Source organism: Priestia sp. FSL R5-0597 (assembly GCF_038006305.1).
In the GTDB taxonomy this organism is placed as follows: domain Bacteria; phylum Bacillota; class Bacilli; order Bacillales; family Bacillaceae_H; genus Priestia; species Priestia zanthoxyli.
In genome coordinates this window covers 996,199-1,111,541 of sequence record NZ_JBBOUZ010000001.1, presented here as the reverse complement: position 1 = coordinate 1,111,541, position 115,343 = coordinate 996,199, and the positions used below count along the sequence as shown (strand labels likewise).

The window sequence follows — 115,343 nt, the reverse complement described above, 5'->3', positions numbered from 1 at the left end:
TATTATCTAAGCCACGAATTAACTCTTCAACTACATCATCTATATAAACTAGATTCATACTTGCGCTCGAATCATTCACCGTAATAGGTAGATTTCGTGCAATGTTGTAGCAAAATGTTGCAATTGCACTATTATAATTTGGTTTACACCATTTTCCAAAGACATTTGGTAGACGATAAATTAAAGCCTTTGAATTACTGTATTTAGCATGGGTGAAAATTAAATCTTCTGCTGCTCTTTTACTACTGCCATAAGCATTGTCTAGCATTGCTTGAGTAGAGGAAGCAAAGATAACGGGACAACCATTTTCATATTTCTCTAGAATGTTTATCAATGTAGAGGTAAAACCTAGATTACCTTCATCAAATTCCTCTTCATTTTGTGGACGATTTACTCCAGCTAAATGGAACACGAAGTCAGCCTTCTCACAATATTCTTCTAGAAGTGTATAGTCTGTGTCTCTGTGACATTCTAGAATATCTTTATAATTTCTATTACGAAGTTCTGCTACAAGATTTTTTCCAATAAACCCTTTTGATCCAGTAACTAGTATCTTCATGACTTGTTCCAACCTTTCAACTCGCTTTGAACGTAATCTAAGGCTAGTAACTTATCTTTTATTTGTTCTACATTAAGTAACTCGGTGTTATGAGAATTATACTCTTGATCCTGAGAAAGATCATGACTTCCTTCTGCAAAGTACTTATCATAGTTCAAATCTCTATTGTCAACCGGAACTCTAAAAAAGCCTCCTAAATCTGTTGCTATTACATACTCTTCTCTAGTAAGGAGCGTTTCATAAAGCTTTTCGCCATGTCGTGTCCCAATTACTTTAATTTCATTGTCTACATTAAATAATTCTTTTAGTGCTTGAGCCAAGTCCCTAATTGTACTTGCCGGAGCTTTCTGAACCATAATATCCCCAGCATTTGCGTTATGAAAAGCGAATACAACTAGCTCTACAGCTTCTTCTAGGCTCATTAGGAATCTAGTCATATTAGGATCCGTTACTGTAATAGGTTGTCCACTTTTGATTTGCTCAATAAATAATGGAATAACCGATCCCCGTGACGCCATAACATTTCCGTATCGTGTGCCACAAATGAGTGTTTTGTCTGCTGGAACCGTCTTAGATTTTGCAACAAAGACTTTTTCCATCATAGCTTTTGAAATTCCCATAGCATTTATTGGATATGCAGCTTTATCCGTGGACAAACAGATTACCTTCTCAACTCCATATTCTATCGCTGCAGTTAATACATTATCAGTTCCAATAATATTAGTTTTTACTGCTTCTATAGGAAAGAATTCACAAGAAGGAACTTGTTTTAAAGCTGCTGCATGAAAAATGTAATCAACGCCATGCATAGCATTTTTAACACTAGACGAATCCCTTACATCTCCTAAATAAAATTTCAACTTATCGTTCTTATATAACTTTCTCATATCGTCTTGTTTTTTCTCATCTCGAGAAAAAATTCTAATTTCTTTTAGATCTGTATCTAAAAATCTGTCCATAACAGCGTTACCGAAAGAACCGGTACCTCCGGTAATAAGTAAAGTTTTATTTTCAAACATTTCACAGTACCCCTTTATCTATTTAAAGTGCTTCATAATTATATTGTAAGAATGTGTAGTAGTATAATTTTTTTCTAAATACGTTCGAGCATTTTCTCCCATCTTTTCTCTCAAATTTTTGGAACATAGTAGAGTTATATTAGAGTTAAAAGTTTCTATGTCCCCACTCTCGCTCCACTTTCCAAAATCGCCTTTTTGGATAGTATCTCCAATATCTGTATTAACATCTGTTGCTGCTAAAACAGGCATAGATGCTTGCATGTAGGATAATAATCTAGAAGGAAAGTTAGGAATGGTAAATCTTCTATCTAGAAATATTAATCCAACATCACATGAATTTGCTAGAATCTCATACTCATTTTTTGGTAATTGTTCAAATAATTGAGCATTTTCTAAGTTTGTTTTGTTAAAGTAATTTTTTAATTTATTAAATTCCGTTCCCGAACCTGCTATTATAAAGTAAACCTGTTCATTCTCTTTGTGAGCATTTAGACACTCAATTAAAAAATCAATTCCTTGTGGTTTCCCTAAATTTCCACCGTACATAAACACTGTCTTATCTAGTGGAATATTATATTTCTCTCTAATTTCTCTTATTAAAGTTGCATCTTTTTCTAACTGTATCGGTTCTATACTATTTGGACATATTTCAATTTTTGTATTGGAAATATCAACGTTATTTTTCAAAATAAAATCTACATTTGCCTGTGACATACACCCAATAAAATCTGATTGTTTATATAGTTTAGTTTCCTTCCTTCTAAAATACTTATAAATTGGGTTTGTTGTACTAAGCATTTTAAGGTCTACCGCATTTTGAGGAAATATATCTTTTAGGAGAAGATATGATTTTGCATTGTCTCTCTTTTTTATATAACCAATTACCTTTTCAAAAGTTATAGGAGGTGTAGAATAAATCACTAAATCAAACTTTATATTTTTCAAAAATCTTTTAATGTATTTTAGGTATAGTCCCTCTATTCTTAATGTAGAGACTCCTTTTTCGATAATATTAGTTTTAGTTATATTGCCTATTCTAATCCTTAAAAACTTAACTCCATTCTCGTTCACATATTCTGTAGGTTTATTAAGTCTCTTCTCGTTTGGGCTTACCACTACTACGTTATGCCCTTCATCACGAAATTTTCTTAATAAATCTGTATATAAACCCTTATCCTCTATATTATTTAGTTTTCCAATAGATAAAAACAGTATGTTCATTCTTTTCCCCTCAAAACTCTAAGTATCTTTGTTACAGCTTGCCAACTTTCACCTCATTATATTTCATCATGTAAATTCCTTCTTCATACTGATTAATTACATTAGAGTTAATTATGTTGTCTATATTATTAATAATCATTTCAGGTACATTTACACCACTCTCATATGCATGAGGATAACCTCCTCCAAAACGAGGGTTAACTTCTGAAATATAATACTCGTTATTAACTTCAAATATATCAATATCAATTATACCTTTGAAGTTAACCTTATTAAGGAATTCTTTAATTAATTTTAAAAGTTTTTCTTCTTTAAAGGATACAGCCTTATCTGTCTCTCCAGCTCTCATTTTAATTTTTTCTTTTACAAATATCGCTACAGGATCCTTTGAAATCATATCAATGTAAACATCCGCTCCATACTCTGTACCGTGCATATATTCTTGTATTAATAAATTATCAAATCTGTTAAAAAGAAACTCAATCTCCTCTTTTGAATGAACCTTGTTTATATTAATACTAGCACTGCCCTTTCTAGGTTTAACAAATACGGGATAATTAATTTCTCCAGATTCAACATCCATATAAAATATTTCTTTATTTACATAACTTTTCATTGTATTAAAATTATTGTCAATTAAGAAACTAAACATTTTATATTTATCAAAGCAAAGTTCAATAGTATCAAAGTCTGATACAATAGGCATAGTACCTATGTCTAAGAAATCTTGTTGATATTTAGATAAAATACTTAATTCAGGATCAATTAATGATAATACTGCCTTTACCTTATTTTCTTTGCAAATAGAAAGAACACTCTCTAAATAACCATCATCATTTATACTAGGTACAATAAAATGTTTATCAGCTTCATACAAAGCAGGTGCTAAGTTGCTACAATCTGTAGCTATAACGAGTCCACGAGTTCCTAATGTCTCTTTAAAATACTGGATAACTTTGTTTCGTGTACCACAGCTTAAAATTAATATATTTAAATTATTTTGCATTATTGGGCCCCCACAGTTTATCTTTTTATTAAAGTTTTAAATTATTGGATGAATTTTTCCATCAAGATTAAATCTCTATATTCTCCCTTGATAAAGCGTTCATCTTTATACACCCCTACCTGCTCATAATTTAAAGATGTCCACATATGTATAGCCTGTTTATTATCAGCTACCACATTCAATTTGATTTTCCTTAAATTTAGATATTCATTGGCAAATTTTTCAATCAACCCACTTGCCTCCGTACCGTACCCTTGACCCTTGGTTCTTAAATTACCAATATATATCCCAATTTCACAGTTACGATTAATCCAGTTTATGGAGTACAATCCTATTAGTCCTACAGGAATACCATCGTGTTTGCAAATCATAAATCTCTTATTATTACCAGACATATCTATCATGGCATCCATCCATTTATCCTGCTCATCTATAGAAGTAGGAGAAAATCCCCCCCCCAAATATTTGTATGTTTCCTCGCTATTCTTCCATTCATTCAAAAGTTGAATATCACTCTTTAAAATTGGTCGAAGATGAATATTTTTTCCTTTAATCATTGTCTCACCACTTTTATAATATTGAACAAAGTACCTATTACTATGCTTTTTTTTGATTATTTTTCACCTGTTGTTCCCTATAAATATTCTCTGGCTTAAACAGTTTATAAAATGTTTTTAGTAAAATCTTAATATCTAAATAAAAATTGAAGCTTTGAATGTATTTATTATCTATCTTTATACGTTCATCCCAACTAACAGAATTTCTCACGTAGACTTGGGCTAGACCTGTTACCCCTGGACGCATATTAAAGCGGTTTTTAGCCCAGTCTGGATAGTCATTGATTCCTTTATAGGGAAAATAAGTTACTGGAGGGCGTGGACCGACTAAACTCATATCTCCCTTCAAAACATTAAATAATTGAGGTAGCTCATCAAAACTAGTAAATCTCAAAATTTTACCAATTTTAGTAATTCTGTTATCTGTAGAAGTATTTATGGATAGACCATCACCCAATTGTTCTGCTCCCACTACCATTGTTCTGAATTTAAAGATCACAAAAGTTTTTCCATATAACCCGATGCGTTCTTGCTTAAATAGGACAGGACCTTTTGAAGTTAATTTTATTAATAAAGCTATAATTATAAAAATCGGTGAAATTATTATTACCCCTACACCACTGCAAAAAATATCTATTAACCTTTTTATAAATAAATTAGTTTTTTTCATTAACTAGTCCACAATCCTTTAATAACTTTTATTACTTTTCTTAAATCCTCATTATTCATCTTAGTATCACTTGGTAAACACACACCATTTGCAAATAGTTCTTCTGAAACACCTTTACCAATAAAATCATACTTTTCAAAGAACGGTTGCATATGCATTGGTTTCCATACAGGTCTTGATTCAACATTTTCTTTTTCTAAAGCTTCCATTATATCAAGGGGTCTTACGTTCCCCGTTAAAATGATACTACTCAGCCAATAGTTAGGAGCATCCCAATCATTGCTAGGCATAAACCCTATTCCTTCGAGACCCTCTAACTCTTTTTTATAGTAAGCAAAAATTTCTCGTTTCTTTTCAACTCTTTGTTCTAACACTTTTAGCTGTCCTCGTCCAATTCCAGCTACAACATTACTCATACGGTAGTTGAAACCCAGTTCACTATGTTGATAATGAATCGCTTGATCACGACTCTGTGTAGCCCAAAATCGAGCCTTTGAAATCTTTTCTTCATTGTTAGAAACAAGCATTCCCCCACCAGAAGTAGTGATAATTTTATTTCCATTAAAAGAAAAAATACCATATTCACCAAAAGTTCCTGTGTGTTGTCCTTTATAGTATGTTCCTAAACTTTCGGCTGCATCTTCAATTAACGCAACATTATGTTTCTTACAAAGCTCTGTAATTTTATCCATATCAGCTGATAATCCATATAGATGGACAACAATAACAGCTTTAACATTAGGGTATTTTGCAAAAGCTTCCTCTAGTGCTTCCGGACACATATTCCAGGTTTTGTAGTCACTATCTATAAAAACTGGTGTAGCATTTTGATAGATAATAGGGTTAGCTGTAGCAGAAAAAGTAAGTGTAGGACAAAAAACAATGTCCCTTTCACCTACTCCTGCCGCTTTCAAAGCTAAATGAATAGCAGCTGTTCCAGAAGATAGGGCTGCTGCAGCTTTAGACCCAACCTTGTCTGCTAACTCTCTTTCAAATCCGTTTACATTTTCTCCAAGAGGAGCAATCCAGTTTGTATCAAAAGCTTCCTTAACATATTCCATTTCATAACCCTCATCACTCATATGTGGTGATGATAGAAAAATTCTATCTCCCATTTCTTTAAACTTCCTTCCCAGTAATCTATATTTATTTCTCTAGCATGTTAGTTTGCATTTCTTACTAGTACACCTTCACGATCATTCGCCAAACTTAACACATACTCTCTTGTATACTCTGTATCGTAAACTTCATAATTATTAACCAGCGTCGTAACCCGGGAAAAATCCACTTCTAACGATTTCCCAATAAAAATCTTAGGGAAAATCGCCTCATCGTGTACTTCATCTTTCCCTAAAAGCTCTTCGTACATTTTCTCCCCAGGTCGAATTCCTGCATATTTAATCCCAATCTCTTCTTCCGTATATCCTGAAAGTTCAATCAGGTTTTTCGCTAGGTCCACAATTTTAACAGGCTCACCCATATCTAATACAAAAATTTCTCCTCCATGGGCAAGCGTTCCAGCTTGCATAACCAGTCTAGAAGCCTCTGGGATGGTCATAAAATATCTAGTCATATCAGGATGAGTAACTGTAAGAGGGCCGCCTGTTTGAATTTGCTTTTTGAATAAGGGAATTACACTACCTCGGCTCCCTAAAACATTTCCAAAACGAACAGCTACAAACTTTGTCTGACTATGCTTATTTAATTCTTGAATTACCATTTCTGCAATTCGTTTAGTAGAGCCCATGACATTTGTAGGGTTAACTGCTTTATCGGACGAAATCAGTACAAAGTTACGGACCGAAAATGTATCAGCTGCCTCTGCTACATTCTTTGTACCAATTACATTATTTTTCACTGCTTCTTTAGGATTATATTCCATTAAAGGGACATGCTTATGAGCTGCAGCATGATAAACTACATCCGGTTTATATGTATCCATTACTTCAAAGATACGATCTCTATCTTGAACATCGGCTATAACAGGAAAAATTTCAATAGTAGTTTGATACTTCTGACGTAACTCCATATCGATGGTGTAAATACTATTTTCTCCATGACCTAATAAAATAATTTTTCTAGGATTAAACTTACAAATTTGGCGACAGATCTCAGAGCCTATAGAACCTCCAGCGCCCGTTACTAAAACAGCTTTACCCCCAATTGTTTCTAAAATGCCTGCATGATCAAGCTCAACAGGCTCTCTTCCTAGTAAATCTTCAACTTTTACGTCTTTAAATTGATTAACAGATACTTTTCCTAGCATAATGTCTTCAATTTTAGGCATACTTTGTGTTTTAGCTTGAGTTTTTGCGCATTCGTTATATATTTCTTTTAACTCACTTGTCTTTAAAGATGGGATAGCAATAATAATATAATGAACGTTAAACCGTTTAACCGCATCTTGTATGACTTCTTTTCCACCTAACACGGGTAATCCCATAATCTCTAATTTGTGTTTTTTTACATCATCATCTATAAAAGCTACAGGGTAAAGCTTACTTTCATGATTGGTTTTTAATTGCCTTGCTATCATGGTACCTGCTGATCCTGCACCTATAATAAGTGTACGTTTGTAATCGGCTATGTTTTGCTTTTTAAAATATGTGTTTCGGAAGATAATCCATACATAGCGAGAGCCACCTATTAATAAAATATGTAGCAGCCATGCAATAAACAACGTTCTAAAATAAATGTCTTGGAAAAATGCTAGTTGTATAATAGCAGTAACTACAACGGAGAATGTTACAGATTTAAAAATAGCCCACAGTTCACCAATACTTGCATATGACCAAGCCTTTTTATAAAGATGAAATACATTGGCTAAGACATGATGTGCTATAAATAAGCTGACAGAACTAACAAGCAATGTTTTCGTAGTAAAAATTTCAAAATAAGGATGTAAAATAAAATAACTAACGTATACAGACCCTAATACAATAATGGAATCTAGCAGCATTAAAAGAGACATTCTCTTTTTATAATCCAAGTTCTATCACCTTTCTTACTTCATATTTTTAAATTAACGGTTTCTTATCTCCTAAGATTTAGTTTGTTAACATTCGCTAAATCCTCCTTTCTTGCTCTAATAGTTTGATTGAGTAATTTTTGTATATACATTAACTGTTCAAGCGTTGAATCCTGTTTAATATACCTAACTGTCTTTTTTACACTTTTCGGCAAACTATCAAATTCGTTCATATCTCCCTGATCACTTCTTTCAAAAAACAATTTATACACATTTAATAGACAAGTATGTACAATACTTGTCTATTAAATGTGTATAATAAATAGGGCATCAAACCCTTCCTCACACCGCGCTATTGACAACTCTAGTGTCTAAGGTGATATTGCTTTTTTCACCCACAGCGTAGCCGAGTACCTCCCTTGTTAATGGTAAGGAGATATCACCATTTCTTTGTTTAATTATTCTCAATAAAATTGTGTCTAATATTCAAATCTTATTTACTAGTCTTATTTTCACTATAAATGTTATAAACACTAACAATCGTTACTTTAGTCTTGAATCAAAAATAATACTATCATAACAAATTCTTCTTGGATATGAGTGTTTTTGTCTTTTTTTGTCGAATTAACAATTATATGCATAAAATGTCATAATTACTCCTTGAAAAGTGGTTTTCTTGTCATTAATTGTTTCTTGTACACTTCTTTGTATTTAGTTACTTTGATCCCCTAAATTTTACATAGAAATAATAATTAAGTTCATATATATTTTTTTACAATTATCGGAAAGTTAGATTCCACTTCTTGCAATTGCATTTAAATTTCTTTATGATTATTTTTATGATTTTAAAAAATTCAGGAAAAGAGTTTCCCATTATGCTAAAACGTATTCTTTTAATCTTTTTAATTCTATCTATTTCAAAGTTCTCTCATACTCCGCACTTGCTAGTCACCGATCCGTCTACTTGGACAAACTCTTCTGTATGGGATCACAACGCAACACTTTGGTCTATATTAAGACCTGGAAGTGAATTCTATACGTCTTATACATATGGATTTGACTTAGAGTTTATTTTGCGTAAAATCGCTCACCTTTCATTTTTCGGATTTCTTGGTTTGCTTTTTTACTGGAATTTCAAAAAACAAAAGTATCGCTATTTAAAAGCGTGGTGCTGTCTGGCTGCCTTTGCATTTGTAGATGAGATTCATCAAGCTTTTATTATTGGACGAGACGGTCGTATTGTAGATGTAATGATTGATTCATCAGGAGCTGCCATTATGTTATTTCTATTGTTTTTATTGCAACGGAATAAACTGACAGCTAAATAGTTTGCAAGATAAAAAGCAGAAGAAACCCTTCTGCTTTTTATCTTATCCTCTTATACTTCAACACCAATTTCCTTCATGATTTTTGTCGTACTTCCTTCCAAGTTAAAACACTCCACGTATTGATTTAAAGAACGTTTGATTCGATTAATAACAAAGCGTTCTCCGTCAATATTGCATTGTCGTAAATTATGAAATAACGTTTGAATTTCAGCTTTTACTTCTTCATGGTTAAATGCATAGTGACCGGCAATATCTAAAATTTTATCAGTGAGCTCTTTTTGCTGGAGGATATCTTCGATTTCTAGCTCGCGCTGATCCCCTACCATCCATTTTCTCCATCTTTCACTTTTAATCGCTTGAAGCGTTAAGACGTATTCAACATTTGATTTGTGTTCGATGAGTCCATCTTGAGCGAGCTGTTCTTCTACTTTAGCTAATTCAATATACGCACGCGTTTCTTCCGTTCCAAACTGCGGAGCAACGTTTGTGGCAGTAATGCCAAGCGGCAAATGCTGCAGCAAAATATGATCGTCAATATAATCTCCGTTATGTTCTTTTAGACCTACTCCATACTGTTTGGCGATGCTTGCTAGCTCTTGAGCATTTTTAGAATTAAAGGTTCCTACATTTTCTGTCATTTTTACAAGCGTTCCTGTTTGACCTACGATAAAGGTTGGAGTAGGCAATTGTCGTTTTTCCAGCTCGCTGTTTAATGTTTGAATAAACGTTTCGTAGGTTTCTCTTGAAGTTAACCCCCCGTTTGTCTCTTCTGTTCCTACTTCGTAGCCAATTTCAGCTAACCCTAAGCGTTTTCGTTCACTTTCACAGTACTGAATTAATTCAATTGTACGACTCAGCACACTTTCCATTGGAACCACTTTTCCCATTTCATAAGGATCTTTTGTTGGATCAATATGAAGCAAATCAAACCCGTTAATCAAATCCTCTAAGTATGACTGCTTACCTAACTGCATCGCCAGCTCTTCTTCTAGATGATCATTTCTTTCATTGTCTCGCTGCCACGGGCCACCGTGATCTCGGCACGTGTAATACAAGCCGTCAAACCCTGTTTCAGCTGCTGTTTCAGCAATCGTTTGAGTAAACGTTCTTTGATTCCAGTTACACACGTAGCCTCCGCCTAGTTCTACTGCATCTACTTGGTTGCGGCTAGCGATAAATAATAGCGGAAAATCTTTTTCTTTTCCTAATTCAAAACAAGCTTTTAATAAAGTTTTAGACATTGGTCCAATTCCTAGAAGCGTAACTGCCTCCCCTTTGTCTTGCATGTTGAGCATTACTTTTACCACTTCATTAATGTTTATTTTTTGCATGATACTTCCTCCTTTTATGGTTAACACCCCTTTAAAATGGAACGAACAATATGTATACACATATTGTTCATTCGAGGGATTGCTATTGACTTTTAGACGCTGATGCTTTGTTGATCCATTGGTTCTTCTTCAGGCACTTCTTTTGTTACATCTTTCTTTAAAGCATTAACCATGACGGCTGTCACGACTGTTCCTGCTAAAATAGCTCCTATATACCAAAGCTTATGATCGACAACCAATAAAACTATTGGCCCTCCGTGTGGTGCATGGTCAGTTACTTTAGCAAGGGCGCCAATGACGGCTCCTGTGGCAGATCCTACCATGATAGAAGGCAGCACTCGAAAAGGATCGGCTGCGGCAAACGGAATGGCTCCTTCTGTAATCCCTATCATCCCCATGGCAAGAGCTGCTTTTCCCGCTTGTCTTTCTTGATCGTTGTATTTTTTCTTGCTTAATACTGTAGCCAGTCCTAAACCAAGAGGAGGAGTACAAATTGCTATTGCAATAATTCCCATAATGGTATACACGCCTTCTGCCATCATTCCAAAAGCAAACATGCAGGCTACTTTATTAATAGGACCTCCCATATCAAATGCAATCATGCATCCTAGAATAACCGCTAATAAAATTAAGCTTGACCCATTCATTTGTTTTAACGTTTCTGTCATAGCTGTCATAAAATACCCAATCGGCTTGGCTAACAAATAAATGTATCCTAAACCAATTACGAGTGAACTGGTAATCGGTATGATAAAAATAGGCATAATTGGCCGAAGCATAGTGGGCACTCGCCAGGTTTTTACCCACTGAACAAAACAGCCCGCTAAAAATCCTAAAACAATTGCTCCGAGAAATCCTGCTTTTACTTCACTGTCACCAATCGGTGTGTTAGCGATGTAGCCAACAATCATCCCCGGTACAAGGCCGGGCTTACCCGCAATCGAGTAAGCGATATAGCCTGCTAAAACCGGAACCATCATTGTGAATCCCGCTGTACCAATACTTAAGATGTTATTCATTAAAGGGTTGGTGACTTCCATTCCATTTTCTCCAGGTGTTCCTGTAGCTAACGCAGCTGCTATGCAAATGCCGCCCACTACAACCGCTGGAATCATGTAGGAAACACCCGTCATTAAATGATTTTTTAGGATTTTAAAAAACTCTTTCATAGCACCACTCTCCCGCTTCCGTTTATACTTCTTGCGTCATAAGCTTTTCTGCTTGTTCCAACACTTTCTGAGGGTTGGAAATGGCTTCTGCTACTCCTACTTTTAATATCTTTTTGCCGGTAAATCTTTCTTCTCGTTCAATGGCGCAGCCTACAGCTAAAATAACAACGTCTGCCGATTCAATCTGTTTTTTCTTTAGTTCATTTTCAATGCCCATTGCTCCTTGCGTTTCAATCATCACTTTGTGTCCTAATTTCTTTCCAGCCTTTTCTAAAGCAGATTGAGCCATATATGTGTGTGCAATTCCTGTCGGACAAGCTGTAATTCCTACAATATTCATGTTTATTCCTCCTCAAATTTTATAGTGCTATTGCTTTAAGTGTTGAACATACTTCTCTTACGCCAGGAGCGTGAATTAACTCTTTTCGAAATTCTTCATCCATAAGCTCCCGGCTAATATTAGCTAAAATTTTCAAATGGACATCCCCGCTTTGAGCTAAAGGAACGCCTATTAAGAAAATCAGTTTTACTTCTTTATCATCGTCTTCATCCCATTCAACGTGCTCGCTTACTCTCCCAAATACAATGAATGGCTCGACTACTTGATCAGACTTTCCGTGCGGGATAGCGATTGAATATCCAATAGCGGTAGAGAACTCTTCCTCTCTTTTTAAGACGCTATCAATATACTTATCGATTGATTTGATTTTCCCAGACGAATAAGCTAAATGTCCGAGCTCTTTAATGATGTCTAATTTATCTTTGGATTTTAAATCAAGTGCTACTAAGCTTTCACTAATAACCATTATGTCCCCTCTCCCAACAGCGCCATTACTTCTTCTGCCGTTGTACATTCTGTTAATCTAGTAAGGGTATTCTCAGAATCAAAGATACTGTACAGATCTGTAAGTATATCTTTGACAACAATTTGTTCACCAAATTTTAATGCAAGCAGAAAGATAATTTTGACTTCTCCTTCTTCCCAGTCCAACGCATTTGAGCACGTGGCAATAATAATTTTAGAACGCTCTACGTACTGATCTTCTCCGTGAGGGATCGCTACTGAATTTCCTAGTGAAGTAGAAGCTATGTTTTCACGTTGAACAACTGATTGCTTAAAACTTTCCTTCACGTATCCTTTGCTTTGAAGCTGGTGACATAAGTAATCAATTAGCTGTTCTTTATCTGTAAAATTCACCTGAGGAAAAATCAACTGCGGATCTAGCATTTTAAATAAATTGGCACATGTTATACTTGCTTCTTTTTTCGAAAATGTATCTTCCCAAAAAAAGTTATTAATATTTTTAATGTCCACTTCACTTACGAGCGAAGAGATTGTAATGACCGGCTTCACTTCAATATGTAAAGGAACGGTTGAAATAATAAAATCAATGTTGCTTAAATCAAAGTGAGATAGCCTGCCTAAAGAGATAACTTCTGCTATTTCCAGCTGAGGAATAAGCCGCTTGATTCGATTTGCGATTAGCTGAGATGTGCCAATACCTCCGGGGCAGACGACAATTGCTCTTTTTAGCCCTACGCATCTTTCGATTGCTGCTTGAAAATGAAGCGTTACATATCCAATTTCATCTTCATTTACTTTTACATTCAATTTTCTTTCGATGATGGAACAAACAAGCCACGTCATGCCAAATGTTGCAGAATACTGATGCTTGATTTCTTCTAGAAGCGGGTTTTTGATGTTAATTTGATATTTTAAGCGGTTAATCATCGGTTTAATATGCATGAGCAGACCTGTGTACAGCTCTTTATCACCTTGCAGATTCAGATTCATTACCTTGGTCGAAGTTTGAACCATCTCGTCTACTAACTCTTTTAACGAACTATCCGCGTGGTTTACAAATAGTTCAACATTACTTGGTGAAATATCTTTTTCCATCCCGGAACATAATAAATACTGCTTTATATAGTGGATTTCATTTTCCGGGATACTGATATCGAAACATTCAGATATTTCTTCACTTACCTCTTTAGCAATGGTATACATTTTCAAAACGTAAGCCGTTTGATGATGCAACTCTGGCTCATTAACAGCTGCTATACGCTGATGAGAGCGAACACGCTTAATTAAAATTAAAATATGAGTGACTAAATTCAAAAAATACGTATGACTGATGCGATACTGAAGCTTTTTCTCAGCACGCTCAATGATGTGTTCTACTTGTGTGACTTCAAGGTCTTCAAACAAGTTGGATAGTCCAGAGAAAGTCGCGGCATCCAGTCTGCTGCTGGATTGAATATCGTAATCCTGCTGATAATTTAAATTTAGAAGTTCATTTGTAATACCTGCAATTGCTCTTCGGGTACTTTCTTCATTTCCTTTTACCCTTGTGCCTTCGTGGTTTTTTACTAAAAGTAAGCCGTAGGGCTTTAACCATTCTTTTACTTTCTCTAAGTCTTTTACAATCGATGTTTTACTTACCATAAATTCTTCTGATAACTTTTGAAGAGAAGTCGACTGATTTGCATATAACAGCTGCAGTATAATTTTCATCTTTCTTATTTTAGTTGATAGAGGATCAATTTCTTCTTTCTTTAGATCTAAATCATTTAACAGCATGAGTTTATAATCTGGTTTGGCCTTGATTTTAATTCCTACTCCAGGTTTTTTATGAAGAGTGGCGCTTCCTTTTGATAAATAGCCAGAAACTAGCTTTAAATCATTATGCACCGTTCGCTCTGAAACTTTCATTTTCTGAGAATAGAAATCAATCGTTTTGTACTCTTCTTCGCTAATGATTAATTGCAATAACTTCTTTTGTCGTGTTGTTAACATCTCCATTTCTACAAACCCCTTTTTTATAAATCATGGATTGTAACCTGTACTTATTTTTTTATTTTTTGTAAACGTTTTCTTGTTAGTTAAATCTTATCACCTTCTTTTGATAACGGGTATATCAATTCTTTGCAACTTCACTGTTGAAGAAAGAGCACAGAACTATGGTAGAGAGTACCTTATAGCTTAAATACGCCTACTTCATACAAAAAAACATGGAGCAAGCGCCCCATGCTTTTTCTCATATTTTAAATCTCGCAATCAATTCTTGCAGCTCCTCCGACATATTCGCTAAATCCATCGCGGATGAAGCAATTTCTTCCATAGAAGCAAGCTGTTCTTCCGTTGTAGCTGACACGTTTTGTGCACCCGCTGCTGCTTCTTCAGCGATACCGTTGACTTCGTGAATCGCCTGCTGGACTTCGAGCGTATCTTTAGCTAGATTATGAATAGCACTTCCGATTTGCTGAATTTGGTCCACTACATGCTGTACCGCTTCGTTAATTTGCATAAACGATGTACCCGCTTGTTCGACTACTGCTAGGCCTTCTTTTACTTCTTTGGTTGTGGTTGTCATCGACTGCAGCGTTCGAGCTGTTTCGCTTTGAATTAAGCTAACCAGATCTTTGATTTGACTAGCTGAGTTGGATGAGCCTTCTGCTAGTTTTCGTACTTCACTCGCCACAACGGCAAAACCTTTTCCGTGATCTCCTGCTCTTGCGGCTTCAATAGCTGCGTTCAAAGCAAGCAGATTTGTTTGATCCGCAATGGTTGTAATGACATCGTTAATTTGACTAATTTTAGCTGAGTGGTCGCTAAGTCCTTGAAAAACAGATGAGAGTTCAGTGACATTTTCGTTGATTGATTTCATTTGTTGGGCTGCTGTTTCAACGGTCGCTGTTCCGCTATTTGAAATCGCAGCCGTTTCGAGTGCTCGCTTGGTGATTTGCTCGACGTTGTCAACAACTTCTGATGTTTGGTTCGTAATGCGGTGAATAATGGTGGAGCTTTCTTGAATTTGATTCACTTGATGGTTAGATCCTGAGGCTAGTTTTTCAGTGATGCTTGAAATATGTTCAATCGCACTGTTGTTTTGTTCTGCGCTGGCGCTTAGTTCTTCTGAAGAAGCGGCAACCGTTGATGAAATGTTTCCAACGGACATAATCATTTCTTTTAATCCGCCAATCATTTTATTAAATGAAGCGGTAAGGGAGCCAATTTCATCGTTGGATTCGTAGGTGCCTTTCACTTGAAAATCCCCGTCTTTTGCTGTTTCCATGAGGTTTTTAATATTGTTTAACGGCTTTGTAATCATGCGTGCAATCAGAAGTCCAATCCCTATTGTAAGTAGGATGACCAACGCGCTGACGAGTAAAAGAGTCGTAACCGCTGATTTTACGCTTTGCTTATTTTTTTGGTAAATGCTTTTTGCTTCGTTATTATTTATCGTCTGAAGATCATCTAGCGTGTTGTTTATGGTTGTACGTAGGGGGACGATTTGTTTAGAAAAAACGTTATAGGCTTCGTCCCCTTTTTCATCTTGAGCAAGCTGTATGGCTTCACTTCTTGCTTGTGTTAAGTTACCTATATTTTCTTCGTATAGAGCCAGTTTTTCTTTTTCACTATCTAGCAAAAATGTCTTTTTATACTGTTCGATAAGCTTGTTATTTTCAGCTTCTTTTTCTTGAATTTCATCGAGACGCTTACGCTGATAGTTTTCATCTTTTGATAAAATCATTTCAAGCGTATTGGCATCAATCGCTCTGTTATTCGTACGAATTTGCCCTAACTGCCTGATTGGCTGCAGGCGGTCATTGTACATAGACTCCGAGCTGTCAGCAATTCGCTGTGTATACAAATAGCTGATCACGGCGACTGCAATAAGTGAAATTGTCGAAATTATAACCATTACTAGCAGCTTTCGGTAAATACTCAGATTTCGTAATGCCCCCATAACATTTCCCCTTTTCGCTGATGTATTCTTCTGCTTTCACTTTCACACTTCGTTATATCTATCGGTCATAGGGGGTGTTCTATCCATAGTACGCTCGTGACTTTTTATCGACATAAAAAATAGCTTCTCGTAAAAAGAAGCTTACTTAAAAATAATTTCTCTACTTAGATTTTTGTTCCAGAGACTTTCCCTGTGTTATCGACGCTTAGCTTCCAGCTTTGTCCGTCAGGAGATTTAAGGATCAGACTGTTTCCTTGCTGAAACTCGAGGTTTCCGTACATTTTGCTTCCGGCCGTTGCCACCCAAGAGGAACCTGGCATTATAGAAGACGTACCGAAGATGCGGTTAATTCGAAAACGCTTGTGGTCTTTTGTATACTCGCTTAGCGTAAGTCTCATTTTATACAGCGTATTGGCGCGCACTTCTGCCGTTACCGTGTTTCCTAAGTTGTTTTTTACGTCTTTTGCTGTTGTCCACGCGCCGTCTAGTGCTGTTAGATATTCAAATTTAATATTTTTAGGTGACTCACCCCATCCAAATGAAACGCCGGCCATATTCAGCATTTTAATTGGATTTGCAGTAAAGTCCATTTCAATCACAACGGGAGCTGAAGCCGGCACATCGAGGTAGTTCATGCTTTGTTCATCAATTAAGCTGAAGCAGTTGCTGATGCTTCCTCCGTACGGGGCTTTTCCAGCGATTTGTTTGACGGTATATTTTTTATCAGCTTGTACAAAAATATCGTCTTGATTGCCGATGATATCAGGTTTTCCTGGAAGTCCTGGTGCAAATATATTCCGAGTTTGTTCAAAAGGAGACGTAATGTCATTATACTGTCCGTTGTTCAAAATCGATGTGGATAAAAGGTTAGAGGCAAGCTGATTTCGATGTGAGATACTCGTAAATTCTACGGGTGGTTCTCCTCCGTTCATCAAATACGTATCCCAAATATGCCCTTCAAACGTATTGTAAGCACCTGAACATTTAATCGCTCGTTTCGTTTGGCTGCGGCACTGCATTTGAAAATGAACAAAGCTGTTTCCTGACGTTTCATACGGTACGTCACTGATACCGGCTACGTCAATTCCATACTGACAGCCGTCAATCGATAAATAGCTAAAGTTATTCGCGTTAATCCATGCAGGTGTATTGATGTTGGTGATTTTTTCAGTTTGCAGCAGCACGCCTCTTTCAAAGTTGCGAAGGTGTACAAAGGATACGTTCACAAAGCTGATAAAATCCCACGGTTTTTGGCAATAAAAATAAATGCCTTTTCCATTATAAGCGCCTGACGTATTAATCATACTGATGTTGCTTATCGTCGTTTTGTTTCCTGTTTCTAATTGCTGCGATCCGTGAAGGTAAATGACCGAAGAGGTAAATGATGGATCGGTCACTTCAACCGTTCCACCTGAAATGGAGGCATCTTTTTGAAGGGTAAACACATGATAATTTCCTGTTACTTTAAGTTTTGTTCCACTGTCCATTTCAAACGAAATAGACGGTTTAATCACAAGAGGTGATGCGATGGCATACGTATAGTTTCCTGTTAGGAGTACTCGTGATAAATTGTTGCTAGCTGCGTAATCAATTGCTTGCTGTATCGCAGGTGCATCATCCGTCACGCCGTCTCTTGTCACGCCAAAACAAGCGGCGTCTACTATTCTTACTTCACTGCAGTTTTCCATTAAACTCATCTCGCTTTCTTAGCAGCTGTAAAGCATGTACTGCTTGTATTACTTTATGCGTTTTGACTACCTGTGGTTCACTGTTTTCATAGAAAAAAAGCTTCCTTGTTAGAAGCTTTTTGCGTTCATATTTACATATTGATCAGCAGTGGACGCAATCATTTGACTCGACGTAAAGTGCTGCTCGACTTTTTTTCTTGCGCCTTTAGCAAACTGCTGCTTTTGCTCTTGCTCGGCGTACAGCTCCGTAATTTTCTCCGCAAATGCTTCAGGTGAATAAGTCGGGATTAAATAGCCCGTGTCTCCGTCTGCTATCGCTTCTTTCACGCCTCCTACATCAATTGAAATCATCGGTGTACCAACGGCCATTGCTTCTAAAACAACCATTGGAAAGACTTCACGATGAGAAGTTAAAAGAAGCATATCCATTTTCGTAATAAATGCTTCAGGGTCTTCTACTTCTCCCCATATCTTTATCTTTTCAGACAAGCCTTGCTCCTGGATAAGCTCTTGAATTCGCTGCAGCTCAGGACCTCCTCCTCCAATATGAAACTTCATATGTTCATGATCTCGAAGCAGCGAGGCAATTTCGATAAACAGCTCGTGATTTTTTTCTTTTGAAGCTCTTGCCAACAGACCGATATGACAGTCGAGTGAAGCAGACTTTTCTTTAAATACAAACTGATTTAAATCCACTCCGTTATAAATCGTTGTTACTTTACCACTATTCACGCCGAGGTTCATCAACTGTTCTTGTTCAAAACGGCTGACCGTAATCACTCCATGCACATAAGAGTTTACGAGTTTACAAAAAAAGCTTTTTGCCTTTTGTTCCAGCACCGTTACATTATGCTTTGTATAAAGTATTTTTACTTTTTTTCGCAGCACTCGATTGACGCACACTGCATACATCACCATACGCAGGCTGTTAGCATGAATGATGTCAATTTTACACGTTCGAACTTTTTTCCACAGTACATAAAGATTGTGAAGATGATTTTTTCTGCTTAAAGGCGTGAACCGTTTTTTATATTGAATTTTGCTGTACAGTTCTCCCATTGCAGCTGCTGTGTATACGGTAATGTCTGGATGCTTCAACTGGTTTTCGAGCTTACAAAAATACGTTTCTGCTCCCCCTGTAATCAATTTATCCGTGATTAAAAGTACGTTTTTCAAGACTCCACATCCTTTACGATTTTGAGAGGTTTTTACTTTTAGCGTACGCATTCACGCTGTACTGCACAAAATAAGTGGCGCTTTTCCATAGCGGCAGCCTTTCTTGCTTGCGAAGGAGCTTCCAGTACCTCGTCGCTGCTTTCAGCTTGTTGCGAGAAACCGAGTGAGATACAAGACGGTAATAAGCAAGTGACTCTTGAAGGCCGTAAGCAGTATAGCCTTTTCTCAGCAGTGACAGCCAAAGCGCCGTGTCTTCCGGCTGAATGTTTGGCATTAAAATCCCGGAAATTTGTTTTTTATCAAGCATGACTGTCAAACAGCCGATAATGGTGTTCCCCGCTAGCATTCTATAGTCAACACTTTTCGGAACGTTTACTTCAACACCTGTTTTTTCACCTTTTTCATTGATAATGCTGTAGCCCGTATAGGAAAAAGCACGGTTTTTTTCAAGCATAAAGGCCACTTGTTTTGCAAGTTTTCCCCTATGCCATAGATCATCACTGTCTAAAAAAGCAATGAACCGTCCGCTTGCTGCGCTTATACCTTCGTTGCGTGCGGCTGCGGCTCCTGAATTTTTTGTAAGTTGAAGCAGCTGAATGCGTTGATCTTTTCTACTGAATTTCTTTACTACTTCAGCCGTTTCATCTGTCGAACAGTCGTCAATCACAAGCAGCTCCCAGTTGAGGTAGGTTTGCTGCTGAACGGATTTAATAGTTGATGAAATAAAGGCTGCGCAGTTATAGGCAGGTGTAACAATTGAAACGAGGGGCTGATTCGGTTGAGATTTGAAGTTATTCATTTTGCATTCTCCTCACTTTGGTGATTTCGTAAATAGCCTGACAGCAGCGCTAAGTATAAAAAGAACAGCTCATTTACAATTAACGAAAGCGACATCATTTGAAGCAAAAAACCAACAAACGTTAAAAATAAGTACGGCTCTTTTTTATGAATTTTTTGTTTTAAAAGCTGAAGCAACACAAGAAGTAAAAAGCTAAAATATAGGCAAAAGCCAATCATACCCGTCTCTGATAAAATCTCTAAAAACGTGTTATGAACGTACAGCGCTTCGCCGTAGTAAAACAAGTTATACTCTGAAAAGTTAAAAGCGCCGATTCCGGCAAACGGATGCGATGAAAAAAACTCGAATGCCCGGCTCCACAGCGAAAACCTTCCGCTTCCTCCGTCATGTAAAAAGTCATCGGCTCGTTCGGTTAAAATGGTGAACACGTTAAAATTCGTCATGAAATGAGCGATAAGAGCAAGTACACCAAATAAAAACACAAACGAAAGAGCTGTTTTAAGACTGTTAAGCGAACGAGTAATGAGCAAGTACAGAATCAACACGGCGACCATAGCAATTAATCCGCCTCGGGAAAACGTTAATACGCTTGCTAATGTGCTAAGCAAAAGTCCGACTTTATTTTTAGTACTATCGCTATTGGTTAAAAAGTAAGTAAAAAACAGCGTATTATAAAATACGTAAATATTAGGATCGTCCAGTACGCCAATCAAACGCGGATAGCTGCGGTCAATCATTACGCCCCATTTAATAATTTCTACTTCGGAGGCAAATTGAAAATGAACGGCTTGAAGACCCGCAATGTAAAGCAGTAAACTCACGCCGTTAAAAAGAATGCCAGCTCCGGTTAACGCACGTTTGATACTGCCGCTATGAAACTCTGCTATCACATATTTCATTAAAAAGTAGCAGGCAAGGATAAGCAAAACGCCTAGCATAATACGAAGACTGGCTTCTGGGTACAGAGAAAACGCTCCGGTCATACAGTAAAAAAGATAAAATAAAAGCAGCAGCACTTCATACGCCTGGAGCTTATAGACGTAAAAAGAAGCAAAGCTCAGCAGCAGAAGCGCAAATAAAAAAATCATGTACGGCTTTAATGAAAAGCCAATATTGACGTTATATTTACTTAATGTAACAAGAACAAAAAGGCAAAACAAAACGGTCGGTTTTCGATTTTGCACGTAGACACTATCCATTTTGTGCCTCCTTTCTGTTCTCTACGTTTAGTGGTTTGTTTTTTTGCAGGTATCCTAACGCTTGATTTCTAATCTCTTTATCTAGCAGCGTTAACAAAAACACAAGCAGCATGTTTACACACAGCGCAATAAACGGGTGCTGTGAAAATAGCAGCGTGGTAAATACAATTGTACTGCCAAATAAACAAACAAAAAGCGGAAAGGTTTTACGCATGATGATCAGTCTTTCCGGATTGCATAACCAGCAGCCAATAAATAAAATGCCTTCAATTAAAAGCGCAGCGTATACGGCTCCCATTACAGAATAAGCAGAACTTAAAAAGTAGTAAAAAACAATTCCCAAAACAACCGCAACGAGCTGAACGCCCGTTCTTCTTCCTTGAAGTCCTTTTGTTGTTAAGCCATCTGCCAGTGCTACGCTTAAGCCTTGGAAAATCAGCATGAGCGATAGCCACTTTAACGCATCTCCGGCTGCAGCCCATTTATCTCCAAACAATAACGACACGGCAATATCGGATAAATGATAAAAAGGAAGCGCTGTTAGCATCCCTACTAAACTCATAAGCTTCACTTGAAGAATATTTAACTGTAAATGTTTGTCTGCCTGCTGATGATTATAGTGGCGAAATAATACTGGATAAAAAGCACCCGCTACAATTCCTGGAACTTGATAAAGCGCCGATGGAATACGGTACGCAACGGCAAACACGCCGACGGCTGCAAGCGGAATTGTATTTTCTAATACGATTGGACCAAGCTGCGGCAGCAGCATAATCAGCAGTCCGCTTACAATAAATGAGCCGATATTTTTCAGCAGCCCGCGTTGAATTTTCTTTTTCAAATTAAACGATACTCTTTTTCCAACCATCCACAGACTGTACACTCCTGCTAAAAGATAGGAAAAGCCAAACAAAAACGAAATAAAAAACGGACTTGTATGCATCAGCATTCCAACCGTCAGCAGAACCACCAGCAAAAGAGCTGAATAGATGCGAATAGCTCCTAAGTGATGCATTTGTTCAGTAAGCTGAAAATACGTAATCCCGATGCTTTGCATTGCAAGGCCTGTTACCATCGGCACAATCAAGTAGTACATCATTTTCACAAGTGATGCTTCGTGATAAAACAAGGAAATCACTATATACGCCCCTGCAAACGTCGCAAGCAAAAGCAAAATTCTCATTTTCACGTACGAGGATAAAAGATGATCCACGTCAGCTCGCTTTTTAGAGCCTTCGCGAAGCACGGTGTTACTTAAGCCAACGTCGGTAAAGTAGCCTAATATCATCGCAAAAGCTAACGCTACGCTGAACCTGCCGTAACTAGCTGCGCTTAAATACTGTGCCAGCACGATAAGCGCAGCTGCATTTAACAAACGTGATACAACGGTACTAATAAATAAGTGAACAATGTTTTTCCAAATGGAATTTTTCTTCATACATCCCTCTTACTCCATCGTTTTAGCAAATTGCTGAGCTAGCGTTTCATGGTAGTAGTCATACGTTTTGGCTAATCCTTTTTCAAGCGTAAAAGCAGGCGACCACTTCAATAATTTGATGCTTTCTTTATTGCACAGCCTGCTGTCTGCAATATCACCTTCACGCACGCTGTGGTAAACAGGTGTTAAGTGACTGCCTGATATACTTTTCATCGTGAAAAAAAGTTCGTTAATGCTGATGCTGCTGTTATTGGAAATATTAAACGTGCCGCATCCTTCATACTGAATGGCTTGTAAGCACGCCTGGCTCACGTCTTCTACGTAAATAAAGTCTCTTGTTTGACTGCCGCTTCCGTAAATAATCGGCTGCTGGTTCGTAACAAACCGGTCAAAAAAGATCGAGATCACGCCGCCTTCACCCTGTGAATTTTGCCGCGGGCCATATACGTTGCTGTAGCGAAGAATGACGTAGTCAATATCATATAGCTGCTTGGCAAGCTTTAAATATTCTTCAGACGTAAACTTTGACAGTCCGTACGGTGAAGCTGGACTGGTTGGGTGAGCAAGCGAAATGGGAGTAACGTTCGTGTTTCCGTACACGGCTGCTGATGAAGCAAAAATGATTTTTTCAGTTCCGTGTTTTTTGCACGCATTAATAATGTTGATCGTTCCTTGAATATTGACGTTGGCATCATGATGAAAATTAGTAACGGAATGAGCCACGCTTACTTGAGCCGCTTGGTGAACAACATAATGAGGTTTAAACTCGGCAAATACTTTATCTAATTCTTCACTCACAATATCTCCGTAGTGAAAAGAAATGCCTCGATTTTCTATGTTTGCTATTTTCCCCGTTGAGAGATTGTCAATGACCTTTACTTCAAATCCGTTTTGATAAAGAAGCTCTGCCATATGTGATCCAATAAAACCGCATCCGCCTGTAACTAATACTCTTTTCATGTTATCCCTCTCCTATCTTGATCCGTCTCCTGTTACAATGACTCTTAGCGTTTTTATCATAATCTTCACGTCAAACCGTATATTCGTATGGTGAATATAGTAAAGATCAAGCTCCAGCTTTTCTGCTGGCGTTAACTCATATCCTCCATTAATTTGTGCCCAGCCTGTCAGGCCCGGCTTAACGGCAAGGCGCTGGCTAAATGCAGGAACTGTTTTTTGAAATTCTTCTATAAATACGGCTCTTTCAGGTCGTGGTCCGACAATCGACATATCGCCTTTTAACACATTCCACAGCTGAGGCAGTTCATCGATTCGCGTTTGGCGAATCAGCTTTCCTACTTTGGTGACCCGGCTGTCATTTTTAACCGCCCACTGCGCTCCGTTTTTTTCAGCGTCACTGTACATTGAACGCAGCTTCATGATGGTAAATGGTCTGCCGTTTTTACCTAAACGCTCTTGAAGAAAGAAAGGTGAACCCGGTGTTTCAATCATCACAATGAGCGCAAACAGCAAAATAACAGGCAGCAAAACCATAAGAGCCACAAACGAAATCACGATATCAACCATGCGTTTACACAGCGAGTAAAAAAGCGGAAATTCTTTTTTTAGCACATCGGAATCACCGGTCGTTTTCGAGACAATTTGATTCATCGTTTCACTTCCTTCTATATAAAATGAGGAGCTAGTGAGATGGACTCCAAATAACGCCTAGCACATGAATACGCGCTTTTTCCAGCATATTTTTCGTTTTAACAACGGCATCCATTTTCGTTTTGCGTTCTTCTACAACAAGCACGGTCGCATCACATTTTGCTGCAAGAATATGAGAATCTGTCTCTTCTAAAAACTGAGGCGTTTCAAAAAGAAGTAAATCGTATTCTTCTTTCCATCTTTTTATGAGCTCATCAAAATACTTGGAAACAAATAGTGTGGATGCATTTCGAAAGTGAGATCCGGCCGGAAGTACGTCCAGTCCTTTGTATGACGTTTGTTTGATGGGTACATGCCGGCCTCTGCCGTTTACTAATACATCCGTTAATCCTTCTGAACTTCCAAGGTCAAAGAGCTGATGAAGAGAAGGACAATGCACGTTTCCGTCAATAAGAAGAACGTTTTTCCCTTGTTCGGCAAATGAAATACCTAGTTTTGCCGTTATAAGCGGCTTTTTGTCATTCAATTCCGCTGATGTGATTGTCAGGCATTTGATTTCACTATTCAGCAGCACCTCAACATTTTTTCGAATCATATTTGTTTGGTTGATGGTTTTGGCATCTTGATACAGTGAAAATGGATACTTTTTTTGTTTAAAACTCAAGGTTCTCCCTCCTTGCCTTTTCCTGATCACTGCCTTGCTTTTGGTTTCGCTTCATTTTTCGAGGCTCAAGCTCGATATGTCCAATAATCGGAAGTCCGATAAGTTCTTGAATATCTTGTTCATTTCGAACGGTGCTATCAAGATATTCTCTTAGCATCGCTCCCGCTATTCCTACTAACAGACTGACCAATATAGTGATAGCTGCAACCGGCAGCGGCTTTGGGAATACTTTAAGGCTTTGCGACGGCTCGGTTAATACTTGAATGTTGCTTCCTTTCATTAACTTCATCGCTTGATCTTTTGAAAGAAAAGCTACTTTATTTGCGATTTCACTTACCGTTTTCGAATTCTCGTTCCTTACGGTAATCGTGACAAATTGAGAATTTTCGTTATGATCAATCGTAATTTGTTCACTCAGCTTTTTATTAGAAATAGTTAACTTTAATTCGTCTTTTACACCGTTTATGATCATCGGACTTTTAATAAAATCGATATACGAAGAAATTAATTGGGTATTCAGCTGCGTAATATTAGCAATTTCATCTACATTTTTAGATGTTGCTTGATTAACAAGCACTTGAGTAGATGCTTGATAGGTAGGTTTTAATAGATAGAAACAGATAGTTGTGATGCTCATACTCGTAATGACTATGACTAAAAGCATCGTAAGCCATCTTCTTTTTAAAATTCGAAAAAAATCCTTTAGCTGAATTTTATCCTGCATCGTAAACTCACCTCCATACGCTTTATCTCTCTGTTACTTACGACTCACTGCTCCGCCGAAAACAACTTTGTTTCTTGTAAGGAATTTCCCTAATCTGCTGGAAGGCTTTTCAACAAAATGATACGTGACGGAAGCCATCACCAGTGATAAAAGGAAACAAATGCTTAAAATGCTCCAGTACGGCAAAAGTCCGTGTAACAAATACATAGCTGAAAACAGCACAATGAGATGAGTTAAATATAAGCTGTACGAAATCTTACCTAGAAATGACAGCACTCCTGTGCGTAAAACCTTTGAAGCTGCCGGCGATGCTAAAGCAATAATAATGAACATACAGCTCCCTAGCATCACTGCCAGATTACGGCATAAAAAGTTATTGGTGATGGCGTAATTTCCCATGATGCCTTCAGATAAATAACAGGTAAATGCAATCAGAACGATAAGCACCTTTTTAAATGTGCCAATTTTCAGATAAAGTTGAATAAAAAAATCTCGATATTTCGCCGTAACTGCACCCGCGGCGAATAAAAGCAAATAATGATAAGAAAGCAAGAAGTTTGTAGGTTCTAAGTTTGATTGATTAAGCAATAATAGCGCTGATGATGAAACAAACACGAAAAACAATAGCATTACGATTTTTTTTGCATCCATTCGCAGCAAAAGAATCATTAAAAGAGGAAAAATAATTGAAATTCTCATTTCATGAACAAGCGACCAAATAACATTGTTGTAAGCATCTGTGTTAAATGTGCCAATTAAAAAAAAGTGCTGAAGAAGTAAACTTGGCGACTCGTTTGTGATCCATGAGTTATTAAACCAGTGGCTTACCTGTGAGATCCCGCCTTGACTAAATAAGATTTTACATAGAATAGCCACACACACTGCAAACAAGTAAGGAAGATAAATTCGGCAAATTCTTCTTACAAGATAGTTTTCATATCGAAAAGAAGAACGGCCATAAAACGGCAGTGCTAAAACAAATCCGCTTAAGACAAAAAACAAAACAACTGATTCATTTCCACTGCTGAACAATAGCCGCAGCGGACTCTCTTTTACCATGGACAGTAAAAAAGAAGAATCACCGTCATACCTATACTCACTGAAGCTTGGATAAATCATGAGATAATGATTTATCACAACAAAAAGAGCTGCTAATCCTCTTAACGCATCAAGTTCTACATATCTTTTTTCCATGTAATCTCCTATCCAAAATGTAATAAATGATGTCATCCCTTCATCGCACAGCGCTCATCTTAAATAGTGCTAGCATACTATATAAAACGTTCACTATAACGAATAAAAAGGTGATTAATCGACAAATATTCTTAATAAAGAACAATTTGTAAGTGAAGTATAGCATAATATACCTGCCCCAAAAATAGGTATTTACACTCATTTTATTCTTTATAAAGAACAAAATATTATTAATTTTATATTTCAATCTACACAATATGTACGTTTATGCGTTATAATGAACAAAAAATCCATAAGAAGAGGATGAACTGAATGTGATAGGGAACAAGATTAAGAATTTGCGACTAAAAAAAGGCTATTCTATTACACGCTTAGCTGAAGAAGCTAATATTTCAAAATCATATTTATCTCATTTAGAAAAAGGGTTAAACAACAATCCTTCCCTTCAAATGCTTGATAAAATCGCGTCTTCTCTTCATACAACGATTGATGACTTAATCGAAGGAGACATCAGTTGTCCAGCTCTAACTTCAAAACCAGTCCTCAATCTAGAATGGCTGCATTTAATTGAACGAGCCATTCAAGACGGCATGACCAAAGAAGAATTTATCGAATTTCAGTATTATTTAAAGTTCCGTAAAACAAACTGATAAATCCATTCATGAACGTTTAATTTTTTTGTTATAATCGACCTATTTCGACATCTTTTACAAATATTATCTTGTAAAATAACTGTATACTAAGAATACTATTACAAATTATCCAGATAAGGGCAAAACTATTGAAAAATAGTGACGCAAAGCTTCAGGTCTAAGGCCGCTTTCGGCTATGATAGCTGGGTTCCCTGGCAAAGGGTGGATGAATCGTAATGAAAAAAGAACATGTACTGTCAATCGATCAAGAGTGGGTAAGTCTTATAGAATCAGCACGCAAGCTGGGTCTGACCATCGAAGAAGTCCGGAGGTTTTTGTCGGAGCTTAAGGGAAACTAAATTAAAAAAGCACGCTCAAATTAGAGCGTGCTTTTTACAGTTATTATTATTCTAGAAGAAAGTGAAACACACTCCTATTAAATACGAATTCCTTTTGGCTTGCGTTGATCAAACGTATAAATCTCCTTAAATCCGCACTGTTTTGCCATTTCAACCGCTTCTTTCATATGTGCTCCTACGGTTTCAGCGAAGTGTGAATCAGAGCCAACTGTTAAGATTTCTCCGCCTAAATCGCGGTACAGCCCAACAACTTCCAGTGCCGGCAATGCTTCGCCCAGCTTCCCTCTTATACCTGAAGTGTTAATTTCAATTCCAATATTGCGATCAATTGCTTTTTTTAAGATATCCGCAAGAATATCTTTGAACTGATGAAAGTCATATATGCCATATTGCTCAAACGCATAGCGCTTCATTAAATCTAAATGAGCCAACACGTCAATGTCCGCTTCGCTTACTAGCTTATACATTTCATTAAAATAAGCGCGGTAAATTGCTTCTTTATCGTTGAGCTCTAAATGTTTGCGAAGCTTGATGTTATTAATGTTATGCACCGAACCTAAAATAAAATCAAAGTTCTCCTGCTTCATTGTTTCTTGATACTTCTCTTTTAAATAGTGCGGCTCACAAATTTCAATTCCTTTTTTAATCACTAGCTGATTTTGAAACTGATCTCTGCATTCCGCTAGTTCTCGTTCATATTTATCAAAATCCATATGACCATACGTTGGGGCTAATGGATTTAATGAAAAGTGCTCGGTAAAACAAATTTCGTTTATGCCGTTTTTTACAGCTTGCTCGCACACTTCTTTCATGACTGCCTGTGAGTCAAATGAATTGTTCGTGTGATGATGGTAGTCTACTAGATACATAATTTAGTCACCTCTAGGTCTATTATACATTTCTCTTGCCCTCACTGCACATAGAGACCCTTTTCCCTTCTATCACGCCTTTTTTGGTTCATAAAAAGAATTCCCACTAAAAAAAGTCGTTTTTCCTCTTTCAGTAATCCTTCTTTTCTTATAAACTAACTTATTATAGCAGATGTTCTGACATACAACTTGACATATAACTTTTACACAAAAGAAAGGAAATAAGAAATGGAATTTGAAAAAAGTTTTTCTCAAAGCAAAAGCCCCTTTCTGTCTTACTTGAGCTCTTATACGAAAAAGATGAAAGGAGAACTAAAAGAAGAACCGAAAATCAATTATAGAGATGCGGTCGTTTCTTCTATTGGAGGCTTAATTGCGATTATCATCAGCAGCACGATTGCACTAGCGCTTGGTTATCCAATGGCTCTCGCTCCGATTGGCGCAAGCTGCGTGCTTGTCTTTGGCGCTCATAAAGGCCCTTTATCACAGCCGCGCCACGTGCTTGGAGGGCACTTGCTCGCAACCGTTTCTGCACTTATTATTTGGAGCTTATTTCATCGAAGTCTAATGACCATAGCGATTGTCCTTGCGTTTGTTCTTATTTTAATGATTCTTACCAAAACCGTTCATCCTCCTGCTGCGGCTAGCGCGATTGTAGCCATTAATACTCAAGCAGGCTGGGGATACTTAGGTATTATTATGATTTGTGCATGTGTAGTTGTACTGATTTCTACCGTGTATAATAATTTATTTCAAGATCGGCAGTATCCCAGGTATTGGGTTTGATATTGGGACTCATACATAAAAAAGACGTCTTCTCATGGAAGACGTCTTTTTTATTTGTTATTTCCTACTACGTTTTTCGTTTTTTCAGGGTCTATTTATCAGCTTTTACTTTACTTCCGTTGAACTAATAAGCTGATAAACTCCCAAACTTCCATCAGATGATGCTTTTACTTTATGAATACTGTTGAATTTTTTGTATTTAACAGACCCGTCTCCGTACGAAATATCATACTCTTCTGTTGTATATACTTTATACATAGAGTCATCTAGTTTTGTTACTCTATTTACGTTAAAACTCAATAAATCCTCTGTTATGCCTTTTTTGATTAGGTAAGCTGTATAATCTTTTTGTTCCTTGTATTTTGGTCCATTAGTATCGATATAAGGCTCTGCAATAGAGAAGTCTCCACTGTTAATTGAGGAAATTGTAGCGTACATATATTGTTCAATAAAACTAGAAACTTCACTAGTAGATACTCCAGAATTGACTTCCGAACCTTTGTCCGTCGTCTCTTGATTCTTAGAAGGAGCCGATGCTTTTGCCGTAGCTTCTGTCGTATTTTCTTCATCAAAATTAAGCGCAACATCTTCCATGCCTTTTTTAATTGATACTTCTTCTGTTTTCTTTTCTCCACGTTTTGCATATAGTTTTATAGAACCATCCATTGGCAGTGGACCTAAATAATCAATATCGCTAATTTCTGTTTTTGTGTCTTTACCATTAACGTACAGCGTCGCGTCATCATAATCTGAAGAGATGTATACTGCATGATCTGACCAGTCAAACTCCACGTTCACATCTTCTCCGTTGGTGGCTTCAACCTCTTGTTCGTTTTCAACTTTTCCATAATCATTTTGCACTTCACCTTTTACGGTATGCGTACCAGGTAAAAATGGACCAATCTTTTTAGAAGAGTCACTGCTTACCGTTCCAGCTTTTTGACCGTCAATATATACTACTGTCGCATCTTCTGTAGACTGAGCTTTTGCATATACAGGGTTTACTTGGACCGTGTAGTGATCAAAGATTCCCCACTTCTTTCCGTCTTGTTCTAACTTAGCATATGAAGAGTGATCTTCGCTTGGAACTCCTGCTTCAAGCGCTCTGCTATCTGCCGCTAACCCCTCAGAGATCGATTTCATAACATCTGGATTTTCGTGCAAATATGTAATAAATGATTTTGTTTGCTCATCGTTGGCTTCTAATTGAATTTGACCATCATTTACATATTTTTTTACTTTATCAACATCATTACCCTTTACTGAAGCAATAAATTTTTCTGACACGGCTTTAGGCGCCATCATTGTTTTGTCTATTCCGTAATAAGCGCCCCCAAGTATAGCAGCTGCTGCTATAACTGAAATGGCTATAACCTTTGTTTTTTTATTTGAAGGCTTTACTGATTCGCGTCTCTCCTCTGCTGAAGATGATGTCGATTCTGCGTAACGCTGTGATGCCGCTCCTTCACTAGAAGCCGCTTTCCTTTCGACGGGATGTCCACACTCTGGACAAAATTGATGCTCATTTGTTAACTGATGGCCACACTCTTTACAATATCCCAACTTACACACTCCTTTTTATAGTGTTATGAAAAAGCATCGCTGTGCACGATGCTTTCTGCCGACTTAAAATAAATCATTTAATTCACTGCTGTTTCCCATTCTTGTAATAATGGTTTTGGCTTCTTCTCCTAAACCATTCGCAATAAACGTCAGCACAATCGTAATGACTACATATACAATAAGAGTGCTATAGATACGATCAAGCCCATTTGTTCCGCTTTGCTTAAAGCTAGCAATGGTAAATGGAACTACAAGGAAAATGCTCAGCAAACCAAAATTCATAAAATAAGAGAAGTATTCAACGTGAAGAAATGCAAGCACAAGCCCAATTAAAAGAAGAGCTGTTGGAATAATTAAAAACGTGCCAAAGCGTGAGAAAAATTCTTTAAAGGAAACGTCTACCTTTCCAAACTTTGCTACAACATATGTTGCTCCAATAATAATTGCAAGTCCAATAAAAATAAAAATCCCTTGTTTAAAGACGAAATCCGTAAAATTAAAGTGAATGATGCTGTTGATATCTGTGGCTTTTATCAATTCAGCGCCTGTATTAAAATCCTCCATGTCGGATGGAGCCAGCTCTTCACTGATAATAGGAAGCTTGAACATGCTTCGAACAAATTGAATCAACAATAGCTTCCAGCCTACATACAGCATAATAGGTATACTAAGAGCATAAAGAATGACTGTGATAAGAGCATTAACAAATTGGCTTTCGCCTGCTGCTTGTGCTGTAGCTGTTGGATTTTTAATTCCTTCTGCAAAATAACTAAAAAATGATTTTGACACTTTTTTCGCCTGACGAACACGCTGATTAGGCTGTTGAGGCGCATACGCTGGTTGCGGCTGAGGTTGATATTCAGATGCTGCTGCCGCCTGGCTTACAGCTGCCTCTTCTTGCAATTTATGACCGCACTTCACGCAAAACTTTCCGCCCTCATTAAAATGGCCGCAATTTGAACAATTCAAATACTCCTTCCCCCTTCAATAAATTGTTTAAAATATAGTCATATAGGTTTATTTTGTTGAAATCTATATAATTCTATATTCATACCTTTTAGAATTATACACCATTTTTGGTATTTTAGGAGAAATGTTTTCAACGGATCAACTAAAAAAATTACTACCTAAACTCCCTAGCAGAATTCTTTCTTTTACTTCTGAGTCCATAGACATTATATAAATCTTCCTTCTATAATTTTTGTTTCACCAATAAAACTATTTTATGCCTTAAGCATCTTGTTTTAATTTTCAGAATTGTTTATACTCGAAACATCTTTGTTTTTCTAGGAAAACAAAGGAGGTGAATTTACAGCACGGTCTATACATACTCAAGGGGGATTTTTTATGTTGAAATTAATTGGGGTTTTGCTAGTAGCAGTAGGTTTTTTATTTCGTTTAAATACACTGCTTGTTGTGACCGTCGCAGGCATCGTGACGGGCCTTGTATCAGGTTTATCACTGCATGAAGTAATTACGATGTTCGGTCAGTTCTTTGTCGATAACCGCTATATGTCTATGGCTATTTTACTTACGCTTCCTATCTTTGGCGTATTAGAAAAATACGGGTTAAAGGAACAAGCGGAAGTCCTGATCAAAAAAGCGAAAAACGCTTCTTCTGGAAATGTTTTACTTATATATCTTTTTATCCGTGAAATCTCAGCGGCAGTCGGCTTAAATATCGGAGGACATGCTCAATCCGTGCGTCCATTAGTAGCACCCATGTCTGAAGGTGCAGCTCGTGCCAAGTACGGAGAGCTTCCACCTAAAGTAAAAGAAGATATTCGCGCCCACGCAGCCGCAGCTGAAAATACGGGCTGGTTTTTTGGCGAAGATATCTTTATCGCAACGGGTGGAATTCTTTTAATGAAAGGATTTTTTGACTCTGTAGGGATTCATGTCGACGTCTGGGATATGGCGCTTTGGGGAATTCCAACAGCCATCGCAGCACTGCTGATCAGCGCCATTCGCTTCCGTCAGTTAGACCGAAGAATTCACAAAAAAATGACGAAGCACAAACCAACATCATCTTCAAAAACGGAGGCGAGTTAAATGAAAAGCATCCTAACTCTTGATACGATTTACTATTTACTCGGCATTATTGTCGCTTTTATTGCGATTCGAATCGCACGCGATCATAACCACCCTAACCGTTTAGGATCTTCTCTATTTTGGGCGTTGTTTTCCGTTACGTTTTTATTTGGCAACGTCATTCCACCTTTTTATGTAGGATGCTTGGTCATTATCATGGTACTGCTTGCTTCATTTAACCGAGTCACTAAATCGAATGAAGCCGAAACGCCTGCTGAAGAACGAGTTGCTCACGCACAGCGATTAAAAAACAAAATCTTTTTACCGGCTTTATTTATTCCTATTTTTACAATCATCGGTACCCTTCTTTTTGGCAAAATCAAGTTTGGAAACTGGGCGTTAATTGACCCAGAAAAAGTCACGTTAATTTCACTAGCAATCGCAGCTGTGATTGCGTTTATCGCTTCAATGAGCGTCACCAAAGCAAAAATGGACGTGCCTGTTAAAGAAGGAAGCCGCTTGCTTCAAGCCGTCGGCTGGGCGGTTATTTTACCGCAAATGTTGGCAGCGCTTGGCGGCATCTTTTCAAAATCAGGCGTTGGCACAGTCGTTTCGGATATTGTAAGTGATATTCTTCCGACTAACTATGCGTTTGTTGCTGTGCTTGCTTATTGCTTGGGAATGCTGCTATTTACGATTGTCATGGGAAATGCCTTTGCTGCGTTTGCCGTTATTACCGGTGGTATTGGACTTCCGCTCATTGTACATATGCACGGAGGAAATCCAGCCATTATGGCAGCTCTTGGCATGTTTGCTGGCTACTGCGGCACGCTTCTTACGCCAATGGCAGCCAACTTTAACATCGTACCTGCTATGCTGCTTGAATTAAAAGACAAAAACGCCGTAATTAAAGCTCAAGTGCCGATTGCTTTATCCGTGTTTGTTGTGAATACGCTATTAATGTACTACCTTGTATACCATTTTTAAAGGAGAGTAATAGAATGACAACTGTATTACTAACTGGCTTTGAACCATTTGAAGGTGAAAGTATTAACCCGTCCTTAGAAGCGGTAAAAGCTTTAGACGGTGTAGCTGTTGAAGACTATCACATTATCGCTAAATCTCTTCCTACTGTGTTTGGTGAATCAATCGCGAAGCTTCATACGTATATAGAAGAGATTAGCCCTTCCATTGTTATTTGTGTTGGACAAGCAGGAGGCCGAGAAGGAATCACGGTCGAGCGCGTAGCTATTAACGTAGACGACGCGCGAATCCCTGACAACATCGGCCAGCAGCCTATTGATCGCGCTATTATTGAAAATGGTCCTGCCGCATACTTTTCGACGCTGCCCATCAAAGCAGCTGTCGAAAACCTGCGCCAAGCAGGCATTCCAAGCAGCGTCTCACAAACCGCTGGAACGTTTGTCTGTAACCACGTATTTTACGGACTCATGAACATGATTCAAAACTGCTGTATTAAAGGCGGATTTGTGCATATCCCTTACCTTCCTGAACAAGCTGTGAATCATCCAGGGAAAGGGAGCATGTCGCTGGATTTGATTGTGCAGGGGTTGCTTAGTGTGGTGAAAACTACGATTTTGGTTGAAGAGGATGTTGTGGTTTCGGGTGGGTCTACTCACTAACCATACGATTAAAAAACAAATAATGTTTCTCTTAAGCAATGGCCTTACTATGTACAATAGAGGTATTAACATTCATGAAAGTTTTTTCTTTAAGGGCCAACCTACGCTCTCAAATCAGTATTTTTTCCTAGATAAAGTTACGCTAATAGACATTTTTAAGACACAAAAACCTTATCCATTAGCTAAGGTTTTTGTGTCTTTTAATTAATATCAATGAAGCAGTTACTATTGAAATAGCAATAATAAACGAGAGACCCTTAGTCTTAAGAGGCATTCTATGTTTTTATTGAAAATAATTCATAATGACTATAATCCACTTAATACTTTTATAGATAAATTTTGAGATTTACCTCCATAGGTGACTCGAATTCCTACTTCTCCTAATGGCGCATTCGGCAAGATTTGTATTAATCCCTCACTGCTCACCGTTGCTCGATTAGGATCATAACTTTTATACGTCGTTCCCTCTTCACCTGTAACATCCTTCGTTTCTCCCGTCGACATCATAGCTGTGACACCTATTTGTGTCGTCTTCCCTCGTTCTAGTTGGATTTGCGCTGGTGTTATCACTATACTATTTAATGTCGGTCCACTTAATACTTTTACCGTCACTGTCTGAGATTTTCCTCCATGGGTTACTCGAATCCCTACGTCCCCTAATGGCGAATTTGGCAAGATTTGTATTAACCCCTCATTGCTCACCGTCGCTCGATTAGGATCATAACTTTTATACGTTGTTCCCTCTTCAGCTGTAACATCCTTTGTTTCTCCGGTCGACATCACAGCTGTCACACCTATCTGTGTCGTCTTCCCTCGTTCTAATTCCATTTGCGCTGGGGTTACCGTCATACTATTTAATGTCGGCTCACTTAATACTTTTACCGTCACTGTCTGAGATTTTCCTCCATGGGTCACTCGAACCCCTACGTCCCCTAATGGGGCATTCGGCAATACTTGTATTAATCCCTCGCTGCTCACCGTTGCTCGGTTAGGATCATAACTTTTATATGTCGTTCCCTCTTCAGTTGTAACATCTTTTGTTTTTCCGGTCGACATCACAGCTGTCACACCTATCTGTGTCGTCTTCCCTCGTTCTAATTCCATTTGCGCTGGGGTTACCACTATACTATCTAATGTCGGTCCACTTAATACTTTTACCGTCACAGTCTGGGATTTCCCCCCATGGGTTACTCGGACCCCTACATCCCCTAATGGCGCATTCGGCAATACTTGTATTAATCCCTCACTACTCACCGTTGCTCGGTTAGGATCATAACTTTTATACGTTGTTTCCTCTTTAGCTGTAACATCTTTTGTTTCTCCATTCGACATTATAGCGTTGACATCTATTTGTTGCGTCTTCCCTCGTTCTAACTCAATTTTTTGAGGTGATACTTCAATTTTTGAAAGCACAGGATCTCCAATCACTTTTACTACTATTTCTTTAGTAAGACCCTTATACTCAATTTTTAACTTAGTTTCACCCGGTGTAGATCCTTCAGTTGTTATTAAGCCTAAACTACTAACTTTTGCAGTACTTTCATTTAAGCTCGAATAATAAACATTTTTATCTGCTGTAATATTTTGTTGCACTCCATTTTCATAATAGGCAAACGCTGCTAACTGATAGCTTTGCCCTTTGTCTAAAGTTATTTCACTTGGCCATACAACAATTTCTCTAGGAATATCTTCACTACTAGATTCAACTACAACTGTAGCAGTCGTGGTAAAGTTACTGTTCGACGCAGTTAATTGTATAGAACCTCCAGGAGAATCATCTAAAACTTTAATTACACCTTCATCTGTTACTTTTGCAATTTGTTCATTATCTATTGAATAAGTTGTTCCAGATGCAGCAGATGTAAGGTCTTTGAAGCTTTGATCTGAGTAATACCCTAATACGCTGACACTTTTGTTTTGACCCTTTAGCATCCGTATTTCATTAGGGGCTAATTGAATCTCTTCTAGTACAGGATTGCTAACATCGTTGATATGAATAGTCTTAGTAATCTTTTTTTCTTCAATATTCGTACCTTTCAGCATTATTTCTATTTTAAATTGTTCTAACTCTTTTAAATCTTCGATTTTAAAATTCCAGGAGGTCATTTTTTCTTCTCCTGGCGCTAGATTACCAACTTCTTGAATCCTATTACCTGAAATCAGGGAAACACCCTCCGGGAGTTTTATTTCCATCTGTAAGTTATCAGCTTGCACATCACTGATATTTTGTATGTAACTTGTAATAGTAAAAGGATTAGGTGAATAAGATTCTCCATTAAAATTAATTTCAGAAGGTCCGGCAATATTTAAACTCACCGGTGGATTTGTTTCTGAAATAAAGTTACTTAACCCATAATAAGTTACATATTCCCTAGTCTCTCCAGGTAATAATTTTTTTTCATTCCAATAAATATTAACCGCGCTATCTCCATTAGAAGAACCTGGAAAAGTATAAAAATCCCATGGTGATTCAAAAGCTCTACGCCAATTCGTAAATTGTACTTTATCAGGTTTTATTGGAACATTTAATAAGCTGCCATGAGCAATAACTGTAGGACTACTTAAACTATCAAATGCTTGCCAATATGAAGGGATATTATCCCCTACGAATTCTCTTTCAGTTGTAACTTCACCGATTCCCGGTATTCGAAAGGGAGCGCTATCGTTATTCCCTAACATGGTATCCATCATTACTCTTATACCTGTATTCTTTGGGACATTCCCTGTATTCGTAACTAAATATTTTATTTCAATAGTATCTTTTAACTGAGTAGTGTTATTTTTAACAATTGAAAGTATTTGTTTTACCCTTATATCTGAAAACACTCCTTCAGTAATACTATTTTTGTAAATATCATTAGAAACAGGACTTTGGACATTACCGGCAAAATAGTAGTCTGCTCCATCCACTCTTACAGTTGTATAAGAGGTACTAGGAGAAGGGTGTCCATATAAAAGCTTTTTATAATCATCTAACAAATTTTCAGGATTTCCACCTGTAGTTCCAATAGTAAAACGACCATCACCACTTGTTGCTACCTCAATATAATCATTAGAAACCTTTTGAATTCCTGAATAAGCAAACACAGTGCCTACATTTAAAATAAATAGAACAGGTAATAATCCAATAATAACCTTTGCGAATTTTCTCATATAATTCCCTCTGTATTTTTTTTGTTTTCTATCTTAAAAAAGACCTCACTATTTAAAGTGAAGTCTTTAACTAAAATTCTTCTATTAACGAAGTAATTGAAGAACTCCTTGCGGTTGTTGGTTTGCTTGAGCCAACATTGCTTGTGATGCTTGAGAAAGAATTGAATTCTTCGTTTGTTCCATCATTTCTTTCGCCATATCAACATCTCTAATACGTGATTCAGCTGCCGTTAAATTTTCTGAAGAAGTATTTAAGTTATTAATAGAATGTTCTAAACGATTTTGGTAAGCACCCATTTGAGCACGAGATGCTGATACTGATTTGATTGCCTCATCCATTGTATCAATTGCTGTTTGTGCATCAACTTTAGTTGCAATTGTTACTGCGCTAATGTCTACTGCATCTTCCCCTAGAGCTGCTTTAGTTTGAGCTTTCCACTCAATAGTTAATGCTTGACCTGAATTTGACCCAATGTTAATATCTAATGCTTGATCAGCTGATAAGATGTTTTTAGTATTGAATTGAGTGTTATTACCAATACGATCTACTTCTTCGATTAACTGAGATACCTCTTTTTGCATCTCTACTCGGTCGTCATCTGTATTTGTATCATTGGCAGATTGAACTGCTAATTCACGCACACGTTGTAGTATGTCATGAGTTTCATTTAAACCACCCTCTGCAGTTTGAATTAACGAGATGCCGTCTTGAGCATTACGCGAAGCGATATCCAACCCACGAACTTGTCCTCTCATTTTTTCAGAGATAGCTAGACCTGCTGCATCGTCAGCAGCACTGTTAATACGAAGACCTGAAGACAATTTCTCCATTGATTTACCTTGTGCATTGTTTGCATTATTAAACTGACGATACGTATTTAACGCTGCAATATTGTGATTAATTCTCATTTTCCTTTACCTCCATATAATTGGTTTTACTTCTTGGTTACATCCTTGTATTCAAGAAGTTTCTCGCTTACTGAATGATTAAGCGAGGAATAACAGTAATCAAACATATACCTCTAGGAAATATGTTCATACTATATATCGACATTGAGATTAAGTTGTTTATACTCTCTTTTCATTTTCTTTTAAAATTCTAAACAAGGTCGTATAAAACATTACAAAAAAACAACTATATATAAAAGTTCCTCTGATTTTTAGATATTAAAAATTCTGTAGTTCATTAAGAGGTTTTCGAAACTAGCCATAATTTTATTGATACTGTTACTAAAACTTAACTCTATTTGATCACCTTTCAAAGACTTAGTTACTCTCTTTCTTCAAAAATTTATCACATTTTCGCAAAATACGTATAACTACTAAAAAGAATGGAGCCATTATCATAACCAATCTACAGTATATCTTTGCAATCCATAACTTTAACCTAACAAAACAACAAAATAGCTTGAATACAAGCAATAAGAAATTGAAGATATTGTATATTTACTGCTAACAAAAGAAAAAGATTTGTAATCCCCCCTTTCGTTTAATGTGAACTTAAGCCAAAGGAGTTGAAAAGTGCGCCGTAATTACTTTCTTTTGAACTATAACCATATAATAGAATTCTTTTCCCACACACACCCTACTTCCGTTATCTCTCTCATGTGGTGTGGATATCTTCACTGGTATCATCAACGTTTAATTCGTTGCTCGTTTCTTCTGTCTCTTTTTGTTTATTTGTCTCCTGCTACTTATTTCTGATTTGATAATCAAAAAGCACTTCGGAAAGCGTTTATTTGGAGAGCTATTTACTATTTATCTCGTTTGTAAGCTTAAGTGATTATCGAAATTTGTCGAACCTTTTTAGGGTAATTCAACCTATTTTTATGGTAAAATCTAAAAAAGATATTCGTTATATAGTATCATTTCAGGTATTTCGTTCTTTAAAGAAAACAAAGAGTAGTGAACTTAACTTGTTCAGTTAAAGGCAAACCAGCCGAAAGGCTGGGACGCAAAACTTCAGGTCTAAGGTCCTTAGGACTAGGATAGCTGGGTTTCCTGATATATCAGGGGGTAAAGGAAAACATGAACAATCAGCGTGTCGTTACTGGAAGTATTGGAGCTTCGTATATGAGGCCTCGCATTGTGGCATTTATTCCGGCGCACAATGAAGAAAAATCAATTCGCGACTGCTTGGCGGGGTTAGGCGATCAGCTTCTTCCAAATAATGTGGAGCTCGATGTATTTGTGATTGCAGATAACTGTACGGACCGTACGAAAGAAAAAGCGGAGCTGGCCGGAGATGAATTTGATTTAAATGTAAAGGTACTGGTCACTGAAGGCAATAAACAACGAAAAGTCGGCGCATTAAATACGGCTTGGAAAAAGATATATGGAGATACACTGGATTTATATAATACGACGCTGACGAAATATCAGCAGCTGTATAAAGAGTCGATTAAAGCGATTTTAGGGATGGACGCAGACAGCCGCTTGGCTCCAAAAGCACTCATTAATTTATGGGAAGATTTAATGACGTCGCGAAACATCGGCGGCGTGATGGCAAAATATACGATGAGAATGCCTAAAAAGAAAAGCTCGCTGTCAAAAGATGATGTGCACTACGAGGAAAAGCTCGCAAGCGGCGAGTACGGCGGACCGATAGCCAGGTGGTGGACTCATCAGCAAAAGCAGGATATGGCAAGCTGGCTGTTGGATCTTCAGTACCACGGTGGAAGCACGTACGTACTTGGCGGTCAGGCTACGCTGTTTCGCCCGGAAGCGCTTCAAAATATAGTGGAAGAAAATAAACTTGACGGTCCTTGGCAAAATGACAGCGATGTTGAAGATATGCTGCTGACGTGGCAGCTGCAAAAATCCAACTGGAAAACGTTAATCAGTCCAGGCGCTCGCTGCTTTGTAGACTCGATGAGAAGCTATCACACGTACCGTGAACAGCGTAATAAATGGAAGTCCGGAACCGTTGATTTACTGACAAACGGAAACTTGGACGTCAGAACCAAGCATAAAGGAAAGCTGTGGCGTTCACAGATCAAAACGCTGTGTGATTTACTTATTCGCCTGCTGTTTATTTTATTGTTATCTGCTGCGCTTGCGACCGATCAATTTTACTGGTCGTGGCTTTGGATTATTCCAATCGCGTTAGCTTCTGTGTTAAATATTATGCTGGCTGTCAAAACGCCGATGCACAGGCCGATTGATGTAATACTGGCCGGTCTTTTGATTAGTCCGGAAATTTATTTATGGGTGAATTTAATTACGTTTGGTCAAGTGTGGCTAGAGAGGCTTGCCGCTAATAAAAAAGACGGCTGGGCGAATCAATACAACGCGGAAAACGGAAAAACGCGCAGTAAATTAGGGCAAGGGATTTTAACAGGCTTTGCGTTTACAGGCATGATTGTTGTACTGTGCATCTATTTCCGTGATTACTTAACGAGCCCTTCTGTACAGCAAGCCATTTATCCGTACTTAATGAACGGCTGGATCTTGCTGACGTATTTGACCATCTATCAGTCTCTTTATATGTTTTACCAAATTTGGACGCTTAGAAAACCTATTCAAGCGTAAAAAAAGTGGTGTCTCGACGAGACATCACTTTTTTTATAGAAATCGCCTCTTTAAATATTCCGCGATTTTTTGAGGCGCAGCCGGCTGACTGACGATATAGCCTTGAATAAAGGAACATTCGTGCTTTTGTAAAAAGGCGAGCTGCTCTTTTGTTTCAACGCCTTCTGCAATCACTTTCATGTTAAGAGCATGAGCTAAGTATAAAATGCTTTTTGTAATCGCCTGCTGCTTTCCTTTATCGGTCGCGTGTTGAATAAACGTTTTATCAATTTTAAGCGTGTTAAATTCAAAGTCTTTTAAATGTGATAACGAAGAAAAGCCGGTGCCAAAATCATCTAAAGCAAACGTTACGCCAATTTTCTTTAATTCGTCCATGACTTTTTTTACGTGTTCTTCATACTGAATAATAGAGCTTTCCGTTACTTCAAATTCAATAAATGAAGGGTCGATGTTGTAATGAGCTAACGTTTGTTGAACGTGTTCTACAAATCCTCGTTTCAGCAAATGTTTAGACGAGACGTTAATCGAAACGGGCACGATTTGTAACCCTTGATTCTTCCACTGCTGCAGCTGCTTGCAGACACGCTCGATTACCCAGTCGCCCAGTTCAATAATTAAATGAGTTTCTTCCGCTAATGGAATAAAGTCTTCTGGTGATACGCGCCCCCATTCCGGGTGATTCCAGCGAATTAACGCTTCGATGCTATCAATCTCTCTGCTGTTTGTATGAACCTTTGGCTGATATTCAATAAAAAACTCATCTTGCAGAAGTGCGTTCCGCAGTCCTTTTTCCAGATGATAGCTTTTATACGTCTCGCTGTCCATTAACGGCGAATACAGCTGCCAGTCGCTTCGCCCAATTTCTTTTGCACGGCGCATAGCAAGGTTGGCATTCGTTAATAAGGTTTTCACATCTTCACCGTCATGCGGATAGATGCTGATTCCTATACTGGCTGTGACGTACAGAGAAAAGTCGTCAATCGTAATTTCTTTTTCGATTTCTTGAAAAAGAGCTGCGGCTAGTTTTTGACATTCATTTATATGTGCAAGAGATAAAAAACAAATCGCAAGCTCGTCTTCTCCTACTCTAGCTAGCATCACATCTGGCGTTACGAACTTTTTTAACCGATTGGCAATACGCTGCAGCAGGCGATCGCCTACGTCGTGGCCTAATGTGTCATTAATATGCTTGAAGCGATTCAGTCCTAGATAAAAGACCGCTAATGAATCTTTTTCTTTTTTCATTTGCCGAATGAAATTTTTTAATTTCTTTTCAAACTTTCTTCGATTCGGCAAGTTTGTTACATGATCATGAGTCGCAAGATATTCAACTTGATCCATGTACTTTTTTTCTGCGGTGATATCTTCAACAATCCCGTCTATGCGTACCAGCTTACCGTTCTCATCAAGTGTTGGAATGCATCGATCTTTTACCCACTTCATCTCTCCTGTTTTTGTATAAATCCGATACTGCTGGCGAATCGTTTTTCCTTTTTGCAGCTGATGCTGCGCTTTTTCCACAGCTGGTTTATCGTCAGGGTGAACAAAGCTTTCCCACAGATCTCTATCTTCTAAAAATTTAATCGCATCTTCTCCGTAGATACTGCTAACACCGTTTGAACATACAATCATTTTATTGCGCTGCACATCAACGGACCATATTCCGGCATCCAAATTGTTATAAATTGTTTGAAACTGCTGTTCTTTTTGCTTTAATTCATTCGTAATCACTTTCGATTCGGTAATATCATGAACAACGCCGATCAGCTGTATGACGTTTCCTTGCTCATCTGCTACTGCGTCCGCTTGTTCAAACACCGTACGTTCTTCACCGTTTGGCCGCATCAGCGCGTATTCAATTTTATAGCTTTCTCCCGTTAAAAGTGCCTCTGTAACTGCTTTTTTTAACCTTTTTTGGTCACATTCTTTAATAAATTGAAGAACATCTTTAAAAGAAGGAGTAAAGAGCTGACCAGGATTTAATCCGTAAATATTATACAGCTGAGGTGACCAATAGCTTTTATCTTCCGTCACGTCGTAATACCAGCTTCCCACATTGGCAAGCTTTTGCTCCATTTTCAAATGTGTTTCTAATTGAGAAATGTGATTGGAGCGCTCCTGCTCTTTTGAATCATCTCTGCATATGGCGTAAACACCCGCTACTTGCTCATTTACGATAATAGGAATGAGCGTAATATATAAATGAAGTTCTTTTTTTGTTTTATGATTGATTGTCGTTGAAAAATGAACTTTTTCCCCTTTTAAAGCACGTTGAAAAAGCTCTTGTGCCTGCTGTTGTTTCGACTTATGTATAAGAGCTGTCAGCTGCTGGCTTTTTTGTTTGTGTTCGTTTCCTGTTAGCCTGAAGGCTGCCTCGTTGCTAAACATGATATCCCCTTCACAGTTGATAAAAAAAATACCTTCACTGTATTCTTTTAAAAGCTGCGTGTTCAAACGATCAAGATGTTTCATGATCATGATCGACTGCTCCTTCTCCGTATTTTTATCTGGCAAGGTCTCATGCTGCCTCCTTTTATCTATTTCTTCTATACTAGTAGAATAAGTTACATTTGACATATATTTTACCCTACTTTCCCCAAATGAGGAACATCTCAGGTAAAGATAGCCGAAAAGGTTTTTAAAGTCTTTTAAATTTGGTAAAATAAAACATATAAAGGAGGGATAGTGTGAATCAAAGTGTTAAAAAACATGATCTATTTTCTAGGGGTTCCTTTCAAACCGCTGCTTTTTTACTTCTTTTCTCGCCTCTTTTTACTCGCTTGTTTCAGCAGAACGTCTGGACGTATATAACAGTCGCTTCTATCATCGTTCTTTTTAATTTCATTACCGAGTGTATTTTAGTAAAAAGAATCAGCGCTGCTCCGAAAAACTACATTGCTTTTTTCCAAACGATTTGTCTGCCTGTGAACGTACTTCTGCTATGTTTCTTTTACTATGTTACGTAAAAAAGCATCTATCGATTTGATAGATGCTTTTTTATATTATCAATCATTCAAAAGACTCGATACATGCTTGGCTACAATCGCTCCTTGCCCGGCTGAAGAGCTGATACTAGAAAACAAGGGAGTCGTGCACGCGTCTCCAATGGCGTAAATAGATGGATTGCTGCTTTGATGCACTTCATTAATGACGATGAGCCCGCTTTGTGTAGTCGTGACTTTTTGTTTAATAAGTTCAACATTGGGCGCTACGCCTAATCTGATCAGCACTGCGTCTACCAATAAATTCTCACTGTCACTGTTTTTACTCTTTAAATCAATTGATGTGACGCGATGCTTTCCGTGGATAGCGGTCACTTCGGTGTCTGTCATCACTTTAACACCGGGGTCGGAAAGAACTTTTTCAACGTATTGTTCTCTTGCTTTAAAATGCGTAGAACGATGAATCAAATATACTTGTTTTGCTTTTGATGCTAAAAGATGTGCTCCTTCAAACGCCCGGTCTCCTCCGCCAATGAGAGCAACCCTTTTACCTTTTAACCGTTCTCCGTCTGCTGAAGCAGAGTACACTTCTCCTCGGTCAATCATTTGCTGTTCACCCGGCACTCCCAGCTTTCGCTGACTAGAGCCCGTTGCTAAAATAAGATACGTATAGCCAATTTCCTTTTCAGTTTCTTGCTGCTTTACTTTTACTGTTTTAGAACGTTCGTCAATGGAAATTACTTTTGTATTCGCTTCATATAAGCAGTCCATATCAATAAAATGCTGAACCATTTTACGCTGCATCTCAATTCCATTTTCCGCTTGTATTCCGGGATAATCAATAATCTCATTATAAATCGTAAACAGCTGTCCGCCTAACTGTGCCTGTTCTTCAAGAAGCAAGCACTCAACGCCTAGCCTTTTACACCACACGGCAGCAGAGATACCAGCGGGCCCTCCGCCAATAATCAGTACGTCAACATGTTGCATACAGCTCACCTCGCTTCTGCTTCTCAGCTTATATGGCTTTTTGTTTCTTTACATTTGTCGCTGTAAAAGAGATAAAAATTCTCCTCGAACCTCTGGTTTTTCCATAAATGTTCCTCGAACGGATGAAGTGGCTGTAGAAGCTGAAGATTTTTTAATTCCTCTTCCGCACATGCACATATGTTTCGCTTCAATAATTACCATAACTCCTTTCGGTTCTAACACTTCTTCGATTGCATCTGCAATTTCATTTGTTAGACGTTCTTGAACTTGAAATCTCTTTGCGTATCCTTCTACCGTACGAGCGATTTTAGATAAACCTGTAATTTTTTTATCTGGTATATACCCAACGTGCGCAACGCCAAAGAACGGCGCAAAGTGATGTTCACACATTGAGTGAAATTCAATGTCTCGTATTAACACTAATTCATTGTGATTCACGTCGAATGTTTTTTCCAAATGAGCTTTCGGATCTTCTCGGTAGCCTTCCGTGTATTCCAAAAATGCCTTTAACACGCGGTACGGCGTCTCTTCAAGGCCGTCTCTTTCCGGATTATCTCCGCATAAATCGATCAGTTCTTTCACCGCATTCATAAACGTGTCAGCTTGACCTATTTTTTTATCTATTTCAGTTGAATTTGTGCCTACTGTTTCTAAAAATTTTTGAGCAATTAAATTTTGTGTACTAAGTGCCATCTTTTTATGTCCTCTTCCCTTTTCTTAGTAAGTTTATTTTTAAATGATGGTTTTGCTTCAGCTATTTAAAAACGCTGCTTCAAAATCTTTTGCAGCAAGAGGCTTGCTAAACAAGTACCCCTGCATATGATCACAGCTGTTTTCCATTAAAAACGCTTTTTGATATTCTTCTTCCACACCTTCTGCGATTACTTCAAGCTTTAAGCTTTGAGATAAGCTGATAATCGCCTGCGCAATTTCGCTGTTGCTGTAATCTTCTTGAATATCCTGGATAAAAGACCGGTCGATTTTCAAACAATCGATTGGTAATTTTTTTAAATAGCTCAACGAAGAATATCCGGTTCCAAAATCATCGATAGAAATTGATATTCCATATTTCTTTAACAGATGTAAAGCTTTAATCGTTTCTTCCGCGTTCATTAGCAATGTACTTTCCGTAATTTCCATTTCAAACCATGTGGGATCAAATCTATGAAGCGAAAGAAATTGCTGTATTTCATTGACTAACACAATCGGATCTTGAAACTGCCGCGGAGAAAAGTTAACCGCTAGCGTCATTTTTTCATTTCGATTCTTGTTCCATTTGCTGACTTGAGAACAAGCTTTTTTCATGACAACTTCCCATAGAGACTGAATCAAACCAGTTTCTTCTGCTACAGGGATAAACGCTTCTGGAGAAACAAATCCAAGCTCTGCATCATTCCAGCGAACTAATGCTTCTACGCCCGTGATTACATTGCGCTTTGCTTCTATTTTAGGCTGATAGTAAACGTCAATGTCACCTTTTTGAATTGCTTTTCGCAAGCGCGTTTCGATGTGAACTTTTTCAGCTTGTTTTTGATTTAACGAATCATGATAAATACTTACTTTATTGCCGCCTTGTCTTTTTGAAGCATACATGGCGACATCTGCATACGTAATAAGCGTGTCCAAATTCGTAGAGTGCTCCGGATAAAAGCTTAACCCACTGCTGATACTGACGAAAACTTCATCATTGTCAATGTAGCAGGGCTGTTGAACATATGCAATGATCTTCTCGGTGATACCTTTAACTTCTTCCGGTGTAAAATCACTGAATAAAATGACAAACTCGTCTCCTCCTTGCCTTGTAAGAAAGCTGTTAGCAGGAGGCAGACATTCTTTAATGCGGTTGGCTATCAGCTGTATAAGCTGATCTCCTTTTGAATGCCCTAGCGTATCATTAATATCTTTAAACCGGTCTATATCCATAAATAACACGGCTACGTGACGAATGGATTTTTCCTTCGACTCAATTAAGCGCCTGTTTAATTCTTCTTTAAAATATCTTCTGTTCGGCAATCCTGTCAAAAAATCGTGGTACGCATGGTACTCACTTTCTTCCTGACTTTTCTTTAAATCGTCCACATATGTTTTTAAAAAGTGAGAAAGGTGGTTGATGTTTGCTACAAGTCCTCCCAGCTCATCTTTTCTTCTTACATTCAGCACCTTGCCAAAATTGCCTTTGGCGATTTGATTTACGTGCTCCATAATATGTTTAATCGGCCGCGTAATGGATGTAGAGAAAACAAAGCTGATAATAAGGACAATAAAGATAAACGGAAGAGACAGCAGTAAATGTTTGATTAATTCTTGCTGCAGCTCTTTTTTAATAAGTCCGTAGTCATACACTACACCTATCACGTAAGCTGGAGAGTTTTTTTCTTTAATCGGTACCAATGTTTTTAATACTTTTTTATCGTTAATTTCAGCAGTATAGCTTTGTGATTTTCCCGTTTTTAAGGCCTTTTGAATGGACTTTTTATCACGTTCGGTATTTCGATACGTGTATGTACCGTACCAAATCGGCTGATCTTTTATTCTAATATATTTATTGCCGTTTAAATATACGTTTTGATTTCTTTTCCCGAAGTTTTTCGGGTTAAAAGCCGTTAGTTCAAGAACGCCTTCAAGATTTTCTGTAAAGCGGTCCATCACGTTCGTAGGGCCAAACCTTTTTTCAAAATCGAGGACGTGCTGATCCCGGAAATAAGGATCAATAATATAATTAGTAGACCCGTCATAATAATAGCCCCATTTGTCAATGTGATTAGGGTTGCTAGAAGCTACTTCAATCGGCCCGCTCCAATAGTGAGGTAAAGTCAATCCTTTTGTTGTCGTGACCGGCTGCTGAGAAAGAAGCTGCTGAAAGGAGGTATACCAATAGCCCCACTCTTTTGTAGACATATTGATTTCCTTAGGGTCAGAAGATTTTACGCCTATAATATCACCTGCTACGGGTGCTAATAGTGTAATGTGAGATACCATCAGTTTTTTAGCCAACTGTTTTAACTCGTCATTGGTGACGTCTCGGTAATCAGCAGGCAAAGACTGTTGAATTGCAATTGAAGCCGTTCGTAATTCCTGTGCCATCCGATCTTCCATATAGGAGGCACTATTTTTAGAATTTTCGACTTCGTACGCAATTTCTTCTGTGACCAGCGTGATTTCCCTTTGATTAAACTCTGTTAATCTATTTTTTGATCGAATGTAGTGCAAGGTGTTATTCGCTAGTAGAATACACAATACCAGCAAAGTAAAGAATACGGACAACTTTTTCTTTATCGACACTAGTGATGGCCTCCTGTTTAAAGAACTGATCCGACAGTTTTAAAACCTGCCTATATGCTCTAACTTTACATCGGATACTATTCTTTAATTTCCACAAAAAAAAAGAATGAACTCATACAAAAAACCAACCGCTTTGGTTGGCTCTATTCTTAACTAATCATCAAATATATTAAATACATACTTTTATTTACATGGGTAGGACAAATTTGTATTACTATAATATTTTAACTTCTTTTATCAAAATATCAAAGGGGGAAAATTTAACTTTCTTTATCCCTGCCGCTACTTCTTAAACTTCTTCAACATTCGGTGATACCAATAGATTCCGACTCCCGTTAACAAAATAATGATTCCCCACTGATGCGGTAAAAACTTCAGCATCCATATGGACATGATAATAGTCGCTACCGTTAAGTTACTCAGCCACTGTTCTCGGCTTAGCTTTTTCTTATTCATCACCACTGCCACATAACCAATGGGTGGCGCAAAAAAGCACAGCAGCAGCAGGAATTTTTCTGAACGGTGCCAAGGCTGTTTATTCATTTTTCCTCACTTTTTCTATTTAAAATGAACTGATAGCCAAACGTCACAATGATCCCTGTCCAAAACATAGAAAATGACGACACTAACTCGGCACCTTTATAGGTATACATTATTACGTTCACAAACAGCAGCAATAAAAGGATATAAAAACCTGCCGACACAGCTTTATTCCAATTTTGATGCTCTCGTTTAGACGCATCTTTAAACAACTTCATCGAAACTCTCCTTTTACATCTCATACATCACTTATCCATTTAGGGGTTCTATCTTTATGTTAGCATATTGGGTAGTTTTGGAAAATAGACAAAGGAAATTATATGGAAAATCCATAATCAATAACAATAGAACTACAAAAAGATAATAAATGTAAATAAATAATTCTTTTTAACTATTATTTTGCACACAAAACGTCCATATTAGTATACAATAATCTCAAAATATGTTTTTTAAGGAGATAAAAGGATGACAGCAACTCATAATCAGCTAACAAACGCTTTTCACCGTACGCCGCACGATCAAAACACATTTCATTTTCTTGATGAAAAAGTAACGCTTCTTGTATCAGGTGAAGACACAAACGGAGCTTACGCCGTAGCACACGTAGTGAAACCAGCAAACCAAGGTCCCCCGCTTCACCTTCACGAACATGAAGACGAAACGTTTTACATAAAGCGTGGCTCAATGATTTTCTACATAGGAGAAGAAATAATTGAAGCAAAAGCAGGCGATTATGTTTTTGCTCCTCGAGGTATTCAGCATCGCTTTGTGACCGGACCAGAAGAAACAGAATTTATCCTTACTGCTTCTCCAGCAGGCTTTGATTCATTCGTTAAAGAACTCGGTACTTCCGTTCCTGAAAATGCTCCTCTGCCGCAAGTGGGACCACCTGCTGAAGAAGAAATTATGAGTTTAGTTACCGTCTCTAAAAAATACGGCATTACCTATCCTGAAATTGAAAAAGCACTGAATACAAAATAAATCATGTACATAAAGATCTGCTCTTTACCGGGCAGGTCTTTTTTCTATTTTGATTCCAATTTATCAATGGAATAATTTAACACAATCTTGTTCACACTATACTTATCTGTTTTTTATAAATACGTACCATTTTTATAGATAGGAGGAAAGCCTATTGAACGCAGAAAGCAAGCGTTTGACTTCGCCGGAGATAACGAGTCTATGCGCGCAGTATCAGCAGGATACGCTGGCGGTTTGTGTAGCAAAACACGTTCTTGCAACGGTCACGGATGCAGAGATTCGGGCGCTGTTTGCCTTTTCGCTAGAGCTATCAAAAAAGCATATTGAGCTGCTGACTGCCATTTTTCATGCCGAGCATTTTCCGTTGCCAAAAGGATTTACAGATGAAGATGTGGACTTGCACGCACCTCCGCTTTTTACAGACTCGTTTTGGCTGAAATATCTTCATGACATGACGATTCACGGCTTGGCAGGATACGGCATTTCATTTAGCGTGTCCGTTCGCCGAGATCTTCGAGATTATTATCATCAGTGTAATTTGGACGTGATGGAAGTATATAATCGGTCTCTCGACCTGCTTTTAGCAAAAAATCTTTATGTGCCGGCTCCTTATTTTTTAAATCCGAAACAACAAGAGCCGATCACAGATTTGACTTACGCTCTTGATTTTGTAGGAAAGCAGCGCCTTTTAAACGCAACGGAAGCCGGAAATATTTATTTTAATTTACGAAAAAGCATGGCAACCAAAGCGCTTTTAATTGCCTTTAAACAAGTGAGCAAACGAAAAGACGTGCGGAAAGTCATGGAGACGGGGCTTGATGTGGCGCATAAGCATATCGAGCTTTATTCTTCCATCATGCACGGGGAAAACCTTCATACACCTCCGCTTTTGGATAATGAAATCACAATGTCTACGCACGCGCCATTTTCAGAAAAGCTGATGACGTTTCACGCAGGAGCGATGTTTAAAGTAGCCATTACCTATTACGCAACGGCAATGACTACCAGCATGAGGCTTGATATTGTCGGGCACTGTGAAGCGTGTATTTTACGGGACTTAAAAGTAGCGGGGCGATGCAGCGAAGTGATGATTAAAAACGGCTGGATTGAAAAGCCGCCTCAAGCAAGCGATCGTAAAGAAATGTAAGTTTTTTCATAGCAGCTCTTGACCTGAAACGCGTTTCATACTTTATGCTGTATTTATTCTCATCAGCCGGCGTGACACGAACGGTGGCGTTACGGCTGATATGTTATCCATAAAAAAATCCGGTGTGTTCACCGGATTTTTTGGTATGCTTACATATTCATTTCTTTTTTATACGCCAAGTACGAATACAGATAAGGAATCGCCACGCACAGAACGATACTCCCCCACATGATAACTGACTTGTATCCATCAGGTAAAAAAGCGCTAATAAGAATCAGCAGTCCGCCAATAAAAAAGATCTTTCCAGATAAACGATGCGTCTTTTTCCATACGTTTTCATTGCTCAATGTCCACGGTGTACGAATCCCCATAAAATAGTTAGAGCGTACGCGCTGCAAGTAGTTTCCGATAATGATAAAAACGAGTCCAGCCATAATCGGAGCAATGTACGACATCGGCACGTTATAGCCAAGCCCCTGTAAAATAGTGCTCATATTTACAAAAAAGAATAATAGCAGTACGGCGTTTAACAGGATATTATACGTTTTTGAAAAGTACTTATAATTTTCTTTACGAGGGTCAATTCGCGGAACAAATGCAATGATAAAATAAATAAGTACCATGATGCCTACTGTTAAGATCATTGCGTTTATCTTCGTTGCAAATCCGTCTGCTTCTCCATTTGCTCCCCAGTGAATGGGCATCGTAGCTGGAAGATGTGGCAGTGCAACCAGCCATGCAATTAGTGTGAAAAGGGTAATGCTTAAAGGAAATACGTGTTTTTTCATTTAACTCTCTCCTTTCTGAAAGCTGAAAAACCAGCCGATTAAATCTTGAAAAACGGTTGTATTTAATGAATAAATCACAAACTGCCCTCTTTTTTCATCTTGAACGAGGTCCGCTTGCTTCAAGATTTTTAAATGATTTGAGATGCTTGGTTTGGTCATATTAAAATACTCGGAAATTTCTCCTGCGGTTAAATCCCGCTCTTTTAGCAGCTCTAAAATCTTTCTGCGAGTAGGATCCGCTAAGGCTTTAAACGTTTCATTCAATTGAAGTTCATCTCCATCATATTTAAGTATTTAGATAATTATCTAAATATTAAACTATAAAGTATAATATGTCAATATTTTGAAAAGAGAACACGTGCATTTGACTCATTTTTTTGTTTTTCCAAAGCAGTCCATGCATACAAACTGCGCCTCTTGATGTAAAAAAGCTTTGATTTCGGTCATTCCTCTTTTACTCGGATACTTCATTCGCATCCATACTTCTTCATTCGGCTGAATTTCTTTTTGACAAACGGAACATCGCTCTTTTATTTTAAACATAGTATCCCTCCATTTCTTTATCTAACTATACGTTTGACTAGTCAAAAAGTTTCATAAAAAAGAGGCTGGAACGTAACCAAATCAATTCCAGCTAAAGACAAACAAATGAGAGAATGAGCTGAGCCGCTTGTGACACCGCAGTTGATTTCCGTGCAAGGCTTCGCTTTCCGCGGGCGGCCGCTGAGCCTCCTCGTCGCATATGCTCCTGCGGGGTCTCACCTGTTCCACTTTTCCCGCAGGAGTCTTCGCCTTGCCCTCCAATCAACTGCTAGAAAGACTCATACACATGAAACCTATGTTTACCCTAACAAAAAAACCGAACCACGAATCAAACATCTTGATTAATGGTTCGGTTTTCACTTTGTCTAAAATCCTTTTGTCCCAGCCTCTTCCTTCAACTAAATTACTTATGTCCTAACCTCTTTTAAACACTATAGCGGCGTTACGTCTTCCTGCTGTTTTTGCTGTATTCTTTGCTTTTTCGATTTTCTAAAATGAAGCAGTTCATACACAACTGGAATGACTACAAGCGTAAGAAGAGTTGCAACCGCCAATCCTCCGATTACAACGACTGCTAAACTTTGAGAAACGAGGCTGCCGCTTTCGCTTTGTTTAAATAAAAGCGGCAGCATTGCACAAATCGTAGCAGCAGACGTCATAACAATTGGACGCATACGCGTAGCGGCTGCTTCAACAATGGCATCGCGCATAATCATTTTCTTTTCATTTTGCTTCACACGGTCTAATAGTACAATGGCGTTGGTTACAACAATACCAATCAGCATTAATGCTCCAAGTAAAGCCGTTACGTCTACTGGGATACGGCTGATTAATAATCCTAAAACGGCACCGATGGCAGCAAGCGGAAGCGAAAATAAAATCGCAAACGGCGTGCGGATCGTTTTAAACGTAATCACCATAATTAAGAACACAATACCGATCGACACGAGCATCGTAATAAACAAGTCAGAGAAATCTTCTCCTTGCTGCGTGCTTGCTCCGCCGATTACAACGTCAACATCTTTTGAAATGGATAACCCTTTACTCTTACCGTCTCCAAAAATCGCTGTTTGGATGTTTTTATTAATCTCTGAAAGCTTTTCTGGATTGACATCCGCTGTTACTTGAATATATGGGTCTCCATTTTTATGAAACTGATTTGTTGGCTTTTCAGCTTGCGTTAGCGAAGCCACTTTTGAAACAGGTGACGGTCCTGTCTCTGTCATAATAGAAATATCTTTTAACTCTTTTGGTGACGTTGGATTTAAGACAGATTCAAGAAGTACGTTTGCTTGCTTGCCTTCTAAATCTATCGCTCCAATCGGCGTTTTATTCAGCATAACGCCAAGCTGCTGCGCTACTTGCTGCGTGTTTGCTTTTGTTGGATCTACGTCTAGAGAGTAAATCGTTTTCTTTTCGTCTTGGTTCGTAGAAACTTTATCTACTCCTTTTATATCGCTGATTTCTTTCTTAATGCTGCTTGCTGTTTTTTCTAACTTTTTCATGTCGTTTCCAATTACATCAACGGTAATGGAAGTAGTGGACGCTCCCATTAGTGAAGCTGCACTTACGCTAAGATCTCCTCCGTCATAGAGTTTCTTTTGATTTTGGATTCGTTTCATTAGCGAATCCGTGTTTCCACTGTCTTTTACGATAATCGTATACGTAGCTTCAGTAGGCGAACCAACGTCTCCCCACTTGGCTCCTTCGGCCGTATTACCAAGCTGCATGTATACTTCTTTCACTTCTTTTTGAGCTAAAATATAGCGTTCAAGCTGCAGTGATTTTTCTTCTACGGTTTTAATTGGCGTATTATTTGGATAGCTTAACGTTGTGCCTACAAAATCAGATGAAGAATTATCCACCGCTCCTTTAGGCATCATTGTGTACGCGCCAATAGATCCGACAAATAAAAGCAGCGAAAGGAGCAGCACAACCCATTTATGATTAAGCGACCACGTAATGACTTTTGTAAAACGAACCGGCTGCTTGTGCTTGCGAAGTTTTTCATTTTTTAATAATCCCGCGCTCATTAACGGTACAACCGTAAGTGCCACAATTAATGAAGATAGCAGTGAATACGTCAGCGTTAGAGCAAACGGAAGCATAAAGTCCTGAAGCCCTCCGTTTACAAGGCCGATTGGTAAAAAGACGGCTACTGTCGTTAACGTAGAAGCGGTAATAGCAGAGCCTACTTCTTTTGTGGCATCAATAATAAGCCCAAGCGAAAACTTTTCTTTTTGCATTTTCCGGAAGATGTTTTCAATCACAACAATGCTATCATCTACTAATCTCCCAATTGCTACCGCTACTCCTCCAAGCGTTAAAATATTAAGCGTGACGCCTGATTTGGATAATAAGAAAAGCGTAAAGCAAAGCGATAAAGGAATGGATACAATTGTGATAAACGTAGAGCGAACGCTGCGTAAAAACAGCATGATGACAACAGTCGCAAAAAGTGCACCTAGCAACACTTCTTTCATCATGGAATGAACAGAGTTTTGTACGCTGTCCCCTGTTGCAAAAAATATAGAAGCATTCACATCGTTATAGTCTTTGCTAATTTGCTGAGACAGTTTTTTTACTTCTTTTGTAATGCTAACGGCGTTTGAGTGGCTGTCTTTTGTCACAATAAGTAAAAGTGCATCTTTTCCGTTAATATGCGTCACGACGCCTTCAGGCTTTTTCACTTCTACTTTTGCAAGGTCGCCTAGCGTTACACCCTGTGTAACCGGCAGCTTTTTCACTTTGTCCAAGCTGTCAACTTTACCTGTTACGTTGATATTGCTCGACTTGTTATTAATGACTTTTTCTCCAACTGCAAGCGACGTGTTTTTTCCTTCTAACACGCTGATGACTTTATCAATCGTCACGTTCTTTTGTGACAATTTTTTATTGTCCACTTTAATAGACACGTAGGAATCCGCTGTTCCATATGTTTGAACACTGGCAATGCCTTTAATGTCTTTATATTTAGGGATCAGTTTTTTCTCTGCAAGATCCAGATTGTCTCTTGTTAATCCTTCTTTAAATGTGAGTGAAATATCTGCGATGGGAATCATAGAGGTATTTAATTGAATAACATTAGGTTTTGATACGCTGGCTGGAAGCTGCACCGAAGACAGCGCTTCTTGGACGTTTGTTTTTGCTTCTTTCATATCCGTTTTCGATTCAAAAGAAATATCAATTTTCGAATAGCCGTCTCCCGTTGTTGAATACACGTTACTTTTTCCTTTAACACCGGCTACCGCTTCTTCAATCGGTGACGTCACTTGTTTTTCCATCGAGTCTGCATCCGTTCCTTGCCCCATAACTACTACTGACACTTGAGGCTGATCAGCGGTCGGCAGGAACTCCATCGGAAGTGTAAAATAACTAATGACTCCTAAAGCTAAAATTAAAATAGACATAATGGTAATAGCCGCTTTATTTTTGAACGACCATTTGGTGAGCCATGACATGAAATATCCCCTTTCACTTTTTCGTACAAACTCAGTCAAACATTTCTAAAATATGCTAAATAACCACTAAATTATACCTAATGTTACTTACCATTTAAAGACTTATTTTTGTAAAAAGTCCCATTATTTGAACGAGATTACTTATGGATAATATAAGCAGCTTCTTTACAGCACAAAAAAAGACGCCGATACCCGGCGTCCCACATGTAGTAAGTGAAAGAAGAAGAAGAATATGCCTACGATTTCTCAGGCAATTCTATGACCTTATTTGGTTTATTCCCGTTTTTTTATGAAATAAACATATTTAGCATAAATTCCCTCAACTAGCAGCTCGATTGTGCTTTGTTTCCGTATCGTTTTGAATCTTTAACGACGTTAATAACGCCACGATGCTTCCGGCAAAGCCAAATAAAAACAAGTGATGAATGCCTGCCATAAAGCTTCCGCCTGAAGTCAGCAACGCACCCATAATCGTAACGCCGATTGCTGTTCCCATGTTTCGGCAAAACATAAAAAATGACGTTGAAATACCTCTTTCATGTCCTCCTACTAATTGCTGTACACCAATGACTCCAACCGTAGAAAGCAGTCCAAACGATAGTCCTTGTACAATCATGACGCAAAACACATAAAAGAAGCCGTGACTTTCATTTAACATCATCAGAAGTGTTCCCGAGCCAACCAGCAGTACATTTCCAATTAGCAACAGCTTTCTGTAGCCGTGTTTTAAAATCCATTTACCCGCAGGCACAGATACAGACATCCAGCCGACCGCTGTTCCTAACAGCGCTACTCCGCTCATAAACAGTGACAAATGCGCTACTCGCTGCAAAAATAACGGAATGTAGCTTGACGTTCCGAATAAAGCTACTGTTCCAATAAACGCATTGATATTAATCCATGACAGCGTTTTGTTTTGGAACATAGACAGCGGTACAATCGGAGAAACATGTTTTCGTTCATGGAGATAAAAAATCACTAATAAAATAAGTCCAACGACTGCATACACAATTCGGTTTTGTTCCACTACTGTTACGAGCAGCAGTGAGGTAACGCCCGCTCCAAACAAAATAGCGCCGATGTAATCGACTTTTGCTCTTTTCGGCTCATAGCTTTCTTGATACGGCATTAACGCTAGAAACGCGACGATACATACCGGTAAATTAATAAAGAAAATCCATCTCCACGTTAAATAATCCACAAAAAAAGCGCCTAAAAGCGGTGCTAACACAGCTGATAATCCCCACATCGTTGTAAAGAGCGCCTGAATTTTCCCTCGTTTCTCCACTGGAAATAAGTCTCCGGCAATAATAGCGGGAAAGGCCACCATAAACCCGGCTCCTATTCCTTGAACCGCACGGAAAAGAACAAGCTGAATCATCGTATTTGCCACTCCGCAAAGCATCGAACCAATTAAAAAAGCAATAATTCCAAACCCAAATACTTTTTTGCGGCCAAATAAATCCGATAATCTTCCCGCTACCGGAGATAAAATCGTACTTGCAATCATGTACGAAGCAAACGACCACGCGTACAAATCAAATCTTCCAAGCTCTTTTGCAATAACGGGCATCGTCGTATTCATAATCGTTGAATCAAGCGAAGCCACTAGCATTGCCAGCACAATACTAACCATTACGGACGTTCTGCTTTTCATGTACCAATCTCCTTATCTCTATAATCTGAGCGTCTAGTGTACTCCTCCTTGGCGTTTGTTGTCTATACTTATGCATACAAAATGCTAAAAAGCTTCTCACTTTACTATGAGAAGCTTTTTACCCCCTTATTCACATATCTTCTTGAACCTTTTCTTGATCAGACAGTTCTTTGTTTCGAGCCATAACCGCAAACCCAGCCATTACAATGATGCTGCTTGAAATGCCGTATAGAATTGGCGTAGTAGAAGAAAGTCCTTCAATCAATAGACCTCCAAGTACTACTAGCGTACTGACAACAATCGCTGAAACTCCGGCTTTTGGATGAATGTCTTTCCAAAACAGCGAGACAACAAACGGAACAAAGATCGCTCCTGATAAAATGGCATACGCAACGTCTAAAGCAACAAGCACGTCTTGAATCCAAAGAGCAAAAATAATAGCAAGCACGCCGACAATAAGTGTATTCACACGGGTTAAAACTAAATAGTTTTTCTCTGAAATATTTTTAAGCCACACTTTTTTAATGATATCATTACTAATCAGCGTAGAAGACGCAAGCAGCGTTCCTGAAGCAGTTGACATCAGCGCCGAACAAACGCCTGCAAGTACGAGACCTAATAACCCTTGAGGCAGAATTTGAATCGCAAGCGTCGCAAAAATGCTTTGACTGCTTTCTGCGTTTGGCAGCAGCAAATACGCACACATTCCAATTACACTTCCCGCAATTGCGTAGGCAATGCTGTACACCCCTGCAAAAATAGAGCCGTTTCGCGCAATTTTTTCTGTTCGCGCCGTAAATACTCGCTGCCAAATATCTTGAGAAACTGCCATACCAAGCGTATATAGAAGGAAATACTGAAAAATTTGACCGTATCCAATCGATGAAAAATCAAAATACGATGATGGTAAATCTCCGGTAAGGGCTTTGAAACCTCCTGCTTCTGATACACTCATCGGAAGCATAAATCCAAAAATCGCCACCGTCATCACAACAAATTGAATAATATCAGTAACCGTTACGCTCCACATTCCGCCTAAAATCGTATAGAACAAAACAATCGAACCGCCAATTAGCATCGAGGCCGTCATGTTCCATCCAAGCAATGCATGAATGATCGTTCCCATTCCAATCACTTGAGTGACCGATACCATGAGTGTATAAATAGCGGCAACAACGGCGCTGATAATTTGCGCTTGAGCGTTATATCTTTTTCCTAGCAGCTCACTAATAGTAGTCACTTTCAACGACGAAATCCGCTTAATAAAAATCGTGCCAAGCGTAATGATTCCAAGTCCAATCATCGTCACGAACCAAATGCCAGACAGCCCGTGCTCGTAGCCAAGCTGAGCCGTTCCAATCGTTGACGCCCCGCCTAAAATAACGGCAGACAAACATCCTAAATACATAAACATCCCTAGGTTTCGCCCGGCTAAAATAAAATCTTCTGATGACTTTGCTTTTAACGAGCCAATGATACCCGCTACAACCAATACGCCAAAATAGACAAACATAACCGTCATATCCAGTCCGTTCATAACAGATTCCTCCTTATTATGGGTCAATCTATCTTTCGTTGAAACAAAGAGCTTCTTAAAGCTTTAGATCACGTGAAGACTTGTGATTTCTGTCAATGCTTCGTCTAACACGCGAAGCCCGGCGTCAATTTCTTCTTTTTTAATCGTTAAAGGAGGAATCATTCGAATCACTTCTCCGCTATTTCCGCAAAGGTAAAACAGCACCCCTTTTTCCAAACATTTGTCTAAAATCTCAAGAAGAAGATTTCCGTCACCTTGCTTTGTTTTCGGATTAATAATTTCAATTCCAATCATTAGTCCTACTGAACGAATGCTTCCGATCACTTCATGCTTCGCTTTCAAATGCTGAAGCTGATCCGCTGCATATTTCCCCATTGCTTTTGAGTTTTCAATTAGCTTTTCTTCTTTTAGTACGTCTATGGTCGCAAGTGCTGCTGAACAAGCAATGGGATTGCCTCCAAAAGTTGTTCCATGTGTACCAATCGGCCACTTTTCCATGAGCTGTTTGGAAGCTACGGTAGCACTTAGCGGAAGTCCTGATGCTATGCCTTTTGCGATTGCCATAATGTCAGGCGTCACGTCAAACGTTTGAGCTGCAAACCACTCGCCGGTACGTCCAAAGCCGGTTTGCACTTCGTCAAAAATAAGCAGAATGCCGTGTCTGTCACACACTTCTCTTATTTTTTGCAGCCATGCTTTTGGCGGGATCACGTAGCCGCCTTCTCCAAGAACCGGCTCTACAATCATGCACGCTACTTCTTCCGGCGTTACTTGATGCTTAAACAAGGTGTCAAAATCTTTTTCTAACTTTTCCACGCAGTAGATTTCCGGATCTTCTCCTTTTGGACACTGAGTCACGTCTGCATAAGGCACTTGATACGTTAAGCCCGATGGCTGAAGAAATTTCCGGTATTTGCTTTTTGATGTCGTCACGCTAAGCGCTCCGAGAGAACGGCCGTGAAAGCAGCCCATAAACGAAACCGTATAAGGTCTTTGCGTCACGTATTTTGCTAGCTTTAACGCTCCTTCTATTGCTTCAGTTCCGCTGTTAGCAAAGAAAAAGCAGTCCAGGCCTCTTGGCAATACTGTTTTTAATTCTTCAGCAAGCTGTAAAATAGATTTGTACATAATCACACCTGACGGGCCGTGCATAAGATGATCAACGCTATCTTTAATCGCTTGTACAACTTTAGGGTGACGATGACCTGTATTCGCTGTTGCAATACCTGATGTAAAATCTAAATACGTTTTTCCGTCCGCTCCGTAGTAGTAGCAGCCCTCTGCTTTTACCACCGGTAAATTAGGATGATCTTTCGCCATGCTTGGTGCTAGTAAATCCGGTAAACTGTTCATTAACTGTGTAAGTGATGCCTGCGTCATCTGACTTCCTCCTCGCAATCTATCAAGTAATGTGTTTGTACTTGTTTTACATGCAAAGAGCGTGCCAAAGACGTTAAAAAACAGAATGTTTTTTTAATTTTCTAACAACTGAAGGCTGACTGATTCCGAGTGCTTCACCTATTTCTGTTGTCGTTTTATACTGTTTTTTTGCTCTTACTAATATCTCTTTTTCCAGCTCGTTTAACGCGTCATTAAGCTTCATTTCCCCATGTTCTTCAACGTGTTGAATCCGTTTTTTCCTATGCAGAGAATGCGGCAAATGCTCCATTGTAATCAGCGTTTGTGAAGACACAACCACCGCGTGTTCAATCACATTGATTAACTCTCGTACGTTTCCTTTCCACTCATGTGCAAGCAGTGCGTGAATAACCGCATTATCAAACGTTCTTTTTCGGTTGTATTTCTTTTCAAACTGCTCGGCAAAATGTGTGAGCAGCGGAAAAATATCTTCAGGACGCTCGTTCAAAGATGGAATGGTAATCGGTACAACGCTTAAACGAAAATACAAATCTTCTCGAAATTCTTTTTCAGCAACGGCTTTTTCTAAATCTTTGTTCGTCGCTGCAATTAAGCGAAAGTCCACGGTTTTGGGCTTTCTTCCTCCAACGGAATAAAACTGTTTTTCTTGAATGAGCTTTAAAATTTTCACTTGATGCGCCGGTGACAGCTCTCCCACTTCATCTAAAAAAAGCGTGCCCCCGTCTGCTAATTCGACCAGTCCCACCTTTCCGTTTTTCGATGCACCCGTAAAAGCCCCTGCTTCATATCCAAACAGTTCCGCTTCAAATAAATGGTCTGGAATCGCTCCGCAGTTCACTTCAATAAACGGCCCTTTGCTTCTTGTACTTTTGTTATGTATCAGCTTGGCTAAATGCGTTTTCCCTACTCCGGACTGCCCTAAAAGTAAAATATTTACGTCTACGTTCGAAACGTGAACGGCCGTACGAAGAACGTGCTGCATTTTATCGCTGTTGCATACAATTCCTTCTGTTGATAGATTTTGGTTCCGCAGCAGCATAAGCTCGCTCTTTACACGCTGCATTTCGCCTTCCATCGCATCAAGATATGTTTTCATTTCCATAAGCTCCGTCACATCATGAGAATAGCTGACGATTCTTTTAATCTCTCCTTTTTCATCTTTGACTGGAATGCCCGTGACGAGCACCTGCTTGCCTTGTTTAGTTGTTTGTACAAGCGTAATTTTCTTCTTTGTTTCAAGCACAATTGGGGTAACGATTGGGGTAAACAGTCCTTGTTTTTCAAGTTCATACACAGACTTTCCGAGCAGTTTTTCAGCTTTTACATCGTAAATGTTTCCCGTTCCTTCATGTATTCGGACAATGATGCCTTTTTCATCCGTCACAAGCAAATCATCTTTTAATGAATGAAGGATCCACTGATTTTCATTCCATTCTGAATTCATGTATGCTCCCCGCTTTCTATTCATTTTTGAATAAAATACAATTCGTTTTTGAATAATGTCATTTATTTTCGAATAATCAATTTATTATATCACGAGGGCTTCTTTTTATTTTGAAACAGTAATTGAAATGAAGTTAAAAATGCATTAATATATTTTTATGAAGTTATAACTTCTTTTTTTTAGGAGGCTATATGAATCCATCATTTCAAGAATTAATTAAACATAAATTCCCTGACCTTTCTCGCGGTCAAAAAAAAGTGGCGGAGTTTCTCGTCAATTTTATGGAAAAAGGCTCGTTGTACACGGCCGGGCAAATTGGCAAAGAAGCAGGTGTCAGTGAAACAACCGTTATTCGTCTAGCTTACGCACTTGGGTTAAATGGTTTTTCCGATTTGCAGGAGCTAATGCGAAAAGAATGGCTTTCTTCTGCCGAATCAAAAGAAGCAGCTAGCAAGCCTGCAGCTTATTCCGCAGCGGAAGAAAAGAAAATTTTCGATGAATGGCTTTCCCCTGTTGATGAAAAGGATTTATCTCAAGCTGTAGATGCGCTTATCAAAAGTGATCAAGTGTATATCGCAGGTTTCCGTGAATCTCATACGGCAGCCTACTGGCTGTATTATAAAATGAATCAGCTTCGCAATCATGTTCTTTTATCTTTTCCAACTGGATTTTTGCTTGAAACGCTATGCAATCTCACAAGCGCATCAACGGTTGTTGTATTTTCACTGCCGCGCTATACAAAAGAAGCGCTCGAAGTAGCTCAGCAGGCTAAAAAACAAGGAGCGAAAGTCATTGCCATTACAGACCGCCGTCTGTCTCCGGTAGGTCAAATCGCTGATATCACGCTTTTAGCCGGAACAACCGAACATATTTTATCGCTTCTTGCCCTGTCTCAAATTGTCATTAGCAGCATGCAAAAAAGAGATGAAAAAACGGCTGGAAAAAGACAAGAAAGCTTGGAAAAGCTCTATACCGAGCAAGGCATCTTTTTAGAATAAATGATTAAAAGAAAGGAAGTAAACATATGACTGAAGCCTTAACGATTCGTTCACTTACAACAACCAATGAACTAGAAGACGTACGCGCATTAGAAAGCCGCGTCTGGGGAGAAGAAGAAGCAACGCCTGTTCACCAAACTTTGACCGCTGTTAAAAACGGAGGTCTTGTGCTCGGTGCGTTTCTAGATGAAAAGCTGATTGGCTTTCAATATAGTTTCCCCGGGTTTGACGGAACGTGCGTCTACTTATGTTCTCATATATTAGCAGTTGACTCTGCCTATCGTAGCATGGGTATCGGTGCCAAACTTAAGCATGCGCAGCGCCAGGAAAGTAAAAAAAAGGGTTATTCATATATCAGCTGGACGTATGATCCTTTAGAAAGTGCCAACGGGTATTTAAATATTGGAAAGCTTGGAGCCGTTTGTTCTACGTATATTGAAAACTGCTACGGAGACATGAATGATCCGTTAAATGCTGACTTGCCTTCTGATCGATTCGTTGTAGAATGGGCATCCGCAGAAGATACAACACGAGCTCAGCCTCCCTATACGCCAGATCAAATAATGGAGGCATCGCTTACTCAATGGACGTTAACGGATGAAGGGTTTCCTTCTGTTACAAATATTGATGAAAAACTGTTAAATGATGAGGTTGTAGCTGTAGCTATTCCAGCTGCTTTTCAGCAAATGAAAGAAGGCTCTCCTTCTCTTGCATTGGACTGGCGGATGCGTACAAGATACGTATTTCAAACGTGTTTTGCAAAAGGATTCCAAGTAACAGGTTTTATGAAGCATCCAGAAAGCAGCGCGCCCGTTCATTTTTACATCTTAACGAAAAAAGAGGTGCAAAAATGAAGATAAAACACGTCATTTTACGGCATTTAAAAATGGATTTACTTCATCCGTTTACGACAAGTCTTGGAAAAGAAGTGGATCGAGATTTTATTTTAGTAGAAATTCAAGACGAAGACGGACGATCCGGCTGGGCCGAATCCGTAGCGTGCGCGGACCCTTTTTATAAAGAAGAAACGCTTAAAACAAACTGGCACATTATGGAGGATTTTTTAATTCCTTTGCTTCAACAGAAAGACATTCAGCATCCTGACGAAGTATCCCAACGCTTTGCTCATATTCGCGGCAATTACATGGCAAAAGCGGCGTTAGAAGGCGCTGTTTGGGATTTGTATGCGCGCAGGCAAAACCTCTCTCTATCTAAAGCGCTAGGAGGCAGTAAAAGTCAAATTGAAGTTGGTCTCAGCGTTGGCATTCAGCCTACGATTGACGAAACGCTTCGAAAAATTGAAGCCGGCTTGAATGAAGGATATAAGCGAATCAAAATTAAAATTAAGCCGGGCTGGGATCTTAACTTGACGCGCGCCGTTCGAAACGAGTTCCCTTCTATTCCGCTGATGGTTGATGCGAACTCTGCTTATACGCTTGCAGATGCTGATCACCTTGCTCAGCTTGACGAGTTTGATTTAATGATGATTGAACAGCCGTTAGCTCATGATGATTTAATTGATCACGCTGAACTGCAGGCCCGCATGCGCACCCCTATTTGCTTAGATGAAAGCATTCATTCAGCTGAAGACGTTCGAAAAGCTATTAAACTTGGAAGCACGCAAATTATTAATATTAAAATTGGACGCGTAGGCGGACTAACCGAAGCCAAAAAAATTCATGACCTTTGTCAAACTCACGGTGTGCCCGTATGGTGCGGCGGTATGCTCGAATCAGGTGTAGGGCGAGCACATAATATTGCCATTACCACACTTGCTAATTTTACACTTCCCGGAGATACGGCCGCATCCTCTAAATACTGGCCGCGTGATATTGTTCATCCGGAAATCACGGTCGACAACGGCATTATTTCCGTTCCCGATACACCAGGCATTGGCTATGAACCTGACCGTGACCAGATACAAGCGTTAACTTTACACGAAAAAACCTATACTTGCTAACCTTGAAGATCCTGGACCAAAAGTATGTTAGTTGAAGAAAGATCCGAACGATGAATGGTTCGGATCTTTTTATTGTGATGATAAACGTGAACGTAGGTTTCATGTATGTAGTGGCTTCTAGCGGTGGATTGGAGGGCAAGACGAAGACTCCTGCGGGAAAAGCGGAACAGATGAGACCCCGCAGGAGCGTATGCGACGAGGAGGCTCATCGACCGCCCGCGGAAAGCGAAGTCTTGCACGGAAATCAACAGCGGCGTAACAAGCGATCCTACTAGCTCATTTATCACATTTGTTCGTCTTTGATTGATCTAGTCTTTTTATAGGCTCCTCTCCCGAGATGATACGTGCCTTGGCAAGATAAACAAACATATTAGCAAAAATGGTCTTATGCACAATCCTTCTAGTAATAAATGAATATAAATAGAGTGTAAGGGACATGCAAGGGTATATTCATTACAAATTTTAGAAGAAAGGAGCATACTGATGAATATTGAAATTGGAATTGCCATTTTCGTGTTTACAATGACAATGCTCGTCATTTTTTGGAGGCCAAACGGCATCAACGAAGCATGGCCGGCAGCCATAGGAGCAGCCATTATCCTGCTTACAGGGATTGTATCCAAATCAGACATTGTTGATATTTTTGCAAAGATAAGCGGCGCTTCTATCACCATTATTGCCACCATTGTCATGGCCGTCATATTAGAAAGTTTTGGATTCTTCCACTGGGCAGCTGCACGACTAGTGAGTTTATCCAAAGGCTCAGGGTACCGATTATATTGGTACATTCAGTTGCTTTGCTTTTTAATGACTTTACTATTTAATAATGACGGCAGTATTTTAATTACCACTCCAATTTTAATTCTACTTTTGAAAAACCTTCAGCTAAAACCCCACCAGCAGATCCCCTACCTTTTAAGTGGAGCGCTTATTGCTACCGCTTCCAGCGCGCCTATAGGTGTAAGTAATATTGTCAATTTGATTGCCTTAAAAATTGTTCATATGTCGCTTTATATGCACACGGCGATGATGTTTGTACCGGCGACACTTGGTTTATTATTTATGTCTTGGCTCATGTATACGGTCGTAAAACGCCATTTGCCAAAAAAACTGCCGCATGCTTCAAAAGATATAGAAGAAAGTTTCTTTACGAAACAGTTTCACCCCTTAAAAGGAAGCATTTCTGTTGAAACAAAACGTAAACGCACACAATTTATGCTGAAAGTTTTATTATTTGTGTTTGTTATGCGCTGTCTCCTATTTGTCGCCTCTTATTTCGGCATACCAATCGAATTGGTTGCTGTACTCGGCTCACTGATCTTGCTTGTTTGGAGATGGTATCACTTACGTACAAACCCGATTGATATTTTAAAGAAAACGCCGTGGCACATTTTTGTTTTTGCCTTTTCGATGTACGTTATTATTTACGGACTGCATAACGTAGGGTTAACGGAGCTGCTTGTAAAAGTTTGCGAACCAATCGTAAATCGAGGACTTTTTGAAGCAAGCTTTATCATGGGAGGACTTGTTTCTATTCTCTCTAACTTGTTTAACAATCACCCTGCCCTGATGGTTGGAACCATTACCCTGACTGAAATGGGGCTCGATCCTATTACTCTTAAAACCATTTATCTTGCTAATATTATTGGAAGTGATATGGGCTCGCTTTTATTGCCGATTGGAACACTGGCTTCTCTTATTTGGATGCATATTTTAAAAGAAAATCATATCAAGGTAAAATGGAAAGATTATTTAAAAGTATCACTTATTGTTATCCCGCTTACCACGATCGTTACTCTTTTCCTCCTATTCTACTGGGTTCAGCTCATTTTTTCTTAATACTGATTTACAGGACGGATTGTACTCTTTTGAAGCTTACAGTCCGTCAGAAATAAACAAATGTCTCCCATAAAAACCCACTAGATTTTTCTATTGTTTTTTCATAGATACACATTCACCCAATAAAAACAATTTTTTACATTCACTAATTATTTAGAACAATTTAAAAAGAAAATCAATAAATATATTGAATCGAATTTCCTTCATGTGATAAGATATGGTTATATTGTTACTTTAACAATACATAGAGCGAATGAAGTAGAAAATATGCAGATGCATAGAACTTTCTAAACCCCACACGCAACATTTAGAGAGTGACATTCATTTTCTCAGTAACACCCATACCTTTCTGAAAAGAGTGAGTACATTAGACTTGCTCTTTTTGTCTGTTTACTAGCAAGGTGCACTTCTTATGTAAGGCCTTGTTTTACAATAAAACGACAAAAAAACAGGTAACTAAGCATGCCGCTTCTTACCTGTTTTTATATGCTAAAATGATAAAATCAAATTCTATCGCGCGAACGCTCTTTACGAAATTGATTTTAATTCTTCAATTAATTGAAAAAATTTCTCTTTGTTTCTTTCTTCTAATGTTTGATCGACTTCACGTAAAATTTGATCTCTTCTAAAATCTCGGATAGCCTTATTTAATACCATTTTAGCAAATATAGAATCGAGGATATCCATACGGATGGGCTGCGAGTCTGTCGGGTGCTTTTCGATATAAATCAACTCCTATCCTTTCCTCTATTATAACAAATTCTAGCAATGTATCAAAATTTCATTGAGATATGCGCTGCTGTGCAACAGCTTCGTATTCTGATTCTAGTTCTTGAAGCGTAAGCTCGTATAGCTGCTTATTTCCTTTTTTATAAACCCCTGCATCCAGCAATAAATCAATCATTGATGTTTTTTTACATTGTATGTGAGAGTAAGCTTGTTTTGTCATCGTTACACCGCCTATTTTACACTTAAAAATGAAATGATTTCTCTATCTTTCACGACCTTTCTTTATGATACGGCCCGTCCTTTAGCTCACTGTGAAGAAAATGTTAAATTTATGTAATAATGCATAAGAAGAGGCCGAGACATAACTAACTGAATCCAACCTAAAGACGAACAAATGAGATATATGAGCTGAACCGCTTATGACACCGCCGTTGATTTCCATGCAAGGCTTCGCTTTCCGCAGGCGGGCGCTGAGCCTCCTCGTCGCTTACGCTCCTGCGGGGTCTCATCTGTCCCGCTTTTCCCGCAGGAGTCTTCGCCTTGCCCTTCAATCAACCGCTGGAAGGACGAAACAGATGAAGCTGTATTCACCATAAAAAAAAACGAACCACTAATCAAACTTGTTGATCAATGGTGCGTTTTTCACTTGGGCTAAAATACGTTTCTCCCAGCCTCTTAGTTCTTCTATTAAAAATCAAAGTTGTCCGGATCTGGACCTACTCGGTGATTTTGGTTTAATTCATTAATTTTACTTACGTCTTCAGTATCCAATTCAAAATCGAATAGCGATGAATTTTCAACAATACGATGCTCTTTTGTTGATTTTGGAATCGTTACAACTCCGTTTTGCAGATCCCATCGCAGAATAATTTGAGCAACTGATTTGCCGTGTTTTTCAGCAATTTCTTTTAACACATCGTTATCTAGCAATTCTCCTTGCATAAGCGGAGACCATGCTTCTAGCTGAATATCGTGCTTTTGACAAAAAGCATGCAGCTCTTTTTGCGTCAAACGAGGATGATACTCAACTTGGTTAATAACAGGCTTAACCTCTCCATCTTTCATTAAGTCTTCTAAATGATGAATTTGAAAATTACTTACGCCCACAGCTCTTACTTTTTCTTCTTTATACAGCGTTTCTAATGCTTTCCACGCTTCTTTATACTTGCCTTCTACCGGCCAGTGAATTAAGTATAGATCTAAATATTCTAAGCCAAGCTTTTGTAAGCTTGTTTCGTAAGCAGCTAGCGTCTCTTCATAGCCTAAATCTGCGTTCCAAACTTTTGATGTAACAAAAATGTCTTCGCGTGAAAGACCTGCTTCTTTCAGACCTTGGCGAATTCCTTCTCCTACACCTTCTTCATTTTCATAAATAGCTGCCGTATCGATGCTGCGATAGCCTTTGACGATAGCTGTTTTCACGGCGTTCACTAATTCAGGCCCTTCTTCTACTTTAAATACACCTAATCCAAGCCAAGGCATTTTGACTCCGTTGTGAAGTGTTACTGTATCTTGCAAATGATTACTCATTATAAAAAACCCCCTGCTAATTTCTTTACATTTGTTATTATGAAACAGAAAAAAAGAAAAAGATAGAACCCACTTTAAAGTAAGTTAGGCACTTCAAAGTTCTAAGGTAACTTTTTAGTAACCTTTTATCCCACTTAAAAATCACTAAAAAAAAGAATCCTCCGCAGAGAATTCTTTTTTGTTTTTATTTAACATTTATATTGACTGCTGAACTTGTATTTCCAGCGGCATCTTTTGCCGTCACAGCCAGTTTTACGCCTGCTTTTTGTTTTGGAATCGTTACTTTAAACTGTCCTTTGCTATCTGCTTTGCCTGATCCGATTACTTTTGTACCGCTTTTAATCGTAATCACAGCATTTGCTTCCGTTTTTCCAGAGAGAAACGTGGACAAAGACGTAACGGCATTCACTGCCGGAGGTGCCGGCGGGGTTGTGTCTTGTACTTTTACAATTTTATACGGACTGTATCCTACTTTATTTTGCAGAACTGCCGTCACTTCTGTTCCTGCTTTTTGAGCAGGAATTTTTACGCTGAACTTGCCGTTTCCATCAATTTTTCCACTCGCAATAATCTTTCCGCCTACTTTAATATAAATAGACGCATTTTTTTCTCCTGTTCCCGTTACAGCTGTACTTTTTTCAGTAAGCGTAGCAACGGTTGGAAGCGCTGGTTTTGTCTGTACGGCACTAACCGTTACAAACGTATTGGAGCTGTAGTTATTGGCTGCATCTTTTGCTGTAACAGCCAGCTTTACGCCTGCTGTTTGTTTTGGAATCGTTACTTTAAATTGCCCTTTAGTATCTGCTTTGCCTGACGCGATTAGCTTTGTACCGCTTTTAATCGTAATCACGGCATTTGCTTCTGTTTTTCCCGAGATAAATGTGGACAAAGACGTAACGGCATCAACTGCCGGAGGTGCCGGCGGCGTTGTATCTTGTACTTTTACAATTTTATACGGACTGTATCCTACTTTATTTTGCAGTACCGCCGTCACTTCTGTTCCTGCTTTTTGAGCAGGAATTTTCACGCTGAACTTGCCGTTTTCATCAATTTTCCCACTTGCAATAATTTTTCCGCCTACTTTAATATAAATGGACGCATTTTTTTCTCCTGTTCCCGTTACTGCTGTACTTTTTTCAGTAAGCGTATTAACGGTTGGAAGCGCTGGTTTTGTCTGTACGACACTAACCGTTACAAACGCATTGGAGCTATAGTTATTAGCTGCATCTTTTGCAATAACAGCTAATTTTGTAGCAGCAGGCTGCTTTGGAATGATGATGCTGAACGTTCCATCCGATTTCGCATTTCCTTTGCCAATTACTTTTTTATCAATTTTCACATGCACTTCCGCGCCCGCTTCTGTGCTTCCCGTTACGACTGTATCTTGATTGCTTACAGCGTTCACTTTTGGTGTAACGGGTGCTGTTTTATCCTGCACGGTTACAGTTACAACTGGACTCACGCCCGCTGTGTTTCCAGCCGTTACAGACAGGGTGCTTCCTGCTTTTTGTTTCGCAATCGAGATGCTGTAATTTCCTTTAGCATCTGCTTTACCAGCTGCAAGCTGAAGACTTCCGTTTTTAATGACAACCGTTGCATTTGCTTCTGCGGTACCCGTAACGGCTGTGCTTCGATCACTCACTTCATTCACTGTCGGTTTGAGCGGAGCTTTTTGCTTTGCCGTAACAGTTACAGTCGATACAGTACTGCTATTTCCTGCTGCATCTTTTGCTTGTACGCTTAGCTTTGTATTCGCTTTTTGATGAGAAATGGAAACAGAAAACGCTCCATTTGCACCTGCTTTAGCCGTTCCTACAGTTGTAGTTCCTACTTTTACCGTAACTGTAGAATTTGCTTCTGCTGCACCTGTAACTTTTGTATCTTGATCACTTACTGCATTTACTTTTGGCGTAGCTGGTGCCGTTTTATCCTGTACGGTCACCGCAGCGGCTGAACTTGTTCCACCTGCATTTTGAACCGTCACGTACAGCGTGCTTCCTGCTTTTTGTTTCGCAATCGAGATGCTGTAATTTCCTTTGGCATCTGCGTTGCCTGCTGCAAGCTGAAGACTTCCGTTTTTAACGATGACCGTCGCATTTGCTTCAGCCGTTCCTTTGATCATTGTGTCTTGATCACTTACTTCATTTACTTTGGGTGCAAGCGGTGCTTTTAACGTAGATTTAACCGCAAAAGAAGGCGCTTGGCTTTCGTTTCCTGCTTTATCTTTTGCACTTACCGCTATTGTTGTTCCGCCTATTTGTACTGGAATTGAAACAGTAAATGTACCGTTACCATCCGCTACTGCAGAGAACGTTGCATCGCCTGCTTTTACCGTCACGACGGCGTTTGCTTCTGTTACGCCTGTTACGGTCGTATCTTGGTCACTTACTTCATTTACAATTGGAACAGAAGGCGGCGTTTGATCCGTTACGCTCACTACTGTAGCCGTGCTTTCATTTTCAGCTGCATCTTTAGACGTTACAGACACTTTTGTATCTGCTGGCTGCTTGGCAATCGTAATTGCAAATTTTCCAGTTTCATCAGCAAGACCCGTTCCAATTACTTCATTTTCCACTTTTGCAATAACAGAAGCATTTGGTTCTGTCACGCCCGTAAGCGATGTTTGGTTATCTCCTAATGCATTAACTGAAGGTGCATCAGGTGCAACCGTATCTTTCGGTGGTTCTTGCTCCTGCTCTTTTCGCGGATATTTTGTTGTATAAAAACTTAAAAGAGTAGTCGTTGGATAATAAAAATCTAAAATTTCACGATAGTCTTTGCCTAGGCTTGCCATTTTTTGAGCACCGTATTGACTCATTCCAACACCGTGTCCATTTCCTTTACCATTAAAAGTTGTTGATGTGCTTGTTTCATTTGTTTCCGTTACAAGCAGACTAAGCATCGCACGGCTGTTTAACATTGATTTTAGCTTCGTCGATGTTAAATCTTTTAATTCCAAATGATGAACCACTAGTTTTTGCGAACTGTCTACATCTCCTTTAACGAGGTAGTCCACTGTAATTGCACCTTTAGTCACACGACCTCCTGATGAAGGAGCATAAAAACTCACCTTTGGAATAGACGTAATTTTAATCGTTTTACCAGGATGCTTATTGGCTACTAACCATGACTTCAAATTATCTGTAACGGTTTTATCTTTTTCAGAAACCGTATTCCACCAAGCGCTATAGTTAGCTAAATCTTTTCCTGTTAAATCAATTTGCGTTTTTTGAATAGCTAACGTCCACGGCGTCTGCTTATCGTATGGATCTTCTTTCACCGGGAAATAAGAAAGCTGAGTTCCTCCCCAAGCGTTGCTGTTTGATTCGGTTCTTCCGCCGTTGCTTGATGAGAAAACGGCATTGATTAATTTATTGTTGTAGGTGACTACTTGTCCGAATGTCTGATCTACTGCTTGGTTTGTACTGTCATACCACGTATAGCCACCGTACACTTGATAGCTTACCGTGTCATTGATTACTTTTCCTGCATAGCTCATTGCGTATGTTCTTGCTGCTACCGCCTGAGTTTTTAAAGCTTGCAGATTCCAAGATGTATAGACTTCATTTGGCACAACGCCTTTTAAATAGTCTTCAATCGGGAGCGTATTAACAGGTCTGACATACGTTCCCTTTTCATTTGTAAACGCCACGTCACCTAAGTACTGTCTGCCGTTAATAGATACGGGATTTTTATAAAGAGACGGTGTAATTTCAAAGCTTGTAAATTCACCTAAGACAGTGCTTCCTTGTTTTAAAGTGACACCTTGAGTTGTTGCGGTTACCGTATACTCTGTATTTGCATTTAAGACCAAATCCGAGTTTTTAATAGTGTATAAATAAGACGGCTTAATTGTAATTGCATGCTGATCTCCTAAATAGTTTACTAATTTTACAGACACAACTGGTTCTACCGTTTCAGCTTTCACGCTAGCAAGCGGCGTGAATTGAAACAGCAGTACGCTTAGTACTAAAGCTAATGCCGTTAACTTTCTCATCTTGTTCCCCCATTTTCATGTACTGTCTAACGCATTTTAATATCTCTCGTTATATCGACACAGTTCTATAAAAATTAAAGCATTTTACCTAGTTTTCTTTTCTGCTCGTCCATTTTTTTGTCGAAAAAACGCTTTTTTATATCATATGAACGACAAAAAAAACGTGTGACATAAATCAATTGATTTAGTCACACGCTTTTATAGGTCTTTCCACCTTTTATTTTGTCATTCCTTCATATGCCACGATACCGTCTGCAACATGATTCATCAGCTTTGTAAGGTAAGCCTGATCAGACAGGTTCCGGTCTTCTTCTGAATTCGTCATATACCCCAGTTCAACTAGCGTTACAGGTACAATCGACCAGTTAAATCCTGAAAGATCACTGCGATAGCGAATGCCGTCCACTTCGACAAACTGATCTTTTTCCACCTCTGTCAGAATAGCTTGAGATGCTTGTAAACTGCTTTGATAAATAGACTTTGTATAGGAATTATCTTCTGCAGGAGTGAGCACAGAAAATCCTTTTACAGAAGTATTTTCAGAACCATCTGCATGGATACGTACGTGTAAGTCAGCTTTTGAATTATTCGCAAGCTCCGCTCGTTCCCGGTTGCTGATATTCACATCGTGAGAACTGCGAGTAAGCTTTACGGTTATGCCTTTTTCTTCGAGAAGCTGTTTTAATATCATAGAGGCTTCCAACGTCAGCTTGTATTCCGGCTTCTTGGTCACCACACCTGATGTACCTCCGGAAACTTTTATTTTTGTTTCCGCTGCTCCCGGCCCGATTGGCTCTTTCTCTAGGTTAGCCTGAGCTTGATGACCAGGGTCAATGTAGACTAAAAAAGGAGGCGGATCGGCTTTTGCAGGCATGTTGTTTTTTACATTTTCCACTTCATTACCTGTTTTATCAGGCTGTAATGCTCGGAACTGTGAGATGGGCTGCTTCACTCTTTCTTCCTGCGCATGAGCTTTTGGTACATTTCCGCTAACGACGGCTTTCTCGGTTTGACCTTTCATCATAAAGAAAAATGAGAGTACTGCTACTATTGCAACAATACCTATTCCATAACTCCATACTAAGCGCTTCATCTTCGCTCACCAAACTTTCGAATAGAGTGGGATATTCCTTATGTTAAAGTACAAAATGTGTTAACGTTATTATCTCACAGAATATGGTTTTTTTTGTATAAAACGTTAAAAATAATATCTGCAATATGTTATGTATATGCAAACAAAAACAACACTACACAATGTAGTGTTGTTTTCCAAAAAAATGACGGATGATTAAATCCGTTTTGCACCAATATAACGTGCTTTCCAGTAGCTGTTGCTAAGAGATGTAATCGTCACGCCTTTAGACGTAGAAGCTTGAAGAAACTGATTATTTCCTAAGTACACGCCTACATGTGAAGCACCTTTTTTATACGTTTGAAAGAAAACTAAATCTCCTTTTTGAAGCTTTGCTTTTGAAACGCTTGTCCCTACTCGATACATTTGTTCCGTTGTGCGCGGAAGTGTTTTTCCAGCTTTTTTGAAAATGTATTGAATAAATCCCGAGCAGTCAAAACCTTTTGTTGTTGTGCCTCCCCATTTATAAGGAACACCTATTAATTTTTTACCAGTAGCAATAGCCGTATCTTTGTATGAATATGACGCTGCTTCCACTGTTTGAGCAGGTGCAATAAACGGACTGGCTCCGCTAAATAAAACTGCAGCTGCCGTTATAGACCCAATGATGGCTTTTTTCATTTTTTTCCTCCATTATGTAACCGAACGTTACGTTTCTATGAACCTATTTTTCAATGTGTTCGGTTTAATTATAATGAAAAAAGCCTCAAAAACTATTACGCTATGATTAAATAATGTTACAAAATGGTTACTTAGGAATTTTTATCTTTAGTTGTTTATCAAAAAGAGGATGGGACAAAAGCATTTTTCACTTAGGGAAAAACGAACCACTAATCAGCATGTCTGATTAGTGGTTCGTTTTTTTGTGATTGTGAACATAGTATTATTTGTTTCGTTCCTTCTAGCAGTTGATTGGAGGATAAGGCGAAGACTCCTGCGGGAAAAGCGGAGCAGGTGAGACCCCGCAGGAGAGCAAGCGACGAGGAGGCTCAGCGCCCGCCCGCGGAAAGCGAAGCCTTGTACGGAAATCAACTGCGGTGTCACAAGCAGTCCAGGTCATGTATCTCATTTATTCGTCTTTAGGCTGGATTCATTTCATTATGTCTCAGTTTTTTTTCTTTTACTTTTCTTTTTGCTGTTTCAAAATTAAGTCCTGTTTCGCTTTAGCATCATGATGCTGCGCTAACTCGCGTGAAAATTCTTCATTTGCTTGATCCGGAGCAATTTTTAACTCTTTTGGTGTTTGAGGCAGTGACCCTTTGTTGTTATGTGATGATTTGTGATTATTTGCTCTTCCCATGTTGTGACCTCCTTGTATCAATCATTTGTTTTTCATCTTTAGTTACTATTCCCAACTTTTCAAAGCAAATTCAAACGAAAAAATCCGAACGATTACTCGTTCGGATCTTCCTTCAACTAAAATACGTTTGTAATTACGATACTTTTTTCGTTACTTCGTTAATATAAGCTTCCTTGTCTTTATCGTTAAATTGACCTTCCCACTTCGAAATGACGATTGCACCAAGTGAGTTTCCAATTACGTTTACCGCTGTACGTCCCATATCTAACAAACGGTCGATTCCAGCGATAAAAGCAAGGCCTTCTACCGGAAGTCCTACAGATCCAAGCGTTGCAAGCAGTACAACAAACGATACGCCCGGAACTCCTGCAATTCCTTTAGATGTAACCATTAAAATTAATATCAGTGAAATTTGCTGTGTGATGCTCATATCAATACCGTACATTTGCGCAATAAAGATCGCAGCAAGCGCTTGATAAAGAGTAGATCCATCTAAGTTAAACGAATACCCCGTCGGAATAACAAAAGATGTAATGGCTTTAGGACATCCGAACTTTTCCATTTTCGCAATAATACGCGGTAATACTGTTTCTGAACTTGCAGTTGAAAATGCTAATAGCAGTTCATCTTTTAGCACTTTTAATAAGTGGAAGATGTTAACGCCAGCCCATTTAGCTACAAGTCCTAGCACCACTAATACAAAGAAAATCATTGTGCCGTAAGCAACAATTACAAGCTTACTAAGCGGAATCAGAGACGCTAGTCCAAATTTTGATACGGTTACACCGATTAATGCAAATACGCCAAACGGTGCAAACTTCATAACTAAATTCGTTACCCAAAACATCGCTTCTGCCGTGCCTTCAAAAAATCTTAGAACCGGCTTTCCTTTTTCACCGATTGATGCAATTCCAAGTCCAAATAGGACCGAGAAGAAAATAATTGGCAGCATGTCGCCTGCAGCAATTGACTCAAATACATTCGTTGGGACGATGTGAACAAATGTTTCTACAAATCCTTTTTGCTCTGTAGCTTCTGCCGTTGATGTGTAGCTGCTGATATCTGATTTTTCAAGACCGCTGCGGTCCACACCAGTACCAGGGTGAAGCAAATTAGCTGCTAATAAGCCTACAACAATGGCAACCGTTGTAATGATTTCAAAGTAAAGAATTGTTTTTCCGCCTAATTTACCAAGCTTCTTAATATCACCAACACCCGCAACGCCCACAATGATACTAGATATAACAATCGGCACTACGATCATTTTAATTAAATGAATGAATACGTCTCCAATTGGCTGCAGTACTTCAACTGCTTTAGGATTTCCGTAAAAAATGGCCCCTACAATAATACCTGCAATCAAACCAATTAGAATTTGTCCTGCTAATCCAAGCTTTTTGAACATATCTTTGCACCTTCCTTCTTTTTTCTAACAGCTCGAAGCTGTTTATTTGCACTTAATGTATTCAACAGATACAATTCCATTAAGAACTGTTTATTAAGTAGTTCTTTTATTCATAAGATTACATTATCATAGGCATCACAAAATCTAACAAAAACCTACTGAAACTAACAAAAAGTTTTTAGAAAATTACAAAATGAAAACGCTGTAGTTTTTTTGCTACAGCGTTTGTTTGACTTCATAATAGAGCATTTGAATAAATTTCTTTACATTTATACGACTTGGCGTACTGCTTTTGCCCGTTCCTTTTTCTATATCTCTCATGCGCTGATGCACCATTGAAAAATCGAAAAACTTAGAAGCGTAATTTTCAAATTTAGGATTAAAGAAATCAACCATTCCAAGGGAAGTCAAATGATTTAAAGACTGATAAATGGCTCTTCTGACTCGCTGTTCGGCTGCTTTCATTTCTTTTTGCAGCACGTCTTCTGAAAAAGGTGAACCAAGCTTTCTCACGGTAATTTTCTCAAAAATTTCTTTGAGAGACGGAAAATGCTGTTCATACATCGTGCTTTTTTCTGTTTGATGCAGGTAATTGATGATTTCGATTAAATCTTTACTTCCGCTTTCTCCTAAAATCCCAAGTTCTCTTAAAAGAAACCTGCACGCTTCTGCCGGATCGCTTTCTTTTTTACCAGAAGCAGGCGTTTTTTGCTGGTTTCCTATATTAAGTACGGTATTTAACGATTCTTGAATTTTCTCCATTGATTGTTGAACATGAATTCGTTCAATTACTTTTTGAATGACCATGAGCACTTCCATACGATTAAGCGGCTTCGTGATATAGTATTCAATGCCAAGCGAGTAGGCTTTTCCAATCAAATCTTTTGTTTCTACCTGTGACATCATAATAATTTTGCCTTTAAAAGTATCTTTTATTTTGCGCACGGTTTCGATTCCGTCTTGAATGGGCATCAACAAATCAATAAATAAAATATCAATCTGCTGCAATAGAGAAGATTGATCATTTAAGACAATTCCGTCTTCTGCCTCCCCTATAACCTCTCCTAAATCATTATCTTCAATAATTTCAGCTAACATTGAACGAAAGACTTCGTCATCATCTATGATATAAAATCGCATATTAGTCCTTATCCCCCATTAACGTAGAAATAGGTAAATCTATAGTAAATTGAACACCGGGGCTTGGAGACAGATTAATAAATTGAATACTCCCGCCCAGCTGCTCGGTCATTTGCTTAACGTAGACAAGCCCAAGACCTGTAGAAGGCGTCCCGTCCTTTGCGTATTTGGATGTAAATCCCGCTTTAAAAATGAGACGTTCATGCCTTTTTTTTACACCGGGACCGCTGTCTCTTACATATAGTAAAATGCGGTCTTCTTCTCGGCAGACGTCGATAATAATCGCGCCTTCTTTTTCAATCGCTTCGACTGCATTCGTTACTAAGTTATTAATTAATGATAAAAACAAGTACACGTGATAGCGAGGATGCTCTCCTAGAACCGAATATGAAAAATGAATATCTTTTGCTAACATCGCCGCATACTTTTCATTGCTGCGCATGACGATTTGAAGCAGACTTTCGATTTCCATATACTCAGAAAATTCCTCTTTTGTAATGACCTTGGACAGTCCTGCTGATATCCGCTGGTTGTCTTTTTTAATATCATGTACTTCTCCTGCAATTTGTAATGCTTTTTGGCTAAATTCGTGCAGCGAAGTAAGCTGGTGGATATCTGCTTCGTGTAGTTCTTCATATAAATCATACGACTTTTTCGTAATTCTCTCAGCGTCTTGCAGCGTTTTTTTCAAATGAATGGATTCTTCATACAAATTTGAAAGCACAACAAGCAGCTGATCATTTTTTTGAGAGATTTGCCGTTCTCTCAGCTGCCCTTCGTAAAGCTTGATCATGCTAAACAGACATAAAACAAAGAAACTTCGAAAGACGCCTACAATAAAAATTTGCATGAACTCCGGAAACACAATATGATGGTGAACCATCACATACATACAAAGCAGTTCCATGCCACCTGAAATCGTTTCGATGATGATGCTCCATATGCCAATAATCCACGGCTTTGAATGAAAATCGTTAATCTTAAACCAAGAAAAAGCAATGGCATAAACAAGATAATAAATCCCTGCTGAGCATCGAATCTGCAAAGAATGCAGAAAATCAAATGATTCGTAATTATACCAATCAAGGTACATTCGAAAGCCCACTATAGCACTCGCAACTAAAATACCTGGTATTACAGGAGATACCTTTCTTAAAAGCAGCAGTGAAAAGAAAAAAATGGGCACAGCAAAGCTGACTCTATACGTATCATGAAAAGGATAATATTTAAGCTCTCCTGCTAGCGGCACAACAACTATCATCACCAAAATGAGTAAAACATCTTTTTTTACTACCGTATCAACTTTCATCGTTCACGTCCTGCACTTTTTGAACATAAGTATATAGTTTAGCAATCTAAAAGACAATCGCTCTTCCTATATTTTTTGCACTCCCACTTCCATTTATAAATATAGCCCATATATAAACGGTTATTTATTCTCTTTCATTATTCTTTGTAGTTTTTTAGATTTTCTTGTTTTATTTTGTAATTTTTGTTGTATAGTAGAAGTACCTTTTAAAATGTGAGGCTGTATCACAACTATTCAATTATTATTACATCACCTGATAGCTACACTAAAAAGGAAAACTATTATTTTACAGGGGGAGCTTATTTTACAATGTGGATCATTACCGTTTACTCGAAAAACCAAAGTCCGACTATGTTTGAATTTGAATCAGAGGTAGAGGCGAAAAAGACATTTCAGGAGATTAAAGGGTGTAAGATCCTATCGGAAGTTATTTACTATAACGACCGAGTTCCCGCTTTAGCGTAAATCAGTTGATGTAGGAAATTTTACAAATTATCGGTTAAAAGCCACGTAAAGAGCCAAAGGATGATCCTATTCCTTTGGCTCTTTGCTGTTTGATTAGAAAAAACAAGGCTGAGACATAATGAGATGAATCTAATCTAAAGACGAACAAACGGTAGACATGAGCTGAACCGCTTGTGACACCGCAGTTGATTTCCGTGCAAGACGTCGCTTTCCGCGGGCGGCCGCTGAGCCTCCTCGTCGCTTGCGCTCCTGTGGGGTCTCACCTGTTCCGCTTTTCCCGCAGGAGTCTTCGTCTTGCCCTCCAATCAACTGCTAGAAGGGTCTACCGTTGACCCTAACAAAAAAACGAACCACTAATCAAACGTGTTGATCAATGGTTCGTTTTTCACTTCGTCTAATATACTTTTGTCCCAGCTTCGTTTTGCTTTGTGAGCATACTGACTGCCCACATTACGATAAAGTTGATAAGCAGCGCAATAAATCCGACGTTGATATCTTTCATTTGCTGAGGCAGTGACGGGAACAACGTACCAATCGTAGAGCCCCTGATTGTAATATAGGCCACTACAATAATTCCAGCAACAATCCCCCACGCTGCTCCTTGTTTCGTTACAAAGTTATTTTTCTTCAAACTGAAAAGCAGAGATGGAAACAGCTGTGTCATTAGACTATAGCCCATCAAAATAATTGTTGATAGCGTCGTTCCTCCGTTTAGCGTAAAGTAAACGGAAATGAGTGCCACAACCGGTACAAAGCTTTTCGCTAAACGAGCAATACGCGCTTCGCTTGCTTGAGGCGCAAACGGTTTGTATATGTTTTTAGCCAGCAGCGTTGACGCACTCATTAACAGCATCGATCCCGGCACAAGCGCTGTCAGCAAACCCGCTCCTCCTATAATTCCAATAAACCAAGGATCAAACGTTTGGATTGAGATACGTAATAGCGCAAGATCCACGTCCCCTCCGCTTAAACCAGGAACTTTTAAAATAGCTGCAAATCCAACAAAAAACACAAAGAGCAGCATTAAGGTATAAAGAGGACTAATGATTGCATTCTTACGAAATACCTTTGCATTTTTCGCTGTATAGCTTGAGCTAAACACCTGCGGCCACATATAAAACCCAAGTACTAGTAAAATAACGGTCGAAATAAACCACGAGACGCTTAATCCTTGCTCAGGAAACTTTAAAAATCCTGGCTTCGCTGTATTCACCGCTTCAAACATTGGACCGTATCCTCCGTAATAATGAAAAGGTAAATAAATACCTAAAAATCCAATCACAGCAAGCATCATAATATCTTTAATAACGGCCGTCCATGCAGAACCGTGGATACCGGATATCATCACATACAGCGTTAAACTGATAGCCCCCATCCAAATGGCTGCCGGCATTGAAATGGCGCCGTATGATGCTTGTGATACAATAATTCCCAATCCTTTTAACTGCACAACAATAACAGGAATGACCGCAATCACTCCTACAGCAGCTACAAGCACACCAAGGTAAGGGCTTTTATATTTGCTTACAAAAAAATCAGGCTGCGAGACGAGCTTATGATCTCTTGCATACTTCCAAATAACAGGAAGAAGCCAGTATGATAAGACATATGATAAGCTAATATAAATTAAGACATAAAGTGCAGGAGCTCCTTTTCCATAAGCCCATCCGCTTCCGCCTAGAAACGAAAACGTTGTATAGATTTCTCCGGCCATCAGCACAAACACTAAAATAGCCCCGAAACCGCGTCCGCCTACCGTCCACTGCTCCAAGTTCATATCCTTGCCTTTGGTTGATCGTATGCCAAGAAAAATAGCTGCCACTAAAAATAGTAAAATAATAATAAGTGCACTATTCATTCTTCTTCCCCTTCCCGATTTCTGGGATCAAGCTTATACATAACCCCTAAAATAATGGACGTAAGCACCACCCATATTACCATCCAAAACATATTGAACGGCATACCGAGAACAAACGGAGTCACTCGATTAACAAAAGGAAGAAAACCTAATATGCCTACGAACGGAAGGACAGACAAAATATAGATAAATTTCATGACTAAACTCCTCCGACTTTCTAAAACTAACTTCTTTATATTACCACATATTCTGTGTATTCAATGAAGGAATGCTTGCATATAAGCTGAAATAATCTCCAAAAGATAAAATATTCTGTACTATTTTACAAAAATACTGTTTTCATTTTTCTGAATAAATAGTATAATTTCTTCTTATAGTTCGCAGGAGGTATCGTACAGATGAAAACAATAGAGAAAATCAGTACATTTGCAGGAAAAACATTTACGCTTTGGGTTATTTTAATTTCCGTTATTGCCTATTCATTCCCCGAGCACTTTGTATGGATTGGAAAGTATATCGTTCCGCTTTTAGGAATTGTCATGTTTGGAATGGGATTAACGCTGTCAGCGTCTGATTTCAGCGAAGTATTTCGAAGACCGAAAGAAGTAGCACTAGGCGTGGTGGGGCATTTTATCATTATGCCGCTTCTCGCATTCGGTTTGGCGATTGGCTTAGATTTACCAAAAGAAATAGCAGTGGGCGTTATTTTAGTAGGCTGCTGTCCAAGCGGCACATCATCAAACGTAATGGTCTTTTTGGCTCGAGGAAACGTTGCGCTCGCAGTTGCTATCGCTTCTGTTTCAACCATTTTAGCACCGATTGTTACACCGCTTCTTATTTTATTATTTGCAAGCAAGTGGGTCGATATTGATATCATGTCTCTTATTATTTCCATTATACAAGTTGTCATCATTCCGCTTGCTCTTGGATTTACAATCAAAAAGTTTTTTGGAAAAGCTGCAGAAGCAAGTTCCAAAGCTCTTCCCCTTGTTTCAGTAGTCGCAATTGTTTTGATTGTATCTGCCGTTGTGGCAGGAAGCCAAGCGCAGCTTGCTAAAACAGGCGGTATCATTTTTGCCGTAGTTGTGCTTCACAACATTCTTGGTTTCACAATCGGCTTCTTCTTTGCCCGCTTATGCGGAATGGATCTAGCCAAACAAAAAGCGGTCGCAATGGAAGTTGGCATGCAAAACTCAGGGCTCGGTGTCACTATCGCTTCCACTCACTTTTCGCCGCTAGCCGCTGTCCCAAGCGCCATCTTCAGCGTCTGGCACAACATCTCAGGCTCAGTGCTAGCCTTTATCTTCAGCAAACTAAAAGACAAAAACCAGCCATCGTCTAACAAAAAAATGGCTGGCTAATACAATAAACTTATAAGGGAAGCATAAAAAGCTCCCTTGAACCTTCCCAAAAAGGTTTTAAAAAGTTCTTAAAAGCTTTTACCTAGGAGAATTTCACCAACCCCGAAAGGGGGGGGTGAAATTCTCTTAGGTATAGAAAAAAAAGACATGGCGCTTTTTGCCATGTCTCTTTTTTCTACATTGATTCTAAACTATTAGCCTCTTCCTGCTTGGAAAGAAGGATATTTCGTCATACCACCATCAGCAAATAATGTAATACCTGTTACATAGCTTGCTTGTGATGATGCTAAGAATGCTGCAACTGATGCTACTTCTTCTGGTTTACCGATGTAACCCATTGGAATCATGCTTTCTACGTCTGCACGTTGTACAGGATCTGCGAATTTTTCAGCGTTGATTGGTGTGTTCATCGCACCTGGTCCAATGTTATTTACGCGGATACCTTTTGGCGCATATTCAAGAGCCAATGTTTCCGTCATTAGTTTCATACCGCCTTTACTTGCTGCATAGTGAACAAATAATGGCCAAGGAATCATTTCGTGAACACTAGACATGTTAATAACGTTTCCTTTAATGTCGTTTTCAACGAAATATTTAATTGCTTCACGGCTTCCTAAGAATGCACCTGTTAAGTTTGTATCAATAACTTTGTTCCAGTTGTCTAAAGATAGCTCATGAGAAGGAACTGGGTTTTCAACACCAGCGTTGTTAATCATAACGTCTAATGTACCGAATTCTTTAATAGCTGTTTGAACAAGATTTACAACGTCTTCTTCTTTTGTTACGTCGCCTTGAACGATGATTGCTTGTCCGCCTGCTTCTTCTACTTCTTTTTTCGCATCTAAAGCTTCTTCTTCATTGTTGTAATAGTTAATAACAACTTTTGCTTCTTCTTGACCGAAACGAACAGCCATTGCGCGACCTAAACCTGTTGATCCACCTGTAATTACAACTACTTTATCTTTTAAATCTGTATACATAATAAAATCCTCCTAGTGTTTTCATTTATTCATACATACTATCATTAACTTTTACGTAAACGTTAACTTTTAGCCATTCCGAGGAATACGCCACCTAAAATGATGAGCACAATACCAATCGTAATTGAAATAAGCTGACGCTTTGTTTTCTTTTCTCCAAGTAAGAAGATACCGCCAAGCGTTGAAATAACGATTCCCATTTGTGATAATGAGAAGCTTGTTGCAACCCCTACTTTAGGTTGAGAGATAAATAAGAACATGTTACCAGCTGCCCAAATAAGGCCTGGAATAATGTTGCGAATTGCGTATTTATTAAACGGTTTGTGTTTATAAGTAAGTATAAGTCCACCAATTAACATACCAATAGCTTGTGGGAATAGTGCCGACCAGCCGTCTACATTAAATAAACGAGCGACAACTACATACACTAAGTATCCAATTGTTGAAACAATAAGGGTAATAATCCCTTTTTTGAATTGTCCAGATTGCTCTGCATTTTTTTCGCTTTCTAGTGATGTTAGCACGATACCAATAACAATGAAAATAAGAGCTAACACGCCTAAAATAACGGTTGTTGTTGTTGACCACTCGTGAAACACGATAACACCAAATAGTGATGTTGTCACAAGCTGCATACCAGTTGAAATTGGCATGGTTTTTGAAACACCAATATAATCAATCGTTTTCAACTGATTACTTTGCCCAACTGCCCAAAATAATCCTGAAACGATTCCGACAATAAAAATAAGCGGCGTCAACACTGGATGAACTACGAAATAAATAACGGCTGAAAAGATCAGCGCACCAATTGTAGTCCCAAGCGTTTGACTGTAAGGACCTCCGCCCAATTTAACGTTGAACAGGACAATACTTCCCCAGAAAATCGCAGGAAGAATAGCCAAAAGGATATCCATTTGATACTAACCTTCTTTCTCAAACTCTTGATGTAATTGTAAATTTAAAGTACCTTTTATTTAACTAGGTAACTTTATGTAACCAATCTTAGACCTTTTTTCTTGATACGTCAATAATAATATGTCGATTCTGTGACTTTTTTTAAAAACTTTACAATACAGCGTTTCCAAGCTACTGAAAGTTTTGAAAATAAAAAAAGATAGCCTTTTCATTATCCAAATGCTAGTATATAATAACATTATAAGGGTTACTTTTAATATCCTATATACAATAAAGTAGGTGGCATGAATGAATGAATTTGATGAGTTATGTCCAAAAGTGTGGAAAACGTTTGATATAATAGGAAAAAGATGGAACGGGTTAATTATTTATGTCCTGATGAGCGGTCCTAAACGCTTTAGTGAAATTCACAGCAGCATTCCCTCTTTAAGTAAACGAATGTTAACCGAACGAATGAAAGAGTTAGAAGAAGAAGGAATTGTAATCCGGCACGTTATTCCTGAACGTCCGGTTCGTATTGAATATATCTTAACTAAAAAAGGATCAGAGCTTGGTATGATCTTAGGACCCGTCAGCAAGTGGGCAAAAACATGGATAAAATAAAAAAGCCTCTTTGGAGGCTTTTTTTACGTTTGATAGAGGATATAATTATTTTTCCCTTCTCTTTTTCCTTTATATAACGCATCATCTGCATTTTTTAATAATGAAGCAGCCGATTCCCCGTCTTCTGGATAAATAGAGACGCCGATGGTAGTTGTGGTGCGCAAACAATAGCCCCGTACATTCCAGCTTTGCTGAAGAGATACGTGAATTCGCCTAGCAATTTGTTCAATTTCTCGTCCATTTGTTACGTTTAAAATAATGATAAACTCGTCTCCGCCCAAACGATAAATACGATCACCTTTCCTCACACAGCTCTTTAATCTCTTCGTGTATGCTTTTAGAAATTCGTCGCCTATATGATGGCCATATTCATCGTTAATCTGCTTAAAATTATCACAGTCAAGAAACAAAAGCGCAAAAAACTCATCGCTTTTTTGCTGCCCTTTTTCAATTACTTTGTTTAACTCTTTTAATAACATCGCCCGATTAGGAAGACCTGTTAAACTATCGTGAGTGGCTTCAAAATGAAGTTTATTTTCTAGCGCTTTTTGTTCAGTAATATCATTATGAATGGATACATAATGAGTAATATTTCCGTCTATATCTTTTAACGGCACAATTGTTTTCGATACCCAGTATGACTGATGATGCTTCGTCCCCATTTCAAGCTGTCCTCGCCATACTTTTCCGCTTTTTATTGTTTCAAGCAGCTCACGGTGGTCATGATTAAGCCCTGCATCTCGATAATACTTCCCTACTAAATCTTCTTTTTCATAACCTGAATACTGTACATACATATCATTCACATAGGTAATAGTTCCACTTGCATTTATAATCATAACGCTAGCTGATTCATCAAGCGCATATTTTATATTTTCAAGTTCTTTCAGCGTATACGCCAGCTGTTCTTCTGCTTCTTTTTGAGGCGTGATATCGTGTAGGATTGCATAGGCGCCAACCGTTTGATTATTTACTTTAACAGGAATCGTTGTAATATACACATGTTGTATAGAATGTTGGCTTCTTCGGAATGTTAGCTCTGTACTATAACTAATTTCTTCATATACATTCCAACGTTTGTAATTACAGGCTCCCAGTCTTTTAGCAATGTCTCGGTAATTTTTATGCAGCACATCGCTTGCAGAAAGCTGCAGCGTTTCTAAGAATGCGCTGTTGATATTTAAAATCGTGCCGTCCAAATTCAGCATACAAACTGCGTGGTGGTGGTTTGTAAATAGCGATTTGTACCACTGTTTGCTTTTTATGAGCTCTAATTCTAATCTTTTAATAGCTGTGATATCTCGGTAAATCACTGAATAGGCGACCAGTTGATTTTGATGGTCATAAATCGGTGAACAGCTGACAGATACACACACGCTTTCGCCGCTTTTTTTGTACCTGACTGTTTCATAAGGAGACAGCGTCTTACCATTTTTTAATTCTGCTATTAATTTAAGGTTTTCTTGTTCCTCTTTCTTTGACACGATGTTCATCTCTTGACGGCTTTTTCCTATAGCTTCTTCTTTTCTCCACTGAAATAGCTTTTCAAATGCTCCATTGACTGTTAAGACCTTCTCATCACAATCAGCAATTAGAATGGCGTCTACCGTGTTTTCTAGAAACGCATCGAGTAAACGCGTGCTCTCTTCCTGTGTTTTTTTATAATGAATTTCTTGAGCCATGACAAGGACATGTGAAGGGTTTGTCGCTTGATTAAAAAGAGGAGTAAAAGTTACTTCATATGCATGCCGGTCGGGCTGAAAAAGCTGTATGTGTTGATATTGAATCGGTTCTTTCGTGGCAATGGCTTTTTCACAAAGTGTGTAAAAAAGCAGATTTTCTTCTTTGTTGATTATCTCGTTTTCCATTTTGTCAAAGAATTGCTGAGCTGCTTTGTTACATTCTTTATAATATAGCTGATGTTTTTCTTGCTGAATTAAAATAACAGGCTGCGGCATATTCATAAAATAAAATTGGAATACCCCTTCACTATACATACTAAATATCCTCCATCTGCCTTTGGAATTTCACTAAACGTCTTGTTTTGATATGCCATTCACTCATTCTCCCAAACCAACACGTCTTCTTTATCTCTTAAAATATTTTAACAATCGTACAAAATCACATAATTTTATAAAAATTCAAGATATCTGCGTTGCATGTAAGTCTAATTACCCGTTCTCATATTACGATAAATGATCTATTCCGTGAAGTTTATGGTTTAAGAGTTCAATAGCCTTTCTCGTCTGAATAAACTGCGGTACTTATTATAAGTTAAGTAGGAAGAGATTGACTGCGGCATTCCCAGCAAATAGCCCTGGGCAGCATGTAGGTTTAACGAAATCGCTGCGGCTAAATCTTTATCTCGTTCAACGCCTTCTAAAATGAGATTCGTATGCGGATAATAATTAACAAGCAAATCAATCAGATCTTTCTTTTGCTTGCAGTCGGCTAGTCCTTCAGCATAGCTTCGGTCCAATTTCATATAGTAAGGCTCATACATGCTTACCTGTCTCATCGCCGCGGCTCCTGCTCCAAAATCATCAATCGCAATTTTGAAACCGGCCTCTTTCAAACTCATTACTCGGGCAAAAAGAGCTGGTGATTCCCATAAAATCTTTTCATGAAGCGTTTCATTTAACTCCCATACAATACGATGTTTCGCATTTTTATAGGTGTTCAACAGATATGTTAAAAACCGTTGGAAATGCGGGTGGAGAAGAGTAGAGGGAAACACATTGATAAATAAATCCTCAGATTTCAATACCTCAAACGGAAAGTTCTTTATAGCCCCTTCAATTGCCATCGTATCAAGCTTGTACAAATAATTATGGCGTCTTGCCAGTGAAAACAACTCTTCAATTTGCCCTTTTGCGAAAGCCGTGCGCAGCAAAGCCTCAAAACCTAGCGTCTCCCACGAATCCAGCGCATAAATAGGCTGATATACAAACTGAAAGTCTTCATACGTCAGTTCCTTTAAAACATGAGCATCCATTCTTTCGTTTAATCACCTTTCGTTTTCAATATACTATTTCTTCCATAACCTAAACTTATAAAAATATATCCTAAAAACAGATAATTGTCCATTAAAAGTAAGATATTCCATTAGGCGATTTAGTATTTTGGGACTTGCTGGAGGCTTATGATAGCAACAAAGAAGTGTTTTAGAGGCTTTTATGCTTTTGATAGATAGGCTGTAAAGGATGTTTCAAACAAGAGATTGAGACATAAGCAACTCAACCCCATCTAAAGATGAGCAAATTAAATAAAGGGACTAGTATAGATTGCTTGGGACACCGCGTTTGATTTCCGTGCATGGCTTCGCTTTCCGCGGGCGGCCGCTGAGCCTCCTCGTCGCTTGCGCTCCTGCGGGGTCCCACCTGCTCCGCTTTTCCCGCAGGAGTCTTCGCATTGCCCTCCAATCAACCGCTAGAAACACCTAATATGTGAAGTTTACGTTTACTATATACTTAGCGCAATAACCTCTTATCGTTAGTTTGTAATCATAGACAAGTTGCTCATGTTGATAAATAGATGCTAGTTGGAAAACCAAGGATAACAGCCCATTCAAGACATTACAAAAAATATTGCACCTACAGCTAAGCAAATCCTATAACTTTCTTCATCTAACTTGTTACCTCTTCTTCTCTATAAATTCTCTACTATTTCCCTTCATTAAAACGAATATTTTTTAGCATTTTTAAAAACCATTCTTGCTTTTTTTCTTCATCACCGCTTTTATATTTATCGCTGCTATCGAAGGAAATCTGTACTATTTTATTAGAACGCTTATCTGCTACATATGCCAAGTATGTATTAGGAATATGTTTCTTCTTATCTACTATTACACGCTTTTCTGTTCCTTTGAAATAAATATAAGCTGATTGGTAGTAAATCCTCGTCTGTGAGTTTTCAATCTTATTAGGAACACTTAATCCAAATCTTCTTTTAAATAAAGCCTCAACGTGAATACTCTCATCTGCAGGATTACTGGTTAAAAACTCAGTTTTTATATAATTCGCTTGTGTTTTACCTTCAACTTCTTCATTGTAGACAGCCCACCAGCTCTCGTAAGAATCATTATTGATAGCATAATCCTCTCTATTTTTATGTAAAACTTGATACTCTTCTGGAAACCACATCGTATACTGCCCTGTCTTTGACTTAAACTCATAAAACCCATCATCCGCTTTTTCATCTTTGTTTAAGAACTTGCGCGTAAAGTGATCATCAAAAGCTGGAACGTTGGGGTAGCTGCTTTCGTTTATCAGCCATATTGCTCCTATTAAAATAGCAGCTCCTGTGATAACTATCATGATAACTTTCGAACGTTTTTTCATTGGCGTCCCCTCTACTTTATCGTTTGGAACAAACTTTAATCCTTATATATTGAATAGTCTTTAGCATTTTGATTTGTTGCGCTTATGCTAAAAAAAGCTTTTGCTTATAATTAATTTCCCTTAACAAATTTAATACTTTGCAACATTTTTAAAAACCATTTCTTTCTATCCATTTTATTTGTTTCTGTATTTTCCCCTACACTATCATATATTAATTTGATTACCTTATCAGAGCTTTTATCTGCTACATATGCTACATAAAGGTTGGGCGGATTTTCTTTACTGTCATGTACTATATGTTGGTTAGTACCACGAAAATATGTATAGGCATAATCATAATAAATTCTTGTATGAGAGGTTTCTAACTGTTTAGGTTTTTTACTGTCTAATTGTTCTTTAAATAAACTCTCTACATAAATTAATTCTGATTTCATGTCGTTCTCGGAAAATTCAGCCTTGATAGCGTATGTTTGTTGATCATTTTCGTAGGGTTTAATATAAGAGGCTGACCAATTTTCATATGATTCGCCATTTCTAGTGTAATCTTCGCGATATTTATGTAAAACTTGATACTCCTCTGGAAACCACATCGTATACTGACCTGTCTTCGACTTAAACTCATAAAACCCGTCGTCCACTTTTTTATCTTTGTTCAAGAACTTACGTGTAAAGTGGTCATCAAAAGCTGGGGCGTTAGGATAGCGACTTTCGTTTACGCCCCGTATGCCACCTATTAAAATAGCGGCTCCTACAATAACTGCAATAATGGCCTTGGTACGTTTTTTCATTGTTACACACTCCCTTCATTGCTTGAAATAAACCACATTTAATATTATTTGAATAGTTTTATTTAAATCTACTGCTATGTATGCTACATACTGCTTACTCATCTATTTGTAGTTATTAAACATATAAAAATTGCTCAAATCATTGTCTGAGCAATAGCTGCATCTCTTATGTTCATTCACTTTCATCCCTATAATCCACTGTACTCAAGCAGAGTTATTTTGTTTCTTATATCGTTACTTAATAAAGGTTTTCACTCACGACTTTTATCCTCGCTAAAATTAATACTTTTTAATATTGTCAAAAACCATAACTTCCTTTTTTCTTGGCTAGTTTCTGTACCTTCACCTATACTGTCGTATGAGAATTTTATAACCTTATTAGAATTTTTATCTGCTACATAAGCTGTATAGGTATTAGGTAAATGAACTTTACTGTTATGTACTACATGCCTTTCAGTTCCCTTGAAATATGCATAAGCATAGTCATAATATATGCGAGTACGTGAAGTTTCTATTTCTTTAGGATTACTATCTTTTAATTGCTCTTCAAATAATCCCTTCACATAAATAGGCTCAGAGTTCTTATCATTCTTTGAAAATTCAACCTTAATATAGTGGATTGATTTATTTTTTCCAGCCATCTTCCTATATGAAGCAGACCAATTTTCATATGATTTTCCATTTACAGAGTAATACTCTGAAGCATCATGTAGCATTTGATACTCCTCTGGAAACCACATCGTATACTGACCTGTCTTAGACTTAAATTCATAAAACTCATCATCCGCTTTTTTATCTTTGTTTAAGAACTTACGTGTAAAATGGTCATCAAAAGCTGGGGCGTTGGGATAACGGCTTTCGTTTACGCCCCATATGCCGCCTATTAAAATAGCGGCTCCTACAATGACTAGAATAATAGTCTTCGTATGTTTTTTCATCCTCTTACATCTCCGTTGTTTGGCTTATTAAAATTGATACTTTTACAAAGTTTTATAAACCACTCTTCTTTTATAGGCTCAGAGTTATCTGAACGCCCACCAATACTATTAAAAGACAGCTGAATAACTTTTTTAGAGTTTTTATCAGCTACATATGCCACATATGTATTAGGGGCATGCTTATTTTTATCATTTATAACGTATTTTTCTGCCCCTCTAAAGTAGATATAAGCTGATTGATAGTAGATTCGAACTTCATCTGTTTCTAGCTTTTCCAGTTTACTGACATTGAAGCGTCTCCTTAATAAACTTTCTGCACTAAATTCTTCGTTTTCTTGTTTTCTTGCTTCTGAAAATGTAGCTTGTATATTGTTTATTTGGTTTTCACCTTTATACTTTTTAATAGATGAAGCTCTCCATCTTTCATAGAAATTACCGTCTCTTACATACTGTTGTTCATTTTCATGCAACAGCTGATACTCCTCGGGAAACCACATCGTATACTGCCCTGTCTTTGACTTAAACTCATAAAACCCGTCGTTCACTTTTTTATCTTTGTTCAAGAACTTACGTGTAAAGTGATCATCAAAAGCTTGAACATTGGGGTAGCGGCTTTCGTTTATTAGCCATACGGCTCCTAGTAAAATAGCTGTTCCTGCAATAACTGCAGTAATGAGTTTTATACGCTTTTTCATCGTTATACCCTCCCTTCATTCTTTTGAAATAAACGGGACTTATTATAAATTGGATAGTATATATTTTTTTGATTCGCTCTTATTCCACAAAAAAAGATTTTAATTTCTAGTATCTTTAAAATCATCAAATTGAACACTTTTTAAGATTTTCATAATCCTCTTATCTTGCTCTCTTCCTTGCCTCTCGTTTAATTCTGCTTTTACGTTATCAAAATAAAATTTAATAACTGAATTAGAATGTTTATCCGCTATATAGGCTACATATTCATTAGGCACGTAGCCCTCTTTTTCTCTATTTACTTGCTTATGAGTACCTTTAAAATAAGTATAGGCCTTATCATAATAAATACTTACATTTCTAGTTTCTATTTTATAAGGTTTATTTGAATTAAATTGCTCTTGAAACAGTCTTTCAACGTAAATAGATTCATTTTTTTTTATTTTGTTTGAAAATTCAACTGTCATATATTCTAATTCATTGCTATTAGATACAGCTCTATAACGCTCATATAACTTTCCTTCTTTAACATACTGCTGTTCATTTTCATGCAACAGCTGGTACTCCTCTGGAAACCAAATTGTATACTGCCCGGTCTTCGACTTAAACTCATAAAACCCGCCGTCCACTTTTTTATCTTTATTCAAGAACTTACGTGTAAAGCGGTCATCAAAAGCTGGGGCATTGGGGCAACGTTCTTCGTTTATCAGCCATATTCCACCTATTAGAATAGATGACCCTACGATTGCTGCAATAATAGTCTTTTTACGTTTTTTCATCATTCCACACATCCTTTATTGCCCTTGCTCGTACAAACTTTAAAATTAAGAAATTTTCTTCAGCTATTGTTTAAAACAGAATGAGTAGACCTTGTTTTTATTCTGTTTTAAAGGTAATACTCTTTAATATCTTTATAATCCATTCCTCACGTTCTTCTGCTGATTTTTCAGAAAGGTGTTCTGTACTATCAAAATAAAATTCAATTACCCGCTCAGAGTTTTTGTCCGCAATATAGCCAGCATATGTACTTGGGGTACGTTTATTAAAATCCGTAATTACTCTTTTATCTGTGCCTTTAAAATAGATATACGCGCTATCGTAATAAATTCTTGTTGTATCTGTCTGTAATTTTTGAGGATCATTAATATAAAAACGGTTTTTAAATAAGCCCTCTACATATATCTTTTCTTTATTAGTTTTTTTCTCAGACAGCTCAATATTAATATATCCTTTATATCCATCTCGGCTATTATTAGAGGCTTTCAAAAATTCATAATATGTATCATCTTTAACATAATCCGAAGCATCCTTATGTATGATTTGATACTCCTCTGGAAACCACATCGTATACTGTCCTGTCTTTGACTCAAACTCATAAAACCCGTCGTCCACTTTTTTATCTTTGTTCAAGAACTTACGCGTGAAGTGATTATTAAAAGCCGGAACATTTGGATAGCGGCTTTCATTTATTATCCATACCCCGCCTATTAAAATAGTTACTCCTATAATGAGTGCAATGATAGTCTTAGTATGCTTTTTCATCTTCTGGCATCTCCGTTATTTTCTGCTCTAAAATGGATACTCTTTAACATATTTAAAACCCATGTATTCTTTTCCAAGTTACTATCTTCTATAAAATCTCCAACCTGATCCATTGATAATTGAATGACCTTTGTCGATTCCTTATCAGCCACATAGGCTACGTATGTATTTGGGACATGTTCTTTACTGTCATTTATCACATGCTTCTCGGGCCCTTTAAAATAAATGTAAGCAGATTGATAGTAAATTCTAGTATTAGAAGTTTCTATTACCTTTGGTTCACTTACATTAAAACGATTCTTCATAAGACTTTCTACGCTAAAAGATTCATCTCCTGGATCTCTTCCTTCTGAAAATTTTAAACTGATAGAATTAATTTGATGTTCCTTTTTATGCTCTTTGGTATAAGCTGCTACCCATCTTTCGTACATTTTTCCACTCACGACATAATCTTCATCATTTTCATGTATTAATTGATACTCCTCTGGAAACCACATCGCATACTGCCCAGTTTTTGACTTAAACTCATAAAGACCATCATCCACTTTTTTATCTTTGTTCAAGAACTTACGCGTGAAGTGATCATTAAAAGCAGGGACTTTGGGGTAGCGGCTTTCGTTTATTAGCCATATTCCTGCTGTTAAAATAACCGTTCCTGCAAGGACTGCAATAATGGTCTTCGTCCTTTTTTTCATAGCTGCACATCCTCTTTATTTCTACTAGATAGGTTTTGGTATTTAAGTTAAAATTGATTTATTTCTTAAATTATCGTTCAACATGAGCTTTATTAAGCCTCATTCCCCTCACGGAACTTAATATTTTTTAATATCGTTAGGAACCATTTTTTCTCTGCTACTTCATCATTCTTTCTGCTTTTTTCACTTTTATCAAACCACAGTTCAATTGCATTATTAGAATGTTTATCCGCTACATATGCTATATATGTATTTGGAGCATGTTCTTTATTAGGATGCATAATTACTTCTTGTGTTCCTTTAAAATATGTATAAGCTGAATCATAGTAGATTCTTGTACTAGAAGTTTCAAACGTATTAGGCTTAGTAACATTTAGCTGTTCTTTAAACATATTGTCTACAGTAAAGGATTCATTTTCAGCCTTTCTTGCGTTTAAAAATGTCATTTCGATATAACTTCCCCCAGCATTTTCAGCTTTGTTATTTACCTCTTTCGCTATCCACCTTTCATAAGAATTACCGTTTATTACGTAATCTTCTCCGTTCTCCTTTATAAGCTGATAGCCTTTAGGAAACCACATCGTATACTGCTCAGTTTTTGACTTAAACTCATAAAAACCATCATCCACTTTTTTATCTTTGTTCAAGAACTTACGCGTGAAGTGATCATTAAAAGCTGGCACGTTGGGGTAGCGTGTTTCGTTTATCAGCCATATTGTTCCTACTAAAATAGCGACTCCTACAATTACTCCAATAACAGTCTTCATGCGATTCTTCATAGTCGCCCATCCTTTTTTATTGTTTAGAACAAACTTCACTTTGTATATATTGAATAGTTTAGAATTGTTATATCTGTTCTTATTCCTTCGACATACCTTTTTTAAAAGTTATTGAGACTCACAAATCTCTCTGACTTCTTTTTCTTTACCAAATAAGCCTTTGTATTCAAGTTGAGCTATTTTCTTGATTAAAACGAATACTATTTAATATTTCTACAAACCACTCTCTTTTCTCAAGCCCCTTATTAGTTTGATGATTTAAACTGTCATCAAACCATAATTCAATTACCTTATTAGAATACTTATCTGCTACGTATCCTATGTATGTATTTGGAGCATATTTATTCTTATCATGGATGACATGTTGTTCTGTTCCTTTAAAATAAAGATAAGCTGCATCAAAATATATACGGGTATTAGCTGTTTCCCACTTTTCAGGATTATTTGCGCCAAACTCACCTTTAAATAGACTCTCTACATAAATAGATTCATCATCAGGATTACTCTCTGATAGTTCGACTTGTAAATAATTTAGTTGATCTCCTTTTTTATGCTTCTTGACTGATGAAGCTTTCCACCTTTCGTAAAAATCGTCACTTTTAACATATTGTTGTTCATTTTCATGTAACAACTGATACTCCTCCGGAAACCACATCGTATACTGCCCTGTCTTGGACTCAAACTCATAAAACCCATCATCCACTTTTTTATCTTTGTTTAAGAATTCACGCGTAAAGTGATCATCAAAAGCAGGGACGTTTGGGTAGCGGCTTTCGTTTATCAGCCATATTCCTCCTATTAAAATAGCAACTCCTGTAATGATTGCGGAAAGGGTCTTCGTACGTTTTTTCATTGTCCTACACTCCCTCTATTACTCTTTTGAAATAAATAGGACTTAATGTAAATTGTTCAACATATAAAAATCCCTCAGACCACTGTCTGAGGAATAGCAGTATCCCTTATGTTAATTCACTTTCATCCATTGATTCTTTATATCGAATTTCGTACTCTCTCTTATGCATATCTTTAATAGAATGCATAAAACTCATAATATGCTGAAATGCTCCAGTATCATACTGCTGAGCTCGTAGCGTATATCCCCGCTCAGCTGCTTCTAATTTACTTTTAACCGCATCCGCAAACTCACCCGTTTGGTTTTCTAAATAGCTTTTAGCATGCCAAAGCTTTTCATTTACTTCTTGATCCTTTTTGATTAACTCTTTAATCCTTTTTGCCTGCTCGTCTTTGAAGTCATCACTATCAAATTCAAACGTGTATTTACCGCTCGTTGTTCCTGTGTGTGTAAAATCAAAATCAAACAATTAAATCCCCCCTACTACTTCTTTCATGCTTTTAATATCTGAAGCTACCGATTCGTCAGCTTCCATCATCTTCTCGAAATTTTGGAAGAACGCTTCAAGAAACTTTTGATAGTATGTAACTTCCTCTTGAATAGAAGAAATAATCTCTTCAACAGGAGTAAATACACTATCGTCTAGCGGGTCAAACGTTTTGTCAAACGTCACTTTTTCAGCCACACGCTTTTGTCCAAACCATGCGAGGGTAGCGCCGTCTTTATCTGCCTTTTCCATAAATGACTGGGGAGAAGCTTCTTCTCTGGATATTTTCATTTTTAACTTTTTCTTCTTAGCTTCGAAGACTTCGTTAATTTCACTATGTAAATACTGCTTTAGCGTATTTAAGTTTGCTTCTTTGTCTTTAATAGCATTAGCACAGTAATAAACAAACTTCTTCATTTGTTCATAATCTAGCAAGATTTCTTCCTGAGATCCTGAATCAAAAACCTGATAATACGTCTTCATAGCATTAGCTTCTGTGTATTTGACAACGTAATTAATTCCGTGGAGTTTTGCTTGATTTCTTTGAGATATTCCTTTAACAAGCTGAAATGTTGCTCCAGGGCTAGTAAATGTATTTACCATTACTACTGCTCCTACTCCTATACCTGCTTTAATCTCTCCAAAATGAAGAAAAGGATATCTTTTTACACTCTCAAGGTATTGATCACGTGTTTCTGGCAGGTTAAGCAACGTTTCTTGTTTCACATGATCATTAACAAACCCTAAACCGCCTAATGTTGTCTTTACTCCAAGGTTATAACGGAATTGGTCTATCATATACACTGGGTTCCATTTTGCTTCTTTCTGAAAAGGATATTTCCCAATGTTAATCATTTCTTCTGTATCTAAATCTCCAAGCATCGTCACTTTGTTACCTGCATACCAGCTGTTTGGAAAGGATTGAGCATGCATGGGCTCGCCTTTTACCCAGGTATGGCTGATAGTGGCCTTTTGCTTTTTGTAGTAAGTATTGGCTATTTCAATTATTTTTTTTTCAGGTATCTTATCGATTCTACCTTCCGTTCGACTTAAATACGTTCGAAAGGACGTATCATTCCTAACAATTTGCTTTATATTCACAGGGGCATCGTTTAAACCCCGTATATTAGTAAAAGTCTTTTTTATAAGCCCGATACTTACTATTAAGCTACCTCCTAGTGAATGCCCATCTCCATAACGTACTAGTTTAATATCGTTATTTTTATTTTGTGTTTTTATTTTTTTTTCTACTTTATCATACATTATAGACGCATCTCTTAACTGGTTATCTTTCTTGCCTGCTCCAATACCTAAAGCGTCATAAATAACATCTCCGAAATCTTTGGAAGGTTCTGTTCCTCTGAAAATATAATATACCTGATTTATCTTTTGACCTTTATCATAAAAGTGTATAGCTGCTCCATCCATCCCTGAGGTTTTTCCAATCCCCATCTCTTCACTTGTATATATTTTAAATTCAGGAGGTTCTTTCCCTGTTTCTTCTTTGTATATTTTCCTTATTTTCTCTTCTTTATTTGTTAAATCACTATATTCTAACTGAACGATTTTATTTCTAATACTGTTATCTAAAATTTCTTTCTGTTCCATAATAAAAACCCCTTAGTTAGAAAATTTTATACTTTTCAAAATCTTCATTAACCACTTTGTCTGATCTTCTTCATCCAAATGTTGATTTTTAAATCCACTGGTTTCAAAAGAAAATTCAACTACTCTATCGGAGTTTTTATCCATAATATATGCATAAAAGCTGTTAGGTTTTTGATCGCTACCTTCTACTACTTGTTTGTCTTTATTTACTTCAAAATGAACACTAGAAAAGTAAATAATATTCTTGCTTGTTTTAATAAGCTTTGGTTCTTTAGAAATCAAATGATCTTTAAAAAAGCTTTCAATATAGTCTTGCTGATTTTTTTTATTATCTTTAGCCATTGTGATGTGTATAGCACCTCTATACACCTGGTTTTCACTTGAGGGAACAGCTCCCCATTGCTCGAAGTTTTTATTATCTCTAGAATAATCGCCATCTTCATTTAGTAATGTATATCCCTCCGGAAACCACATCGTATACTGCCCTGTCTTCGACTTAAACTCATAAAACCCGTCATCCACTTTTTTATCTTTGTTTAAGAATTCACGCGTAAAGTGATCATCAAAAGCAGGGACGTTTGGGTATCGGCTTTCGTTTATCATCCATATTCCTCCTATTAAAATAGCAGCTCCTGCAATGACTGCAATAATGGTCTTCGTACGTTTTTTCATTGTCGCACACCCTTTTAGTTATGTTATAACCTATGTTTTATACATGTTCGATACTATCATACTTATAATGGGAGAGTCATAAGCAGAACGAATCAAAGAACCATAATTAGGAAGTGGTTATTTTTTACTATCACTTACCCTTTCTATTAAAGAAATAATCGTTTCTTTTTTTATCATTGTTACCGTTATTAATGATTTCTCTCAATAAAGAAAACCCCACTTTCAAAAAAGTGAGGTTGATTACATAATATAGGACGTTTACTGAATGTTTCGCTCTCCTTGTGCCAGCACATCAATTTCAGCGTCAATTTTCACGCTGTGGGTTTTCCCATCAAGTCCAAGAATCACAATTTCATACTGCTTGTTAGTGAGAACAATCGATTCGATAATACCTTTATGCTGTCTTAACGCGTATGCTTTTGCACGGCTTTTAGTTAAAGGAATCGTTTTTTCTTTCAAAATACTCCCGGTTTGGGCGTTAATTTTTACTTTATGCTCTTCTCCGTTTAACGTAAGGATGTCTACTGTATAAATAGGAAGAGTGAGTATTTTACTCAGCGATATGGATTTGACAATGCCTTTATATTCTTTTAATGCGAGAAGCTTTGCTTGTTCTTTCAACAAAAGTGATTGTTTTTCAGAAATCATTTGACGCCATCCTTTCTAGTTTATAAAACGGACTGCTGTTTCAATTTCTTAACGTACCATATCCTATGTATACGTCTACTAACTAGTATAGCGGGCTTGTCTTAAATTTCTCTTAATATTACATGAAAGATAGCTGAAGAAAGCTGTTTCCCACTGAAAAAACTAGACCTGATTAGATCTAGCTTCTTATTGGTGAATGTGAATTCTACATTTTTTTCGTTTCGAATCGTTCTACGGCTCTTATTTGTTTGATTGACGGGGATTTGTGTACGCACATGCCTAAATGAACTTTTTGAAGCAAATAGGGATCAATGTAAAAACCATTTTGAAAGATGTTTTCTTTTTCCTGTTCGTCATGAAATTTGGAGCATCTTACACAGTAATACATATCATAACCTCCTTGCGGGCTATTTTATAAACGGGGATAGTTGTGAATGGTATATTTACCTATAGCATATGGAAAAGAACAAAAGTCGTGCTTGTTTAGGGAAAATGTCCGAAAAGAAGAAGGCTTGTTCGTGGGCTAAAACACTGGCTTTTAAAAATGATTATTTAGAACATAAATCAGTTTAATCGTAATAAAAAAGCCTCTTTTAAAGAAAAAAGAGGCACTTTTTATTAATTTGTTACTTTTGCGCTGTTTTGATGCCAGTTCCAAGCTGATGCGATAATTTTTTCTAATGAAATTTGCGCTTTCCAGCCTAATTCTGCGTGAATTTTATCAGAAGATGCGACTAAGCGTGCCGGATCTCCAGCGCGGCGGTCTGCCATTACGACATTCGCTTTTTTACCCGTTACTTTTTCACACGTTTCGATCACTTCTTTTACAGAGTAGCCAAGGCCGTTTCCAAGGTTGTACGTTGCTGTTTTCTTCGTGCCGTCTAACAGTGCCTGAAGCGCTGAAATGTGAGCATTTGCTAGGTCCGTTACGTGAATGTAGTCACGGATGCACGTTCCGTCTGCAGTATCGTAGTCTGAGCCGAATACAGAGATGTTTTCACGTTCACCAAGCAGGTGCTGAAGAATGATTGGAATTAAGTGCGTTTCAGGATCATGGCACTCGCCAATTTCTGCTGTTTCGTAAGCACCCGCTGCGTTGAAGTAACGAAGCACAACATATTCCATGTCGTAAGCACTTGCAAAGTCAGCTAAAATCTGTTCGATCATTAACTTTGAACGTCCGTACGGATTAATTGGGTTTGTTGCCGTATCTTCTGTAATGATATCTACAGAAGGAATCCCGTATGTAGCAGCAGTAGATGAAAAAATAAACTTTTTCACATTGTGCTTCATCATCGTTTGTAAAAGGGTTAACGTCGCAGCTACGTTATTTTGATAATATTTAAGAGGATCTGTTACTGACTCCCCTACTAAACTATTAGCAGCAAAATGCATGACAGCATCAATTTTATGATTTGTGAATACGCTTTCTAAATCTTTCTCATTACCTAGATTTCCTTCTACGAATACCGCTTTCTCATCGATTGCCCAGCGATGACCCGTTGATAGATTATCAAGTACCACAACTTCATTTGTTTTCACTAATTCTTTTACTAGGTGGCTTCCGATATAGCCTGCTCCTCCGATGACTAAAATCATACTGTCAGTCAGCTCCTTTTTATTAAGTGTCGCTACAGATATCGTACCCGTTTCTTTTCCATTTGTAAATATTTCATTTTTCAGTATCCTGCAGCGATACGGTTATATTTTTTATTAGTATAGACAATCAATATGAACTCATTATGAAGAAAAGGGAAGGAAATTTTTATTGCTCTTTTTCACAGAGAGTTAGATAATATAGCAGGAACTAATTTACTTATTAAAGGAATGAAAGCTTAATGAGCAAACACCATTCATGGCTAGATGCGCTAAAAGGATTATGTATTCTTACAGTAGTGGCAGGGCATTCTAGCAGCCCTTTTTTTCATCATTATTTCTTTTGGTTTCACATGCCTCTCTTTTTTATGATTAGCGGCTATCTGTTTCACTCACGTTCTAGAATACAAGAAGTACGAGGATGGATTTTGAAAAAATGGATGCGTTTACTTATCCCTTATTTTTCATTTGGCCTGTTAATAGCAGCCCTTATCTTTGTTCAAACATTTAACGTTCGGGAAGTGTTACTAAACATCTACCATTTATGTATTGGCGGGAGAACTCTCGGATACTATTACGGTGTTTTTTGGTTTGTCACTTGTTTATTCTTAACTCACCTTGTTTTTGCCTATGCATCTCTACTGATTAAAAGAAAAAGGTCAATGGTTCTTTTCTTAGCTCTATGCTATTTTATCGCTCATATTTATGTCAGCTTTCCATTTCTTCAGCAAAAAAACATTATATGGAGCGCCAATTCTGTTTTGCTATCCATTTGTTATTACGCAATTGGATATTACAGCAGACAAGCTTTTTCGTTTATTGAGAGAAATAGCACCGTAATCGTGAGCAGCTTAATCATTTTATTGATTGTAGTTTTAGAAAAGCTCAACGTTCTTTCTTATACATTAGATATTAAAGCAAACGTTTATACATGGCTGCTTGATTTGATTATTCCTCTTTGCGCGGCAAGCATTCTTGTATATATAAGCAAAAAAATGAGCTTAACAAAGTGGAGTAAGCCTTTTGAATACGTGGGGAAATCCTCGTTTACCATTATGTTTTTGCACGTACCGGTTACTATTTTAATAGAAAAATACACCGGCATATCTACCGTCTTTTTATACATAGTAATGGGAACATTGATTCCTTTAATATGTCATGTATTGTTGAAACAATTTCTTCTTACAAACGCATTATTTTTAGGTGCGTTTCCTATTCCGAAAAAGGACAGTGGACAAACACTTCCAGTTTCGAAATAAACAGTCATGTAACCCCTGTTCTTTACAGGGGTTATTTACTAGATTTGCTGAGGCACTTTCTTCATATCTTTCACTTTATTTTTTAATGGAAGCATGCCTTCAATATGGCATTCAATACAGTCCCCATCTTCAATAACAGCGGGTCCCGGCGTTCCGGTTAAGATAATATCACCTGGATGCAGCGTCATGACTTTTGAGAAAAATGAAACACAGTATGCGATGTCGTAAATCATATTAGACACGGTATTTTCATGCTGCATGTCTCCGTTTAGCAATGTGCGCACTTGAAGTGATTTCACGTTTGATATGCTTTCTTTTGTGATAAACTCTGAGCCTATACTGCAAAATGTATCAAAGCTTTTTGCTCGCATTAAGTAGCGATGATTCGCCGCATGAATATCAGCTGCGGTTACGTCAATGGCTGACGTATAGCCAGCAATTACGTTCATGGCTTCATCTGGCTCTATATCCTTACACGTTTCGCCGATTACCACCGCTAGTTCCGCTTCAGCCGTTGTTTTGTAGGACTGCTTTGGAATACGAATGCTGTCATCTGGTCCAATAATGGCGGTTGCGGGTTTTAAAAAACTAACTGGATCAATGGCACGGTCGTAGTCTTTTAGTTTTTCTTCAGAAGCTGCATAATTAAATCCAATGCCTAACAATTTTGACGGATTACTAATGATAGGAGCTGTTTTTCTGCCCTGCAAGTGCAGTGCGGGAAAAGAGCTGTTCATACCAAATTTATTATGGGCGTACCATGTTTCAAGGTGGCGAAGTTCTTTATATTGAATAAGATCCCAAATTGTTGTAGACCAGTTTGTTAAATATTTAGCATTAATATCTTCTATAAGCAGAATGCTGTCATTGTCTAAAATAGCTGCTTGTTCTTTCCCTTGCTCTATTATATTTACTAACTTCATGATACGCTCCTTACCGATGCTTGAATGATATGATCGCTGTTTTCTTTTACCCAATTTAATAATTTTTCATCTTGGTTGTATCCCGCAATAAAAGATAAGCCGATTGGCAAACCGTCTAGTTCTCCCGCAGGTATCGTAACTTGCGGAAGTCCGCTTAGTCCGGCAATACACGTCATTTGAAGTGTTCGCAATCTTCTGTTTTCTAACTCCGGTCCTTTTGCATCTTTTATAGGCGCGGGTCCTGGAGCTGTAGGAAGCACTAATATTCCGTCTTCTCCAAGCTGTGAGTACATAAAATAGCGAAGTTCACGACGCTTTTCTTCTATATAATTCATATTTAATAAGGTAAGAGTGCTCGCCCATTGAAAGCGGCTTCCGATATCGTCTCCAAACGTTGGGTTTTCTTTTTGAATCCATTCTCCGTGCGTTTGCCAAATTTCTTTTCCTTGCAGCAAACGAAAAGTTTCCATATATGTAGAAAAACCCTGGGGGGCAATTACTATTTCTTCTGTAGTAGAAAAAGACTTCATTACGTGCTTAATAGGTGGTGCAAGAGCTTGCATGCTTTGTTCATCCACAAGTTCCATAACGTCTGTTGCTACATAAAGTCTTGTAAAACCGCTAGCACGCGACGTTGAGTTCAATAAAACCGCTCCTACTTTTTGCAGAGTGTGGCCGTCTCTAGCCATTACACCAACTGTATCAAAGCTTGGAGCAAGTGGAATTAGACCGTTTGTAGAAATGCGTCCGTGAGAAGGACGATACCCAAAAATACCGCAGTAGCTTGACGGAATTCGAACCGATCCTCCAGTATCTGTTCCAATCGCAAAATCAGTTATTCCCGCTGCGACAGCAACCGCTGATCCGCTCGAAGAACCTCCCGGAATTCGATTTGCGCCTTTTGGGTTTACCGGTGTTCCATAATGCGCGTTTTCTCCATTTAGTCCGTACATAAGCTCGTCCGTGTGCGTAACTCCCTTCAGTGCAGCTCCTTCTTTTAAAAGAGCAGCTACTACATCTGCATGTTCGCTTGCAGGCTGATGCGTGGCGAGCCAATCCGGATTTCCTGCACTTGATATATGTCCTTGTACATCAAATACGTCTTTTAACGCAAAACTCAAGTTATTTAACATCCCCGTTCCCGTTGGAGGTACGTAAAGATCACTGTCTACAAATGCGTTCCACGTATCTTTCATTCAACCATCTCCTCATTTCTTATATCTGTTTAGAATATAAAATTTGGAATAAGTTGGTCAATGAATGTGTCAGGTCTGTTTACACTAATATTATGTAAGTCTCCCAACTTCTCTTTTCCTAGAGAAACTAGCCGTTTCATTTCCCTTTTAGCACGTTTGCGAGTAAAGTAGAAACATATCATTTTACGAAAAGGACTATCGCGATGGAACAATCTACTACGCTTTTCTTATTTATTTTATTAGCTTTTGTGCTAACAAGAGGCATTCCATTTATAGGTTCATTTGCTCCTAGCATTAATACACTGCTTAGGCATATTGGACGTTATTTTTCAAATTTAAATACGATGTTTCATGAAGATGGCCACGCGTTAATGGGGCTTATTGTCGGAAAAGGCGTCAATCGCATTGAGCTTTACACCAATAATGAAGGTGTAGCTGTGACTGCCACCTACGCGGGATCCCGTGGATGGCTGCCGCGCGTCATTATTGCCTTAGCCGGCTACCCGTTCAGCTCAGCAATGGCTTATTTATTTTTCTACCTGCTCGTTCACAACCACTACGACTGGCTTTTTTACGGGTTAGGAAGTGTTGTTGTTATTAATTTACTGCTTTGGGTACGTAACGGATACGGAATTGTATGGCTATTTTCTATCGGTTTGATCCTCGGAGGCATCTATTATCTGCAAGATCCACAGCTTATGCGCTACAGCATGATGTTTGTTGGTGCACTGTTACTTGTAGAATCTCTATTTTCCGCCTTTATTATTTTTGTGTTAAGCATCAAATACCCAAACGATGCGGGTGACGCTACAAGTTTAAAGCAGCTTACCCATCTTTCAGCACGCTTTTGGGGCTTTTTATTTTTCGCACAGGCCGTTTATGTGGCTTATTTGATTTTTCACCTGATTTATTAAAGACAAAATTCTGTAATCCCCCGAGAAAACTTTGGGAATTTTATAATTTAAAGGAATAATTTACTTTTATACACTAAATAATGGTTTACGAGTTCCCTAAATGAGGTATATATTGGGTACTATGAAGTCGTAAAGAGGTGTGGGATACTTGTCATTATTTTTAAAGTGGAAGCAAAAGAAGCAGGAAAAAGAAGTAGAGCGTGTTCTTGAGGAATCAATCTCAAAAAGAAAAGACTACTGGAACACAATTGGACATGTAGACGGAGACGTATTAACTCATTTGTTAAATCCCATGTTTTTTGGCGGGCCTGCTTGGCCGTCTGGACGTCAAACTTTTATTCGTGTTCAAAAAACAGAGACGGTTATTTTAGCAAGCGACGGCTTGTCCGACCCGTTTCAACTACCTGAAGAAAAGAGCCAAAGACAAGGAAAGGGATTAGAATTCTATATCGAATGCGATGATGAATCTCTTCGCGGACCTTTATCGGATATCCAGGATCACTGGGCATTTGACCTTCTTTATCAAATGAGTCAAAATGCTGCCGCTCACCCTAATATGCTAGAACTATTCATGAAACATGATGTTCTTTCAATTGAATTTACGGATTTGGACGTACCGCCTCATTTTGTAAATAAAAATGGAGATATTGGTGTATTGCTAGGAGTTCAGTCTCCTTCTGTTTCAGCTAGCCTCTCTTTACCTTACGAATCTATTAAACTGATTAGCATGAAGCTTCTTACACCAAACGAATTAGACTATGTGCGCGAACAAGGAGCGCAAGGACGCAGGCAGCTCGCTGAAACATTTCAGCTGTCAAAAAGCTATCATATTACCATGACTAAAAGAGAGTCTCTTATTTAAAAGAGGTTCTTTTTTTATTTCTGCTATTGAAATAGAGCCCTGTAGAATATACTCCTTATTTACATGTAACTCAAGTTCACATATTTTTTTAAAGCTGCTTTTCATATGAGCGTACTATTTTTGATTCATGGTATATTTTGCTATAGTAAAAAAGAAGATATAAAAAAAGGAGATGGACGTTAGACATGGCAGAAAAAGTGCAGATTGGAAAATCCGAATTATATGTTAACCCTATTGGACTTGGAACAAACGCTGTAGGAGGACACAACTTATATCCTAACCTAAACGAAGAAGTCGGCAAAGACCTTGTTCATAAGGCGTTAGATAATGGCATTAACCTACTTGATACAGCGTTCATTTATGGTCCTAAACGTTCTGAAGAATTAATTGGCGAAGTACTAAAAGAACGCGGAAATCGTGCAGAAGCGGTGATCGCTACAAAAGGAGCACATAAAATTGTTGGAGATGAAGTACTGCTAGACAATTCTCCTGCATTTTTAAAACAGTCGGTTGAAGATAGCTTAAAACGCCTTCAAACAGATTATATCGATTTGTATTATATTCACTTTCCAGATAAAAACACACCTAAAGACGAAGCGGTTGGTGCGTTAAAAGAATTAAAAGATGAAGGTAAGATCCGTTCTATTGGCGTATCAAACTTCTCGTTAGATCAGTTAAAAGAAGCAAATAAAGATGGTTATGTAGACGTGGTACAAGGCCAATATAACTTAATTCAGCGAGAAGCAGAAAACGATATTTTACCTTATACGGCTGCAAATCATATTTCATTTATTCCATACTTTCCGCTAGCTGCTGGTTTACTTGCTGGGAAATATGATAAAAATACAAAGTTTAATGACCTGCGCGAAGATATGCCTCATTTTATCGGCGAAGCATTTCAGCAAAACCTAGAAAAAGTAGAGCGTCTTCGTCAAATCTCTAGCGCAAAAGGCGTAGAAGTAGCTCATCTTGTTCTGGCTTGGTACTTAACGCGCGATTCAATTGATGTTTTAATTCCAGGGGCAAAACGCGCTGATCAAGTACTTGATAACTTAAAAACATTAGATGTACAGCTCACTTCTTCTGAAATTAAAGACATTGATCATATTTTTAAATAATACAAAAAGAGCTTTGCCATAGGTAAAGCTCTTTTTTCTATACAATTCCGCTGACTAATAGAACAAAAGCTGTAAAGAAGAATCCCATCTGTACAAAGCTTGTTACGTACTCTTTCGTTTCTTGTTTGTATTTCCATTCATCTATACTTTTTAACAAAATATTCACGACTAAAAATAGGAAAGATACGATATAAGGCTCTACAAACATAAAGATCATATCAAGTAACAGACAAAGAACAAAAGCTATCGTCACATATTTATCCCATCGGCCTAAAGCTAGACTTTCATACTCATATTTTCCCCAAAATTTGCTGCGAGGGATATCAAGGACTTTTCTCAAGATAACGTCTGCTAAGACCGCTGCTGCTACAAGTATTATTAATATATACATTGCCATCCCCCCTTCCTTTTTATGGTATCATTTCAACTCGTTTCTGTTAAGGTCTCAGCTACAAAGTGCTTAAACTGCTTTGTTTCTTCCGTTTCACCTTTTGTTACGATATACGTATGTGAAGAAGGCCGGATAATTTTTTGCTGTGAAATGACGCTTAACGTTTGATTTTCAACTTCCTTTTTCACCATAGAAAATGGCAAATAAGATACGCCTAAACCTTCTTCAATAAAGCGCTTTGTAATTTCTACTTGCGTCACAGGAAGCAGCTGAATGTGAGGATAACAAGCCTTGATTTGAAGGAGTAAATCTTCCCAATAAACAGGATGATTATTCGTAAGCAGCCGGTAGGAAGATAACAGCTCCTGTTCCGTACGTGCCTCTGCAGAAAACGGGGCAACTAAGACTGCTTTTTCTTTATGAATTAACTCATAAAAAACGTCTGCCTGACCCGGAAGCATCCTTGTTAATCCAATATCTGACCTTCTGTCGCTGATGTCTTTTCCCACTTGAAACGAATTTGTGATATTAACCGTTACTTCAATATGGGGATATCTCTCTACAAATTGTTTGATGAGGCTTGGTAAAACAGATGCTGTTATTTGAGGAGCAGCGGATATAGTCAGTTTTCGGTTATATCCTTGCTTCCATAACTTAAAATTTCCTACTCCTTCTTCATATGCCCTCACCATTTTTTGAGCATGAGGCAAAAAAAAGCGTCCTGCCTCAGTCAGCGTGATGTATTTACCTTTTTTTTCAAAAAGCTCAGCACCTAACTCTTGCTGCAGTCGCTGAATATGCTTTGATACAGCAGGCTGTGTTAAAAATAAATCTTCAGACGCTTGCCTGAAATTTTCATAAGAAGCCGCTATGATGAATGTTTTTAACCATTTGATCTCCATTTTCTTCTCTCCATCTCTTTCTATTCATAACAAACTGGAATCAATACTGCTTATTTTTGTTTATTTTCTTTTCTACCAAACTTCTATACGATATATGTATCTCAATATTACCAAATAAAGGAGCTGTAAAAATGAAAAATAACGTGAAAGAAAAATTTAATGCTCATGCTTCTCAGTATGATGAGCAGCGCCGCAAACTTATTCCTTGTTTTTTTGATTTTTATTCCATTCCCGTTTCTCTTCTTCACTTTTCAAATAAGCCGCTTCGCGTACTTGATATCGGAGCAGGTACGGGATTGTTTTCTTCTTTTGTCAAAGAAAGATACCCAGATGCTCATTTCACGTTGATTGACGTGTCAGATCAAATGCTTGAAAAAGCCAAGGAGCGCTTTAAAAACGAACAGAATATGGAATTTATTGTATCAGATATAACAAGCTACGAATTTGAACACTCATTCGACATTGTGATTTCTTCACTTGCTATTCATCATTTAGAAGACGAACAAAAGCAAAAGCTGTATGGTCAAATTTATCATTTACTGCATACAGGAGGAATATTTATTAATGCCGATCAAGTATTAGGCCATTCTTCCATTATTGAAGAGTTATATAAAAAAGACTGGAGTGAAAGAATTGCCGCAAGCGGATTAACGCATGAGCAAATTAAGGCTGCTCATGAACGTACGAAGTTAGATAAAATGGCAACTTTACATGACCAGTTAAATTGGCTAACAGCAAGCGGGTTTAGCACGGTGGATTGCATCTATAAATTTTTTAATTTTGTTGTAATGTATGCTCAAAAATAACGGTTTAAAAACTACTTGTCTCTTTGCAAGTAGTTTTTTTACTCTGTTCCTCCCTATATTCGAATAAGAATATTTATCTATTTCCATAAAACTACGCATACTTCTTTTCCAGTTTCGTATATCTAATAATAGCTTCGTTCTCCTGAACTTTTGAATTTTTTGTACATAAAACCCATATAAAGTATTTTTATACTATTTTATGTCTTTTTATGGTATAAAAAATACAACTATGTTACAATATGATTACAAAACAATCTATATAACGCTTTCATTTCTTTACACGAAAATGAAGAACTGGAAAGGATGTGCTGCTTATGTAAATGTGAATCCGCTAGATTAGTAAACTTATATTCTTAAAGTTGTACAAATCATCAAGAAAAACTTAGTTATTCTTATTATTATAAATTCCCGCTAGTAAAGTCTTTCTACTTAATGATTTCCTTATTAAGCGCATACATACAGGTATAGAAAATGCAGCTATTCGTCTTTTATTTTATTAGTGAAGAATTTATAGCACTGCTCAAAGCACCATACGTTTTTCATTAATGCAGCCTAAGGAGGCGCAGCACATGGCAAATAGAATATCAAGAACAACAATCGTACTCATAGCGGCTATTCTAGCTCTAGCCTGCTTGTTTGTAGGCGTTCCAAAAACAGAAGCTGCTTCAACACCATCTCATTTAATTATCATTAACAAAGCAACAAATAAACTCGCTTATTACCAAAATGGTTCACTTGTCCGAACGTTTTCAGTCGCAACAGGACGCACGCAGTCTCTTACACCAGAAGGGCATTTCAAAGTAGTGAATAAAATTGTCAATCGCCCTTATTACTCAGGGAACATTCCTGGTGGAGACCCTAGAAATCCTCTTGGCAACCGCTGGCTGGGTCTAAATGCGAGAGGTACATACGGCACGACGTATGCTATTCATGGAAATAATAATCCTGCTTCCATTGGCAAATATGTAAGCAGCGGATGCGTTCGTATGTACGATGAAGAAGTGGCATGGTTATTTAGTAAAGTGACCGTCGGTACACCGGTTGTGATTACAACTTCTTCTAAATCATTTAATGACATTGCAGCAGCAAACGGGTACAACGTTTCTGGAAACTCAGGTTCTACTCCAGCTCCTTCTACAGGAACTGTTTTAAAGAAAGGCAGTAAAGGAAATGCAGTTAAAGAACTTCAGCAGAAGCTAACTTCACTTGGCTATAACACAAAAGGTACGGACGGTGTGTTCGGTGCCAATACAGATTCAGCTGTGCGTAAGTTCCAAAAAGACCACGGCTTAACGGCTGACGGTATTGTTGGTCCATCAACGTATAAAGCTTTAGGAAACCCTGGAACCAACCCGACACCAACAAATCCGACAAATCCAAAGCCAACAAATCCACCAGCGGATACAACAATTAACACAAAACAAACGCTTAAAAAAGGCAGCAAAGGCAGCAATGTTCAAGCTCTTCAAAAGAAATTAACGGCGCTTGGCTATGATACAAAAGGCACGGACGGTATTTTCGGCACCAATACTGAAGCTGCTGTACGTAAGTTTCAAAAAGACAATAAGCTAGCAGTGGACGGCGTTGCCGGACCTAATACGTTAACTGCTATTTCCAAACGCTAATAGAGCCTGAAATCAGGCTCTGTTTTTTTTATTTATAAACCTCTTTTTACAGGGACTCCTTAATGAACCATTACGCCGTCTTTCTTTTCTACCACATACTTAATCAATTGATAAACCGTTCTCATAAGAATTTGCTGCTGATAGATATCGTTTTTGGCAGGAATCACACTTTCTATGACCCTGCTATATTTATACGGCTGATCGTCTTCTTTTTCTTTATAAAGAGCGCGCCAGTCATTACGGGTATTTTCAAGCAGCTGTTCGTTGAAATAGGAATAAACGACGGTTGCGAACTCACCTGCCAACTCTTGAATAACCTGCTGTCGGTCGGTGACCGAATGATAAGTACTTGACCATCCAGACGGCTGACTTAAAAAATGCTCATACACAGATGAAATAACGGCGGACGCAATAGCTGGTACCGGTCCTTCATTCTCTCCTAAGGAAATGTTTAAACACGTTTCTCTGTCCATATAAGGAATGTTCAGCGACTCCATTGCTTCATAAAAAGCCTGAGAGACAGTCAAGTTTAAATAAATAGGATGCAGCTCTTGCTGCTTTTTTCTCGTTTCTGATACTAAAGCTGCCTTTAAGTCTTTATACAGAAAGTGACTCTCTTCGGATTCCTCGTGTACACATTCTAAAACAGACGTATTCCCTACTGTTAAATAGTAGTGAAGCTGCTTTCTCATAAGAGGTGAAACGCTTTTAAGCGCACCATCTATCAATTTAGCCATGGCATGTTTTTTAGCATAATCCGTACGGCAGCTTGGAGAGGTAAGCAAATCTCCGTGTGTAACACAAACGTTTACCTTAGCACCGTGCCCATGTACGATGAGCTGCTGAAGAAATTGAATATCTAATTCTTTAAGCCCATGATGTACGTATAAAATGGAAGCTGCTTGTTTAAAAGAATCGTGGATGGTGCCCGTATATTCAACAGGTGGATGCTCGCAAATCGCTACCCCTTTTTTAAAAGAAAAAGGGCCGGAAACTTCAATTCTACGAAACAATGGATAAATAAGGCGTCCGTTATTTTCTTCTTCTTCATTTGTTAGCGGATCAAAGAAAGACAGCTCTTTTGCTGTGAGACGGCAGGATATTGGCCAGTCGTCTTCTCCTATTTCCCACGTTCCTTCCTTGTATTCTCTCAACCGAGATTCAATTGCCAGAAGCATTTGCTCAGTGATCTTCCTACATTCAAGCCGCTTATGCCATACCTCTGCAAAATCTCTTCCTTCTTGATCAACAGCGTCTTTTACTATTTCACTTTCTCGTTTAATTGCATCTACAAATTGTTTGAATGAACTATTTTCGTCGCTCATTCTTAAAGGAACATCATCATTAAAATAACGGGCTTTGTATGGGAGATCTCCCAAAAGAGCGCGCAGATTAAAAGAGGAATCTCCGTGTAATAACTCAAAGACCAAGTCATAATCCGTGCCTCCTTCAGCATACACTTCAGCGCTTCTTAGTAGGATTTTCTCCAATTGCCTTTGCACTTCACTTCGCGTAAAAAAAGAGACGGCAGCTTCATAGTGTTGAGAATCCTTCACCTTATACGTAGCAGAATAAGCGCCTTTACTGCCTATTCCTAGAAAGCCGCACTCCTTTTTTATACCAAGAAGCTGGCGGATTAAAGATGTTTTGCCGCTTCCTTGTTCTCCTATTACATGAACGTACTCATACTCGCTGTCAATTTGTTCGCTTGTCTTTTTTTCAATATCGTTATAAAAAGCATTCACTACTCGTTCATCATACCTTGCTTTTGCTCTTCCTTTTGCAGTACTTGTCCAAAAATCCTGCACTCTCAGCAGTTCATTCATCTCTTCAACCAACATGTCAATTTCATCGTGTTGCTCTGTATACATAAACCGTTTAACAAACGGGTGCGATCTTCCTCTTTCATCTTTTTTAAACGGATGCTGAAACATAATTGACCAGCCTTTTCGCGTAGGAGACTGACAGGCTTTTGCACGAAAAACTTTCATTCATTTCCCCTTCTTTCCCTAACATTGTCCTATTTGAAATGTATGGCTTTTAAAGGGGGGATATGTCTATCATTTTCCTCTTTTTAGAAGGATTTTTCCTGCATTTATCGAAGTAATTAATTGAGGTGATGGGAGAATGTTGACAAAAATTGTGAAATGCAGCATACCGACTGATAAAAAAGCATCTTTTTCATATACGCAACAGCATTGGGCTGCTCTTGCACACGTGAATGGTTTCATTGGCCAATTAGGGGGTTGGAACGTGGAAGATGAAACAGATGCTTGTATTCTAGCTCTGTGGGAAGATGGAACAACTTATCAAGAATTCATGAAGCATACTCATGATTCTATTTTTTATAAAAGCAAGCAGGATCAAACATATACGAATTTGGACGTTTCAACATCAGATCCGTCCTACTTCATCGGAGCACGCTACAATTATTATAGAAGCAGCGCCATTGAAAGCCGTTATTTAGTAAAGACGGAAATTGAAGTCGATTTTTACGACAAAGAAGATATTCATGAGATGGTAAAAAGCTTGATAAATCCTTCTTATCGCTGTTTATCTCACGTTGTATCACCAATCGAGCATAGCAAGCTTGTCATTTTTTCATTATACGGATCTGCTTGTCCGCAAAAAACAATTGATACTTTCGTTCATCCAAATGTACTGAACGCGTCTCAATACATATATCAATTAGAGAAAAATTGGAACGTTCTTTCCAATTAAAAAATAGAAGCCTAGGCCCGACGCCAAAGCTTCTATTTTTTTATGATATGAACCTCTTGTTTTTGTACGGTAATGACTTCCTCCGTCATTCCTACAAACAAACCGCTTTCTACTACGCCTGGAATCATTGTAAGCTGTTTTTCCAGCACAGCAGGATTTTCAATTTCTGAAAAATGGCAGTCTAGAATATAATTTCCGTTATCAGTGATAAACGGCGTATGATCATCTAAAAGCCTAAGCTGCGGTACACAACCTGCACTGCGAATATGCTTCGCCGTCATTTCCCAGCCAAAACGTATAACTTCAACAGGAAGAGGAAAAGCTCCTAGCGTCTTCACTATTTTCTTAGAATCCGCAATCACGATAAACCGCTTCGCTGCGTACGCAATCATTTTTTCTCGAAGCAGCGCGCCGCCTCCTCCTTTAATTAAAGAAAGTTCGCTATCCACTTCATCCGCTCCGTCAATTGCTATATCAATATATTCAACATCTGCTAAGGTAACAATAGGAATACCTAGTTTCCTTGCCAGTTCTTCTGTTTTTTGAGAAGTAGGAACCGCTTTGATGTTTAATCCATTTTTTACTCGTTCACCTAGTTTGACAATTGTATAATAAGCTGTTGAACCTGTTCCTAGCCCTACAATCATTCCATCTTCAACAAATTGTGCTGCTTTTTCACCAACTGCTTGTTTTTCAATCATACGAAGGCCTCCTTACTCATATTGTACCCGTTTACATAAAAAAGCAAAAGCATTATGAATCCTTACGAAAAAACTCAGCTGACTATTCAGCTGAGTTTTTTTGAAACTGTGTATTTAGAAGAATTTTTTCTACCCAATACTGCTGTTTTGTACTGTTTGTCTGTTCGCTACTTTTTAGTTCAAACGTATAGTAAATATACCTGCTTGAATAATCATCATTCACATAAGCATGATAAATGCTATGCTTTCCATCTCTTGTTTGTTTTTTCACATAAATCGTTGCATTTTTACCTTTTAACATGTAATCAGGCTGAAACGCATCCATTTTTTTTTGAGCTGCTTTGCTTTTTTTCTTAGAAAATAAAGCCGTTATTTTCCCAGCATTGTATGAATCATTTTCCTTCGTTGATGCTGTCCATACTTCACTTTCATCT

General features: G+C 38.1%; 109 protein-coding genes and 2 riboswitches (2 of these 111 only partly in view). Of the genes, 24 read left to right on the top strand and 85 right to left on the bottom strand.

Annotated features, from left to right (window positions below; genetic code table 11):
- The 8 genes in view from MKX72_RS05675 to MKX72_RS05640 are tightly spaced (at most 47 nt apart) and all read right to left on the bottom strand, a layout consistent with a single transcriptional unit that may run on beyond the window.
- On the bottom strand, nt 1-559 hold the 5' portion of the coding sequence (locus MKX72_RS05675) for a capsular polysaccharide biosynthesis protein CapF (RefSeq protein WP_155008352.1). 551 nt of this gene lie to the left of the window's left edge; only the first 559 of its 1,110 coding nucleotides appear in the window; it begins with the start codon at nt 557-559; the stop codon falls past the left edge of the window.
- The gene (locus MKX72_RS05670; RefSeq protein WP_155008353.1) at nt 556-1,578 is read right to left on the bottom strand and encodes a polysaccharide biosynthesis protein; all 1,023 of its coding nucleotides are present in this window, start codon (nt 1,576-1,578) and stop codon (nt 556-558) included. Before MKX72_RS05670 ends, MKX72_RS05675 begins: the two co-directional genes overlap by 4 nt.
- Nucleotides 1,579-1,596: 18 nt before the next feature.
- Nucleotides 1,597-2,799 (bottom strand): glycosyltransferase family 4 protein, encoded by a 1,203-nt coding sequence (locus tag MKX72_RS05665; RefSeq protein WP_155008354.1) that lies wholly within the window; start codon nt 2,797-2,799, stop codon nt 1,597-1,599.
- Nucleotides 2,800-2,830: 31 nt separating this feature from the next.
- Nucleotides 2,831-3,805, bottom strand: coding sequence for an ATP-grasp domain-containing protein (locus MKX72_RS05660; RefSeq protein ID WP_155008355.1), 975 nt, complete (start codon nt 3,803-3,805; stop codon nt 2,831-2,833).
- A gap of 41 nt (nt 3,806-3,846) precedes the next feature.
- Nucleotides 3,847-4,362 carry a GNAT family N-acetyltransferase gene (locus tag MKX72_RS05655; RefSeq protein ID WP_155008356.1) on the bottom strand — a complete coding sequence of 172 codons (516 nt, stop codon included), beginning with the start codon at nt 4,360-4,362 and terminating at the stop codon, nt 3,847-3,849.
- 40 nt (nt 4,363-4,402) lie between these two features.
- A complete protein-coding gene (locus MKX72_RS05650) occupies nt 4,403-5,032 on the bottom strand; it encodes a sugar transferase (protein ID WP_155008357.1) in 630 nt (209 codons plus the stop codon).
- The gene (locus tag MKX72_RS05645) at nt 5,032-6,147 is read right to left on the bottom strand and encodes a DegT/DnrJ/EryC1/StrS family aminotransferase (RefSeq protein ID WP_155008358.1); all 1,116 of its coding nucleotides are present in this window, start codon (nt 6,145-6,147) and stop codon (nt 5,032-5,034) included. The genes MKX72_RS05650 and MKX72_RS05645 overlap by 1 nt, the downstream gene beginning before the upstream one ends.
- Before the next feature lie 47 nt (nt 6,148-6,194).
- Complete coding sequence (locus MKX72_RS05640; protein ID WP_155008359.1) at nt 6,195-8,021, bottom strand: nucleoside-diphosphate sugar epimerase/dehydratase; 1,827 nt, start codon at nt 8,019-8,021, stop codon at nt 6,195-6,197.
- Nucleotides 8,022-8,875: 854 nt separating this feature from the next.
- On the opposite strand from MKX72_RS05640, the gene MKX72_RS05635 reads away from it, so the two are divergent.
- Nucleotides 8,876-9,328 (top strand): VanZ family protein, encoded by a 453-nt coding sequence (locus MKX72_RS05635; RefSeq protein WP_155008360.1) that lies wholly within the window; start codon nt 8,876-8,878, stop codon nt 9,326-9,328.
- Between the two features lie 50 nt (nt 9,329-9,378).
- Here MKX72_RS05635 and MKX72_RS05630 read toward each other — a convergent pair whose 3' ends face one another.
- The 16 genes from MKX72_RS05630 to MKX72_RS05555 form a co-directional block, all read right to left on the bottom strand.
- A complete protein-coding gene (locus MKX72_RS05630) occupies nt 9,379-10,659 on the bottom strand; it encodes a class II D-tagatose-bisphosphate aldolase non-catalytic subunit (protein WP_155008361.1) in 1,281 nt (426 codons plus the stop codon).
- A gap of 92 nt (nt 10,660-10,751) precedes the next feature.
- A complete protein-coding gene (locus tag MKX72_RS05625) occupies nt 10,752-11,828 on the bottom strand; it encodes a PTS fructose transporter subunit IIC (protein WP_155008362.1) in 1,077 nt (358 codons plus the stop codon).
- 22 nt (nt 11,829-11,850) lie between these two features.
- Complete coding sequence (locus MKX72_RS05620; RefSeq protein ID WP_098627349.1) at nt 11,851-12,168, bottom strand: PTS fructose transporter subunit IIB; 318 nt, start codon at nt 12,166-12,168, stop codon at nt 11,851-11,853.
- Between the two features lie 19 nt (nt 12,169-12,187).
- A complete protein-coding gene (locus MKX72_RS05615; RefSeq protein ID WP_155008363.1) occupies nt 12,188-12,634 on the bottom strand; it encodes a PTS sugar transporter subunit IIA in 447 nt (148 codons plus the stop codon).
- On the bottom strand, nt 12,634-14,631 hold the full coding sequence (locus MKX72_RS05610) for a BglG family transcription antiterminator (RefSeq protein WP_155008364.1): 1,998 nt from the start codon (nt 14,629-14,631) through the stop codon (nt 12,634-12,636). Before MKX72_RS05610 ends, MKX72_RS05615 begins: the two co-directional genes overlap by 1 nt.
- 235 nt (nt 14,632-14,866) lie before the next feature.
- A complete protein-coding gene (locus MKX72_RS05605; RefSeq protein WP_155008365.1) occupies nt 14,867-16,579 on the bottom strand; it encodes a methyl-accepting chemotaxis protein in 1,713 nt (570 codons plus the stop codon).
- Between the two features lie 164 nt (nt 16,580-16,743).
- The gene (locus tag MKX72_RS05600; RefSeq protein ID WP_235918771.1) at nt 16,744-18,276 is read right to left on the bottom strand and encodes a hypothetical protein; all 1,533 of its coding nucleotides are present in this window, start codon (nt 18,274-18,276) and stop codon (nt 16,744-16,746) included.
- Nucleotides 18,277-18,375: 99 nt separating this feature from the next.
- Nucleotides 18,376-19,443, bottom strand: a complete 1,068-nt coding sequence (locus tag MKX72_RS05595) for a glycosyltransferase family 4 protein (protein WP_155008366.1) — start codon at nt 19,441-19,443, stop codon at nt 18,376-18,378.
- 13 nt (nt 19,444-19,456) lie between these two features.
- The gene (locus MKX72_RS05590) at nt 19,457-20,242 is read right to left on the bottom strand and encodes a glycosyltransferase family 2 protein (protein WP_155008367.1); all 786 of its coding nucleotides are present in this window, start codon (nt 20,240-20,242) and stop codon (nt 19,457-19,459) included.
- The gene (locus MKX72_RS05585) at nt 20,239-21,441 is read right to left on the bottom strand and encodes an O-antigen ligase family protein (RefSeq protein WP_155008368.1); all 1,203 of its coding nucleotides are present in this window, start codon (nt 21,439-21,441) and stop codon (nt 20,239-20,241) included. Before MKX72_RS05585 ends, MKX72_RS05590 begins: the two co-directional genes overlap by 4 nt.
- Nucleotides 21,434-22,879: an oligosaccharide flippase family protein gene (locus MKX72_RS05580; RefSeq protein ID WP_155008369.1), complete on the bottom strand. Its 1,446-nt coding sequence runs from the start codon at nt 22,877-22,879 to the stop codon at nt 21,434-21,436. The genes MKX72_RS05585 and MKX72_RS05580 overlap by 8 nt, the downstream gene beginning before the upstream one ends.
- Nucleotides 22,880-22,888: 9 nt before the next feature.
- Entirely contained in the window at nt 22,889-23,839 is a 951-nt protein-coding gene (locus MKX72_RS05575) for an NAD-dependent epimerase/dehydratase family protein (protein WP_155008370.1), read from the bottom strand.
- 12 nt (nt 23,840-23,851) lie between these two features.
- Entirely contained in the window at nt 23,852-24,490 is a 639-nt protein-coding gene (locus tag MKX72_RS05570; RefSeq protein ID WP_155008371.1) for a sugar transferase, read from the bottom strand.
- A gap of 31 nt (nt 24,491-24,521) precedes the next feature.
- A complete protein-coding gene (locus MKX72_RS05565) occupies nt 24,522-25,154 on the bottom strand; it encodes a CpsD/CapB family tyrosine-protein kinase (protein ID WP_155008372.1) in 633 nt (210 codons plus the stop codon).
- A complete protein-coding gene (locus tag MKX72_RS05560) occupies nt 25,144-25,878 on the bottom strand; it encodes a YveK family protein (protein WP_155008373.1) in 735 nt (244 codons plus the stop codon). The genes MKX72_RS05565 and MKX72_RS05560 overlap by 11 nt, the downstream gene beginning before the upstream one ends.
- Before the next feature lie 33 nt (nt 25,879-25,911).
- Nucleotides 25,912-27,072 (bottom strand): acyltransferase family protein, encoded by a 1,161-nt coding sequence (locus MKX72_RS05555; protein ID WP_155008374.1) that lies wholly within the window; start codon nt 27,070-27,072, stop codon nt 25,912-25,914.
- Nucleotides 27,073-27,386: 314 nt separating this feature from the next.
- On the opposite strand from MKX72_RS05555, the gene MKX72_RS05550 reads away from it, so the two are divergent.
- Nucleotides 27,387-27,722: a helix-turn-helix domain-containing protein gene (locus MKX72_RS05550; RefSeq protein ID WP_034264053.1), complete on the top strand. Its 336-nt coding sequence runs from the start codon at nt 27,387-27,389 to the stop codon at nt 27,720-27,722.
- Between the two features lie 111 nt (nt 27,723-27,833).
- Nucleotides 27,834-27,920: riboswitch (cyclic di-GMP riboswitch) on the top strand.
- Nucleotides 27,921-27,940: 20 nt separating this feature from the next.
- Nucleotides 27,941-28,063 carry an anti-repressor SinI family protein gene (locus MKX72_RS05545; protein ID WP_155008375.1) on the top strand — a complete coding sequence of 41 codons (123 nt, stop codon included), beginning with the start codon at nt 27,941-27,943 and terminating at the stop codon, nt 28,061-28,063.
- Nucleotides 28,064-28,140: 77 nt separating this feature from the next.
- Here the strand turns inward: MKX72_RS05545 and MKX72_RS05540 are convergent, their stop codons facing one another.
- The gene (locus MKX72_RS05540) at nt 28,141-28,932 is read right to left on the bottom strand and encodes a histidinol-phosphatase HisJ family protein (protein ID WP_155008376.1); all 792 of its coding nucleotides are present in this window, start codon (nt 28,930-28,932) and stop codon (nt 28,141-28,143) included.
- A 228-nt stretch (nt 28,933-29,160) separates the two neighbouring features.
- Between MKX72_RS05540 and MKX72_RS05535 the strand changes: the two genes are divergently transcribed.
- Nucleotides 29,161-29,718: an HPP family protein gene (locus MKX72_RS05535; protein ID WP_155008377.1), complete on the top strand. Its 558-nt coding sequence runs from the start codon at nt 29,161-29,163 to the stop codon at nt 29,716-29,718.
- Between the two features lie 105 nt (nt 29,719-29,823).
- Here MKX72_RS05535 and MKX72_RS05530 read toward each other — a convergent pair whose 3' ends face one another.
- Nucleotides 29,824-31,290, bottom strand: a complete 1,467-nt coding sequence (locus tag MKX72_RS05530; RefSeq protein ID WP_340758906.1) for a zinc ribbon domain-containing protein — start codon at nt 31,288-31,290, stop codon at nt 29,824-29,826.
- A gap of 54 nt (nt 31,291-31,344) precedes the next feature.
- Nucleotides 31,345-32,250: a zinc ribbon domain-containing protein gene (locus MKX72_RS05525; RefSeq protein ID WP_155008379.1), complete on the bottom strand. Its 906-nt coding sequence runs from the start codon at nt 32,248-32,250 to the stop codon at nt 31,345-31,347.
- Between the two features lie 378 nt (nt 32,251-32,628).
- Between MKX72_RS05525 and MKX72_RS05520 the strand changes: the two genes are divergently transcribed.
- From MKX72_RS05520 to pcp, 3 genes are read left to right on the top strand one after another with little or no spacing between them, the layout of a single operon-like run.
- Nucleotides 32,629-33,333 (top strand): DUF969 domain-containing protein, encoded by a 705-nt coding sequence (locus MKX72_RS05520; RefSeq protein ID WP_016766474.1) that lies wholly within the window; start codon nt 32,629-32,631, stop codon nt 33,331-33,333.
- Entirely contained in the window at nt 33,334-34,299 is a 966-nt protein-coding gene (locus MKX72_RS05515; protein ID WP_155008380.1) for a DUF979 domain-containing protein, read from the top strand.
- 14 nt (nt 34,300-34,313) lie between these two features.
- Nucleotides 34,314-34,955: a pyroglutamyl-peptidase I gene (gene pcp, locus MKX72_RS05510; RefSeq protein ID WP_155008381.1), complete on the top strand. Its 642-nt coding sequence runs from the start codon at nt 34,314-34,316 to the stop codon at nt 34,953-34,955.
- A gap of 306 nt (nt 34,956-35,261) precedes the next feature.
- Here the strand turns inward: pcp and MKX72_RS05505 are convergent, their stop codons facing one another.
- The gene (locus tag MKX72_RS05505; RefSeq protein ID WP_155008382.1) at nt 35,262-38,108 is read right to left on the bottom strand and encodes an Ig-like domain-containing protein; all 2,847 of its coding nucleotides are present in this window, start codon (nt 38,106-38,108) and stop codon (nt 35,262-35,264) included.
- 84 nt (nt 38,109-38,192) lie between these two features.
- Nucleotides 38,193-39,017 (bottom strand): flagellin N-terminal helical domain-containing protein, encoded by an 825-nt coding sequence (locus tag MKX72_RS05500; RefSeq protein WP_155008383.1) that lies wholly within the window; start codon nt 39,015-39,017, stop codon nt 38,193-38,195.
- Between the two features lie 1,010 nt (nt 39,018-40,027).
- Nucleotides 40,028-40,113, top strand: a riboswitch (cyclic di-GMP riboswitch).
- 23 nt (nt 40,114-40,136) lie between these two features.
- Between MKX72_RS05500 and MKX72_RS05495 the strand changes: the two genes are divergently transcribed.
- A complete protein-coding gene (locus MKX72_RS05495; protein ID WP_155008384.1) occupies nt 40,137-41,639 on the top strand; it encodes a glycosyltransferase family 2 protein in 1,503 nt (500 codons plus the stop codon).
- Nucleotides 41,640-41,672: 33 nt separating this feature from the next.
- Here MKX72_RS05495 and MKX72_RS05490 read toward each other — a convergent pair whose 3' ends face one another.
- Nucleotides 41,673-44,117: an EAL domain-containing protein gene (locus MKX72_RS05490; RefSeq protein ID WP_155008451.1), complete on the bottom strand. Its 2,445-nt coding sequence runs from the start codon at nt 44,115-44,117 to the stop codon at nt 41,673-41,675.
- A 209-nt stretch (nt 44,118-44,326) separates the two neighbouring features.
- On the opposite strand from MKX72_RS05490, the gene MKX72_RS05485 reads away from it, so the two are divergent.
- On the top strand, nt 44,327-44,605 hold the full coding sequence (locus MKX72_RS05485; RefSeq protein WP_049163216.1) for a hypothetical protein: 279 nt from the start codon (nt 44,327-44,329) through the stop codon (nt 44,603-44,605).
- Nucleotides 44,606-44,644: 39 nt separating this feature from the next.
- Here MKX72_RS05485 and MKX72_RS05480 read toward each other — a convergent pair whose 3' ends face one another.
- The 5 genes from MKX72_RS05480 to MKX72_RS05460 all read right to left on the bottom strand — a co-directional run bounded on the left by MKX72_RS05480 (nt 44,645) and on the right by MKX72_RS05460 (nt 49,611).
- On the bottom strand, nt 44,645-45,571 hold the full coding sequence (locus tag MKX72_RS05480; protein WP_155008385.1) for an NAD(P)/FAD-dependent oxidoreductase: 927 nt from the start codon (nt 45,569-45,571) through the stop codon (nt 44,645-44,647).
- A gap of 48 nt (nt 45,572-45,619) precedes the next feature.
- On the bottom strand, nt 45,620-46,264 hold the full coding sequence (gene folE, locus MKX72_RS05475) for a GTP cyclohydrolase I FolE (RefSeq protein WP_025749591.1): 645 nt from the start codon (nt 46,262-46,264) through the stop codon (nt 45,620-45,622).
- Nucleotides 46,265-46,321: 57 nt separating this feature from the next.
- The gene (locus MKX72_RS05470; RefSeq protein ID WP_155008386.1) at nt 46,322-48,853 is read right to left on the bottom strand and encodes an EAL domain-containing protein; all 2,532 of its coding nucleotides are present in this window, start codon (nt 48,851-48,853) and stop codon (nt 46,322-46,324) included.
- Nucleotides 48,854-49,135: 282 nt separating this feature from the next.
- Complete coding sequence (locus MKX72_RS05465; protein ID WP_155008387.1) at nt 49,136-49,396, bottom strand: hypothetical protein; 261 nt, start codon at nt 49,394-49,396, stop codon at nt 49,136-49,138.
- Complete coding sequence (locus MKX72_RS05460; protein WP_034269982.1) at nt 49,393-49,611, bottom strand: hypothetical protein; 219 nt, start codon at nt 49,609-49,611, stop codon at nt 49,393-49,395. The genes MKX72_RS05465 and MKX72_RS05460 overlap by 4 nt, the downstream gene beginning before the upstream one ends.
- Before the next feature lie 247 nt (nt 49,612-49,858).
- Between MKX72_RS05460 and MKX72_RS05455 the strand changes: the two genes are divergently transcribed.
- Complete coding sequence (locus tag MKX72_RS05455; RefSeq protein ID WP_155008388.1) at nt 49,859-50,374, top strand: cupin domain-containing protein; 516 nt, start codon at nt 49,859-49,861, stop codon at nt 50,372-50,374.
- A 154-nt stretch (nt 50,375-50,528) separates the two neighbouring features.
- Nucleotides 50,529-51,521 (top strand): DUF3231 family protein, encoded by a 993-nt coding sequence (locus MKX72_RS05450; RefSeq protein ID WP_155008389.1) that lies wholly within the window; start codon nt 50,529-50,531, stop codon nt 51,519-51,521.
- 149 nt (nt 51,522-51,670) lie between these two features.
- Here MKX72_RS05450 and MKX72_RS05445 read toward each other — a convergent pair whose 3' ends face one another.
- The 9 genes from MKX72_RS05445 to MKX72_RS05405 form a co-directional block, all read right to left on the bottom strand.
- Nucleotides 51,671-52,309, bottom strand: coding sequence for an SdpI family protein (locus tag MKX72_RS05445; protein WP_155008390.1), 639 nt, complete (start codon nt 52,307-52,309; stop codon nt 51,671-51,673).
- Nucleotides 52,310-52,573, bottom strand: coding sequence for an autorepressor SdpR family transcription factor (locus tag MKX72_RS05440; protein ID WP_013082079.1), 264 nt, complete (start codon nt 52,571-52,573; stop codon nt 52,310-52,312).
- A gap of 105 nt (nt 52,574-52,678) precedes the next feature.
- Nucleotides 52,679-52,852 (bottom strand): Fe3+ hydroxamate ABC transporter substrate-binding protein, encoded by a 174-nt coding sequence (locus MKX72_RS05435; RefSeq protein ID WP_098627324.1) that lies wholly within the window; start codon nt 52,850-52,852, stop codon nt 52,679-52,681.
- A gap of 91 nt (nt 52,853-52,943) precedes the next feature.
- Nucleotides 52,944-53,117: a hypothetical protein gene (locus MKX72_RS05430; protein WP_182028386.1), complete on the bottom strand. Its 174-nt coding sequence runs from the start codon at nt 53,115-53,117 to the stop codon at nt 52,944-52,946.
- A gap of 166 nt (nt 53,118-53,283) precedes the next feature.
- A complete protein-coding gene (locus MKX72_RS05425) occupies nt 53,284-56,313 on the bottom strand; it encodes an efflux RND transporter permease subunit (protein ID WP_155008391.1) in 3,030 nt (1,009 codons plus the stop codon).
- Between the two features lie 319 nt (nt 56,314-56,632).
- Nucleotides 56,633-57,970, bottom strand: coding sequence for an MFS transporter (locus MKX72_RS05420; protein WP_155008392.1), 1,338 nt, complete (start codon nt 57,968-57,970; stop codon nt 56,633-56,635).
- Between the two features lie 130 nt (nt 57,971-58,100).
- Nucleotides 58,101-59,507, bottom strand: coding sequence for a sodium:solute symporter (locus MKX72_RS05415; protein ID WP_033578249.1), 1,407 nt, complete (start codon nt 59,505-59,507; stop codon nt 58,101-58,103).
- Between the two features lie 63 nt (nt 59,508-59,570).
- On the bottom strand, nt 59,571-60,887 hold the full coding sequence (locus MKX72_RS05410) for an aspartate aminotransferase family protein (protein ID WP_155008393.1): 1,317 nt from the start codon (nt 60,885-60,887) through the stop codon (nt 59,571-59,573).
- A 73-nt stretch (nt 60,888-60,960) separates the two neighbouring features.
- Nucleotides 60,961-62,331 carry a sigma-54 interaction domain-containing protein gene (locus MKX72_RS05405; RefSeq protein WP_028407737.1) on the bottom strand — a complete coding sequence of 457 codons (1,371 nt, stop codon included), beginning with the start codon at nt 62,329-62,331 and terminating at the stop codon, nt 60,961-60,963.
- A 191-nt stretch (nt 62,332-62,522) separates the two neighbouring features.
- Between MKX72_RS05405 and MKX72_RS05400 the strand changes: the two genes are divergently transcribed.
- From MKX72_RS05400 to MKX72_RS05385, 4 genes are all read left to right on the top strand, one after another.
- On the top strand, nt 62,523-63,329 hold the full coding sequence (locus MKX72_RS05400; protein WP_155008394.1) for a MurR/RpiR family transcriptional regulator: 807 nt from the start codon (nt 62,523-62,525) through the stop codon (nt 63,327-63,329).
- 26 nt (nt 63,330-63,355) lie between these two features.
- Nucleotides 63,356-64,183, top strand: a complete 828-nt coding sequence (locus tag MKX72_RS05395; RefSeq protein ID WP_155008395.1) for a GNAT family N-acetyltransferase — start codon at nt 63,356-63,358, stop codon at nt 64,181-64,183.
- On the top strand, nt 64,180-65,289 hold the full coding sequence (gene menC, locus MKX72_RS05390; RefSeq protein ID WP_155008396.1) for an o-succinylbenzoate synthase: 1,110 nt from the start codon (nt 64,180-64,182) through the stop codon (nt 65,287-65,289). Before MKX72_RS05395 ends, menC begins: the two co-directional genes overlap by 4 nt.
- 483 nt (nt 65,290-65,772) lie before the next feature.
- Nucleotides 65,773-67,128: an arsenic transporter gene (locus tag MKX72_RS05385; protein WP_033578244.1), complete on the top strand. Its 1,356-nt coding sequence runs from the start codon at nt 65,773-65,775 to the stop codon at nt 67,126-67,128.
- A gap of 528 nt (nt 67,129-67,656) precedes the next feature.
- Here the strand turns inward: MKX72_RS05385 and MKX72_RS05380 are convergent.
- From MKX72_RS05380 to MKX72_RS05315, 14 genes are all read right to left on the bottom strand, one after another.
- Nucleotides 67,657-67,860, bottom strand: coding sequence for an IDEAL domain-containing protein (locus tag MKX72_RS05380; protein ID WP_016766443.1), 204 nt, complete (start codon nt 67,858-67,860; stop codon nt 67,657-67,659).
- 49 nt (nt 67,861-67,909) lie between these two features.
- Nucleotides 67,910-68,077: a Fur-regulated basic protein FbpA gene (locus MKX72_RS05375; protein WP_016766442.1), complete on the bottom strand. Its 168-nt coding sequence runs from the start codon at nt 68,075-68,077 to the stop codon at nt 67,910-67,912.
- A 197-nt stretch (nt 68,078-68,274) separates the two neighbouring features.
- On the bottom strand, nt 68,275-68,451 hold the full coding sequence (locus MKX72_RS05370) for a hypothetical protein (RefSeq protein ID WP_165573266.1): 177 nt from the start codon (nt 68,449-68,451) through the stop codon (nt 68,275-68,277).
- Between the two features lie 93 nt (nt 68,452-68,544).
- Nucleotides 68,545-69,387, bottom strand: coding sequence for an aldo/keto reductase (locus MKX72_RS05365; RefSeq protein ID WP_080963421.1), 843 nt, complete (start codon nt 69,385-69,387; stop codon nt 68,545-68,547).
- Between the two features lie 184 nt (nt 69,388-69,571).
- Nucleotides 69,572-73,384 carry an Ig-like domain-containing protein gene (locus tag MKX72_RS05360; RefSeq protein WP_155008397.1) on the bottom strand — a complete coding sequence of 1,271 codons (3,813 nt, stop codon included), beginning with the start codon at nt 73,382-73,384 and terminating at the stop codon, nt 69,572-69,574.
- A 217-nt stretch (nt 73,385-73,601) separates the two neighbouring features.
- Nucleotides 73,602-74,477 (bottom strand): N-acetylmuramoyl-L-alanine amidase family protein, encoded by an 876-nt coding sequence (locus MKX72_RS05355; protein ID WP_155008398.1) that lies wholly within the window; start codon nt 74,475-74,477, stop codon nt 73,602-73,604.
- Nucleotides 74,478-74,672: 195 nt separating this feature from the next.
- Nucleotides 74,673-75,137: a C40 family peptidase gene (locus MKX72_RS05350; protein WP_155008399.1), complete on the bottom strand. Its 465-nt coding sequence runs from the start codon at nt 75,135-75,137 to the stop codon at nt 74,673-74,675.
- 499 nt (nt 75,138-75,636) lie between these two features.
- Nucleotides 75,637-75,816: a YfhD family protein gene (locus MKX72_RS05345; RefSeq protein WP_013055768.1), complete on the bottom strand. Its 180-nt coding sequence runs from the start codon at nt 75,814-75,816 to the stop codon at nt 75,637-75,639.
- Between the two features lie 133 nt (nt 75,817-75,949).
- A complete protein-coding gene (locus tag MKX72_RS05340; RefSeq protein ID WP_028407730.1) occupies nt 75,950-77,221 on the bottom strand; it encodes a cation:dicarboxylate symporter family transporter in 1,272 nt (423 codons plus the stop codon).
- A gap of 216 nt (nt 77,222-77,437) precedes the next feature.
- Nucleotides 77,438-78,361: a response regulator gene (locus MKX72_RS05335; RefSeq protein ID WP_108674455.1), complete on the bottom strand. Its 924-nt coding sequence runs from the start codon at nt 78,359-78,361 to the stop codon at nt 77,438-77,440.
- Between the two features lies 1 nt (nt 78,362).
- On the bottom strand, nt 78,363-79,670 hold the full coding sequence (locus tag MKX72_RS05330; RefSeq protein ID WP_155008400.1) for a sensor histidine kinase: 1,308 nt from the start codon (nt 79,668-79,670) through the stop codon (nt 78,363-78,365).
- A gap of 594 nt (nt 79,671-80,264) precedes the next feature.
- Nucleotides 80,265-80,444 (bottom strand): hypothetical protein, encoded by a 180-nt coding sequence (locus MKX72_RS05325; RefSeq protein ID WP_080754383.1) that lies wholly within the window; start codon nt 80,442-80,444, stop codon nt 80,265-80,267.
- 85 nt (nt 80,445-80,529) lie between these two features.
- Complete coding sequence (locus MKX72_RS05320; protein WP_155008401.1) at nt 80,530-81,993, bottom strand: sodium:solute symporter family protein; 1,464 nt, start codon at nt 81,991-81,993, stop codon at nt 80,530-80,532.
- The gene (locus MKX72_RS05315) at nt 81,990-82,190 is read right to left on the bottom strand and encodes a DUF3311 domain-containing protein (RefSeq protein ID WP_013055761.1); all 201 of its coding nucleotides are present in this window, start codon (nt 82,188-82,190) and stop codon (nt 81,990-81,992) included. Before MKX72_RS05315 ends, MKX72_RS05320 begins: the two co-directional genes overlap by 4 nt.
- Nucleotides 82,191-82,391: 201 nt before the next feature.
- Here MKX72_RS05315 and MKX72_RS05310 point away from each other — a divergent pair, with 201 nt between their 5' ends.
- A complete protein-coding gene (locus MKX72_RS05310; RefSeq protein WP_013055760.1) occupies nt 82,392-83,354 on the top strand; it encodes a bile acid:sodium symporter family protein in 963 nt (320 codons plus the stop codon).
- A gap of 194 nt (nt 83,355-83,548) precedes the next feature.
- Here MKX72_RS05310 and gdh read toward each other — a convergent pair whose 3' ends face one another.
- On the bottom strand, nt 83,549-84,334 hold the full coding sequence (gene gdh / locus MKX72_RS05305) for a glucose 1-dehydrogenase (RefSeq protein ID WP_014461262.1): 786 nt from the start codon (nt 84,332-84,334) through the stop codon (nt 83,549-83,551).
- A gap of 62 nt (nt 84,335-84,396) precedes the next feature.
- Entirely contained in the window at nt 84,397-85,248 is an 852-nt protein-coding gene (locus MKX72_RS05300; RefSeq protein ID WP_034269910.1) for a RhaT/GlcU family sugar-proton symporter, read from the bottom strand.
- A gap of 289 nt (nt 85,249-85,537) precedes the next feature.
- Between MKX72_RS05300 and MKX72_RS05295 the strand changes: the two genes are divergently transcribed.
- Nucleotides 85,538-85,852: a winged helix-turn-helix transcriptional regulator gene (locus MKX72_RS05295; RefSeq protein WP_013055757.1), complete on the top strand. Its 315-nt coding sequence runs from the start codon at nt 85,538-85,540 to the stop codon at nt 85,850-85,852.
- Between the two features lie 23 nt (nt 85,853-85,875).
- Here MKX72_RS05295 and MKX72_RS05290 read toward each other — a convergent pair whose 3' ends face one another.
- The 18 genes from MKX72_RS05290 to galE all read right to left on the bottom strand — a co-directional run bounded on the left by MKX72_RS05290 (nt 85,876) and on the right by galE (nt 101,494).
- Complete coding sequence (locus MKX72_RS05290; RefSeq protein WP_155008402.1) at nt 85,876-87,849, bottom strand: sensor domain-containing diguanylate cyclase; 1,974 nt, start codon at nt 87,847-87,849, stop codon at nt 85,876-85,878.
- A 224-nt stretch (nt 87,850-88,073) separates the two neighbouring features.
- Nucleotides 88,074-88,847 (bottom strand): EAL domain-containing protein, encoded by a 774-nt coding sequence (locus MKX72_RS05285; protein WP_155008403.1) that lies wholly within the window; start codon nt 88,845-88,847, stop codon nt 88,074-88,076.
- 266 nt (nt 88,848-89,113) lie between these two features.
- Nucleotides 89,114-89,278 carry a hypothetical protein gene (locus MKX72_RS05280; protein WP_228123028.1) on the bottom strand — a complete coding sequence of 55 codons (165 nt, stop codon included), beginning with the start codon at nt 89,276-89,278 and terminating at the stop codon, nt 89,114-89,116.
- Between the two features lie 236 nt (nt 89,279-89,514).
- On the bottom strand, nt 89,515-90,192 hold the full coding sequence (locus tag MKX72_RS05275) for a hypothetical protein (protein WP_033578235.1): 678 nt from the start codon (nt 90,190-90,192) through the stop codon (nt 89,515-89,517).
- A gap of 110 nt (nt 90,193-90,302) precedes the next feature.
- Entirely contained in the window at nt 90,303-90,980 is a 678-nt protein-coding gene (locus tag MKX72_RS05270; RefSeq protein WP_098626086.1) for a hypothetical protein, read from the bottom strand.
- 251 nt (nt 90,981-91,231) lie between these two features.
- Nucleotides 91,232-91,918 (bottom strand): hypothetical protein, encoded by a 687-nt coding sequence (locus MKX72_RS05265; RefSeq protein WP_033578233.1) that lies wholly within the window; start codon nt 91,916-91,918, stop codon nt 91,232-91,234.
- Nucleotides 91,915-92,613 carry a hypothetical protein gene (locus MKX72_RS05260; protein WP_033578232.1) on the bottom strand — a complete coding sequence of 233 codons (699 nt, stop codon included), beginning with the start codon at nt 92,611-92,613 and terminating at the stop codon, nt 91,915-91,917. Before MKX72_RS05260 ends, MKX72_RS05265 begins: the two co-directional genes overlap by 4 nt.
- 99 nt (nt 92,614-92,712) lie before the next feature.
- Complete coding sequence (locus MKX72_RS05255; RefSeq protein WP_328592752.1) at nt 92,713-93,393, bottom strand: hypothetical protein; 681 nt, start codon at nt 93,391-93,393, stop codon at nt 92,713-92,715.
- Between the two features lie 94 nt (nt 93,394-93,487).
- A complete protein-coding gene (locus MKX72_RS05250) occupies nt 93,488-94,153 on the bottom strand; it encodes a hypothetical protein (RefSeq protein WP_034269895.1) in 666 nt (221 codons plus the stop codon).
- Nucleotides 94,150-94,848 (bottom strand): hypothetical protein, encoded by a 699-nt coding sequence (locus tag MKX72_RS05245; protein ID WP_155008405.1) that lies wholly within the window; start codon nt 94,846-94,848, stop codon nt 94,150-94,152. The genes MKX72_RS05250 and MKX72_RS05245 overlap by 4 nt, the downstream gene beginning before the upstream one ends.
- A 92-nt stretch (nt 94,849-94,940) precedes the next feature.
- Complete coding sequence (locus MKX72_RS05240) at nt 94,941-95,627, bottom strand: hypothetical protein (RefSeq protein ID WP_155008406.1); 687 nt, start codon at nt 95,625-95,627, stop codon at nt 94,941-94,943.
- 166 nt (nt 95,628-95,793) lie between these two features.
- Entirely contained in the window at nt 95,794-96,480 is a 687-nt protein-coding gene (locus tag MKX72_RS05235; RefSeq protein WP_098579084.1) for a hypothetical protein, read from the bottom strand.
- 106 nt (nt 96,481-96,586) lie between these two features.
- Nucleotides 96,587-96,949 (bottom strand): hypothetical protein, encoded by a 363-nt coding sequence (locus MKX72_RS05230; RefSeq protein ID WP_155008407.1) that lies wholly within the window; start codon nt 96,947-96,949, stop codon nt 96,587-96,589.
- Nucleotides 96,950-98,575 (bottom strand): DUF6792 domain-containing protein, encoded by a 1,626-nt coding sequence (locus tag MKX72_RS05225; protein ID WP_155008408.1) that lies wholly within the window; start codon nt 98,573-98,575, stop codon nt 96,950-96,952.
- A gap of 12 nt (nt 98,576-98,587) precedes the next feature.
- Nucleotides 98,588-99,247 (bottom strand): hypothetical protein, encoded by a 660-nt coding sequence (locus MKX72_RS05220; RefSeq protein WP_034269881.1) that lies wholly within the window; start codon nt 99,245-99,247, stop codon nt 98,588-98,590.
- A 258-nt stretch (nt 99,248-99,505) separates the two neighbouring features.
- Complete coding sequence (locus tag MKX72_RS05215; RefSeq protein ID WP_155008409.1) at nt 99,506-99,895, bottom strand: PepSY domain-containing protein; 390 nt, start codon at nt 99,893-99,895, stop codon at nt 99,506-99,508.
- A 205-nt stretch (nt 99,896-100,100) separates the two neighbouring features.
- Nucleotides 100,101-100,283, bottom strand: coding sequence for a DUF3973 domain-containing protein (locus tag MKX72_RS05210; protein ID WP_028412270.1), 183 nt, complete (start codon nt 100,281-100,283; stop codon nt 100,101-100,103).
- Between the two features lie 230 nt (nt 100,284-100,513).
- Nucleotides 100,514-101,494, bottom strand: a complete 981-nt coding sequence (galE, locus tag MKX72_RS05205; RefSeq protein ID WP_098248561.1) for a UDP-glucose 4-epimerase GalE — start codon at nt 101,492-101,494, stop codon at nt 100,514-100,516.
- A 239-nt stretch (nt 101,495-101,733) separates the two neighbouring features.
- Between galE and MKX72_RS05200 the strand changes: the two genes are divergently transcribed.
- Nucleotides 101,734-102,750, top strand: a complete 1,017-nt coding sequence (locus tag MKX72_RS05200; protein ID WP_155008410.1) for an acyltransferase family protein — start codon at nt 101,734-101,736, stop codon at nt 102,748-102,750.
- 38 nt (nt 102,751-102,788) lie between these two features.
- On the opposite strand, the gene MKX72_RS05195 is transcribed toward MKX72_RS05200, so the two are convergent.
- Together MKX72_RS05195 and MKX72_RS05190 are read right to left on the bottom strand one after the other, a co-directional pair.
- Entirely contained in the window at nt 102,789-103,673 is an 885-nt protein-coding gene (locus MKX72_RS05195; protein ID WP_028412267.1) for a fumarylacetoacetate hydrolase family protein, read from the bottom strand.
- A complete protein-coding gene (locus MKX72_RS05190; RefSeq protein ID WP_155008411.1) occupies nt 103,670-104,869 on the bottom strand; it encodes an amidase in 1,200 nt (399 codons plus the stop codon). The genes MKX72_RS05195 and MKX72_RS05190 overlap by 4 nt, the downstream gene beginning before the upstream one ends.
- 203 nt (nt 104,870-105,072) lie before the next feature.
- Here MKX72_RS05190 and MKX72_RS05185 point away from each other — a divergent pair, with 203 nt between their 5' ends.
- The 3 genes from MKX72_RS05185 (at nt 105,073) to MKX72_RS05175 (ending at nt 107,763) form a co-directional block, all read left to right on the top strand.
- Nucleotides 105,073-105,783 (top strand): M50 family metallopeptidase, encoded by a 711-nt coding sequence (locus tag MKX72_RS05185; protein ID WP_033578221.1) that lies wholly within the window; start codon nt 105,073-105,075, stop codon nt 105,781-105,783.
- A 148-nt stretch (nt 105,784-105,931) separates the two neighbouring features.
- Complete coding sequence (locus tag MKX72_RS05180; RefSeq protein WP_034269869.1) at nt 105,932-106,645, top strand: suppressor of fused domain protein; 714 nt, start codon at nt 105,932-105,934, stop codon at nt 106,643-106,645.
- Between the two features lie 185 nt (nt 106,646-106,830).
- Nucleotides 106,831-107,763 carry an aldo/keto reductase gene (locus MKX72_RS05175; protein WP_047751540.1) on the top strand — a complete coding sequence of 311 codons (933 nt, stop codon included), beginning with the start codon at nt 106,831-106,833 and terminating at the stop codon, nt 107,761-107,763.
- Nucleotides 107,764-107,800: 37 nt separating this feature from the next.
- Here MKX72_RS05175 and MKX72_RS05170 read toward each other — a convergent pair whose 3' ends face one another.
- Nucleotides 107,801-108,154, bottom strand: coding sequence for a DUF4181 domain-containing protein (locus MKX72_RS05170; protein WP_033578218.1), 354 nt, complete (start codon nt 108,152-108,154; stop codon nt 107,801-107,803).
- A gap of 32 nt (nt 108,155-108,186) precedes the next feature.
- The gene (locus MKX72_RS05165) at nt 108,187-109,056 is read right to left on the bottom strand and encodes a LysR family transcriptional regulator (protein ID WP_155008412.1); all 870 of its coding nucleotides are present in this window, start codon (nt 109,054-109,056) and stop codon (nt 108,187-108,189) included.
- A 131-nt stretch (nt 109,057-109,187) separates the two neighbouring features.
- Between MKX72_RS05165 and MKX72_RS05160 the strand changes: the two genes are divergently transcribed.
- Complete coding sequence (locus tag MKX72_RS05160) at nt 109,188-109,862, top strand: class I SAM-dependent methyltransferase (protein ID WP_034269860.1); 675 nt, start codon at nt 109,188-109,190, stop codon at nt 109,860-109,862.
- A gap of 569 nt (nt 109,863-110,431) precedes the next feature.
- On the top strand, nt 110,432-111,487 hold the full coding sequence (locus MKX72_RS05155) for a L,D-transpeptidase family protein (protein WP_034269857.1): 1,056 nt from the start codon (nt 110,432-110,434) through the stop codon (nt 111,485-111,487).
- A 59-nt stretch (nt 111,488-111,546) separates the two neighbouring features.
- Here the strand turns inward: MKX72_RS05155 and MKX72_RS05150 are convergent, their stop codons facing one another.
- Nucleotides 111,547-113,478 (bottom strand): hypothetical protein, encoded by a 1,932-nt coding sequence (locus MKX72_RS05150; RefSeq protein ID WP_155008413.1) that lies wholly within the window; start codon nt 113,476-113,478, stop codon nt 111,547-111,549.
- Between the two features lie 136 nt (nt 113,479-113,614).
- Here MKX72_RS05150 and MKX72_RS05145 point away from each other — a divergent pair, with 136 nt between their 5' ends.
- Entirely contained in the window at nt 113,615-114,208 is a 594-nt protein-coding gene (locus MKX72_RS05145) for a YdbC family protein (protein ID WP_013055735.1), read from the top strand.
- A 32-nt stretch (nt 114,209-114,240) separates the two neighbouring features.
- Here MKX72_RS05145 and rpiA read toward each other — a convergent pair whose 3' ends face one another.
- On the bottom strand, nt 114,241-114,909 hold the full coding sequence (gene rpiA / locus MKX72_RS05140; protein ID WP_098113750.1) for a ribose-5-phosphate isomerase RpiA: 669 nt from the start codon (nt 114,907-114,909) through the stop codon (nt 114,241-114,243).
- 82 nt (nt 114,910-114,991) lie between these two features.
- Nucleotides 114,992-115,343: the 3' portion of a hypothetical protein gene (locus tag MKX72_RS05135; RefSeq protein ID WP_098113749.1), read on the bottom strand. The gene runs 239 nt beyond the window's last position; 352 of the gene's 591 nt are visible here — the last part of the coding sequence; the start codon falls outside the window, past its right edge — the gene reads right to left on this strand; its stop codon occupies nt 114,992-114,994.

What these genes read in the sequence shown, in the direction of transcription:
- MKX72_RS05350 (WP_155008399.1), bottom strand. Translation starts at nt 75,137, where the DNA reads ATGAAAAAAGCCATCATTGGGTCTATAACGGCAGCTGCAGTTTTATTT.
- MKX72_RS05225 (WP_155008408.1), bottom strand. Translation starts at nt 98,575, where the DNA reads ATGGAACAGAAAGAAATTTTAGATAACAGTATTAGAAATAAAATCGTT.
- MKX72_RS05650 (WP_155008357.1), bottom strand. Translation starts at nt 5,032, where the DNA reads ATGAAAAAAACTAATTTATTTATAAAAAGGTTAATAGATATTTTTTGC.
- MKX72_RS05315 (WP_013055761.1), bottom strand. Translation starts at nt 82,190, where the DNA reads ATGAAATTTATCTATATTTTGTCTGTCCTTCCGTTCGTAGGCATATTA.
- MKX72_RS05585 (WP_155008368.1), bottom strand. Translation starts at nt 21,441, where the DNA reads ATGGATAGTGTCTACGTGCAAAATCGAAAACCGACCGTTTTGTTTTGC.
- MKX72_RS05250 (WP_034269895.1), bottom strand. Translation starts at nt 94,153, where the DNA reads ATGAAAAAGCATACTAAGACTATCATTGCACTCATTATAGGAGTAACT.
- MKX72_RS05425 (WP_155008391.1), bottom strand. Translation starts at nt 56,313, where the DNA reads ATGTCATGGCTCACCAAATGGTCGTTCAAAAATAAAGCGGCTATTACC.
- MKX72_RS05310 (WP_013055760.1), top strand. Translation starts at nt 82,392, where the DNA reads ATGAAAACAATAGAGAAAATCAGTACATTTGCAGGAAAAACATTTACG.
- MKX72_RS05600 (WP_235918771.1), bottom strand. Translation starts at nt 18,276, where the DNA reads ATGAGTTTAATGGAAAACTGCAGTGAAGTAAGAATAGTAGACGCCGCT.
- MKX72_RS05570 (WP_155008371.1), bottom strand. Translation starts at nt 24,490, where the DNA reads ATGAATCAAATTGTCTCGAAAACGACCGGTGATTCCGATGTGCTAAAA.
- MKX72_RS05270 (WP_098626086.1), bottom strand. Translation starts at nt 90,980, where the DNA reads ATGAAAAAACGTACCAAGGCCATTATTGCAGTTATTGTAGGAGCCGCT.
- MKX72_RS05535 (WP_155008377.1), top strand. Translation starts at nt 29,161, where the DNA reads ATGGAATTTGAAAAAAGTTTTTCTCAAAGCAAAAGCCCCTTTCTGTCT.
- MKX72_RS05545 (WP_155008375.1), top strand. Translation starts at nt 27,941, where the DNA reads ATGAAAAAAGAACATGTACTGTCAATCGATCAAGAGTGGGTAAGTCTT.
- MKX72_RS05660 (WP_155008355.1), bottom strand. Translation starts at nt 3,805, where the DNA reads ATGCAAAATAATTTAAATATATTAATTTTAAGCTGTGGTACACGAAAC.
- MKX72_RS05555 (WP_155008374.1), bottom strand. Translation starts at nt 27,072, where the DNA reads ATGGAAAAAAGATATGTAGAACTTGATGCGTTAAGAGGATTAGCAGCT.
- MKX72_RS05655 (WP_155008356.1), bottom strand. Translation starts at nt 4,362, where the DNA reads ATGATTAAAGGAAAAAATATTCATCTTCGACCAATTTTAAAGAGTGAT.
- MKX72_RS05175 (WP_047751540.1), top strand. Translation starts at nt 106,831, where the DNA reads ATGGCAGAAAAAGTGCAGATTGGAAAATCCGAATTATATGTTAACCCT.
- MKX72_RS05370 (WP_165573266.1), bottom strand. Translation starts at nt 68,451, where the DNA reads ATGGTGAATACAGCTTCATCTGTTTCGTCCTTCCAGCGGTTGATTGAA.
- MKX72_RS05295 (WP_013055757.1), top strand. Translation starts at nt 85,538, where the DNA reads ATGAATGAATTTGATGAGTTATGTCCAAAAGTGTGGAAAACGTTTGAT.
- MKX72_RS05410 (WP_155008393.1), bottom strand. Translation starts at nt 60,887, where the DNA reads ATGACGCAGGCATCACTTACACAGTTAATGAACAGTTTACCGGATTTA.
- MKX72_RS05580 (WP_155008369.1), bottom strand. Translation starts at nt 22,879, where the DNA reads ATGAAGAAAAATTCCATTTGGAAAAACATTGTTCACTTATTTATTAGT.
- MKX72_RS05300 (WP_034269910.1), bottom strand. Translation starts at nt 85,248, where the DNA reads ATGGATATCCTTTTGGCTATTCTTCCTGCGATTTTCTGGGGAAGTATT.
- MKX72_RS05480 (WP_155008385.1), bottom strand. Translation starts at nt 45,571, where the DNA reads ATGCAACATGTTGACGTACTGATTATTGGCGGAGGGCCCGCTGGTATC.
- MKX72_RS05365 (WP_080963421.1), bottom strand. Translation starts at nt 69,387, where the DNA reads ATGAGTAATCATTTGCAAGATACAGTAACACTTCACAACGGAGTCAAA.
- MKX72_RS05245 (WP_155008405.1), bottom strand. Translation starts at nt 94,848, where the DNA reads ATGAAAAAAAGGACGAAGACCATTATTGCAGTCCTTGCAGGAACGGTT.
- MKX72_RS05455 (WP_155008388.1), top strand. Translation starts at nt 49,859, where the DNA reads ATGACAGCAACTCATAATCAGCTAACAAACGCTTTTCACCGTACGCCG.
- MKX72_RS05540 (WP_155008376.1), bottom strand. Translation starts at nt 28,932, where the DNA reads ATGTATCTAGTAGACTACCATCATCACACGAACAATTCATTTGACTCA.
- MKX72_RS05515 (WP_155008380.1), top strand. Translation starts at nt 33,334, where the DNA reads ATGAAAAGCATCCTAACTCTTGATACGATTTACTATTTACTCGGCATT.
- galE (WP_098248561.1), bottom strand. Translation starts at nt 101,494, where the DNA reads ATGATTTTAGTCATCGGAGGAGCAGGCTATATCGGAAGCCACCTAGTA.
- MKX72_RS05150 (WP_155008413.1), bottom strand. Translation starts at nt 113,478, where the DNA reads ATGAAAGTTTTTCGTGCAAAAGCCTGTCAGTCTCCTACGCGAAAAGGC.
- MKX72_RS05210 (WP_028412270.1), bottom strand. Translation starts at nt 100,283, where the DNA reads ATGTATTACTGTGTAAGATGCTCCAAATTTCATGACGAACAGGAAAAA.
- MKX72_RS05625 (WP_155008362.1), bottom strand. Translation starts at nt 11,828, where the DNA reads ATGAAAGAGTTTTTTAAAATCCTAAAAAATCATTTAATGACGGGTGTT.
- menC (WP_155008396.1), top strand. Translation starts at nt 64,180, where the DNA reads ATGAAGATAAAACACGTCATTTTACGGCATTTAAAAATGGATTTACTT.
- MKX72_RS05605 (WP_155008365.1), bottom strand. Translation starts at nt 16,579, where the DNA reads ATGGGGGCATTACGAAATCTGAGTATTTACCGAAAGCTGCTAGTAATG.
- MKX72_RS05340 (WP_028407730.1), bottom strand. Translation starts at nt 77,221, where the DNA reads ATGTTCAAAAAGCTTGGATTAGCAGGACAAATTCTAATTGGTTTGATT.
- MKX72_RS05620 (WP_098627349.1), bottom strand. Translation starts at nt 12,168, where the DNA reads ATGAATATTGTAGGAATTACAGCTTGTCCGACAGGAATTGCACACACA.
- MKX72_RS05360 (WP_155008397.1), bottom strand. Translation starts at nt 73,384, where the DNA reads ATGAGAAAGTTAACGGCATTAGCTTTAGTACTAAGCGTACTGCTGTTT.
- MKX72_RS05330 (WP_155008400.1), bottom strand. Translation starts at nt 79,670, where the DNA reads ATGAAAGTTGATACGGTAGTAAAAAAAGATGTTTTACTCATTTTGGTG.
- MKX72_RS05385 (WP_033578244.1), top strand. Translation starts at nt 65,773, where the DNA reads ATGAATATTGAAATTGGAATTGCCATTTTCGTGTTTACAATGACAATG.
- MKX72_RS05610 (WP_155008364.1), bottom strand. Translation starts at nt 14,631, where the DNA reads ATGGAGATGTTAACAACACGACAAAAGAAGTTATTGCAATTAATCATT.
- MKX72_RS05160 (WP_034269860.1), top strand. Translation starts at nt 109,188, where the DNA reads ATGAAAAATAACGTGAAAGAAAAATTTAATGCTCATGCTTCTCAGTAT.
- MKX72_RS05145 (WP_013055735.1), top strand. Translation starts at nt 113,615, where the DNA reads ATGTTGACAAAAATTGTGAAATGCAGCATACCGACTGATAAAAAAGCA.
- MKX72_RS05215 (WP_155008409.1), bottom strand. Translation starts at nt 99,895, where the DNA reads ATGATTTCTGAAAAACAATCACTTTTGTTGAAAGAACAAGCAAAGCTT.
- MKX72_RS05630 (WP_155008361.1), bottom strand. Translation starts at nt 10,659, where the DNA reads ATGCAAAAAATAAACATTAATGAAGTGGTAAAAGTAATGCTCAACATG.
- folE (WP_025749591.1), bottom strand. Translation starts at nt 46,264, where the DNA reads ATGGCACTTAGTACACAAAATTTAATTGCTCAAAAATTTTTAGAAACA.
- MKX72_RS05335 (WP_108674455.1), bottom strand. Translation starts at nt 78,361, where the DNA reads ATGCGATTTTATATCATAGATGATGACGAAGTCTTTCGTTCAATGTTA.
- MKX72_RS05190 (WP_155008411.1), bottom strand. Translation starts at nt 104,869, where the DNA reads ATGAAAGATACGTGGAACGCATTTGTAGACAGTGATCTTTACGTACCT.
- MKX72_RS05415 (WP_033578249.1), bottom strand. Translation starts at nt 59,507, where the DNA reads ATGAACGGACTGGATATGACGGTTATGTTTGTCTATTTTGGCGTATTG.
- MKX72_RS05405 (WP_028407737.1), bottom strand. Translation starts at nt 62,331, where the DNA reads ATGAATTCAGAATGGAATGAAAATCAGTGGATCCTTCATTCATTAAAA.
- MKX72_RS05495 (WP_155008384.1), top strand. Translation starts at nt 40,137, where the DNA reads ATGAACAATCAGCGTGTCGTTACTGGAAGTATTGGAGCTTCGTATATG.
- MKX72_RS05170 (WP_033578218.1), bottom strand. Translation starts at nt 108,154, where the DNA reads ATGTATATATTAATAATACTTGTAGCAGCAGCGGTCTTAGCAGACGTT.
- MKX72_RS05670 (WP_155008353.1), bottom strand. Translation starts at nt 1,578, where the DNA reads ATGTTTGAAAATAAAACTTTACTTATTACCGGAGGTACCGGTTCTTTC.
- MKX72_RS05235 (WP_098579084.1), bottom strand. Translation starts at nt 96,480, where the DNA reads ATGAAAAAACGTACGAAGACCCTTTCCGCAATCATTACAGGAGTTGCT.
- MKX72_RS05275 (WP_033578235.1), bottom strand. Translation starts at nt 90,192, where the DNA reads ATGAAAAAACGTTCGAAAGTTATCATGATAGTTATCACAGGAGCTGCT.
- MKX72_RS05500 (WP_155008383.1), bottom strand. Translation starts at nt 39,017, where the DNA reads ATGAGAATTAATCACAATATTGCAGCGTTAAATACGTATCGTCAGTTT.
- gdh (WP_014461262.1), bottom strand. Translation starts at nt 84,334, where the DNA reads ATGTATACAGATTTAAAAGATAAAGTAGTTGTAATTACAGGTGGATCA.
- MKX72_RS05255 (WP_328592752.1), bottom strand. Translation starts at nt 93,393, where the DNA reads ATGATGAAAAAACGTAAAAAGACTATTATTGCAGCAATCGTAGGGTCA.
- MKX72_RS05560 (WP_155008373.1), bottom strand. Translation starts at nt 25,878, where the DNA reads ATGCAGGATAAAATTCAGCTAAAGGATTTTTTTCGAATTTTAAAAAGA.
- MKX72_RS05220 (WP_034269881.1), bottom strand. Translation starts at nt 99,247, where the DNA reads ATGAAAAAACGTACGAAGACCATTATTGCAGTCATTGCAGGAGCTGCT.
- MKX72_RS05590 (WP_155008367.1), bottom strand. Translation starts at nt 20,242, where the DNA reads ATGAATAACTTCAAATCTCAACCGAATCAGCCCCTCGTTTCAATTGTT.
- MKX72_RS05460 (WP_034269982.1), bottom strand. Translation starts at nt 49,611, where the DNA reads ATGAAGTTGTTTAAAGATGCGTCTAAACGAGAGCATCAAAATTGGAAT.
- MKX72_RS05435 (WP_098627324.1), bottom strand. Translation starts at nt 52,852, where the DNA reads ATGTTTAAAATAAAAGAGCGATGTTCCGTTTGTCAAAAAGAAATTCAG.
- MKX72_RS05445 (WP_155008390.1), bottom strand. Translation starts at nt 52,309, where the DNA reads ATGAAAAAACACGTATTTCCTTTAAGCATTACCCTTTTCACACTAATT.
- MKX72_RS05665 (WP_155008354.1), bottom strand. Translation starts at nt 2,799, where the DNA reads ATGAACATACTGTTTTTATCTATTGGAAAACTAAATAATATAGAGGAT.
- rpiA (WP_098113750.1), bottom strand. Translation starts at nt 114,909, where the DNA reads ATGATTGAAAAACAAGCAGTTGGTGAAAAAGCAGCACAATTTGTTGAA.
- MKX72_RS05320 (WP_155008401.1), bottom strand. Translation starts at nt 81,993, where the DNA reads ATGAATAGTGCACTTATTATTATTTTACTATTTTTAGTGGCAGCTATT.
- MKX72_RS05260 (WP_033578232.1), bottom strand. Translation starts at nt 92,613, where the DNA reads ATGAAAAAGCGTATAAAACTCATTACTGCAGTTATTGCAGGAACAGCT.
- MKX72_RS05400 (WP_155008394.1), top strand. Translation starts at nt 62,523, where the DNA reads ATGAATCCATCATTTCAAGAATTAATTAAACATAAATTCCCTGACCTT.
- MKX72_RS05345 (WP_013055768.1), bottom strand. Translation starts at nt 75,816, where the DNA reads ATGGGAAGAGCAAATAATCACAAATCATCACATAACAACAAAGGGTCA.
- MKX72_RS05200 (WP_155008410.1), top strand. Translation starts at nt 101,734, where the DNA reads ATGAGCAAACACCATTCATGGCTAGATGCGCTAAAAGGATTATGTATT.
- MKX72_RS05285 (WP_155008403.1), bottom strand. Translation starts at nt 88,847, where the DNA reads ATGGATGCTCATGTTTTAAAGGAACTGACGTATGAAGACTTTCAGTTT.
- MKX72_RS05395 (WP_155008395.1), top strand. Translation starts at nt 63,356, where the DNA reads ATGACTGAAGCCTTAACGATTCGTTCACTTACAACAACCAATGAACTA.
- MKX72_RS05490 (WP_155008451.1), bottom strand. Translation starts at nt 44,117, where the DNA reads ATGATCATGAAACATCTTGATCGTTTGAACACGCAGCTTTTAAAAGAA.
- MKX72_RS05290 (WP_155008402.1), bottom strand. Translation starts at nt 87,849, where the DNA reads ATGTATAGTGAAGGGGTATTCCAATTTTATTTTATGAATATGCCGCAG.
- MKX72_RS05185 (WP_033578221.1), top strand. Translation starts at nt 105,073, where the DNA reads ATGGAACAATCTACTACGCTTTTCTTATTTATTTTATTAGCTTTTGTG.
- MKX72_RS05635 (WP_155008360.1), top strand. Translation starts at nt 8,876, where the DNA reads ATGCTAAAACGTATTCTTTTAATCTTTTTAATTCTATCTATTTCAAAG.
- MKX72_RS05155 (WP_034269857.1), top strand. Translation starts at nt 110,432, where the DNA reads ATGGCAAATAGAATATCAAGAACAACAATCGTACTCATAGCGGCTATT.
- MKX72_RS05505 (WP_155008382.1), bottom strand. Translation starts at nt 38,108, where the DNA reads ATGAGAAAATTCGCAAAGGTTATTATTGGATTATTACCTGTTCTATTT.
- MKX72_RS05375 (WP_016766442.1), bottom strand. Translation starts at nt 68,077, where the DNA reads ATGACAAAACAAGCTTACTCTCACATACAATGTAAAAAAACATCAATG.
- MKX72_RS05420 (WP_155008392.1), bottom strand. Translation starts at nt 57,970, where the DNA reads ATGAAAAGCAGAACGTCCGTAATGGTTAGTATTGTGCTGGCAATGCTA.
- MKX72_RS05240 (WP_155008406.1), bottom strand. Translation starts at nt 95,627, where the DNA reads ATGAAGAATCGCATGAAGACTGTTATTGGAGTAATTGTAGGAGTCGCT.
- MKX72_RS05645 (WP_155008358.1), bottom strand. Translation starts at nt 6,147, where the DNA reads ATGGGAGATAGAATTTTTCTATCATCACCACATATGAGTGATGAGGGT.
- MKX72_RS05520 (WP_016766474.1), top strand. Translation starts at nt 32,629, where the DNA reads ATGTTGAAATTAATTGGGGTTTTGCTAGTAGCAGTAGGTTTTTTATTT.
- MKX72_RS05465 (WP_155008387.1), bottom strand. Translation starts at nt 49,396, where the DNA reads ATGAATAAACAGCCTTGGCACCGTTCAGAAAAATTCCTGCTGCTGCTG.
- MKX72_RS05195 (WP_028412267.1), bottom strand. Translation starts at nt 103,673, where the DNA reads ATGAAGTTAGTAAATATAATAGAGCAAGGGAAAGAACAAGCAGCTATT.
- MKX72_RS05615 (WP_155008363.1), bottom strand. Translation starts at nt 12,634, where the DNA reads ATGGTTATTAGTGAAAGCTTAGTAGCACTTGATTTAAAATCCAAAGAT.
- pcp (WP_155008381.1), top strand. Translation starts at nt 34,314, where the DNA reads ATGACAACTGTATTACTAACTGGCTTTGAACCATTTGAAGGTGAAAGT.
- MKX72_RS05355 (WP_155008398.1), bottom strand. Translation starts at nt 74,477, where the DNA reads ATGAAGCGCTTAGTATGGAGTTATGGAATAGGTATTGTTGCAATAGTA.
- MKX72_RS05265 (WP_033578233.1), bottom strand. Translation starts at nt 91,918, where the DNA reads ATGAAAAAACATACGAAGACTATTATTCTAGTCATTGTAGGAGCCGCT.
- MKX72_RS05575 (WP_155008370.1), bottom strand. Translation starts at nt 23,839, where the DNA reads ATGAAAAGAGTATTAGTTACAGGCGGATGCGGTTTTATTGGATCACAT.
- MKX72_RS05165 (WP_155008412.1), bottom strand. Translation starts at nt 109,056, where the DNA reads ATGGAGATCAAATGGTTAAAAACATTCATCATAGCGGCTTCTTATGAA.